This is a genomic window from Enterocloster bolteae (assembly GCF_002234575.2).
GTDB lineage: Bacteria > Bacillota > Clostridia > Lachnospirales > Lachnospiraceae > Enterocloster > Enterocloster bolteae.
Genome location: NZ_CP022464.2, coordinates 1,845,489 through 1,960,831, shown reverse-complemented (window position 1 = coordinate 1,960,831; position 115,343 = coordinate 1,845,489). Strand labels below are relative to the sequence as shown.

116 protein-coding genes and 4 pseudogenes are annotated in these 115,343 nt (G+C 44.6%); 9 read left to right on the top strand and 111 right to left on the bottom strand.

All coding sequences use genetic code 11. The features are described from left to right. Positions 1-329: 329 nt before the first annotated feature. On the bottom strand, positions 330-476 hold the full coding sequence (locus tag CGC65_RS31725; RefSeq protein ID WP_007036520.1) for a hypothetical protein: 147 nt from the start codon (positions 474-476) through the stop codon (positions 330-332). 878 nt (positions 477-1,354) lie between these two features. On the opposite strand from CGC65_RS31725, the gene CGC65_RS09285 reads away from it, so the two are divergent. Both CGC65_RS09285 and CGC65_RS09280 read left to right on the top strand, forming a co-directional pair. Further along, positions 1,355-2,773: an MBOAT family O-acyltransferase gene (locus CGC65_RS09285; RefSeq protein ID WP_002565704.1), complete on the top strand. Its 1,419-nt coding sequence runs from the start codon at positions 1,355-1,357 to the stop codon at positions 2,771-2,773. Positions 2,774-2,790: 17 nt separating this feature from the next. Beyond that, positions 2,791-3,759 carry a GDSL-type esterase/lipase family protein gene (locus tag CGC65_RS09280; protein WP_002565705.1) on the top strand — a complete coding sequence of 323 codons (969 nt, stop codon included), beginning with the start codon at positions 2,791-2,793 and terminating at the stop codon, positions 3,757-3,759. A 624-nt stretch (positions 3,760-4,383) separates the two neighbouring features. Here the strand turns inward: CGC65_RS09280 and CGC65_RS09270 are convergent. The 30 genes from CGC65_RS09270 to CGC65_RS09120 all read right to left on the bottom strand — a co-directional run bounded on the left by CGC65_RS09270 (position 4,384) and on the right by CGC65_RS09120 (position 44,051). Next, on the bottom strand, positions 4,384-5,094 hold the full coding sequence (locus tag CGC65_RS09270) for an MgtC/SapB family protein (protein WP_002571363.1): 711 nt from the start codon (positions 5,092-5,094) through the stop codon (positions 4,384-4,386). Between the two features lie 17 nt (positions 5,095-5,111). Then, the gene (locus CGC65_RS09265) at positions 5,112-5,990 is read right to left on the bottom strand and encodes a sigma-70 family RNA polymerase sigma factor (RefSeq protein WP_002565707.1); all 879 of its coding nucleotides are present in this window, start codon (positions 5,988-5,990) and stop codon (positions 5,112-5,114) included. A 345-nt stretch (positions 5,991-6,335) separates the two neighbouring features. Beyond that, positions 6,336-6,902 carry a 50S ribosomal protein L25/general stress protein Ctc gene (locus CGC65_RS09260; RefSeq protein ID WP_002565708.1) on the bottom strand — a complete coding sequence of 189 codons (567 nt, stop codon included), beginning with the start codon at positions 6,900-6,902 and terminating at the stop codon, positions 6,336-6,338. A gap of 743 nt (positions 6,903-7,645) precedes the next feature. After that, positions 7,646-7,792, bottom strand: coding sequence for a hypothetical protein (locus CGC65_RS30940; RefSeq protein WP_007036529.1), 147 nt, complete (start codon positions 7,790-7,792; stop codon positions 7,646-7,648). 52 nt (positions 7,793-7,844) lie between these two features. Next, a complete protein-coding gene (rpmG, locus tag CGC65_RS09245; protein ID WP_002571364.1) occupies positions 7,845-7,994 on the bottom strand; it encodes a 50S ribosomal protein L33 in 150 nt (49 codons plus the stop codon). 141 nt (positions 7,995-8,135) lie between these two features. Beyond that, entirely contained in the window at positions 8,136-8,231 is a 96-nt protein-coding gene (locus tag CGC65_RS32695; RefSeq protein WP_080548689.1) for an uS14 family ribosomal protein, read from the bottom strand. A gap of 121 nt (positions 8,232-8,352) precedes the next feature. Continuing rightward, positions 8,353-9,306, bottom strand: a complete 954-nt coding sequence (locus CGC65_RS09235) for a TIGR03943 family putative permease subunit (RefSeq protein ID WP_002565709.1) — start codon at positions 9,304-9,306, stop codon at positions 8,353-8,355. Beyond that, positions 9,303-10,862, bottom strand: coding sequence for a permease (locus CGC65_RS09230; RefSeq protein WP_002565710.1), 1,560 nt, complete (start codon positions 10,860-10,862; stop codon positions 9,303-9,305). The genes CGC65_RS09235 and CGC65_RS09230 overlap by 4 nt, the downstream gene beginning before the upstream one ends. Then, positions 10,859-11,833, bottom strand: coding sequence for a CobW family GTP-binding protein (locus CGC65_RS09225; RefSeq protein ID WP_002565711.1), 975 nt, complete (start codon positions 11,831-11,833; stop codon positions 10,859-10,861). Before CGC65_RS09225 ends, CGC65_RS09230 begins: the two co-directional genes overlap by 4 nt. A gap of 43 nt (positions 11,834-11,876) precedes the next feature. Beyond that, on the bottom strand, positions 11,877-13,391 hold the full coding sequence (locus CGC65_RS09220) for a polysaccharide deacetylase family protein (protein ID WP_002565712.1): 1,515 nt from the start codon (positions 13,389-13,391) through the stop codon (positions 11,877-11,879). 10 nt (positions 13,392-13,401) lie between these two features. Continuing rightward, on the bottom strand, positions 13,402-14,199 hold the full coding sequence (locus CGC65_RS09215) for a metal ABC transporter permease (RefSeq protein WP_002565713.1): 798 nt from the start codon (positions 14,197-14,199) through the stop codon (positions 13,402-13,404). Further along, a complete protein-coding gene (locus CGC65_RS09210) occupies positions 14,186-14,893 on the bottom strand; it encodes a metal ABC transporter ATP-binding protein (protein WP_002565714.1) in 708 nt (235 codons plus the stop codon). The genes CGC65_RS09215 and CGC65_RS09210 overlap by 14 nt, the downstream gene beginning before the upstream one ends. 23 nt (positions 14,894-14,916) lie before the next feature. After that, positions 14,917-16,011: a metal ABC transporter substrate-binding protein gene (locus CGC65_RS09205; RefSeq protein WP_002565715.1), complete on the bottom strand. Its 1,095-nt coding sequence runs from the start codon at positions 16,009-16,011 to the stop codon at positions 14,917-14,919. A gap of 182 nt (positions 16,012-16,193) precedes the next feature. Beyond that, positions 16,194-16,505 carry a hypothetical protein gene (locus tag CGC65_RS09200; protein ID WP_002565716.1) on the bottom strand — a complete coding sequence of 104 codons (312 nt, stop codon included), beginning with the start codon at positions 16,503-16,505 and terminating at the stop codon, positions 16,194-16,196. A gap of 442 nt (positions 16,506-16,947) precedes the next feature. Further along, on the bottom strand, positions 16,948-17,382 hold the full coding sequence (locus tag CGC65_RS09195) for a Fur family transcriptional regulator (protein ID WP_002565717.1): 435 nt from the start codon (positions 17,380-17,382) through the stop codon (positions 16,948-16,950). 238 nt (positions 17,383-17,620) lie between these two features. Continuing rightward, on the bottom strand, positions 17,621-17,812 hold the full coding sequence (locus CGC65_RS09190) for a hypothetical protein (RefSeq protein WP_128132532.1): 192 nt from the start codon (positions 17,810-17,812) through the stop codon (positions 17,621-17,623). 476 nt (positions 17,813-18,288) lie between these two features. Beyond that, complete coding sequence (locus CGC65_RS09185; RefSeq protein ID WP_002565718.1) at positions 18,289-22,557, bottom strand: non-ribosomal peptide synthetase; 4,269 nt, start codon at positions 22,555-22,557, stop codon at positions 18,289-18,291. Beyond that, the gene (locus tag CGC65_RS09180) at positions 22,544-23,644 is read right to left on the bottom strand and encodes a Gfo/Idh/MocA family oxidoreductase (RefSeq protein ID WP_002565719.1); all 1,101 of its coding nucleotides are present in this window, start codon (positions 23,642-23,644) and stop codon (positions 22,544-22,546) included. Before CGC65_RS09180 ends, CGC65_RS09185 begins: the two co-directional genes overlap by 14 nt. A gap of 2 nt (positions 23,645-23,646) precedes the next feature. Further along, positions 23,647-24,723 (bottom strand): saccharopine dehydrogenase NADP-binding domain-containing protein, encoded by a 1,077-nt coding sequence (locus CGC65_RS09175; RefSeq protein ID WP_002565720.1) that lies wholly within the window; start codon positions 24,721-24,723, stop codon positions 23,647-23,649. Between the two features lie 13 nt (positions 24,724-24,736). Continuing rightward, positions 24,737-32,206, bottom strand: coding sequence for a non-ribosomal peptide synthetase (locus CGC65_RS09170; protein WP_080548690.1), 7,470 nt, complete (start codon positions 32,204-32,206; stop codon positions 24,737-24,739). Positions 32,207-32,332: 126 nt separating this feature from the next. Beyond that, the gene (locus CGC65_RS09165) at positions 32,333-33,499 is read right to left on the bottom strand and encodes an IS110 family RNA-guided transposase (RefSeq protein WP_039896941.1); all 1,167 of its coding nucleotides are present in this window, start codon (positions 33,497-33,499) and stop codon (positions 32,333-32,335) included. 204 nt (positions 33,500-33,703) lie between these two features. Next, complete coding sequence (locus CGC65_RS30935) at positions 33,704-34,234, bottom strand: hypothetical protein (protein ID WP_007036538.1); 531 nt, start codon at positions 34,232-34,234, stop codon at positions 33,704-33,706. Continuing rightward, positions 34,231-34,875 (bottom strand): 4'-phosphopantetheinyl transferase family protein, encoded by a 645-nt coding sequence (locus CGC65_RS09155; RefSeq protein WP_002565722.1) that lies wholly within the window; start codon positions 34,873-34,875, stop codon positions 34,231-34,233. Before CGC65_RS09155 ends, CGC65_RS30935 begins: the two co-directional genes overlap by 4 nt. 10 nt (positions 34,876-34,885) lie before the next feature. After that, a complete protein-coding gene (locus tag CGC65_RS09150) occupies positions 34,886-36,373 on the bottom strand; it encodes a condensation domain-containing protein (protein ID WP_002565723.1) in 1,488 nt (495 codons plus the stop codon). Between the two features lie 24 nt (positions 36,374-36,397). Continuing rightward, the gene (locus CGC65_RS09145) at positions 36,398-39,541 is read right to left on the bottom strand and encodes an amino acid adenylation domain-containing protein (protein WP_002565724.1); all 3,144 of its coding nucleotides are present in this window, start codon (positions 39,539-39,541) and stop codon (positions 36,398-36,400) included. Positions 39,542-39,545: 4 nt separating this feature from the next. After that, on the bottom strand, positions 39,546-40,310 hold the full coding sequence (locus tag CGC65_RS09140; RefSeq protein WP_002565725.1) for a thioesterase II family protein: 765 nt from the start codon (positions 40,308-40,310) through the stop codon (positions 39,546-39,548). 219 nt (positions 40,311-40,529) lie between these two features. Then, positions 40,530-42,029, bottom strand: coding sequence for an ABC transporter ATP-binding protein (locus CGC65_RS09135; RefSeq protein WP_002565726.1), 1,500 nt, complete (start codon positions 42,027-42,029; stop codon positions 40,530-40,532). A 13-nt stretch (positions 42,030-42,042) separates the two neighbouring features. Continuing rightward, a complete protein-coding gene (locus CGC65_RS09130; RefSeq protein ID WP_002565727.1) occupies positions 42,043-42,768 on the bottom strand; it encodes an energy-coupling factor transporter transmembrane component T in 726 nt (241 codons plus the stop codon). Continuing rightward, positions 42,768-43,355, bottom strand: a complete 588-nt coding sequence (locus CGC65_RS09125) for an MptD family putative ECF transporter S component (RefSeq protein WP_002565728.1) — start codon at positions 43,353-43,355, stop codon at positions 42,768-42,770. The genes CGC65_RS09130 and CGC65_RS09125 overlap by 1 nt, the downstream gene beginning before the upstream one ends. 78 nt (positions 43,356-43,433) lie before the next feature. Further along, positions 43,434-44,051, bottom strand: coding sequence for a TetR/AcrR family transcriptional regulator (locus CGC65_RS09120; protein ID WP_002565729.1), 618 nt, complete (start codon positions 44,049-44,051; stop codon positions 43,434-43,436). Positions 44,052-44,177: 126 nt separating this feature from the next. On the opposite strand from CGC65_RS09120, the gene CGC65_RS09115 reads away from it, so the two are divergent. Together CGC65_RS09115 and CGC65_RS09110 are read left to right on the top strand one after the other, a co-directional pair. Then, positions 44,178-45,932: an ABC transporter ATP-binding protein gene (locus CGC65_RS09115; protein ID WP_002565730.1), complete on the top strand. Its 1,755-nt coding sequence runs from the start codon at positions 44,178-44,180 to the stop codon at positions 45,930-45,932. Then, entirely contained in the window at positions 45,933-47,657 is a 1,725-nt protein-coding gene (locus CGC65_RS09110) for an ABC transporter ATP-binding protein (protein WP_002565731.1), read from the top strand. Positions 47,658-47,725: 68 nt separating this feature from the next. Here the strand turns inward: CGC65_RS09110 and CGC65_RS31540 are convergent. The 3 genes and pseudogenes from CGC65_RS31540 to CGC65_RS32790 form a co-directional block, all read right to left on the bottom strand. Beyond that, positions 47,726-47,860, bottom strand: a pseudogene (locus CGC65_RS31540) (phage integrase SAM-like domain-containing protein); the annotation flags it as partial. Between the two features lie 186 nt (positions 47,861-48,046). Then, the gene (locus CGC65_RS32795) at positions 48,047-48,373 is read right to left on the bottom strand and encodes a replication initiation factor domain-containing protein (protein WP_002565732.1); all 327 of its coding nucleotides are present in this window, start codon (positions 48,371-48,373) and stop codon (positions 48,047-48,049) included. Positions 48,374-48,406: 33 nt separating this feature from the next. Continuing rightward, positions 48,407-48,649 carry a hypothetical protein gene (locus CGC65_RS32790; RefSeq protein ID WP_268742030.1) on the bottom strand — a complete coding sequence of 81 codons (243 nt, stop codon included), beginning with the start codon at positions 48,647-48,649 and terminating at the stop codon, positions 48,407-48,409. Between the two features lie 470 nt (positions 48,650-49,119). On the opposite strand from CGC65_RS32790, the gene CGC65_RS32785 reads away from it, so the two are divergent. Then, positions 49,120-49,386: a helix-turn-helix domain-containing protein gene (locus tag CGC65_RS32785; protein WP_002565733.1), complete on the top strand. Its 267-nt coding sequence runs from the start codon at positions 49,120-49,122 to the stop codon at positions 49,384-49,386. Between the two features lie 616 nt (positions 49,387-50,002). On the opposite strand, the gene CGC65_RS09090 is transcribed toward CGC65_RS32785, so the two are convergent. Then, positions 50,003-50,944 (bottom strand): helix-turn-helix transcriptional regulator, encoded by a 942-nt coding sequence (locus CGC65_RS09090; protein ID WP_002565734.1) that lies wholly within the window; start codon positions 50,942-50,944, stop codon positions 50,003-50,005. Positions 50,945-51,038: 94 nt separating this feature from the next. Here CGC65_RS09090 and CGC65_RS09085 point away from each other — a divergent pair, with 94 nt between their 5' ends. Continuing rightward, entirely contained in the window at positions 51,039-51,458 is a 420-nt protein-coding gene (locus tag CGC65_RS09085; protein ID WP_002565735.1) for a pyridoxamine 5'-phosphate oxidase family protein, read from the top strand. A gap of 97 nt (positions 51,459-51,555) precedes the next feature. Here CGC65_RS09085 and CGC65_RS09080 read toward each other — a convergent pair whose 3' ends face one another. The 8 genes and pseudogenes from CGC65_RS09080 to CGC65_RS09040 form a co-directional block, all read right to left on the bottom strand. Further along, positions 51,556-51,738 (bottom strand): hypothetical protein, encoded by a 183-nt coding sequence (locus tag CGC65_RS09080; RefSeq protein ID WP_002565736.1) that lies wholly within the window; start codon positions 51,736-51,738, stop codon positions 51,556-51,558. Continuing rightward, positions 51,735-51,974 (bottom strand): AbrB/MazE/SpoVT family DNA-binding domain-containing protein, encoded by a 240-nt coding sequence (locus tag CGC65_RS32435; protein WP_002565737.1) that lies wholly within the window; start codon positions 51,972-51,974, stop codon positions 51,735-51,737. Before CGC65_RS32435 ends, CGC65_RS09080 begins: the two co-directional genes overlap by 4 nt. Positions 51,975-52,431: 457 nt before the next feature. Beyond that, positions 52,432-53,088, bottom strand: a pseudogene (locus tag CGC65_RS32430) (PLP-dependent transferase); the annotation flags it as partial. Positions 53,089-53,242: 154 nt separating this feature from the next. Beyond that, complete coding sequence (locus CGC65_RS09065) at positions 53,243-53,869, bottom strand: DUF3885 domain-containing protein (RefSeq protein WP_002565739.1); 627 nt, start codon at positions 53,867-53,869, stop codon at positions 53,243-53,245. A gap of 169 nt (positions 53,870-54,038) precedes the next feature. After that, positions 54,039-54,227: a hypothetical protein gene (locus tag CGC65_RS09060; protein ID WP_007036551.1), complete on the bottom strand. Its 189-nt coding sequence runs from the start codon at positions 54,225-54,227 to the stop codon at positions 54,039-54,041. 256 nt (positions 54,228-54,483) lie between these two features. Then, positions 54,484-55,137: pseudogene (locus tag CGC65_RS32425) on the bottom strand (phosphoadenosine phosphosulfate reductase); the annotation flags it as partial. A gap of 382 nt (positions 55,138-55,519) precedes the next feature. Further along, a complete protein-coding gene (locus CGC65_RS09045) occupies positions 55,520-55,948 on the bottom strand; it encodes a class B sortase (protein ID WP_235622199.1) in 429 nt (142 codons plus the stop codon). A gap of 133 nt (positions 55,949-56,081) precedes the next feature. Beyond that, positions 56,082-56,366: an HU family DNA-binding protein gene (locus CGC65_RS09040; RefSeq protein WP_002565743.1), complete on the bottom strand. Its 285-nt coding sequence runs from the start codon at positions 56,364-56,366 to the stop codon at positions 56,082-56,084. Positions 56,367-56,537: 171 nt separating this feature from the next. Here CGC65_RS09040 and CGC65_RS09035 point away from each other — a divergent pair. After that, positions 56,538-57,718: pseudogene (locus tag CGC65_RS09035) on the top strand (ISL3 family transposase). 329 nt (positions 57,719-58,047) lie between these two features. On the opposite strand, the gene CGC65_RS09030 reads toward CGC65_RS09035, so the two are convergent. The 13 genes from CGC65_RS09030 to CGC65_RS08970 all read right to left on the bottom strand — a co-directional run bounded on the left by CGC65_RS09030 (position 58,048) and on the right by CGC65_RS08970 (position 71,397). Next, on the bottom strand, positions 58,048-59,289 hold the full coding sequence (locus CGC65_RS09030) for an IS256 family transposase (RefSeq protein WP_093979938.1): 1,242 nt from the start codon (positions 59,287-59,289) through the stop codon (positions 58,048-58,050). 287 nt (positions 59,290-59,576) lie between these two features. Then, entirely contained in the window at positions 59,577-59,774 is a 198-nt protein-coding gene (locus tag CGC65_RS09025; protein ID WP_002565970.1) for a CsbD family protein, read from the bottom strand. Between the two features lie 254 nt (positions 59,775-60,028). Beyond that, positions 60,029-60,394, bottom strand: coding sequence for a hypothetical protein (locus CGC65_RS09020; RefSeq protein WP_002565968.1), 366 nt, complete (start codon positions 60,392-60,394; stop codon positions 60,029-60,031). A gap of 394 nt (positions 60,395-60,788) precedes the next feature. Then, a complete protein-coding gene (locus CGC65_RS09015; RefSeq protein WP_002565967.1) occupies positions 60,789-61,301 on the bottom strand; it encodes a ferritin in 513 nt (170 codons plus the stop codon). A gap of 46 nt (positions 61,302-61,347) precedes the next feature. Then, positions 61,348-61,587, bottom strand: coding sequence for a hypothetical protein (locus tag CGC65_RS09010; RefSeq protein WP_002565966.1), 240 nt, complete (start codon positions 61,585-61,587; stop codon positions 61,348-61,350). A 145-nt stretch (positions 61,588-61,732) separates the two neighbouring features. Then, on the bottom strand, positions 61,733-62,152 hold the full coding sequence (locus tag CGC65_RS09005) for a hypothetical protein (protein WP_002565965.1): 420 nt from the start codon (positions 62,150-62,152) through the stop codon (positions 61,733-61,735). A 41-nt stretch (positions 62,153-62,193) separates the two neighbouring features. Next, the gene (locus CGC65_RS09000; protein ID WP_002565964.1) at positions 62,194-62,616 is read right to left on the bottom strand and encodes a hypothetical protein; all 423 of its coding nucleotides are present in this window, start codon (positions 62,614-62,616) and stop codon (positions 62,194-62,196) included. Between the two features lie 96 nt (positions 62,617-62,712). Further along, positions 62,713-63,063 (bottom strand): cell division protein SepF, encoded by a 351-nt coding sequence (locus CGC65_RS08995; protein ID WP_002565963.1) that lies wholly within the window; start codon positions 63,061-63,063, stop codon positions 62,713-62,715. Positions 63,064-63,220: 157 nt separating this feature from the next. Continuing rightward, complete coding sequence (nox, locus tag CGC65_RS08990) at positions 63,221-64,549, bottom strand: H2O-forming NADH oxidase (RefSeq protein ID WP_080548738.1); 1,329 nt, start codon at positions 64,547-64,549, stop codon at positions 63,221-63,223. Positions 64,550-64,613: 64 nt separating this feature from the next. Next, entirely contained in the window at positions 64,614-64,892 is a 279-nt protein-coding gene (locus CGC65_RS08985) for an HU family DNA-binding protein (protein WP_002565961.1), read from the bottom strand. Between the two features lie 19 nt (positions 64,893-64,911). Then, positions 64,912-65,322, bottom strand: a complete 411-nt coding sequence (locus tag CGC65_RS08980) for a hypothetical protein (RefSeq protein ID WP_038282680.1) — start codon at positions 65,320-65,322, stop codon at positions 64,912-64,914. Between the two features lie 144 nt (positions 65,323-65,466). Then, positions 65,467-70,854, bottom strand: coding sequence for a Rib/alpha-like domain-containing protein (locus CGC65_RS08975; protein WP_080987652.1), 5,388 nt, complete (start codon positions 70,852-70,854; stop codon positions 65,467-65,469). Positions 70,855-70,932: 78 nt separating this feature from the next. Then, complete coding sequence (locus tag CGC65_RS08970) at positions 70,933-71,397, bottom strand: RrF2 family transcriptional regulator (RefSeq protein WP_002565957.1); 465 nt, start codon at positions 71,395-71,397, stop codon at positions 70,933-70,935. A gap of 337 nt (positions 71,398-71,734) precedes the next feature. Between CGC65_RS08970 and CGC65_RS08965 the strand changes: the two genes are divergently transcribed. After that, positions 71,735-72,976 carry a YSIRK-targeted surface antigen transcriptional regulator gene (locus tag CGC65_RS08965; protein WP_002565956.1) on the top strand — a complete coding sequence of 414 codons (1,242 nt, stop codon included), beginning with the start codon at positions 71,735-71,737 and terminating at the stop codon, positions 72,974-72,976. A 160-nt stretch (positions 72,977-73,136) separates the two neighbouring features. Here CGC65_RS08965 and CGC65_RS08960 read toward each other — a convergent pair whose 3' ends face one another. The 13 genes from CGC65_RS08960 to CGC65_RS08905 all read right to left on the bottom strand — a co-directional run bounded on the left by CGC65_RS08960 (position 73,137) and on the right by CGC65_RS08905 (position 84,239). Then, positions 73,137-73,589 carry a DeoR/GlpR family DNA-binding transcription regulator gene (locus CGC65_RS08960; protein WP_002565955.1) on the bottom strand — a complete coding sequence of 151 codons (453 nt, stop codon included), beginning with the start codon at positions 73,587-73,589 and terminating at the stop codon, positions 73,137-73,139. A gap of 39 nt (positions 73,590-73,628) precedes the next feature. Further along, positions 73,629-73,700: a DeoR family transcriptional regulator gene (locus tag CGC65_RS32420; RefSeq protein WP_268742036.1), complete on the bottom strand. Its 72-nt coding sequence runs from the start codon at positions 73,698-73,700 to the stop codon at positions 73,629-73,631. Between the two features lie 176 nt (positions 73,701-73,876). Next, entirely contained in the window at positions 73,877-74,134 is a 258-nt protein-coding gene (locus tag CGC65_RS08955; RefSeq protein ID WP_002565954.1) for a helix-turn-helix domain-containing protein, read from the bottom strand. A gap of 15 nt (positions 74,135-74,149) precedes the next feature. After that, positions 74,150-75,958 carry a type IV secretory system conjugative DNA transfer family protein gene (locus tag CGC65_RS08950; RefSeq protein WP_080548737.1) on the bottom strand — a complete coding sequence of 603 codons (1,809 nt, stop codon included), beginning with the start codon at positions 75,956-75,958 and terminating at the stop codon, positions 74,150-74,152. Positions 75,959-76,008: 50 nt separating this feature from the next. Further along, complete coding sequence (locus CGC65_RS08945; RefSeq protein ID WP_002565952.1) at positions 76,009-76,992, bottom strand: DUF3991 and toprim domain-containing protein; 984 nt, start codon at positions 76,990-76,992, stop codon at positions 76,009-76,011. Between the two features lie 13 nt (positions 76,993-77,005). Then, a complete protein-coding gene (gene mobP3 / locus CGC65_RS08940) occupies positions 77,006-79,927 on the bottom strand; it encodes a MobP3 family relaxase (RefSeq protein WP_002565951.1) in 2,922 nt (973 codons plus the stop codon). A gap of 368 nt (positions 79,928-80,295) precedes the next feature. Continuing rightward, a complete protein-coding gene (locus tag CGC65_RS32045; protein WP_002565950.1) occupies positions 80,296-80,430 on the bottom strand; it encodes a hypothetical protein in 135 nt (44 codons plus the stop codon). A gap of 88 nt (positions 80,431-80,518) precedes the next feature. Continuing rightward, positions 80,519-81,010, bottom strand: coding sequence for a CopG family ribbon-helix-helix protein (locus tag CGC65_RS08930; RefSeq protein WP_002565949.1), 492 nt, complete (start codon positions 81,008-81,010; stop codon positions 80,519-80,521). A 273-nt stretch (positions 81,011-81,283) separates the two neighbouring features. Next, the gene (locus CGC65_RS08925; RefSeq protein ID WP_002565948.1) at positions 81,284-81,547 is read right to left on the bottom strand and encodes a hypothetical protein; all 264 of its coding nucleotides are present in this window, start codon (positions 81,545-81,547) and stop codon (positions 81,284-81,286) included. Further along, positions 81,544-81,819, bottom strand: a complete 276-nt coding sequence (locus CGC65_RS08920; RefSeq protein ID WP_002565947.1) for a DUF6103 family protein — start codon at positions 81,817-81,819, stop codon at positions 81,544-81,546. The genes CGC65_RS08925 and CGC65_RS08920 overlap by 4 nt, the downstream gene beginning before the upstream one ends. A 14-nt stretch (positions 81,820-81,833) precedes the next feature. Continuing rightward, complete coding sequence (locus CGC65_RS08915) at positions 81,834-82,769, bottom strand: DUF6329 domain-containing protein (protein ID WP_038282662.1); 936 nt, start codon at positions 82,767-82,769, stop codon at positions 81,834-81,836. A gap of 91 nt (positions 82,770-82,860) precedes the next feature. Further along, the gene (locus CGC65_RS08910) at positions 82,861-83,139 is read right to left on the bottom strand and encodes a DUF6809 family protein (protein ID WP_002565945.1); all 279 of its coding nucleotides are present in this window, start codon (positions 83,137-83,139) and stop codon (positions 82,861-82,863) included. A gap of 95 nt (positions 83,140-83,234) precedes the next feature. Beyond that, positions 83,235-84,239: a C40 family peptidase gene (locus CGC65_RS08905; protein WP_002565944.1), complete on the bottom strand. Its 1,005-nt coding sequence runs from the start codon at positions 84,237-84,239 to the stop codon at positions 83,235-83,237. Positions 84,240-84,409: 170 nt separating this feature from the next. On the opposite strand from CGC65_RS08905, the gene CGC65_RS08900 reads away from it, so the two are divergent. Further along, positions 84,410-84,784 (top strand): helix-turn-helix domain-containing protein, encoded by a 375-nt coding sequence (locus tag CGC65_RS08900; RefSeq protein ID WP_038282591.1) that lies wholly within the window; start codon positions 84,410-84,412, stop codon positions 84,782-84,784. A gap of 40 nt (positions 84,785-84,824) precedes the next feature. Here CGC65_RS08900 and CGC65_RS08895 read toward each other — a convergent pair whose 3' ends face one another. The 42 genes from CGC65_RS08895 to CGC65_RS08690 all read right to left on the bottom strand — a co-directional run bounded on the left by CGC65_RS08895 (position 84,825) and on the right by CGC65_RS08690 (position 115,176). Then, positions 84,825-85,340: a gamma-glutamylcyclotransferase family protein gene (locus CGC65_RS08895; RefSeq protein WP_002565942.1), complete on the bottom strand. Its 516-nt coding sequence runs from the start codon at positions 85,338-85,340 to the stop codon at positions 84,825-84,827. Positions 85,341-85,353: 13 nt separating this feature from the next. Next, a complete protein-coding gene (locus CGC65_RS08890) occupies positions 85,354-86,415 on the bottom strand; it encodes an amidoligase family protein (protein ID WP_002565941.1) in 1,062 nt (353 codons plus the stop codon). A 16-nt stretch (positions 86,416-86,431) separates the two neighbouring features. After that, positions 86,432-88,261 carry a VirB4 family type IV secretion system protein gene (locus CGC65_RS08885; protein WP_002565940.1) on the bottom strand — a complete coding sequence of 610 codons (1,830 nt, stop codon included), beginning with the start codon at positions 88,259-88,261 and terminating at the stop codon, positions 86,432-86,434. Positions 88,262-88,345: 84 nt separating this feature from the next. Next, complete coding sequence (locus CGC65_RS08880) at positions 88,346-89,110, bottom strand: Fic family protein (RefSeq protein ID WP_002565939.1); 765 nt, start codon at positions 89,108-89,110, stop codon at positions 88,346-88,348. A 140-nt stretch (positions 89,111-89,250) separates the two neighbouring features. Further along, positions 89,251-89,853 (bottom strand): hypothetical protein, encoded by a 603-nt coding sequence (locus CGC65_RS08875; protein WP_002565938.1) that lies wholly within the window; start codon positions 89,851-89,853, stop codon positions 89,251-89,253. Further along, on the bottom strand, positions 89,850-90,110 hold the full coding sequence (locus CGC65_RS08870) for a hypothetical protein (RefSeq protein WP_002565937.1): 261 nt from the start codon (positions 90,108-90,110) through the stop codon (positions 89,850-89,852). Before CGC65_RS08870 ends, CGC65_RS08875 begins: the two co-directional genes overlap by 4 nt. Positions 90,111-90,120: 10 nt before the next feature. Beyond that, complete coding sequence (locus CGC65_RS08865; protein WP_002565936.1) at positions 90,121-90,633, bottom strand: hypothetical protein; 513 nt, start codon at positions 90,631-90,633, stop codon at positions 90,121-90,123. A gap of 22 nt (positions 90,634-90,655) precedes the next feature. Continuing rightward, positions 90,656-91,057: a DUF7768 domain-containing protein gene (locus CGC65_RS08860; protein ID WP_002565935.1), complete on the bottom strand. Its 402-nt coding sequence runs from the start codon at positions 91,055-91,057 to the stop codon at positions 90,656-90,658. 22 nt (positions 91,058-91,079) lie between these two features. Next, complete coding sequence (locus tag CGC65_RS08855; RefSeq protein ID WP_002565934.1) at positions 91,080-91,982, bottom strand: conjugal transfer protein TrbL family protein; 903 nt, start codon at positions 91,980-91,982, stop codon at positions 91,080-91,082. Positions 91,983-92,050: 68 nt separating this feature from the next. Further along, on the bottom strand, positions 92,051-92,419 hold the full coding sequence (locus CGC65_RS08850; protein WP_002565933.1) for a hypothetical protein: 369 nt from the start codon (positions 92,417-92,419) through the stop codon (positions 92,051-92,053). A gap of 23 nt (positions 92,420-92,442) precedes the next feature. After that, on the bottom strand, positions 92,443-92,721 hold the full coding sequence (locus tag CGC65_RS08845) for a hypothetical protein (protein ID WP_002565932.1): 279 nt from the start codon (positions 92,719-92,721) through the stop codon (positions 92,443-92,445). Between the two features lie 30 nt (positions 92,722-92,751). Beyond that, entirely contained in the window at positions 92,752-93,144 is a 393-nt protein-coding gene (locus tag CGC65_RS08840; protein ID WP_002565931.1) for a hypothetical protein, read from the bottom strand. 43 nt (positions 93,145-93,187) lie between these two features. Then, the gene (locus CGC65_RS08835; RefSeq protein WP_002565930.1) at positions 93,188-93,775 is read right to left on the bottom strand and encodes a DUF4259 domain-containing protein; all 588 of its coding nucleotides are present in this window, start codon (positions 93,773-93,775) and stop codon (positions 93,188-93,190) included. Positions 93,776-93,822: 47 nt separating this feature from the next. Further along, positions 93,823-94,161 (bottom strand): DUF3852 domain-containing protein, encoded by a 339-nt coding sequence (locus CGC65_RS08830; RefSeq protein WP_002565929.1) that lies wholly within the window; start codon positions 94,159-94,161, stop codon positions 93,823-93,825. Between the two features lie 88 nt (positions 94,162-94,249). Beyond that, positions 94,250-96,037, bottom strand: a complete 1,788-nt coding sequence (locus CGC65_RS08825) for a DUF8193 domain-containing protein (RefSeq protein WP_002565928.1) — start codon at positions 96,035-96,037, stop codon at positions 94,250-94,252. Further along, a complete protein-coding gene (locus CGC65_RS08820) occupies positions 96,003-96,620 on the bottom strand; it encodes a DUF6550 family protein (protein WP_002565927.1) in 618 nt (205 codons plus the stop codon). Before CGC65_RS08820 ends, CGC65_RS08825 begins: the two co-directional genes overlap by 35 nt. A gap of 105 nt (positions 96,621-96,725) precedes the next feature. Then, positions 96,726-97,271: a hypothetical protein gene (locus tag CGC65_RS08815; RefSeq protein ID WP_002565926.1), complete on the bottom strand. Its 546-nt coding sequence runs from the start codon at positions 97,269-97,271 to the stop codon at positions 96,726-96,728. Then, the gene (locus CGC65_RS08810; RefSeq protein ID WP_002565925.1) at positions 97,268-97,672 is read right to left on the bottom strand and encodes a DUF4320 family protein; all 405 of its coding nucleotides are present in this window, start codon (positions 97,670-97,672) and stop codon (positions 97,268-97,270) included. Before CGC65_RS08810 ends, CGC65_RS08815 begins: the two co-directional genes overlap by 4 nt. Then, positions 97,660-98,028, bottom strand: coding sequence for a hypothetical protein (locus CGC65_RS08805; protein WP_002565924.1), 369 nt, complete (start codon positions 98,026-98,028; stop codon positions 97,660-97,662). The genes CGC65_RS08810 and CGC65_RS08805 overlap by 13 nt, the downstream gene beginning before the upstream one ends. A 27-nt stretch (positions 98,029-98,055) precedes the next feature. Continuing rightward, positions 98,056-98,928, bottom strand: a complete 873-nt coding sequence (locus CGC65_RS08800) for a hypothetical protein (RefSeq protein ID WP_002565923.1) — start codon at positions 98,926-98,928, stop codon at positions 98,056-98,058. A gap of 5 nt (positions 98,929-98,933) precedes the next feature. Next, entirely contained in the window at positions 98,934-99,863 is a 930-nt protein-coding gene (locus tag CGC65_RS08795; protein WP_002565922.1) for a type II secretion system F family protein, read from the bottom strand. Then, positions 99,860-101,497: a CpaF/VirB11 family protein gene (locus tag CGC65_RS08790; RefSeq protein WP_002565921.1), complete on the bottom strand. Its 1,638-nt coding sequence runs from the start codon at positions 101,495-101,497 to the stop codon at positions 99,860-99,862. Before CGC65_RS08790 ends, CGC65_RS08795 begins: the two co-directional genes overlap by 4 nt. Then, positions 101,491-102,303 (bottom strand): ATPase AAA, encoded by an 813-nt coding sequence (locus tag CGC65_RS08785; protein ID WP_002565920.1) that lies wholly within the window; start codon positions 102,301-102,303, stop codon positions 101,491-101,493. Before CGC65_RS08785 ends, CGC65_RS08790 begins: the two co-directional genes overlap by 7 nt. Continuing rightward, positions 102,304-103,173: a Flp pilus assembly protein CpaB gene (gene cpaB / locus CGC65_RS08780; protein ID WP_002565919.1), complete on the bottom strand. Its 870-nt coding sequence runs from the start codon at positions 103,171-103,173 to the stop codon at positions 102,304-102,306. Between the two features lie 18 nt (positions 103,174-103,191). Next, a complete protein-coding gene (locus CGC65_RS08775) occupies positions 103,192-103,569 on the bottom strand; it encodes an LPD28 domain-containing protein (RefSeq protein ID WP_002565918.1) in 378 nt (125 codons plus the stop codon). A gap of 122 nt (positions 103,570-103,691) precedes the next feature. After that, positions 103,692-104,087 (bottom strand): prepilin peptidase, encoded by a 396-nt coding sequence (locus CGC65_RS08770; RefSeq protein WP_002571418.1) that lies wholly within the window; start codon positions 104,085-104,087, stop codon positions 103,692-103,694. Then, entirely contained in the window at positions 104,088-104,429 is a 342-nt protein-coding gene (locus tag CGC65_RS08765; protein WP_002565916.1) for a SpoVG family protein, read from the bottom strand. It lies immediately after the preceding gene. Positions 104,430-104,470: 41 nt separating this feature from the next. Continuing rightward, positions 104,471-104,701: a DUF6133 family protein gene (locus CGC65_RS08760; protein ID WP_002565915.1), complete on the bottom strand. Its 231-nt coding sequence runs from the start codon at positions 104,699-104,701 to the stop codon at positions 104,471-104,473. Positions 104,702-104,756: 55 nt separating this feature from the next. Further along, on the bottom strand, positions 104,757-105,314 hold the full coding sequence (locus tag CGC65_RS08755; RefSeq protein ID WP_002565914.1) for a YodL domain-containing protein: 558 nt from the start codon (positions 105,312-105,314) through the stop codon (positions 104,757-104,759). A 265-nt stretch (positions 105,315-105,579) separates the two neighbouring features. Then, entirely contained in the window at positions 105,580-106,605 is a 1,026-nt protein-coding gene (locus CGC65_RS08750; RefSeq protein WP_002565913.1) for a hypothetical protein, read from the bottom strand. Positions 106,606-106,769: 164 nt separating this feature from the next. Beyond that, positions 106,770-107,345, bottom strand: a complete 576-nt coding sequence (locus tag CGC65_RS08745) for a hypothetical protein (RefSeq protein WP_002565912.1) — start codon at positions 107,343-107,345, stop codon at positions 106,770-106,772. Further along, entirely contained in the window at positions 107,335-107,625 is a 291-nt protein-coding gene (locus CGC65_RS08740) for an AbrB/MazE/SpoVT family DNA-binding domain-containing protein (protein ID WP_002565911.1), read from the bottom strand. The genes CGC65_RS08745 and CGC65_RS08740 overlap by 11 nt, the downstream gene beginning before the upstream one ends. Next, positions 107,618-108,046, bottom strand: a complete 429-nt coding sequence (locus CGC65_RS08735) for a hypothetical protein (protein ID WP_002565910.1) — start codon at positions 108,044-108,046, stop codon at positions 107,618-107,620. Before CGC65_RS08735 ends, CGC65_RS08740 begins: the two co-directional genes overlap by 8 nt. Then, the gene (locus tag CGC65_RS08730; protein ID WP_002565909.1) at positions 108,046-108,429 is read right to left on the bottom strand and encodes a hypothetical protein; all 384 of its coding nucleotides are present in this window, start codon (positions 108,427-108,429) and stop codon (positions 108,046-108,048) included. Before CGC65_RS08730 ends, CGC65_RS08735 begins: the two co-directional genes overlap by 1 nt. Next, positions 108,416-109,345: a DNA adenine methylase gene (locus tag CGC65_RS08725; protein WP_007038643.1), complete on the bottom strand. Its 930-nt coding sequence runs from the start codon at positions 109,343-109,345 to the stop codon at positions 108,416-108,418. The genes CGC65_RS08730 and CGC65_RS08725 overlap by 14 nt, the downstream gene beginning before the upstream one ends. A 36-nt stretch (positions 109,346-109,381) precedes the next feature. Then, positions 109,382-110,563 (bottom strand): antirestriction protein ArdA, encoded by a 1,182-nt coding sequence (locus tag CGC65_RS08720; RefSeq protein ID WP_002565907.1) that lies wholly within the window; start codon positions 110,561-110,563, stop codon positions 109,382-109,384. Positions 110,564-110,581: 18 nt separating this feature from the next. Further along, positions 110,582-110,797 (bottom strand): hypothetical protein, encoded by a 216-nt coding sequence (locus CGC65_RS08715; protein WP_002565906.1) that lies wholly within the window; start codon positions 110,795-110,797, stop codon positions 110,582-110,584. Between the two features lie 62 nt (positions 110,798-110,859). Further along, positions 110,860-112,494: a hypothetical protein gene (locus CGC65_RS08710; RefSeq protein WP_002565905.1), complete on the bottom strand. Its 1,635-nt coding sequence runs from the start codon at positions 112,492-112,494 to the stop codon at positions 110,860-110,862. Next, positions 112,488-113,198, bottom strand: coding sequence for a hypothetical protein (locus CGC65_RS08705; RefSeq protein ID WP_002565904.1), 711 nt, complete (start codon positions 113,196-113,198; stop codon positions 112,488-112,490). Before CGC65_RS08705 ends, CGC65_RS08710 begins: the two co-directional genes overlap by 7 nt. A gap of 154 nt (positions 113,199-113,352) precedes the next feature. Next, positions 113,353-113,784, bottom strand: coding sequence for a hypothetical protein (locus CGC65_RS08700; protein WP_002565903.1), 432 nt, complete (start codon positions 113,782-113,784; stop codon positions 113,353-113,355). A gap of 24 nt (positions 113,785-113,808) precedes the next feature. Continuing rightward, the gene (locus CGC65_RS08695; RefSeq protein ID WP_002565902.1) at positions 113,809-114,237 is read right to left on the bottom strand and encodes a hypothetical protein; all 429 of its coding nucleotides are present in this window, start codon (positions 114,235-114,237) and stop codon (positions 113,809-113,811) included. Between the two features lie 93 nt (positions 114,238-114,330). After that, positions 114,331-115,176 (bottom strand): hypothetical protein, encoded by an 846-nt coding sequence (locus CGC65_RS08690; RefSeq protein WP_002565901.1) that lies wholly within the window; start codon positions 115,174-115,176, stop codon positions 114,331-114,333. Between the last annotated feature and the right edge of the window lie 167 nt (positions 115,177-115,343).

Sequence of the window (115,343 nt, the reverse complement as noted above, 5' to 3'; positions counted from 1 at the left end):
AGAACTCTCACTTTTACAGAGCTCCCCTGATTTTTGGAAACATTATTAATCATCTTCCTTTCACAATCTCATAATATACGTATGACTTTTATGATGCTTGTGCCTCGTACTGTGCAATTTTTTAATACTTCATGATGATCTGAATTAAAAGATGTTCCATGTCAATAACAATTTATATTAGATTTTCTCATTATAAAAATAGACATCTTACAATTGATATGTAATTCTATCACACAGGAAGTCTATTTTTAATTTTTTACAAATATCTGAATTTTATCTGTTAAATTAACAATGTGTCCGCTTTCATTTTTCAATCTTTATTTTTCCTTTCAATTCTCCCTCATCCTATTTTCCGATTGAAAGCACGGATAAACGTATCCTTCCTCAGGCTTCCTGGATACTTCAATGCTCTGAGCCTTTAAAATCAGGGACTCTCCATCCTCGCTGATTTCAAATGCGCCTGTTACCGTCACCATTTAGTCTTCTTTGAATGTCACTTCACTGTCCATCAGAAAACTCATTGGGCTTAAATCCGCGGCACAGCAGCACCACATGGACAGACGGACCAGGGCAAGATCGCATTTTAGGGATATCCGTAGTACGGAAGACAAATCCTTTTATTACAACGGTATAACCTTCTTACTTTTCATAACAATCACTCAATTCATAGATCCGTGTGTAGTAATCTCCATCTGCAATCGTAATGTTTTTTCTACCTCATCCAGACCTTTTAAGTCATACCATGGATTTTCTTCTCTGGAAGACTGTCTGCTATCATCTTCTGGATATGCATCGTTTTCGCTGTATCCCTCCATTTCTGTATTTTCCCCGTCCGGCAGCCCTGAACCTGATTCTCCATCGGATAGCGGCCTCTGGGATTCGCCTCCTTCCGCCGGCAATATCTGTCTTACTTCTGCCCCTCCCCATCCTCAAAAAATTCCAAGGAATAGGTGACACTGCCAGAAGATGCCAACAGCTCCATCCAGGCACATAGGTTCAGCATATGTGTCGTTGCGTATCGCAAGGAGAAGAACCTTGTAGCAATACCTGCGCTGGCCGATTGAGCACTGGTTTGAGGAATGCTAAAACTATCTTGATATAAGCCATTATAATGGTTGCATTTATACAGAATAGGCACATCATACAGCGCATTTGTTTACCACATAAATGCAGCGGTTGATAAAAGGGCAACTGATAGTGCCCATAGCAGTCTGGCTATTGCACAGTATGATAGAGTACACAGCTGTTCGCTGTAATATTATATAAAAATTTACATTTTAATGAAACTTTTTTAACTCTCGCTCCATCTAATATAAATGAGTTACCCATACTGTACTTACTGGAGGAATGAAAAATGGTTTTCAGCAGCCTTGTTTTCCTATTTCACTTTCTGCCCCTGTTTTTACTGTTGTACTATATATGTCCCGCAAAATGGAAAAACGCCGTTCTGTTTGCCGGCAGCCTTATATTCTATATTTACGGCGTAAAAAATGAGCCCTGGTACTTTTTCTTATTTCTGCTATCCGTCCTGGTAAATTACCATATTGGCCTCCTTCTGGGACGGCGCAGATGGCTTGAACACCGGAAAAAATGGCTGATATTCGGACTCTGCTATAACCTGATCTGGTTGTTCCTATTTAAATATTCCGGCTTTTTTGCAGGAAATCTAAATTGGATCTTTAAAAAAATGGGAATTGGATTTTCCATCCAGATTCCGGAGTTTCCATTACCTGTCGGAATCAGCTTTTACACCTTTCAAGCCATCTCCTACCTCGCTGATGTTTATAGAAAGGATGTTCTTCACGAAACTTCCTTTATCAACTATGGCACGTATATCACCATGTTTCCACAGCTAATTGCTGGTCCTATCGTCACTTACGCTTCCGTACGTAAGCAAATCCACCAGCGTAGCCATTACCTAAAAAATGTTGAAAACGGTTTGCGGGAATTTACGATTGGTCTGGGGCTCAAAGTTCTTCTAGCCAACCAGGTTGGGCGGCTGTGGAGCCAGGTAGGGGCCATTGGCTACGAAAGTATTTCAACTCCTTTTGCCTGGCTGGGTCTGGCCGCATTCAGTTTTCAGATTTACTTTGATTTTTATAGCTACTCCCTGATGGCAAAGGGACTTGGACAGTTGATGGGATTTTCTCTGCCGGACAATTTCAACTATCCGTATCTATCCCTGTCCATGACCGAATTCTGGCGTAGATGGCACATGACTCTGGGCGGTTGGTTCCGGGATTACATCTATATCCCACTGGGCGGTAATCGCTGTGGCAAAGCCACAACGATTCGCAATATGCTAGTGGTCTGGCTACTGACCGGATTATGGCACGGGGCAAGCTGGAATTTTATCCTATGGGGAAGTGTCATTTTCCTGCTCATGCTCATCGAGAAGATGGGGCTGAAACATTTACTGGACGGCTGTCCCCTAATCGGCCATCTCTATATGATAATGGCCATCCCGCTGACCTGGTTGAGCTTTGCAGTGACGGATCTGGTACAGATGAAAATTTATCTTCTACGCCTGTTCCCCTTTCTCGCTCCTGAAAAACAGTCTCTTTATTTTGCGGGAGATTTCCTGAAATATGGCCGGATTTATGTGCTGTCCTTGACTCTCAGCCTAATCTTTATAACACAGCTGCCTCGTAAACTCTATAAACAGTGGAAGCGCTCCTTTCTGACTGCGGTAATCCTACTAGCCGTTTTCTGGCTCTGCGTTTACCTTATAAAAATGGGCGCGGACGATCCATTTTTGTACTTCAGATTTTAAATTAGGAGATTACAACTATGAAGAAATACTGGTATACCTTACTTCTGGCTTTCAGCCTTCTTATATCAGCCATCATATCTACATTACCCGCCTCCGTTTACGGCATTGTTACCTCTGTCTTCGTCCGGGTATGTAGCAATGGTCAGGAAATGATTGAAAATATCGATGCAGAACTTTCTGCCGTAAAACACGACCACCCGGAAACAAGCCAAACTGAAAATACACATCCGGAGGAGCCGGCTATTCATGATACTGCTCATGTAGTTCCAAAACATTCTGCCCATAAAAATGATTCCTCAGAAAGCGTTTCCATGGAAGCTTCTTCTTTCGACAGCATAGACACCACATCGGAACCCGCAACTTCTGCACCGCAAACTCCCGCTGCTACCTCTGTGGGGCCCAGCTATATCCCTCCAAACCCTGACTTTACCAGCACCCTGTTCATTGGCGACTCCAGAACTGTGGGGCTTTTCGAATATGGTGATTTAGGAAACGCCGAGATTTTTGCCAACTCTGGAATGAGTGTGTTCAACCTGTTTGAATCCACCGTAAAGACCAAAAGCGGCTTAAAACAAAATCTGGAGGAAGTCCTTTTCCAACAACAATACCACACCATATATCTGATGCTGGGCATCAACGAACTGGGCTACGATTACAACAGTATTATCCGTAAATACCAGTCTGTCGTGGATACCATCAAGGCCCGTCAGCCGAACGCTATGATTGTGTTGGAGGCCAACCTCCACGTAACTGCCGAAAAATCCGCCTCCAGCAATACCTATACCAATGAAAAAATCAACCAGATAAACAGTGGCATCAGAGCTATCGCAGAAAACAGCGATTGCTGCTATATCGATGTCAATGACATTTTCGATGATGAAAACGGTGCTCTGAAGACCACCTATTCCACTGATGGTTCCCACGTGCTCGGAAAGTATTACTCTGTCTGGACAGATTGGTTAAAAGGGAAGTCCCCGGACGTCTAAACCTGTTTACCAAAAAGAAAATCTTATGTTACACTGTAGAAAGTATAAAAATACAAGAAAGCATCCCATAAAACAAACTTCCTTCGGCACTTTCATGTCCACCGCCCCTCACTCATGAGGGGTGTAGGAGTTTCTTTTTTCCAACTAAAAAAAGCCGTTTCTCCCCTTCCTATAGGAACATATATAACCTAAAATGGGCTTTTCGTATGTCCTATAAACTGTTTTCCAGCTTCCATCGGCCCTGTGTTTTTACTATTCGTAAAAACTCCGCGTGTCTCAACTGCCTGTTTCGTGCTGCCAGGAATGTTATTCTATGCATGTTTTTTAACTTATTAAATGCGCAAACTTTATCCCCGGCTTATCTTCCCTCTCCATATCTTCGAGTGAAATTCAAAATGTAATCCCCCACATCCATGCTCTTATTTCTGAAGGTGGTTTAAACAGCTTCACCGCTTGGCCCCCTCATACTCATTCTAATTATGGCCTCCTATAAGGTTCTTTGGGCAATCTCCCCTTACAGTTACCTAGAAAGACCTGTCATTGCCTTTTCTAGGATTTTGATGCCTATAGTAGAGATAGGCTTTCGTCCAAAAAAAGAAAAAGCCACTCAATAAAGGAACTTTTCTAAGCAATTTCTTTGACATATTCTATCCCTTCAATTTCGTTTAAATGGTTTAAAACTTCTTGATGATTTACTTTTTTTACTAAATCCAACGAAAAAATAAGAACGCCCAAATCCTTATCCAGAGTTTTTATCTTGCTTCTTTGCATCTCAAACACGTCAAACCCTCGTTTTTCTATATAATCTACCAGATTACGAAATGAAAATTCTATATTATGCTCTATATAAATCTCCATACTTCTAGCATGCTGTTTAATATAAACATCTATTTTTTTTAATAAAACAAGTGCAAACACTGTAAATAAGATTCCAATAAATGCACCCGAATAAAATCCAGTTCCAACAGCCAATCCCAATGATGCTGCAACCCATAAACCGGCTGCTGTAGTTAACCCTCTGATTTCATTTTGTCTTGTCACGATAATAGTACCAGCCCCTAAAAAACCGATTCCGCTTATAACCTGTGCCCCAAATCTTGTTGGATCACTCCCCGGTATAACTGTAGTAATATATTGATTTGTTAACATATAAATTGTCGCCCCTACTGAAACAAGAACATAGGTCATAAATCCTGCTGGTCTATTTTTTATTCCTCTTTCTGCTCCAAGAATTCCTCCAATACAAAGAGAAACAAATATTCGAAAAATGATAGCAGCTACTGTTAATTCGCCTGTTACAGTAATCTTATGAAAGAAAAACTTCATAATCTCCATATTTCTCCCCCTTCAGTCTATCCCAAAATAAACTCTCTCAAATATCGGCTTCTATTTGGATGTCTTAACTTTCTTAATGCTTTCATCTCAATCTGCCGTATTCTTTCTCTTGTCACACCCATTTGCTTTCCAACTTCTTCCAAGGTATGCGGATTCTGACCATTTAATCCGAACCGCAAAGCCAAAATTGTCTGTTCACGAGGTCTCAAGCACTCCATTTGACGACTAATTTCCCTCTGCATAGCATTTTCCATTGCCTGTTCCTCTATTGATGGGGTAAGTGTATCTTCAACAAAATCTCCCAGAGTAGCTTCTTCCCCCACTGGGGTCTCAAGTGAAATCGTATGGTTCATATTCATAAGTATCTTTTCTATCTTACCCTCTGAAAATCCGGTGATATCTTTTAATTTCTCTGGTGTAACAATATCATTCTGCTGCATGATTTCATGTGTTGCTCTTTTTACTTTTTGTATATCTTCACAAAAATGTACGGGTAAGCGTATTGCTTTATCCAAAACTGAAATTGCTCGTGTGATTGCCTGCTTAATCCACCATGATGCATAGGTTGAAAAACGAAATCCGAGTTCAGGATTATATTTTTCAACAGCTTTTATCAATCCTAGATTTCCTTCTTGAATTAAATCTAATAATGTCAATGATTGTGTATATGTAACATATTTTTTAGCCTGATTGATTACTAACCTCAAATTAGAGGAAATCATTTTCTGCCGTGCTTCATCACTGCCTTCCTGTATCAAATATGCAAGTTCTATTTCTTCTTCTTTTGTCAATAGAGGACCTACTCCAGCCTGCTTTAAATACCATTGAACAGAATCTGTCTCTATCTCATATACATTATCCACTTTTGCTTTCTCCAAAGTCTTTTCCTGTTTCAATCCTTTTCCTCCTTCCACTCTCAGTTATCCATAAATCGCTGTATGTCTTCTTTGTTATATTCATTTTAAGAAGCAATTCAAAATAGAAATCCACATAATTCTGTGCCTGTGCAGCAATACATCGTGCCTGCAACAATTGCATTACATAAAGAGATTTTGTTTTTAAATTTATGTAAGAAATAAAAAGAAGAACTTTTTCAACACAAAAGCATAGCAAAAGTTCTTCTTTTTTTCTTTATGTGTGTTGAACACGTTAAATGTTATACGAATTATGTCAATCTATTCGTAATCACGCCATTTCCAAATTTTTATGAATCATCTACCGCCCCAAGAGTTCCATAACAATTACTCCGCTTCCTTAACTTCAACATGGTGTTTTCTCTCGCTGACACGAAGTACAATTTCTTCTGAATCAACCTTTAATTCTATCTTATCACTCATAAGTTCCGGAATATCTTTCACAGTCAAAATAGTTCCAACCGTAATACCATCCAAATCTACTGTTATCGTGTCAATCATATCTCCAGGTAATGAAGCGTATGGTATCTCCATGAGCATCTTATCAAGCTGTCCTGGTATTTTGTCATCATTTACAAGGAGAATATGAATGACACTGTTCACCTTTTCATCTGCTGTTAGTGCTTGAAAACTGATATGCTGAATTTGTCCTTTAATTGTATCTATTTCTTTTTCTTTAATCTGAACCGGCAGTCCGGTTCCCTCTAAGTCCAGCATAAGTTTACTTCCCTCACGTTTCTGGTGAAGCAGTCTGCGAGCATCACTTTCTTTTAACTGAATTGAAATCGGATCTGGCAGGGACTTTCCGAATACATTGGCCGGAATGAATCCCAGACGTCTTAATTTTTTTGCCTTAATGGCGCCTTCTCTTCTCTGAACACAAATTGTTTCCATTGTTTTTCCCTCCTGATTTTAAATTTTTTGTTTTCCTCAAACGATTTCTTAAAAACAAAATCTAAAGAATATAACAAAAAGAAGAGCCTTTTCATATGGCACCAAAGTGTAATATCAAAAGCCCTTCTTTTTAGACGGTTCTTTTCTATAAGATTTTGTTGGATTGAGTATAGCATACTATCCAGAAAAAAGCAACTTCACTAAATTTCAAATCTTATTTAAAATAGCTCCATCAGTTGTTCATAGTTTGGAATATCTATAGCAAAACCGCCACAATCCTTATATCCGATTTCTTTCACCTCCCTCGTATAATATTTTGTAAGCAAGAAAAACAGCTTACAGACTTAATCCTTTTTTGTTAGACAGAAAGGACAAACTAAACATTGTCAAGCTGACCTTTACCAGCGGTGTGAATCAGGCATCGGAGGAATACACTCCGCATCTGGAAGTAGAACGTTGTCCACTGTGCGGCATTGCAACTGAATGAAAATGGTGTATGCCCTAAGTATGGTTACAAGAATTACGCATCCATTTAGGAGGGCCAGCATTGCTTGCCCTCCTCAGACTGTAGACAAAGCGGCTCTGGGATTTGCATCCCAGAGCCATTTTTCTTTTATTAACCGAATTGTGTAAAATAGACCTTGTGACTGGGCCTTCTTCCTCCAGGAGTCCCCATTTGACCTTAATCTTCGCCAGCTTTTAAGATTCATGAAGGCAAATGTAAGCCCGACTTTCATTTCCATTCAGGCTTTTCCAAACATCTGCATATACCAGAATTCATGATTCTCCTTTGCACTTGCGCTCCCCCGTTCAATGGTTTCTTTTCTTAGCGAATATAATTCTTTCATCCCAAATGTATGACAAATATCTTTACACGTTTCCATCTTCATAATAACGACTTCGCCTGAAATATTGTACTAAAAGCAAAAACAATCCAACGTTTTATTTTGTTTCTTTATGAAGCAAATATTTCCGAAGCCTCGGACAATATTTCATTACCTCCATCCGTTCCGGGTGCTTCTGCTTATTTTTAGTTGTTGCATAGGTTCTGTCGTGGCACTCCATACATGCCAATGTTACCTTGACTCTCATGAGCACATTTTCCTTTCCGGATTTCACACCGTCAAATGTTTATTTTTTTATCCATAAATCTCCTTTAGTTTTCCAACTTGCTTTCCAGATTCGCGACAGTCCGCCTCTGTAGACCAGTTTCTAAAATACAATCTGTCCTCTTTATTTGAGCAGATATCTATGATAATGGCCGGTAATCCGGCAGCGGTTATGCAGCCGGATCGGGGAGGCATTCTTTGGGAGGCTGATTAATGCCACATGGTTCCCCCTCCTCTTTTAATTTCTGGCACAGTTTCCTGTATTGCTCCACTGTATTCTGCTCCTGTTTTACTTTTCAATCTTTGATTTTCATTTTAATTCTACTTCATCGTTGCTTTTATTAAAAATATGGATAAATATATTCTTCTTCGGGTTTTTCGGCCGCTTCTATATTTTGGGCCTTTAAAATCAGAGATGCTCCATCCTCGCTGATTCCAAATGTACCCTTTACCGTCACCCAGTCGTCATCCTTGAATGTCACTTCATTGTCACTATCCACCAGAAAACCAATTGGGCTTAGATCCGCGGCACAGCACCACATGGACAGCCGGACCAGGGCAAAATCGCACTTTTTTTGAATGTCTGGAGCACGGTAGACAAACCCTTTCATTACAATGGTATAGCCTTCATACTTTTCATAAAAGTTACTCAGTTCATACATCCATGTGTAGTAATCTTCATCTGCAATCGTAATGGTTTTTTCCGCCTCGTCCAGACCATTTAAGTCATACCATGGATTTTCTTCTCCGGAGGACTGTCCGGTATCATCTTCTGGATAAGCATCAGTTCCGCTGTATCCATCCGTTTCTGTATTTTCCCCGTCCGGCAGCCCTGAACCTGATTCTCCATCGGAGAAAGGCCCCCTGGATTCTCCTCCGGCCGCAGGCAATGTCTGTCTCACAGTACTCCCCGCTGTCTGCCGCCCCGGATTTCCCGCCATCTGGCCGCCGCCATTTCCGGAACTCATGGAAAAACCGGAGCTCTCATAGCTTCTGACCATACTGCTCCCCCTAGGATCGGCCGGATGGAAGACAAGCAGCAGAATCGGGATAATAAAAACAAAAGAACGGGCCATCTTTACCCGATACCGGGGTGTCAGTAAGTACCTTCCTGTAAACACCGCCCATAAAAACATTAAAGCAGACATGCCGTAAAGATACGGCTTCATCCTTGGAGTCACATAATTTAAATACCCGCCTGAATAAGTAAGCTGAAACAACAGGTATCCAAACAACAGATAACAGATACATTCTGTCAATACCTGAAGGTTGATTCCTTTTCCCCGCAGCGTCATATTCTGATTCCTCCGCTTCCCCCTGTCATAAATACACCTATCACAAGAAAACAGACAAGAAATGTGGTTGCAAAAAGACGAATAACAAAACTGGATTTAAAACCTGAAAGCAACATGGCAGCATTTTTGATGTCCATCATAGGGCCGAACACCAAAAATCCCAGGACAGCCCCCACCGGAAGGCTCCCGGCCATACTTCTGGCCACTACCGCATCGGAGGAGGAACAGAGGGACAACACAAAGGCCAACCCCATCATCACCAGAAGCGCTTTCCACGGCGCCGCGGCGCCGCCTGCGGCAACTGCCCGTGGAATCATATCCTGAAACAAGGTGGATGCAAAGATTCCGGTAAGCAGGAATTTGCCCACTGAGAAAAATTCATTCTGCGCGTGCTGCATCATCAGAGAAAAACGGGACAACTGAGTCCTCTTTTCTACCAGAAGGCTGTAATCCCCACACGCCGCCTGGATAGGCATGGCATCTTCCACCAGATAATTCACAGGCGGTTTAAAAAGATAGGTCAATCCACAGAGTACAGAGCACAATATACCCAGGCCGCATCTGGCCGCGATAATCTTGTAATTGCCATTAAACGCATACCAGGTGGAGAGGATGACTACCGGATTAATCACCGGGGATACCAGCATAAAGGTCACAGCAGCCGGTATGGGTACCCCCTTTTTGACCAGACCTTTGAATACAGGAATGGATGCACAGTCGCATACCGGCAAGCAAAAACCGGCCAGCACTGCAAAGAGCTGGCCAGCCAGAATTTTTCTGGGGAATCTTCTCTGAATCCAGTCTGGCTTTAAATAAACCTGAATCAGGGAGGAAAGCAGGACACCAACAGCCAAAAAGGGCGCTGCCTGCAGAAAAACCCCAAGGAATATGCTTATATACCGTTCTGGCAAAGCCCCCGCATCATTTAGCATGGAAAAAGCTGCCATATACAACATGACCGCAGTCAGAAGCATCAGGAACCAATGCCGAGGCTTCATACCGAAACGGAACAAGGCGCGTACAAAACGGTTCCAGCTGGTATAGACCTGGATATCTGGGTTGCAGCCATAAAGAACATCCATGCCATTCCGAGATTTCCGATTCCCCTTCAGTCTCACGTAAGCACAGTCGCAGCCCGCAATCTGTGAAAATGTTGCCACTCCTGCATCTGGAATCCTGGTCTTAAAGCTGGCTCCCTCCGCTGCATAAACCACCTTTTCAATACTCAGCACTGCTTTTGCAGAAAACTGGAGAAGCATTTTCTCCAGTTTATGGAAATGCTCCATCCCGTTCCATTCAATCAGAATTAAATCAGGTCTGTGTTTATCAATGTAGTGAATGATGGTATCGGCAATGCCGAATGGACTCTGTTCCAACTGGCTCTTGGAGAATGCCAGTTTCTTCACACGTTCTTGTTCTATCAGAGGTGTTTCGCCTGATTCAAACTGGATGACCAGGATATCCAGTTCATCCAGTTCCTGTTCAGCCAACTGGTTGATGAGCGTGGTCTTTCCCGAATCCAGCAGTCCAGTTATGACCCATACCGGTGTTGTCATGTTGTTTCCTCTCTGAATAATGTATGTATCTGCTGTTCATCCAGGCCGGTGCCTATGAAGCAAACCTGGTTCCCAACTATGTTTGCGGGTTCAATGCTTAAACTACCAGGCAGATAGTGGAATACCAATCCCCGGCGTCCATCTGCCACAATCCCTTTTCCTCGGAGGATTTCCCCCTCTGCATGTTTCACAACATGCAGAATCTTTTTCCCCAGCCGCTCCTCCGTAATGGGTTCTTTCCACTCAATAGTAACAGAAGAAAAGACATCCCTGGCGAAGTGACGCCTGATAAAACCGGTTCTACGGGATGGTTCCCTGCAGCTGCGAATCCGCACAGGTTTCATAGAGACCGCTGCTTCCATTTCTAGCTTAAAAATGTTGCTGTTTCGCGGGCCATACCGGAATACAGATGCAGGAATGGATTCCCAAAAATCCGCCTCGACTCTGGCTTCAGGATTCATTTCCTGAATTTTAATCTTAACCGATTGAATTTCCTGCCCCCCTTCCTCTTGGTGACTTAGCAGTATCAAATCAGCATAAGCAATCTGATCCTCAAAAAATCCCCCGTAATTTTTTCTATATTTATCAAATGACCGTATATCCACCACGGTTATTGTCCTTTTCAGATGGATAAGGCCCCTGTCCTCCTGTTTTAAACAGATTTTAATCAGATCGGATAATCTGACCACGCCGGATGGTTCCACCAATACGGCATCCGGTATGTAGTCCTTTAATATGCGTTCCATCGCTTTCTCAAAGTCTCCGGTCAGACTGCAGCAGATACACCCATCGCTTAAACTGGTAACCGCCAAGTTGCATTCCTTGAGCAGCCCGGCATCAATCCCGGCCTCCCCAAAGTCATTTTCAATCACAACCAGTTTCTTGTTCTTGAACGCGGAATGCACCATGGTTTTAATCAGTGTCGTCTTTCCCGCTCCTAAAAAGCCAGATATCACATAAACATCCGTCATATACACTCCTTTCTGCCGGCCGCTTCCAACCAACCGGTATTGCTTACTTCCATCCAACCGGTGTTGGCCTGCGCGCATCAAATACCGTATTCACATCAATTAAGTCGGACAGCCTATTTGCACCGCAGCCATAATCCATCCACAGCCGGTAGCCGTCCAGGTTCCGTCTGGCCTGCCGGAGGAACTGGCCTCCTGTTTCCACCCAATATGGTCTGGAATCCACATTACAGAAGTACCTGAAGCCCAGGCTCTGCAAGTATCGGTATTTTTCATTTTCTTCCGTATAGGGCCTCCAGTCCCCCACATCGGATCCAAAGGGATAAATCATGATGTCGCAGGGATCGGGAAGCAGAGGAGCCACATTCTTTTCCCATCGCTCAATATCTGCTTTCATATGTTCAAGGTCAATTTTCCCGTAATCCCGATGTCCCCAGGAGTGGGAAGCAAACTCATAACCATCCTCTTTCAGTGCCTGTGTTAGTTTTTTTACATAGGCCCGGTCTTCCTCGATATTGGGATTTGGTTTCATGTCTGGATCATAGTTTGGAGAAGCCGGATCGTACGTTTCATCGGTGCGGTATCCCAGGACACCGTTATATCCAGTCAGGGCCAAGATTGCCTTGGCCCCTCTGTAGCTAAAATCCGGATGTTCCTCCACGAAACGGTCGAGAATGGGAACTAAGTCATATTCCCCAATCCAGACAGTTCCATCCTGATCCATGTATTCGCAAACTGGTTTCCCACGATCATCCAAAAGTATTTTACGCGCGCAGCCAGACCCCTCCATGTATTCATAGTAATTGACATCATCCTGGCTCATAACAAATGCTTTTTTGCCCGGGGGAAGCAGGATTTTCTTCGCTCTCATCTGTTCCATCCCTGTTTCGTCCTCACTCACCTCCGCCAAATCGTGAATGCCGACCAGCACATAACCTCTCTGATACATCTGAGTCAGGATCGCTTCAAATTCCGGAACCGTGGTCATCACAGAATTGTAGCCCTTGCCCTGGGCTGTGTCTAGAAATGTCCTTCCTGGGTCTTCTACCAGAATATGAAAGAATATATGGGTAATCTGGTAAATGTCCTGTTCCACCAGAGTTTTCTTTACCGCTTCAATATCAGAAAGTTTTTCCCCAATCCTCGGATCTTCCTTATCAGCCCCGTTTCCTACAAGCAGCTCCACAGCCCTGTCATAGTCATACTGGGAAACGGCTCTATCCACCTGGGCCAGCAGTTCATCCGTCTTGTCAAATAAGGATAGTGAAGCTTTCTCACCAGGAGATGACGAAGCTTCCTTGCCAGAAGCCGAAGCTGACTCTGCGGCAGATGCCGTGGTCGATATTTCCCTATCACCCAGAAGTATTCTCATTTTAAACAACAGACCGCCTGTAGCCAGCAGGCAGACGCAAATTATAGCCAGGCAGAGGTATCGGTTCTTACCTCTTCTTAGGCCTATCCTTCTCTGTAGTCTCCCTCTAACTGTTCTTTTAATATACAAATCCCTGCCGCAATATTTCCCTACTGTTCCGTACTGCTTTTTTCTCTTTTGCAATTTCATATAATTATTTTCATCTCAGAATTCTCTTTCCTACAAACACTAGTATCAAAACCAATACTCCCACTAGCACAATCGTGCCGCCCGGCTTCAATCCCAGGTAGTACGCAGCGAACAAGCCTGTAATCATAAACAGAATATCCAGAACCACCGCCAAAATAAGCGTCTGACGGTAACTCGTTCCAAACTGCATGGCGCAGGCCACGGGAACCACCATCATGGATGAGACGATGAGAGCCCCCACCGTCCTTGCAGCGACAGAAACTGTCACCGCGATTAAAACAGTAAACAGAAAGTTCACTGTCTTTACGGGCACCCCGGCCAGCCTGGCGCTTTGTTCGTCCAGAGACACATAAAACAGTTCTTTGTACATAAGCAGAAACATAAGCAGAACCGCCATGCTGACGGCGATTACCAGATACAACTCCCCGTTACTGATTGCCACAATACTTCCAAACAGGAAGCTGTTGAAATTGGCTGCATTTTTAATAAATCCTGACAAAACGCCCGCCAGGCCAATCCCGGCAGACATAATGATAGCAATGGACATTTCCGAAAATCTGGGAATCTTCCTGCGTATCGCCTCAATCCCAATAGCGGCAACCACGCAGGCAGCCGCAGCGGTCAAGACAGGATTCAGCCCCAGGAGCAGCCCGGCCGCCACCCCAGCCAGCGAGGTATGGGACAGGGCGTCCCCAATCATGGACAGACGCTTACATACAATCACTAGCCCGATACACGGGATGATGGCCGCCAGAAGAATGCCCACAATAAAGGCCCGCTGCATGAACGCATATTCAAAGATTTCCATGCTCTCCCTCCTCTCTGCCTGGCTGGACCAATTTCATCTTCTCATCTTCTAAAAGCCAGATATCGTCTGCATAAGCCATGAGCCGTTTCCGATCATGAGTTACAATCCAGATGGTCACCCCCTGCTCCCGGTTAATCTGATACAGCAGCCGGTAAAATAAGGTAGTACTGTCTTCGTCCATACCGGAAGTGGGTTCATCCAGCAGCAAAAGCCGCGGGGCGTTTATCAGCGCCCTTGCCAGCAGGACCCTCTGTTGCTGCCCTCCGGATAGTCGGCCAATCAGCCGTTTTGCAAAATCTCCCATACCGACTTGATGCAGCACACGGCGAACCTGCTCCCTCTCCCTTTTTCCGGCAAACCGGAACTTTCCAATTTGGGTGTATAGACCTGCTTGGACAAACTCCTCTACGGAAGCGGGAAAATTCTGACAGGATGCCATACCGTTTTGGGAAACGTAGCTGATCTTCTTCCAGTCTTTAAACTGCCGAATCTCCTGCCCCAGAAGTTCAATCTTACCTGTTTGTCCACTTAGCGGAAGTTCCCCCAGCATGAGCTTTATCAGGGTGCTTTTTCCTGCCCCGTTTGGTCCCAATAGAACCGCAAATCGGCCCTCGGGAACAGTAAAATTGATATTCTTTAATATCTGGGTATTTCCATAGGAAAAATCCAGTCCTTTCACTGCAATGACATCCATCATCAGTACTCCTGTTCCTGTTTTTATTCAAGTGCAGCTTTCAGCTGCTTTAAGTTATCCTCCATCACAGAGAAATAATCTGCGCCATTTTTTAGTTCCTCATCGCTTAATCCTTCTAGTGGATTTAACACCCGGGTCTGGGCTCCTGTTTCCGCCGCAATTGTCTCGGCCACCTTCGGGCTTACCAGTTCTTCAAAGAAAATAACTTTGACGTGATTGGCCTTTACAAAGTCAATGATCTCCGCCATTCTTGCCGGGTCCGGTTCCGAATCAGGAGACAATCCCTCGATGCCCATCTGAGTCAGTCCATAGGCATCGCAGAGATAACCGAACGCTTCATGAGACACTACAATGCTCTTATTAGGCAGGGCAGACAACGTATCTTTATATTCCTGATCCAGTTTATCAAACTCGGCTGTATAGGTCTGATAATTTTTTTCATAGTAATCTTTGTTTTCCGGGTCTGCCTTAACGTAAGCATTCTTAATGTTTTCCATTTCTTTCTTTGCGTTCACAGGGCTGAGCCATACATGGGGATCAAACTGGCCGTGGTCATGGCCATGATCTTCTTCCTCTGTGTGTTCCTCCGCTCCCTTATGTTCTTCCTCATCATGAATGTGTCCTGATCTGAGTGTAACTCCGGCGGAAGCTTCCACCGATACCAACTTCTTTGTTTCCAGGCTAGCAAGCACATCCTCCACCCAATGCTCCATACCCCCGCCGCTGTAGACAAAAAGAGCCGCTTCCTCCAAATTCTTAATATCGGCTGCGGCCGGTTCCCAGTCATGGGGCTCTGTGCCGGCCGGAACCATATTGGTCACCTCCGCTTTATCACCGCCGATTTTGACAGCAAAATCATACATAGGATAAAAGCTGGCCATTACCTTCAGCTTCTGTCCGTCCGTATCCTTTGATTCAATCCCAGCATCGGTGTTCTCTGCCTCCATTGACGCCTCGCCCATACTCTTATCTCCACCTGCCACAGCGGTGGTTGAAGCCTGGTCTGTATCAGAAGCCCCTGGTGCAGCGGTGGTACCTGAGCACCCTGAAAGCATAGCAACAGAAACCATTGCTGTCACAGCCAGTGTGCAGAATGTAGAATTTAATTTTTTATTCATAATAATCATCCTCCTGAAATGTGTTTTTTTACAGTAATAGCAGGTATACAAGCACACAAAAAACAAGGCGTGTTCCCAGTCCAAACGTATCTCCGCCAAACCGTGTATCCTGATACACAGAGTACACCATCCCAGAGGATAACGGTTATATGGATAGAAAACAGCCTTGTTGAAAGAAAGTTTTAATTATCTAATCGGATTTTTAAGCTGACCAAAGAAACCGGGCACAGATAGAGTCCAGTCTGGTAAGATGATAAGAGTTTTTGAGTAATGATATATGCAAAGATGACGATGGCTCCTGTTCCTGCTGCTTCTGTTATCAAGCGGATCGTAGCAGCGCATTCCTGAAGCTCCGCGCAGACAGGACAATCCTCACCTGTACACTCATGTTCTATATGTGTGACAATAAAAAAGCCAGAGAGAAGCAGCACAGCGGTTACAAGAAACGCTGTCACGAACGCAAAGATTCTTTTATGCTCATCTAAATAGTCCACTTCATCTCCTCCTTTTTTTTTATCTTGAACGGATGTTATCTCATTCCACTATCAGTTTTTAACCTATGGACTCTCCATTGACTAAAACCAATGATCTTCCTGTTTCATAGGTCTCGCAACCTGCCATCTCCTCAGACTTCAAAACGTCAATCGTTTATTCTAAGATATAGGTCCCTCTCCATTATCATTATTCTACAATCATCCAGAATTTTTTTAGAATACAATGACACAGAATGTGTTTGCAGCCTCCTCAATAATCTCAAGTAAGAGACAACTGATAAACGGTAGCTTTACCACGCCCCCGCCCTATCTCACTATTACTAAAAGAAACTAATTTGGGTGCCTGATAGCTACCTTGCTTGTAGTATTGACAAAGTTTTATCAGTATCCCTGCAAAAATACATTGCGTAACAAAACTTTCGTACGAAAGGCCATTTTGCCATCACAGACCAATCTTCGGGACAGACCTCTTATTGTTACAGCATTCACAATAGCCATACAAGATTGTGTGTTTCTGATCCAATTCGAAGCCATGTTCCTTATAAATATGTTCCAAAAAATCTGCCATTTTAGAACATTCAAGTGGAATAAGACGACCGCATCCCATACATACCAATTTCCCCAGCTTGTCCCAATCTTCTTCACCCGCAAAACAATAACGTACTTTGGTACCATCCTCCATCGGAAGCTTCATCATCTTTCCATCATCGACCATGCGTTCCAATACCCGGTATACAGTTGTCTGCCCAACGACCACTCCCTTCTCCCTAAGACAGTCCATGAATTGGCTCACTGTGAGAAAACGCCACTTTTGTTTTTTCAGACACTCTAATATGAGATCTTGTTGCTTCGTCTTGTATCTGCCTCGTTCAGACATATAAGTGCTCCCCAATTTGAAATTAATTTTTATTTTTATATTATAGACGTTTTCAGAATAATGTCAAGATGTCAATTTAATTTATAGATACCCAGCATCCTCTTAAAAAATCACACAGCATTGTGACTATGCTAATTCCAGACAACGCATCGTCCCCCAGCTCCCCTTCCCTCAGGTAAAAGATTGTGTTCACTAGTTCTTCCGGCTCCAGCACTATTCCCATCACGTCAAGGACCGCTTACCTACCTTTTTTCGTCATCAGCCAGTCCTCTGCCCTTGCCATCCCGGTCTTTCCATAGGTGGCAGACAACTCTTTCAGGTATATGCTGTTCTCATAGCTTTCACAATTTGTGTTCAGGGACTCATCCTCATAGCATGGTGGCAGTATTTCTCTGTCCAAATAGCGGATATGCTTACCTGTATTACTCATCTCCTGTACGGAATCCATCAGAGTGGATTTCACAAATTCACTATATGTCTTGTAATCTTATTTTCCAACAACCGCCCTGAAATTACGATTATACACTGGCTGATCATATGAAAACCATAATGTTGCACGATTAATGTCATAATTTATTATTTCTCTATTCAAAATTCACGATTATATTAAACTCTACCCTATTGCGCAATAGCTATTCATCCCCGGATTCATAGCATAACTCTGGCTACAAGTTTCGTTTGAAATCTTCTCCTTTTTTCTTAGAACAGACATCCGGTCTCCCCATTGCCTTTCAGTATGCCCTTCTATTGTTAATACTAAACTTTGCGGGCTGTCATGAAGCAGCATAGACCGAGTATTATTTTTATTTGACATCATATCACATCCTTTTCTTTTAACTGCCAGCCTTTTAAGTTACCAAAAATGTTTCATTTTGTAGAAGCAGTAATCTCGATGTACAATGTCCATCATTCTTTTAAGTCACATAATGAGCCTGCCAAATATTCTGCATTCTCTTTCTGTTCCACACAAGTATAATGGTTTCCAGGGGTTTCGATAACGTTAAAAGCTCCTAATGCCAATCCCTCCCATGTCTCCAACACCATTTTCTTAAATCCCACTTCGCCCTCCGGGGCAAAGAAATAATTTATTGTACCTAAATACGGGCATATTTCATAATGCATGGCTTCAAATGTCGCAACGCAAACCTGATATAAACTCTTAATAAGCTCCATCGGCATCTCTACATTCGTATTCTTTTTACACTGTACTGCGTATAATCCGAACCGTTCTTCTTTCTGCATCGTTGCCAATTCTCTGAAAAAGTTACCTAACTGCTCCCGTTCGGTTGTTCCAGATATACTTGTCAGAAAGCCCTTATTAATTACTCCTTTTTTCATTGATTCCTGGACTATAATCTGCTCGTACAGCGCAGGATTCGGCATCTCAATATCTGCGTAAGAAACTGGGATATTGTCCAAAAACATCATTTCCATTAGCAGTTCATCTTCTACCTTAAATGAAGGAGGCAATAAAAGGCTGTCTAATATTGAGAGTGACTTCACGGTTATCGAATTTTCATTAAGGCGGTTTGCCGTCTCTAATGCTATAACACCACCGAAACAATACCCTATCAAACTTACGGCCTTTACCTGATAACTACAGATTATTTGGGAATATATATCTGATAACATCCAAATCAAATTAGTTGACGGTATTGAACAATACTTATTCGTATCTTTAATACCTATCCCAATCACTTTTTCTCCCTTACTTGCAATTAAAGAATCTGCAAGATAGTCGAAACGATTAAATGAACCTAAAGCACCATGGAATATTATACTAAGTCCTTTCTCCAGATCTCCGCCATATTCCCTCACAAATACAAGTTCAGAGTTTGTGTCCTCCATTTTCTTCTCTTCGACTTCCGTTTCTGTATTATTCCTAATGAACTCCGACAGTTTTTGAATGGTCGGATTATAAATCAGTTCTCTCAGTAAAGCGTCAAAGGCAATATCCTTAGAAATTTGTTCTCTAACTTTTGTAGCCATCTGGGCGAGTATTAGTGAATCCGCTCCCAAGTCATAGAAATTGTCAAATACCCCAACTGCGCTTTGGGGAACAACGCTGTTCCAAAGCTCTATCAGTTTATTCTGTAGTTCATCAGGATTTTCTTCCCGCAGTTCTTTTCCTTCTGCGTTTTCCTGTTTAATGATTAACTTTTTAATTTTATCCCGGTCTATTTTCCCATTGGCAGTCAGCGGAAACTCTTCTACCGAAATAATATCCGCAGGAATCATATACTTTGGTAAATACGCTTCTAAATATTGTTTTAAATCAGAATTCTTCACATTCCCTTGAACAGTCTTTACAAAAGCATAAATATCCGTTTTTACCTCATTCAGCACCACCATAGCCTGTGAAACAGATTTATGCTGTTCCAGAGTAGACTGGATCTCTCCTAATTCAATACGGTGTCCTCTCAGCTTTATCTGATTATCATTTCGCCCCTTAAACTCAATCTCACCATTAGGCAGATAACAGCCATTATCCCCTGTTTTATACATTCTGCCATTTTCTCTGCCCGTAACAAACTTTGCCTCTGTCAGCTTATGGTCATTATAATACCCTTCGGCAAGACCTGTTCCCCAAATACAAAGTTCTCCTGTCACGTATACCGGGCATGGGCGTCCTTTTGCATCATAAATAGAGAATCCCTGATTCGATAGAGGTTTGCCATAAGGTATACTCACCTCACGTATCTCATTATCAACACATTCATGATATATGGACCAGATAGAGGCTTCCGTTGCACCGCCTAAGCTGATAACCATGGCATCACCAGCACATTTTTGTATATCCCCAGGCATGCCTACCGGAATCCAGTCTCCTGATAACAGCACGATGCGAAGTGGCAGCTTCTCATTCTTACCGGCAAAATAACCGGTTAAAATCTGCATAAACGCGGGTACGGAATTCCAGATGGTGATTTCATATTCCTGTATAAGCTCTACCCAATGAGACGGGTCCATGTATCTTGAGAGTTTTGGATAAACCAAGGTTCCTCCGCATGATAATAATCCAAAAATATCATAGACCGACAAATCAAAATTAAGTTTTGACAGCCCTAACACTGAATCCTGACTACTGACGAAAAATTTCTGGTTAATATCTTTAATTATATTCCAAGCAGCTTTATGTGTGATAGCCACACCTTTAGGAACACCAGTAGTTCCTGAAGTAAAAATAATATATGCCAAATCATCGGGGGTTCCTCGCAATATCATACTGTCATTACTTATTGCCTCGATCTGGTCAACCGGTAACACCGGCACATGTTCAAAAACTGCACTATGACCCGAATGAATAAGAACTGCTTTTATATCAGCATTGGCTACGATTGTGTTCCAACGCTGTTCCGGCTGCTCTATGTCAACAGGCACATAAATGCAAGAAGTATATAAAATACCTAATACCGCAGCTACCTGAAATCGACTTTTGGGGAGCAAAACTGCAATATTGCTGCCTGGTTTAATCCCCATTTCACTCAGGCGGTCCGCAATCCCTAACGCCATATGATGAAGTTCCAAATATGTAAATTTATCTGCAGAATCAATCACTGCTGTTTTTGCAGGTTGCTTCTTAACCTGTTCCAGGAACTCGTCATACAGCATTTGAGGAGATATCTCTTTTTCAGTACTGTTTATGCCGGCTATCCGCTCCAGCTGCCATGAAGGCAGTTCCAGTTCAGAAACCTTTGTCCAGTTCACATCAGTTTCTGCCAACTCCAAAAGCCTGCTACGGAAGGTTTCAAACATATCCTTAATCAACCCATCAGGAAATACACCGTTTCTAACATCCCAATCCGCCTGTAATCCATATTCTCCGTCCATGACCTGGCAGTCTATGAATACTTGTGGTGTCTGGCTAATTCCATTTCCGTGAAACTCACCTTGCAGCTTCTTATCAGAAAGGCCAATAGCGCTGGTAAAAACAATTGGCATTAAGGCATGTTCCCTTCCTTTTTTCCTCGATATTTCCCTGATGACCTCAACACCATTAAACAAACGATGATCCAAATCTTCAAACAATTGGCCTGATATCTCTCGGGCCTTTTCAATAAAAGGCTTCGATTTTTCCATACGTGTTTCCAAAAGGCTTACAGATGTAAAATCTCCAACAATTTCCTCTACCTTCTGGTGAATGGGCGCTCTGTTGAGAACGGTGAGATTAATACAAAATTCTGATGTCTGACTCCACCGTTCCATTACTTCTGCATAAGCTGTCAATACCACTGCCGTTGGCGTTATTCCAAAATGATTGGAGTATCTTTTTAATCTATTCCATTTTTCCTGATCAATCTCCATAAAATATCTTGAAAAATCACTCCTGTTTTTAATTGGATTTCTAAGTATCGGAAGCTCCGGAGCCTTTGGCAAACTTTCTATTCTATTTAACCAGTACTCCTTATCAACCTTATACTGTTCTGTTTCTTTCAATTTTCTCTCGGCTATCAAATAGTCCCTGAATGTCACTCCCACTTCAGGCAACAATTGTTCCGGTGTGAAATAAAGTGTTTCAAACTCGTATAATAGCATCCAAATACTTTTCCAATCTGCAATTAAAAATTCCATTGAAAAGTGAAGAATGGATTCCTTATCTGTATGGCTCACTGCAATTTCAAACATGGGCCAGCTTCCAAGTTCATATATAGCATTTCCCATACGATTTCTAATTTTTTCGAGAGCCTTACCAGCCTCAGAAATATGTAAAAGATCATACTCCTGTATTTTAAATTCATTTACTTCCGGTAATACCTGCTGTGTTCCATTTTCATTAACAATGGCTCTCAGCATCTCATGTCTGGCAATCAAACGCTGCCATGCTGCCTGTACCTTATCCACATGTAACTCACTATATGTTAATTCCATATAAACATGGCATGCTACCCCACCATATTCAAAAGTATCTTTTCTTCCCAATGCATAGGCAGCCTGTACATCTGTAAGCGCAAATGGTTTGTACATATCCTCTGGGGCAGATATGATTCTTATATCCTCAGCGTGCTCTTTGAAATACTGAATCAAAGCTTCTTTATTCTCTTTCAGCAACAAAATATCATCATGATTTATTCCATGAGAGGCTCTGTACTTTAATTTTTCTCCATCCATAAATAGGGTGATTCCCTTATTTTTAAATAACTCTAAAATTATTTTCATGTTCTCAACATGATTCATATTCATGCCTCCTCTGTTCTTGAACACTCTTTTCCAATATATCGGTAAGGGTGGCCTTACTCAATTTCTTGTCCATTATATCCGCATATCCCAGATATTTTGTCATCTCATTCCACTGCCTTGAGCAAATCATCTCTTTCTGTCCTTTGGCGTTGAGCAGCCGTTTATCGCTAATTCCCTTTAAAACCAGCAGGAGATCCTTCTTTACAGCCTCCGGCCATATATCTGTGATAATCTGTTTAAAATTCCGGCTGTGATATCCGCCTAAAATATGTCCCGTTTTTTCATACATGTATTCAGGAACTTCACTTTTCACATCGCCATAATTGTATAACTCCACAGGAATGTCAAGCCGCGGATTCCAAATTGCCGGCCCAAATGTGTCCTGCAGTGACAAATGTCCGCTCTCATACATATACGTTATACTATGAAGCAAATGCATGTTGTTATCCGGGTCCTTCGGGAATACCTCATTATGAATTTCCATGCATACCGGTATCTTATTTAAAGTACCTGTTATAACCCTAAATGGTCCAGCCTTAACATTACCGCTGAATTCCCATGAGCGGATATCTGGTAAGGAATTCATCAAAATATCCATTAACGGATAAGATACCTGCGGTGCAAAAGATAAGTTCATATATAGCGGACGGTCATGAATTTCATTTAATTTATGTGCACTTCGTATAAACGTTTCAACACCGTCAAGGTGGGGGTAAACATCTCCGGTTTGAAAATATACCCCATTCTTTAACGCAATACGATAGCACTCTTCCAAATCTTTAGGATGGATTGGCTGCTCCTGAATGACATTTATTCCATTTTCCAGGAAATGTGCCGCTATCTCAGTCCCTTTTCCGCCCAACGCCCTGGTTCTTATAACTACGCAGGCTAAGTCAATATCCTTTGGAACCTGCCGTATATCAGTATATAAAGTGGTATTGAAATTTGCCGCGCATCTTTTGGAACGTTCGCTCCCATTTGCTAAAATACCGACAATCTCAAATTTATCATTCAATCGTCTCAGAGCCTCAAGATAAAAGAGCCCAAATGTAGTGCCGCATACCACAGTTCGTATTTTCTGCATATTTATATTTCTCCTTCCTCAACAGCTGTTAAATCCTCTATTGATTTATCTACAATGCTTATCAGCAACCTTTGTCCAATCCTATCCAATATAGAAAAGAATTCATTCACTTCTTTTATCTTTCCTAATTCCCCTCCGATTTCCAACTCCTTTGTATTATCCAGCAAAAGGGCAGATGCCGCTGCTACTGTACCTGTCATATACTCTGCTGTTGGTGCTTTTACCTGCATGGTGCGAATCATATGTTTACCCGCTGTCTCTCCGGATATCTGAATTACAAAACCTGCATATTCCGTTCTTCCTAATGTATCGACATAAGTAGCCAAGCACAAATCTTCAACTGCTTTATCAGAATCCATTTTATAACTGTCAGCCGCCGTGTTCATAAAATTGTGCGTGCACTCCCCCTCCAATGCCATGAACCATTTTGAAACATTACACTTTGTAATCCGTTCTACATGCTCACATTCCTCATCATAATATGGGTATAAATAAGCTTCGTTTATGGAAAGAGGAAGAAGTTTCCTTCTTGCCTCTCTCCTCTTTGATGGTAATTCCATTCTGTTGTCAAATACCCCATCTAAATAGTCTGCCGCAGCTGTCTTAGTGAACTTTCCCAAAGCGCAATAATATACTTCTATCTGGTGTATCTCTTCAACTTGCTGGGCCAGATATTTTGGCAACACGCCTGATAATCCAGGGATTGCACCGGCTTTACAAAGAATCCTTTTATCGCCATATCTTTTAAATATTTGGTCCATCGCTTTACCATATCCAACGTCCACATACCCAATTCCCATATTCAATACCGCTTCCGCCAGTTCGGATGCATGATTATAGGTAGGGCCGGCGCAATTTAAAATAATTGTGCAATCCTCAGCAAATTGCTTTACACTATGAATGTTTTTGAAATCCACCTGCCTGAATTCCACTGCGGCGTTATCAGGCAATGACCTTGCCAATTTTTCAAATTGTTCCTTGTTCCTTCCCCCCACTTTGATGTATGCACTGGAAAAACGCGTTAAAGCCTGGGTCGCCCATTGGCCAACATTACCACTGCCTCCAATAATTCCTATCATGTAATAACTCCTCTTATTTGTTTTCTTCCATATAAGCTGATAACGCCTCTATTGTCTCATATTCCAAAATATCTTCTATGCTAATGTTTTCCAGACCTGCCAAAGCAATTTCGTCCAATAGCTTCATCAGAACAATAGAATCTCCACCCAGGCCATAAAAATCATCGGTAATAGTAATTTCAGTATTTTCAAATACCTTTTGCCAAATTCCCAGCAGTGTTTTCTGCAACGGACTGATTACATCTTTTGATAATGCCCGCTCCTTCTTATCTAAATTCAGCTCAGGAAGCTTACTTCTGTCAATTTTCCCATTGGCAGACAGCGGTAATTCTTTTATGGAAATATAATGCTGCGGTACCATGTATTCAGGCAGAAAAGCACCTATACTTTCCTTGATAGTCTCTGAAGCAAGGTCGTTCGATGTTGGAATATAGTATGCTATCAGCTGTTTATTTCCCGTTCTATTTACCACATATGAAATTACACTTTTTTCAATTCCTGGTACATTATTAATGGCAGATTCAATTTCTCCTAATTCGATTCTATAGCCACGAATTTTAACCTGATTATCTATTCTGCCTAAAAATTCAATATATCCCTCTTTCCGCAGCACTCCCATATCACCAGTCTTATAAATCCTGCCCAGATGGTCATGTTGAATAAATGCAGCTTCCGTTTTCTCTGTATCTCCACAATATCCCTGTGCGACCCCAACTCCTCCAATATATATTTCACCCACTACGTCCATAGGGCATAACTCGCCGGCGAAGTTCAAAACATACATTGTCTGATTTTTTAAAGGCATGCCATAAGGTATACTCTTCCATGCTGGTTTTACTTCTCCTATTTCATAATAGATTGACCAAATAGAAGCTTCTGTTGCTCCGCCTAAACTCATTATCTTAGTTTTGTTAAAGATGCTTTTCGCCTTATCTGGCAAATCAAGTGGAATCCAATCTCCACTCAGCATAATCTGCCGTAATGAAAGGCTATCTTTCATCCCTCTTTCCAACATATGTTGAACAACAATTGAGCAGATAACCGGTACCGAGTTCCATACCGTAATCTTTCTTTCCGCAAGAAGGGAAACAATCTCGCTGCAATCTCTCGCATCACGGACCATTACCAGTGCAGCTCCTGTACTAAATGCTCCAAAAATATCATATACGGATAAATCAAAGCAAACTGATGATATCCCAATCAATCTGTCCGTCTTATTTAATTTTATCTTGTTGTTCAGATCGCTGATTGTATTGCAGGCTGCCATATGATTTATCATAACGCCCTTTGGTTTTCCTGTACTGCCTGACGTATAAATGATATATGCCAAAGAATCAGGCAGCGATTGTATTCCTATGGGGCTTTCATCATATTGCTCTAATTCCCCCGAACGATACAGTTCCTCACTCAGCAATAGCCTTGAACCACTATTCTCCAGTATGAAATCCCGTCTTTCCTTCGGGAACTTTGCATCCACAGGAACATAGGCAGCACCCGTTTTTAATACTCCTATAATAGAAATAATGGTTTCCGGTTTTCTTTCTCCCAGCACGCCGACCCGGTTATTGGCGCCGCAGATTCCATGGCTGCATAAATAACGTGCAACCTGATTCGCTTTGGCCTCAATCGCAGCATAGGTGTATTGTTTGTCTCCGTAATATAAGGCTGTTCCGTCCGGTGTTTCCCGGACCTGCTTTTCAAAAAATGCCTGCAATGTATTGGGGGCAACACGTTCCACCGGCATGTTATATCCATCCCAAACTTTATCCGTTTCTATTTGAGACCGTGTTTCAAATACCCCATTTACTGCTATATTTTTAATTCCACTTATAAAATCCTCAAATACTGCAGCTATTATCGCAGGATTGAATAAATCCTCCACATAATCCCACGATATATAAAGCTCATGCTTCATTTCAAGAATTTGGTTATCCAAAAATACCTGAGGTGTCTGCGTAACGGCGTATCTCAGTTTTCCAATCTGTTCAAACCAGTTCTCATCAGAATCAAATAACACACAGGTAAATACCACCGGCATCAGGGCCTTACCTATTCCATTACTCAGCCTTGACAATTCTCTTATAATCTCTGTACCATCAAATGCTTTGTGATCCAGATTATTCAAAATCCTCGTCTGAATCTGCATCGCATTATCCCAAAAATCCGCCCCATCAATATGTACTTCCAATGGAAGAATTTTTGTAAAGTCCCCTAAAATCCCACTGACATTCTGATCAAACTCTTTTCTTTCAAATGCAGTCATATTAAGCAGCAAATCCTTCTGATTACTCCATTTCGCAAGCACCCTGGCATAAATTGTGCAAAGTACTGTAGATGGAGAAACAGCATGTTTTCTTACAGTGTTTTTAAATGTCCCCCAGGTTTCAGCATCAATCGTTTCGGAGACTCTGCTGATTCTATAATTTTTACATTGTGTCAGGTTTTTCAGCATAGGTAAGTGAGGGAATTCCGGAAAACAAGGAATTTTATTTAACCAGTAAGCTTTCGCCTCCTGATACTCCCTTTCATTCGTACAATCATTTAATGAATTTACATATTCGTGATATGAATAATGAATCGGCGGCAGTTTTTTATTATTTAAACCTTCTGTAAATTCCTTTAGAAAGATTCTTAAGCTGTCACCATCACAAACCATGAGGTTGATACTTGCACACAAAATCTTAAAATCGTCACATCCCCGTTTTAAAACTTCAAACGTAAATAACGGCCACTTTGAAAAATCATAATTTTTGTGAGACAATTCGCGGCGCATCTGTTCATTCTTTTCCGCAAACTCCTGTTCCGTCTCGGCTATCGTAATATCAACCTTATACTCCGGCACGTCTGCCAGAATCTTCTGTGTTCCATTTTTTAAAAATATACTGCGTAAAACCTCATGACGCTCCAGCATCTGTGCAATGCTTCTTTCAATATCACTGATTTCATATGGGAACTCCACCTCAAAATAGTAATGGGCATTATAGTGCGCCAATTCAAACGAATCATTTCTTCCATTAAAATATGCTTTTTGAATATTCGTCATTGGAAGTTCCGTTTGAGATGCTTCCACTGTTTTCTCCCCCTGGTTTTCCGATAATAAAGTGGCCTTCGGCTCCTCCTTTGATTCCGTTTCAGTTTGTATAAACCGGGCCAATTCTTTTACAGTGCCGGTTTCCACAATTTTTACAAAGGGAATTTTCACTGCAAATTGCTTTGTTAATTCCTGTGCTATCCTTTGTGCAATGATAGAATCCCCGCCCAAGGCAAAGAAGTTTTCATCAACCGATACTTGATCGCTCTCTAAATACTTCCCCCATATTACAGATATTTTCATTTCTATCTCATTAGCCGGAGCTGATATCTCGGATTCCTCTTTTAATTCCCGTATCTGCAATAACGCAGCCCTGTCTATTTTTCCATTTTTACTTAACGGGAACTGTTCCATATAAACAAAGCGGTATGGGATCATGTAGGCAGGCAGATATTTTTCAAAGTGAACCTGCAATTCCCTATCTTCTATTTCCTTCCCAGTATAAAACAGAGCCAATTTCTTCTTAGAATCCATAATTGCAATTGCATTATCTACTGTATAGAATTTACGGGCAACAGCCTCAATCTCACCTAATTCAATACGAAAACCGTTTATTTTAACCTGACCATCTTTTCGCCCCAATATTATTACATATCCTTCTTCAGAAAATTTACCATAGTCCCCTGTTTTATACACTCTCCCAATTGAAGGTATATCTACAAATGACCGATTTGTTTTTTCCTCGTCTCCAACATATCCTAAAGCTACTCCCCTTCCGCCAATACAGATTTCACCCACAACATTTGTTGGGCATGCATCGCCTTCTTTATTCAATATATAAATCTTTTGATTTCCTAATGGATAGCCATAAGGTATACTGCTCCATTCTTTCCGAACCTCACGGATCGGAAAATAGATTGACCAGATTGAAGCCTCTGTAGCACCTCCCAAACTTATAATTTCTGCATTCGTAAACACCTTTTTTATTTTTTCAGGCAGCTCCGTACCAATCCAGTCCCCGCTTAAGAAAATATGATTTATTTCTGTATTTCTATAATCCACTGGAAGACTTTCCAAAAACAGTTTCATGATTGCTGGAACCGAATTCCATATCGTTATAGGGAATTGCTCCAGCATATGGTTTATCTCTTCTGCATTCCTCGGGTCCTTTACCAAAGATAAAAATCCGCCCATATAGATACTGCCGAAAATATCAAAAATGGATAAATCAAAATTCAGCGCAGACAATCCCAATACCCCTTCATTTTCGTCCAAGGCAAATCTTTTTTTCATATCAACCAGCGTATTCATAACACCTTCGTGAGAAATGGCCACCCCTTTGGGATTGCCTGTGCTACCCGATGTGAAAATTATATAGGCTGTGTCCTCCAACTTAGAAGTTGTGTGATTCCTCTGTCTCTTAGCAGAAACACATCTTTCAATCTTATTATTCTGCACATGCACAATCCACTCTGCACTGGAATACTCTCTTATAGTTTCAATACGTTCCTTCGGATAATCTTCCGGAACGGGTATAAAGGTGGCTCCTATTTTAGCAACAGCTAATATCGCTACTACGGAATCAATATCCTTTCCCGCCAGTACCATGACCGTATCTCCACATTTCATCCCCTGTTTTATATAATCCTCAATCATATCTTCCATACGTCTCTTTAACTGTTCATATGTTAATACAGTTTCACCATCCGTTATGGCTGTTTTGGGACCAAAGAAATCGAGTGACCGTTTTAACATTTCCGGAATAGTCATTAGTTCTTCCGAATAATCAGTTTCATTGTACCGAGTAACTGCTCTCTCATTTCCTACGGGGATTTCATTGATTTCACGGCCGCAGATTATTCCTTCAACAAGATTCATGTAGTAATCAAACATATTGTGAATCATATTGTCCGGAAAAACCTTCTCCAGATAATCCCAAGCGATTACGTAAGTTGTATCATAATGATATATCTGGCAGTCCAGATATACCTGTGATGTTTGAGTAACAAAGTAGTTGATGTCCTCATATGTAAGCGCATTGTCTTCCTTAAACAACATACTGGTGAAAACCACCGGCATTAAAGCCATCTCGCCCTGATGAACTTTAGCATACTCCCTTATTACTTCTACACCATCGAAATTGTTATGATCCAAATACTCATATAACCTACCCTTTACATGAGATAAATCCTGGTACAGATTCCGGGGACTGCCTGATTCATTTTCGTAATTGAAAAGTGTATTGGTCGTAAAGTCTCCAACAAAACGCTCTGTGTCTTTCATCTGTGTCGGACGATCCATCACTGTTACATTGAGTGTAAATTCCGGTTCCTCGCTCCATCTCTTAAGCGTATGTATATAAAGAGTCAACAGCAATACGCTTATCGTCACACCATTTCTTTCTGCAACATTTTCTAACTCTTCCCAGGCTTGCTCTGTAAATGCCTTCTCCTTGCGTAAAAATACATTAGGGCCACGATTGACAGCTGCAAGAATCGGTATTTGTGGGGAGCCCGGAAGCGTCTTCACTCTTTCCAGCCAATATTGTTTATCCTGTAAGTATCTGTTTCCGGATTTTCTGATGGAATATGCTTCCAGATACTTGCCAAATCCATCCGATATGGGTTCTAATTCCAGCCTCCTGCATAAACTCTTAAAGTCTCTGACCAACACGCTTAAACTAAATCCGTCCACAATAAGCATATCTATATCAATGGCCGCAATATAAGAATCCCCCTCCTTGATATTACAGATTTCAAACAGTGGCCATTTGTCTGGTTCATTTACTTTCTGATTGGCAGCTTTTCTATGGCTTTCAAGTGACTTTTCTTCTAAAGTCTTTAAGAAAAACGTATCGGCAATGTCTTCACCCAATACCACCCGTCTGCTATTTTCAAAAATACTGCGCAGCATAGAATGGCGTCTGATTAGTTTACGTATTGCCTCTTCTATTTTTTGTGAAGAAAGATTATGCCTCACTTCCAAATAAAAGTGGGACATGTTGGTATTTCCATAGAACTCCTGCTGGCGTCCCAGTATGTATGCCTCCTGTATAGAGGTGCAAAACATCTGGTTTTCACATGTTATCTTTTCTACCGGTATTTCTCTTCCGGAAAGCTTATTGATGTAATCACATAAATCATGAATGGTTTCACACCTCGTTAAATCAAGAATCCCCATTTTAATTCCAAATTGCTTATGGATTGCACCAATCAACCGAAACATACTCAGGGAGTCTTCTGCAACGTCCAGAATACTGGTGTCTTCCGTAACTTCTCCCGCAAAGTAACCCTTTATAAAACCTTCTATATTATCTCTTCTCTCTGAATCTCTACTCATTGTATATTTCCTCATGATTTCTGCTTTACTGATTTTTCCTGCTTTTGTATTACTAAGTTTGTCCATAAAGATAATATCATCTAGCTTTATACCCAGCTCTCTTAAAATAGTATGCCTGATTTTACTTTTCATTTGCTGACCTTCAGCCTCATTTATTTCAACAAATAAATAGATATAAAATTCACCCTCGCTGGACACATTATCACCGCAGGCCACGCTTCTAAGCTGAAAATATTTAGCAACCGCATATTCAAGATCACTCAGGTATATATTTTTTCCGTAGGAAAAAATCACGTCCTTTCTTCTCCCTATAACATATAATGCCCCACCAGAGTAAAATCCTATATCGCCTGTACTTAACCACCCATCTTCTACAGGCTGACGGCCATCATACTCAAAATATCCCTTACAAACAGCACTTCCCTTTATCTCTATATTTCCGATACAATTTTCTTTTAGTTCCTCACGATGGTCGTCCATGATTCTCACTTTTGTATCTGCAATAGGTTCTCCCTGACAAATTAAATCAGCTTTTTTATAATCAAAATGGCTGCTGTCAAAATCAATTCCTGATGTTATATTCACTTCTGGTGCCACTTTAGCTTTTAACACATTTCCTTTATTTACAACCACACCGGAACAAGTCTCACTCAACCCATACGCAGCAACAAACTTTTCCTCATCAATATGAAACCTGTTTACCTTAGAAAAAAATCTCTGAATCACCTGCCGTGAAATCGGTTCTCCAATACTCATTAAAATGCGAAGGGATGATAGATCCCAATTATCTGAATCAGTTATACAATCGGACATATACTTATATGCAAAATTAGGTGCTACAGAAACCGTCACATTGTATTTTTCCATCAAATCGAACCATTCCCTGGGATTAGATAAAAATGAGCTGATTTCCGAGTAAACGCATGTACAGCCTGTAAAAAATGGTAAGAACATAAAGTCCACCATCCCCACTATATGCTCTAAGGACATCCATGTCATAAACACATCATTTTGTGCTACGCTATACTCTATGCTTTTCTCTTTTACCGACTCTATAATATTTTCGACAGTCAATATTGTTCCCTTTGGTTCCGAGGTACTGCCGGAGACCAGCTATGAAAAGTCAAGTATAAATTAGGTGGAAATTTCAATTCCGTGTTTCGCAGAAAGAAGGGTAACTTTAACAAAGCTCCCTAAAAGCCCTTTTTCAAAATCTATCGATTATGGTATACAGACCTCTTATTCGAGGTTGAATGCTACTTCGTCAGTGAGCATCTTCCAGATGACTCTGACAAGTTTGCCAGCACAGTGCCCAAGGGCATTGTAATGAGTCCGGCCTTCCGCTCTCTTGGCATCATAATAAGCTTTGAAAGTAGCATTGTTTTTTACGACATTGTGAGCTGCATTCATGAGGGCATAGCGTAGCACTTTAGATCCTCTTTTGGACATCCTGGTTCTGTGAGCCTGGAAGTTTCCAGACTGATAAACGGTCGGATCCAGTCCAGCAAATGCAAGCAGTTTCTTTGGATTAGAGAATCGGTGTATATCACCAATCTCACCAAGAATCATTCCGCCATTCACGACACCAATTCCGGGAATGGTCATAATTACAGAGTGCAGGCAGGTGACAAGATTTGCCATTTCAAGCTCTGTAGAAAAAAGTTGGCTATCCAGTAACTCGATCTGTTCAATGGTATGAGTTATTTGAATAGATAGAGAACTGTCATTGACACCGACAGACTTCTGTGCGAGAACTCTTAATTCTCTGGCTTTATCCTTACCGAAATGGCCGTGGGAAGCAACTTCGAGGGTGTGAGCAAGATGGGTCAAATGCATAGAAGCAATAGCGTTGGGTGTCGGAGCCTCCTTAAGGACGGCATAGACAGAGTTTTGATGCAAGCCAGACTTAAAGAAGTATTGTAGTTCCGGGAATGCCTGGTCTACATAGGAAGTCAGCTGAATTTTTAAGCGTGTACGCTGCTTCACAAGTTTCTGGCGGAATCTACCGAGCTCTTTGAGCTCAATGTAATCCAGATCCTCTAAGGCCATAAACCGAAGGGAATCCTGCATCATAAGGGTTTTAGCAATCACAAACGTGTCGACTTTATCAGTCTTCGTTTTGCGTACATTATTTTTACGCATGAACGAAGTCTGGATAGGGTTGAGAACACACACTTTAAAGCCCTTGCTGATGAGAAAACGAACAAGGTTGTCACCGTAGTGTGCCGTTGATTCAAGACCTATGATGATACTGTTCTGGTCAAGTGGTGCCAGATGAGAAAGCAGTAGATAGAAGCCATCATAGTTATTAGAAAATTTGAACGGCTCGATGAGTATTTCGCCGTCGGAAGAAATCGCGGCGGCGAAATGGTTGAGTTTGGCAATATCAATGCCTACGTAAATCATGAGGTTGTACCTCCCTTTCATAAAGTCTGATACCGTGATATCCACCAGCAGTTATCATCGTAGACTTGATTGAAATAAGTACTCAGAGCAAACGCTCCGGCAACATCCAGCTAATAAACAATTCAGATAAAAGAGATGGCAATACACTCCTGTCGAGTAGTCGAGGCTACAAAAAAACATCAAAAGTCACAGTATCTGAATGTATTAAACCACGAAACAGAAAAAGAAAGGAAGTATGTTGTGTTTGCTTCTAACAACATCATACAAGGAATACATGATAATTGCCTCGTCCTGCTCCCCATATGCTCTGCCCCTGCGGCAAAGGCTCATTGCGTCCGCTTCAATATTTTGTATATTAATACTTCCATCTGTAAAATGAGCCAAATTCTGGCTGCCCTGATTATCAGCAATCACCAATGTCCCTGGATGCGCCTTCAAAATCTTCTTTAACTGCTCATAACCACTTTGGCTGGTACACATTGGCAATATAACCGGAATGGCATCTAAACAGAATAAGGAAATCAGGGAAATTAGAAACTCCTTTTTATCACCAATCTGTAAAATAACATACTCTCGCCTTTCAACAGAGCTCAGCTTCGCCATGGTTTTTTCAACCATATTCCGTAAATTATCCGCACTGAAACGTTCCTCACTCAAATCATAAAATATAATTTCATTTTCGCTATTATTAAAAAAATTATAAAAGATTTCCATAATACTTCCATTTTGTCTCATATATTGAGTAACTCCTTTCGTGTAACCATTTGATATCGGACCGGGTATTTGCTACATACCGCTAAATACATACTTCCTATCTTTTTCAGATGATACACAAATTCATCTTTGCAGAAAGTCCCGTCTTTCGGAGTTAAAAACTCAATATAATTGCTCCCGTAGACCAAACCTATGCCTGTACATTTTACAGTAGCTTCCTTTAAAACCCATAAGCGGAAGAAATCTTCTTTCTGCGAATTTACAATGAATTCCAGTTCTTTTGGTGAAAAAATATCCGATGAAAAGAACATTCTCTTTTCATCGATTGTTTCTATATCAACACCTATATCATTTATAGAAACAGCACAGACCACACCCTGGGAACAGTGGCTAAAATTAAAGTAAACGTCTTGATATTCTTTTAAATACGGTTTTCCGTGAATGCCATAGTCCATAGCAATCCTTCCCTCTATATTAAACTCCCGTTTCAGGGCAATCGTTAATAAGAGATAAGCGATGACGCAATTCTTACGATCAAGATCCCGTTTATATTTTTTAACCTTTTCCAACCGATATTCCGGCAAAATCATAGATACCCGTTCTAAATCTGATTCACTGATACGGTCTAACTCCTTAAATATATAAACACCATCATTCCACATGGGATTCTTCCTATATTTCAATTTCCTGTTCCCAATCCAATTGAATGATTTTCCTCAGCAGAGCTATATTTTTGTCAAACATCTCCTGTATCACAAAATTCTCAAATGCCTGTACCACGTAATCCCAATTAACAGACAGATTACCTTTAAAATCCGTTGCCTGATAATCCAAAGAAACTTGAGGTGTCTGGCTGTAGGCATAAATTTCTCTTGCCCAATTGGGGAGATAGTAATCGGACTGTTTAAGTCCCTGAAGGATTCCCGTAAAAACTACCGGCAAAGACGCCTGAACTGGATTATTCTTTGGCATTTTTCTGATTATCTTTACGCCCTCATACCCTCTATATTTAACCAAATTCCAAAATTCTTTCTGTGTTTCCAGAACCTCCTCCTTAAATGACCGTCCTTTCTTCGCTTCATATACCGCGATACTGATATTCGTAAAGTCTCCAAGGACTTCCTGCACTTCCCTATTTGCTGATAAACGATTAAACACAGTTAGATTTATGGAAAACTCAGGAGACTCCGCATATTCTGCCAATACTTTCATATAAACAGTACACAGAACTGCTGCTGGGGTTACTTTGTATTCCTTCGCCTTCATATATATCGTTTCTGTATCGGATCTCGGCAACTCATAATTCAATCTTCTAAAATGCGGTATATTAATATCCGATAGTTTTTTTGCATATGGCAAGGCCGGTGCCTTCGGAAGCATTTCACACCGCTGGCTCCAATACCGCTCAGCCTGCTCCTGAATTTTTTCATTCAGAAGCTTCCCATGTTCATTGCAATATTCTCTAAAGGTGTATGCAGGAACCATAATCTTATCATTTTCATAAAGTTTATATATCTGCTTCAGCATAAGTGTGACACTCCAGGCATCCAGCAAAATACAGTCAAACCCCACATGCAGCCTGTAACAGCAATTATCCTTTGTTGTCAGACCCACATGAAACATAGGCCAGGACTCCAACGGATATATTTTGCTTTCCCACTCTAACCGCAGCGCTTTTTGCTCTGCTTCATCATTTACTCTTTTCACTTCAATGGAGAACCACGGTACGTTACTTAAAACAGCCTGCCTCCCACACTTCAAGATAATGCCTCTCAGTGCCTCATTATCATGAATCACCTGGTTAAATATTGATTCAAATTTCTTAACATCCAGCTTATCCATATCTATTTCAAAATAGTAATTAGCACTGATACCTCCCAATTCATAGAGGTTATCCCTACCCAAGAAATACGCCTTTTGTATCGGGGTTAAATCAAATCCCTTATCCTGAACCTCCTCCTTCTCCAAGAGATAGGATATAATTGCTGTTTTATTCTGCCGCATCCATTTTAATGCCTCTTCCGTAACCTTGCCCTGTTCGCCTTTAAACTTTAGCTTTTCATCCTCTAACCATACATTGATTCCATCACTGGCTAATTTATTTAAATTTATTCTCAACTCATTATCTGCCAGCCATATGAACTCTTTTGTTTTATCCATAGAGTCAATGCTCCTTCCAGAGTTTTATATCTCGCCTTCAACCATACCTTCATTCTCCGCAAGCCTGGCCTGAAGCAGATCCGCAACAGACTTGAGAGATGGCGTGCTAAAGATATCCTTTAATGGTATATCCACAGAGTATTTCTTCTTGATTTCCGCCAGAAACCGAGTTGCTGATAGACTATCTCCGCCCGATTCAAAAAAGCTCTGGCTCCTATCAAATATTTTGCAACTCAGAATGTTTGTCCAAAGCTCTGCAATATCAGCTTCAATTCCCTGAAGTATGATACTCTCCTTTTCCGCTGTTTGCTTTACAGCCAATAACGCTAATGTCTGCTGTCTATCCACCTTTCCATTTTTGCTCAACACTACTTGCTTTACAATCATGCGTTTAGTCGGAATCATGTAGGCCGTCAGATTTTCATTCATGTATTCTAATATACGAGATCTCATTTCTATTACTTCTGGTGTTACGTTTTTAGCGTGGATTAACAGAGCTCCCAATCTTCCTCTTCTGTTTATTGCAACCTCTCCAAAAGGAGCCTGTCCATAAATATTTTTCCAATCATCCAATAATAGTAAAGGCGTATGCTCTCGTCTTCCCCGCTTTCTATTAACAAATCCATTCTCCAGCAAACCAGAAATAAGAATACCCATGGGGTCTAACTCCTCATACTCGATTGCATAAAAGTCCCCTTCCCTCTTCAGCAGAAGCGCTGCCCACTCCACTTCCTTTAAAGGTTCCTCATAGGTATGCAATAGATTTACCGCCAAAACAATATCATATTTATTCAGTTCCGATTCTTCCACACCCTCATTGTATGTACTGCAATAGCGGATATTTGCATTCATTCCTCCCAGTTTTTCCTGTGCCAACTTCAATATTCCCGCTGAAGTATCAAATAACGTTATCTCCTCTGCCTGGCAGAATCCGTCCCAGTATTGCTTTATAATTTCTCCTGTTCTTGCACCCAAAACTGCGATTTTCCTGTTACTTATATCGCCTGCCAGTATCTTGTCTAAAAAGTACTTCGTATCTTCCCCCTTTAAAGACCAGAACTCTGGTGAAACCTCCTCCCTCCGAAGCAGCTCCTCCACACGTTGCTCCCCCGTGAGTATCTCCGCAAAAAGATTCCTTGCATTCATAACCTTTTGCAATGGTTCCATTTCCTCTCTGGCGTAAAATATATCTGCTGAATATTCCATATGGCATTCAAGCCAGCCCTCCCAAAATTCTATAATCGGCCTATACTCTGCTGATACCCTTGATTGCATATGACAGAATTCAAGAATCAACTGCCTGACAACTCTTTCACGTTCCTTCATATGGAAATCCGAATATTTGTTGTTATCCTCACAACAAGTAATATGTACATTGACAGCAGCATTTATTTTCGGAACAATCACAGCTCCTAATTCCTTTTTTCCTTTCTCATCAACCACACCTACCACTACATTAGAAACGTCCGGAGAACGCTTAATAACATTTTCTACTTCTCCCAATTCGATTCGGTAGCCATTAATCTTAACCTGATTGTCGATTCTACCCAGAAATTCTACAATCCCTGCAGAATTATACCGGACCAAATCGCCGGTTTTATACCACCTTACCCCATCTATTGCAACAAACTTCGCATCTGTTAATTCAGGGTCATTTAAGTAGCCTTCTGCCACACCGTCCCCGCCAATCCACAGTTCCCCATTTACATAATCCGGACAATCATATCCATTACCATCAACAACTCTCAGATACTGATTGCTTAGTGGTTCACCATATGGTATTGACTTCCAGCTGCTGTCAATACCGTCCACAACAAAATAATTAGACCATATGGCCGCTTCCGTTGCTCCTCCCAGAGAAACAAACTTACAGCATTCACTGATTGCTTTCAGCCTGTCATATAAATCCATCTTAATCCAATCTCCGGATAATAAAACCAGTTGAAGCGGCAGCATTTGTTTATCAGTTTCACAGGTGGTTAATAACATATCAAACAGTGCCGGAACCGAGTTCCAAACATTTACGCCCGCATCAATAATTGCTTTTCTCCAAAATACAGGCTCCCTTTTTGTTTCCTCACTCAACACCACCAAGGTTCCCCCAGCTGATAACAATCCAAAAATATCATAAACAGATAAATCAAAATCCAAGTCTGAAATAGCGATCCCAGTATGATTCCTACCTATATTAAATCGTTGATTTATATCGGCTATTGTATTATGGGCCTCACTATGGGAGATAACCACACCTTTAGGTATACCAGTTGTACCCGATGTAAAAATAATATAAGCCGGTTGGTTCGTTTCGGGAAAGCCAGGTTCTTTTGCCGGTAACGCTTTCTGAAGAACCGCTTCAAGGCAGATCACAGATACTCCTAAATCTTCTTCTGACCTCATTTCATTGCTTGTTACGATATACCTTATTCTTCCAGTATCTATAATTTTCTTTTTTCTTTCTACAGGCTGGTGAACGCCAATAGGCACATATGTTGCTCCTGCCGCCAAAATACCATAAACGGCAATAACCTGATTAATGCCTTTGGGTATACTTACACCGACCAGCGTTCCGCTTTTTACATCATTTTCCTTTAAATATCCAGCTAACTTTAAAATCATATCCTGTAAGCAGGAATAACTAATTTCTTCTTTATTTCCATTCTTGTAATATATAAGTGCTGCTTTCCCAGGCGCATTTGCCGCATTTTCAAAAAATCCATGATGTAGGCATTCATCTGAAAATGTTTTTTTCGTCCTATTCCTGTTCTTCCTGACAGCCATCTGATTTCTCGGAATTTGGTGGACCATTGGAGCATTATCAGCTAAATCTGCCCACTCCAAAATAATTTCCTCAGTAAAAGCACTCAAGCCTTCCATCATATCACATTCCAACTGCTCACACTCAATGCACAGAACAGCCTTATCATTGTTGCACATTACACTGCACACGTAATCATTGATAACTATGGTATCTTTATCCTTAGACCTGTCGATTACCTCACTAATCAAATCATTCAGCGTCACATATTCTATTGCTGTTTCATTTGCAAACCAACGATAATATATTTCCACTGCGATTCCCTTTAGCAGTACATTAACCGATACCTTCCGTTCCTCTGCAATTGTTCTTAACGTGTCCATCCCTTTTATAATCGAAATGTTTTCCTTCATAGGCTTAATCCTCCCGTTTATTAATTGCTTCCTGTATCACAATATCCCTATACTTATTGCCTAAATCTGTAACAAAGAAATGGGAACCCTCGAACAAATTCAACTGAAAGATATTGGTTGTCATATGTTTCCACAAATTCATTATCTCTGCATTTGCCTCGTAATCCTGGCTTCCAGTATGCGCTACTATCGGTATATCCAACACTTCTCCATGATAAACCAGACTTTCATTTAATATATAATCCTGACGCAGACCCGGAAGAATAAAATTCAGCAGCTCTTTATTTTCTAGCACTTCCTTTGGTGTGGCATTATACCGAACTAACTCCTCAATTAAAGCATCATCATTCATATAGGTCTTAAATTCATAGGGATTTTCCTGATCCGGAGCCTGACGCCCGGCAACAATTATTTTTTCACATTTTCTGTCTAATTGATTCCACAAATAATGTGCCGTATAAAACGCCATTGCTGCCCCCATACTGTGCCCATACAGGACAATTTTTCTGCCGCAGCTAACATCAGCAATTTGCAATGACAGTTCCGGCAGAATCTCATTAAAATCAACAGCCATTCTTTCAGTCCGCCTGGTTCCCTTTCCAGGCAGCTCGACACACATAATGATCACTGAATCATTAGATTTCAAAGTCCACGGCCGATATGTTGTCGCCGTTCCTCCTGCATGATGAAAGCAAAACAAGATAGTCCCCTTATTACTGTCAGCTACATTTTCGGACACAAATGGAAAATACCGATTTTTTATGGTCATACGTTTCCTCCCAAAATAACTTTTTAACAAATTTATAAAATAATTGCCGCAGACTTTTTGATAAATCGACATTGTCATCTATTATAAAAAGTACTGCGGCCTGAATCATTATATTAACTTACAGCTTACTCTTACATTTTCTTTATCCGAAATAAGTTCTCTTTAGTCCTTATGACATATAACATTTCTCTCAGCTCACTTCAAAGTACTCATTCGTTTTTATATAGCCATTGCTGAACTACCCTTTTCGTGGGAGAAAAATTCCTGTAAAAGTCTTACAGCCTCGTTATCCATAGGCCGATGCCATAATATACGGCCATGCTCAATAAACATAAGATGTGTACAGCATTTGTATATCAGTTCAGGATCATGCGTTATCAGAAACAACGTTTTTTTCATTTCTTTTAGCTGTATTAATTTTTCTGAAACCTCAAGCATATGTCTATAATCCAACCCGCTGGTGGGTTCATCAAATATGATTATTTCTTTTCCAGATGCAACCGCACTGCCAATAGCAACTCGCTGCTTCTCTCCACCGGATAATGACATTGGGTGCAGTTTCAGTTTATCCGACAAATCAAGCCCGGCCAAAATTTCTTGTGCCCGAACCTTGTCCTCTTCCTCATTTTCTCCATCCATACTCAGCAAAAGTTCATCAAGAACATCTTCTGTAAAAAGCTGGTGATTTACATCCTGCATTACCATATAGGAAATATGCCGGCGCTTCTTCGCATTAAGGGCATTGCCATTTAATTTCAAAGTGCCCTTTGAAGATTTATCTAATCCGCATAGACATCTGGCAAAAGAGGATTTACCAGCTCCATTGTCACCAATGATTCCAATGATTTCTCCCTGCGGCAATGTTAAATCCGGTATGTTTACAATCGGATATCCCCGTTTTTCATATGAAAACCAAAAATTATCAATCTGCAGGCTTTTTTCATTTGCTTCAGGGGTTTTTTCAGGCATCAAGTCAAATGGATTTAATGCACGTAATCCCATTTTCTTTAACTCTTTTGGGTCTAGTCCCAAAAATTCCTCTCTTGTATATTCATTACATATCTCTCCGCGCTTCATATATATGATTCGGTCCGCATATGGAGCCAGGTAATAAAGGCGGTGTTCGGCAACAATTACTGTTTTATTTTCAGATTGCCATTGGCGAATTACTTCTGTTAAATCTTTTATCGAAGAAATATCCAAATTAGAGGACGGTTCATCCAAAACAAAAGTATTCGGGCAGATAGCATCTGCCGATGCACAGGCTATCTTCTGCTTTTCTCCACCAGATAAAGCAAACAGGCTCCGTCCAAGCAGATTTTCTAATTTAAGGCATTTTGTTGTATTCTCAAGCCTTGCCAGCATTTCCTGCACCGGCAACCCCATATTTTCGCATCCAAACACAATCTCGCTTGTCGTATCTACATTGTAGAACTGTGTTCTCGGGTTTTGAAATACAGAGCCAACCATGGGAGCAATCTGATATAGCTGATAATCCTTTACCTCTTTCCCATCCAAATAAATCTGTCCCGTTAACTGTCCATTATAATAATGTGGAATCAATCCGTTAATCAGGCGTGTCAAAGTTGTTTTACCGCAACCAGATTCACCACACAGTAAAACAGTCTCTCCATCTTTGATTTTCAAATTAATATTACGCAGGCTATTCTCTGATTCTCCGCTTTCATAGGTAAAGGACACATCTTTTATTTCTATCATTTCACTTCCCCTTCTACCATTTAATAATAAATAAGGTGACAAACAGCATAACGCCTGAAATTACTACCGCAATGGCATCGTAACAGGTAAATCCAACTCTCGTTATACTTGACCGATCCGCTGGATTATCCAACCCACGGGTTAATGCTGCTGCAGACAGTTCATCACCAATCTTTACAACCGAAATCATAAGCGGTATGAAACGATATTCAAGCAGTGCCATTGGATTCTGCCAAAATTTTTTCGTACCAAACTGGATTTCCCTCATTCTCATAGCGTCTTTAATAGCTGCTGACTCTTCCTGCATGGTAGGTAAAAAGCGAAATAATACAGAAAGAGGAATGGTAATATTCCTACCGATATGCATTCTGCTCAGTGATGTAATACACTCACTGGCAGTAGTAGACTTAATTATGTAATTTCCCATTGCAAAAGCAGGAAAAAGCCTTAAAACCAATCCCACCAATAAAACTACAACCATATTGACAACCATATGAAAACGAATTGAGTTTTGGATTTCCTTAACCACCAAAGCAGCTACAAACAGAACTATAAAAATGGTTGCTGCCTTATACTGCCTGTTTGTAAGTAATAGAATAAAAGGTATCAAAGCCACTGCAAGCATAAAAGCAGTATGGCCGTATAAAAACTCGGCGGTAGCTACAACGGCCATCAGCAGTAATTTTGTCCGTGGGTCTAAATGGAATCCTTTCGTCTCTGTAACAGCAAGCATGTGCATCAAACAATACCCGCCCTCTCAAAGTGCTTCTTCAGCATTTTATGACCGAGCAAAGCACCGCAAATCCCGCCGACAAACAAAATCAAAAATCCTGCATACATCATCCATGATGGCATCATAGATTGTAATGTTTCTGCGTACTGGTCCCCCATGGAGCTGTGAATATTTTCCCAGTAGGACTGACCGGCAATCCAAAGATTCGCAGGGCATCCCATCATCCCAAGACAAAAACACGCATAGCTTAGGAAGGTAACTTTAAAGCTTTTATACTGGCCGGCCTTTAACACAATATCAGCAAGAATTCCGCCCAGTGTCCACCCCACCAGCCCAATCCATGTATAGCCTATAAGAAAGAAAAACAGACCGCAGATGACACCTGTAATTGTCAGCATCCCAAATTTTTGGATTTTTGTGTAGTACAGCATCATAGGAATGCCACATACAAACGGCCAGATAAACAGGAGGAATGGATATATTACAGGCAGTGAGGTCAGTAATCCGAAAACAAAAAATATTACAAGAGTCATGGCAGTATAAATTCCTACATTGATAAGATCTTTTCCATTTAGTTTATTAGATTTTTGCATTTTAATCGTCCTTTCGTTATGACTAATTTCATGTTTTATAGTTAGATGCAGCTAACCGTCAGGGAAATTTTTTGGGGATTAAATCCCCAAAACAGTTTGCCAGCCCGAGCTGAAAAATACCGATAGCGTATGGGCATACTTCAATGCAGCTGGCTTTGGATAATTGTGCATAACAATTTCCGCAATTGAAGCATAGTAAGAATGGACCAACATATGCCACTCGTCCTCATCTAAATCATTGACAGGTACACCGCGTGCTTTTAATTCTGCAATGAGTTTTATTGTCTCCTGCACATCTGCGCGTACCAAGTCGTCTAAAAAGCCTGCATACTTTGTTCCTGACGAGTACATCAGAAGCAGCCTGAATACATCAAAATTCTCATAAATATATTCAATTATCTGGATAATCGTGCTTTCTGACAGCCTCCACAAATTCTTAAGCTCATCTGTTTTTACTAAATCAAAATGCTTATCTATTGATTCTGAATATATCTTTTGGATTGTCTGAACAACTGATTCCACTAAAGAACCAAATAAAGCTTCCTTATCAGCAAAATGATTGTAAAAGGCACCATTGGTTACATTTGCGTCTTTACAGATTTCCCTAATACTGGCTCTTTCAAAGCCAAATTCTAAGAAGTGTTTCTTTGCACAGGCCAAAAGCTTTTCATGAGTTTGCTGGAAATCCCTTGACATTTCCTCCCCTCCATTCTATACTATATTACACTGTAATATTACGCTGTAATATAGATTTTACCACCCTTTTCCTAAAAAATCAATACCCATTTACCAATTCTGATTAGCAGAAAGGAAGATGTTTATATGAAATCAAAAGAACCGGGGGCAATCCGACAGCTTTTTATGTTTGTTGGCAGTAGCAAGGGGAAAATGAAATTTTCCATTCTTATGGCCGTTTTAGGGGAACTATTTGGTATGGTTCCATTCCTTATGCTGGCTATGTTGGCAGATTCACTCTATTTCGGAACAGCTACTACTAAAGATACGGTGATATTGGCGGGAATCGCGGCACTTTGCCAGTGCATTAAGACATTCCTTATATGGAGGTCGTCCCTTCTGTCCCACCGTATTTCCTTTACTATTTTACAAAATATACGTGAAAAAATTGCCGATAAAATGGCGAAGGTTCCCATGGGCGTCATGTTGGAAACCCCTTCCGGCAGTTTTAAAAACTTAATTGTAGATAATGTAGCAAAGCTAGAGGATTCTATGGCCCATTTTATGCCTGAACTTCCGTCCCACATTACAGCACCGCTATGCAGTATTCTATTAATCTTTATTTTGGATTGGCGTATGGGGCTGGCCTCTTTAATTACTGTCCCGTTGGGAGGTTTGTTTTTCGCTGCCATGATGCGCGGATATGCCTCCCGTATGGAAAACTATATGTGTTCTGCGAATGAAATGAACAGTTCTCTTGTGGAATATGTAAATGGTATTCAGGTCATTAAAGCTTTTAACCGGTCCAGCTCGTCCTATGGTCAATACTCAAAAGCTGTCAATTACTTCCACGACTGCACCATGGAATGGTGGAGCGAGTGCTGGCTATGGAATGCGGCCGCTCGCGCAGTCCTTCCCTCCACCTTACTTGGCACGCTTCCTATCGGTGCTTTGCTTTTTATGAATGGTTCGATTACTTTACCGGTTCTGATGATATGTCTTATTGTCCCCCTTGGCTTTACAGGGCCGCTGATGAAAGTATCGGAAGCCATGGAGCAGGTGAGTATGATCAAAGGAAACCTTGAACAAGTTACTGCCTTCTTAAAAACTCCTGAACTGCAGCGGCCTGCGGACCCGGTTACTCTCACAGAACCGACATTTGAATTTAGTCACGTTTGCTTTGGTTATAACAAAAGTGAAGTGCTGCACGATATCTCATTTAAGACGTCACCGAAATCAATGACAGCGATTGTCGGCCCATCCGGATCTGGTAAATCTACCATAGCCAAATTAATGGCGGGGTTTTGGGATGCCACCTCCGGGACTGTGCTTTTTGGTTCACAGGATATTCGCAACATCCCCTTTGAGCAGCTGATGGGAGAAATCAGTTATGTTGCACAGGATAACTTTCTTTTTGATAAAACCATCCGTGATAATATCCGCATGGGAAATCCAGCCGCAACGGACGAACAAATAGAAACCGTTGCAAAAGCTGCAAACTGCCATGATTTTATCATGCAATTAGAAAAAGGCTACGACACTATGGCCGGAGATGCCGGAGACCGCCTATCTGGTGGAGAACGCCAACGTATCACCATAGCGCGTGCCATGCTAAAAAAAGCTTCCGTGGTTATTCTTGATGAAGCAACTGCCTATGCAGACCCGGAAAATGAAGCACTGATACAAGAAGCAATCAGTAAGTTAATTTCCGGGAAAACCCTAATTGTTGTTGCACATCGTCTGAATACAATCCGCAATGCCGATCAAATCCTTGTTGTAGCTGATGGGAAAATAGCCGGATGCGGAACGCAAAATGAACTGTTAGAGAACTGCCCTCTTTATAAGGAAATGTGGGAGAATTATTCAGATGCGGTAACTTCCAAAACGAAAGGAGAATCTTAGATGTTTGAAATGATTTCTCGTATTTATCAAATCGCCGGCTCCAGCAGAAAAAAAATAACAGTTGGAATACTGTGCAATATTTTAAAATCCTTTTTTCAAAGCTTTATGATGCTCAGTGTATTTTTAATCATGTTGAACCTTGATACACTGACCTCCTCAATAATTTTAAAAGCTGTAATTATCATTCTTATTAGTATTCTTGGACGTTTCTTTTTCCAATGGATGAGTGACCGTACCATGAGCGGAACCGGTTATGATATTTTCCGTGATTACCGTTTAGAAATTGGTGAGCGATTAAAACAAGCACCTATGGGTTATTTTTCAGAGCAGAACCTTGGAACCATCCAAACAATTTTAACCACTACCATAGCGGATCTGGAAGGTTACTCAATGATGGCTATCGAACAGATGACCAGTGGTGTTGCCATGGCATTCCTTATGTCTTTCATGATGTTCTTTTTTAATCCAATAATAGGGACACTAAGTATGATAGGCTTAGTAATTGGCCTGACAGTATTACGCCTGGTCAGACAGCGGGCCGCAGAACATTCGCCAATTTATCAGGCTGCCCAGGAAAATCTGGTTAATAAATGTTTAGAGTACATACGTGGGATTGCTGTTCTCCGTTCATTTTCAAACGGCAAAAGCGGCCAGCAAGAGGTACACACCGCATTTCAAAAGAAATGGGACGCTGATTATTCGCAGGAAAAGGCAACCGCAGGTGTTCTCCGGCTATATGGCCTTGTCTATAAATTGATGAGCTGCGTCTTAATCGCTATTGCTGGTATCTTATACATGGACGGAAAAATTTCCCTACCATTCTGTATGACATTTTTGTTTTGTGCATTCACCGTTTATTCTGATTTGGAAACTATGGGAAACAGTGCATTCTTGAGCAAGAAAATAAATACCGAATTAGACCGTTTGGAGGAAGTGACAAATATTCCCCAGATGGACACCACTACAGATAAACTCCATCCTTCCAATTATGAGATTTCATTAAAAGATGTATCATTTGGCTATGGTTCCCGCAGAATTATTGACCACATTTCCTTAAACATACCAGAACATACTACATGTGCGATTGTAGGTCCGTCAGGAAGCGGTAAAACGACATTATGTAACTTAATCGCTCGTTTCTGGGACGTTCAGGAAGGCTCTGTGTGTATTGGCGGCCAAAATGTGAAAGACTATACCGCTGACAGTGTGCTTGACTGTATCAGTATGGTTTTCCAAAAGGTTTATCTATTCCATGACACAATCGAAAATAATATTAAGTTTGGGAAGCCTGATGCGTCACTTGAAGAAGTAATGGAGGCAGCAAAAAGAGCCTGCTGTCATGACTTTATTATGGCTTTGCCGGATGGATATCAGACTATAATTGGCGAAAGCGGATCTACATTATCTGGCGGCGAAAAACAAAGAATCTCCATTGCACGGGCAATTTTAAAAGACGCACCCATTGTCATTTTAGATGAAGCGACCTCCAGTGTTGACCCTGAAAATGAACAGGCTCTTTTATCTGCGATTGAGGAGCTGACTAAAAATAAGACTTTAATTTCCATAGCCCACCGATTGAGTACTGTACAAAAAGCTGACCAGATTATTGTGATTGATAATGGGCAAGTCAAGCAAAAGGGCACCCATGAGCAGCTCAGTAAAAAGGACGGAATTTACCGGAATTTCCTTAAATTCTGTGTAGAAGCCACCGGATGGCAATTATAACTATTACTCTTCCAATCTCTGTATCAGTCAAGACCACCAGCTAAGCCGGTGGTCTTGACTCCCATCTAGAAATCAAAGGGGTTCTTCCTCACATAATCATCTTGTATGGCTATGTAGAATGACGCTTTTAACGAGCGTTTATGGTTGTTAATGGTATTGTAGGAATTGTGTTGTTTGGGTATATACAGTTTCAAGACTTCCACAGCCCCTAAAAAGCGTTCCCAAAACCGACACGTTTTTCATCTACTCTTATTTCTTTCATTTTTATTTGGCACAACAAAGCGTATATTATCAGCCAGCAAACCGAAAGCCAGTTCTCCAAGTTCCACCTGTCTATCCTTAAATGTCATGGATGTCATGGCAAAGTCATGAGCCTTATCATCACGCAGTTACATTTCTGTCCTTTTCCAACTGCCGACTTCATCAAGCGTCTTGTTGTATTTTAAACAAACTTCCTTGTCTTTGTCATAAAAACGGTAGAACAATCCCGACTTTCCAGCACCGATATAACCCGTCTTTGCGGTATCAAAATCATCAAACTTGCTTTCGTCAAAGTGATAGCCCTCACTGTTTGCTATAAATTCCTCTTTTTCGCATTTCTTCTTTATCTGCTCTAAGGTAAAGAATGGTTTTTCGTTCTTATCATCTATGGCAACATCAAGCCTTGTAAAATGAAAGTTATACAGCCCGTATCTTCTTTCACAGCGTCTGAACATATCTCCAAAAGTTAAATTTCTGCTGTCGAGGATTTAAAAAATATCATCACACCCTTTGTCCGTCATCACAAGATAACAGCCAAGTCCTTTTGTATTGTCCTCTATCTTTTTTGCATCGCCCGATACATAAATATCTCCAATCTCCCGGCGTGTCTGATATGTCTTGAATTTTACGGTTGCTGGATAAACATTGAAAATGTCAGGCAGTAAATCTAAAATGTGTGTGATTACATCTTCAGCGGTTGCAGTTTCAAATACAATGCTGATGTAATCAATCTTAACGGATAAATTTTCGTGTGTTACGATACTGCATTACGCCTTTCGTACTTCCTGATTTTTTACGGGGGATAAATTGCAAATTTTCCTTTATCTATCACAGTTTCTAGGTACTATAACATGTATACGCAGGGCAGTGTTACATATACGTCCTTGCCCAACGCCTACGGCGTTCCCTTTCCAAAAGGAACTGTCTGTCCGAAACACGTCTGGAGGATGTGCCCCGTCCAGCCAGCCCCTTTTGGAAACCACGATTTTCAGTCTGACAGTCCATGCTCATTTATGCTATCAAAGTGAAAATATCTTCTCTAAATGCTTACTCAGTCGTGTGATTGACCTCATTGTTTTCAATCGCTCTATCTGCTATGATAATAACGCCAATAGAATTACTTTTTAAGAACTTTTTCTTGAATTTTCAATATTAATAATCATCATAAGCTTATAAAGCAATTGAAAGGAGAAGATGTTCTATGAATGATAAGCATTTTGGACCAAATATACAGACGTTCAGGAAACTAAAAGGGATGAAGCAGCAAGAACTTGCCGATGCTATCGGTATCAACCTACAAAGTCTTTCCAAGATTGAAAGAGGTGTGTATTATCCTACCTTTGAAACACTGGAAAAGATAATGGTTGTGTTAGAAGTTGCACCGAATGAAATGCTGTCAGGTACATGGAAATTTGCTTCTCATATAGAGAAAGAAGTCTGTCAGAGGGGAAGAACGATTAAGTGCTGAATTGAAACACGGTCATTATGAAACTTCTTTGACAGCGAGGAAGAATGGCTGGAATACGAATTAGAACAGTTAAGGGAATATGTCACAGATTATATCAATGGCAAAGACATCACAGCGTCCAACCTTTACCCAATCAAAGAGTTTGTCAAGCATTTGAAATTTCAGAAGATTTTAGACCGCTATGATGAGTTTTACAGCCTTGATATGTTCGGGGAAAGCACAGAGGGACACAAGCGCATGCCCCCGTATGTTCCATTCGCCAAACGCAAGGTTATTGTAAATATGAATATTTTGATGTTCAAGATGAATATCCTTTATCCTCTCACAGAAGATACAACAAACAAAAAGTCCGATCAAGAGTGCAAGCACCACCTACGTTGGTAAGACTCTTGACAGGACTTTTTCTTTGCTGTTTTGAGATAATCAAGAGGAATAAAGGGGAATTTTATTGCCATGAGAATAATGTGAAAGTCAAAGTTGCCATGAAATTCATTGATAATCAGACAAAGACAACATAGGTATCACAGTTTGAACTTGTGCTATATAAGGATAGCAACTGGAAGATTGTAAAATAAATTCATAAGCATACAAACACATAAAATTATATGCCTTATTTTTATAGATTATCGTAATATTGGTACAATTCTTTTGCTCGTTTCGATACAAGTTTTTTTAAATGCTCTGGATAAATAGACTTAATCAATTTTCCATATGAAAGGAAATAATCAGCAATAAATCTTTCTTCCCCTACGTTGTAAAATCCTTTTATTTTATATTGTCCATCATATTTGACTAATTCCATTGAGGGATAATTTTCTTTATAAAATAAATCCACTCCTTTATCTAATATTTGAACTTCAAAATCTGTAGCATTTTCAGACTTAAATATATTTGTCGAACGATTTAGAAGTTCTTGCCTTGGCTTCGGTATATAGCACTCACTTTCTGAAATATCGATAATTTTATCACAACGGAAAACTTGAACTCTTTGCCTGTCATAATTAAAACCTGTAACATACCATTGTCCAAAAGATGAAGATATATTAAAAAACTGCACTTGTACTTCTGATACGAATTCGCCTTTTTTATAAGAGATACAGCACACCGTATCTTTTACTGCCATTTCTAAAATATCTTTTAGTAAAGGGCTACTATTATAATGCTTAGTCCCCTCAAGGCTTAATGTATGTTCCATCTTATTAATAGTTTTAATAAGTTCATCAGACAAGCAAGTTTCAAACTTTTTCTTTAACTTTTCAATACTTAAATGAAAAGGAGTCGATTCATAGGCGTTTAAAGTTAGCATAGCAAAATACAAAGCATACATTTCATCAACAGTAAAAATAATTGGTGAAAGAAGTCTATTTTTCAAAATCCCATAACGTCCATTTCTTCCAGTTTCCGAAAATATGGGCATACCGATTTCTTCTAAAGATTGTATATCTCGAATTGCTGTACTTTTAGATATTCCGTACTCTTGCATAATATCTTTCAAGTTAAAATAACTTTTATCATTTAAAAAAATCATCATGTCATTCAATCGTGTTGATTTACGCATTTGTTTAAACCTCCTTATTTCGCTAAATGATGTCATGTTCTGATACCTTTTTATATTATACTATTTACGTATCAATAATAAAAGGAGGATTTCTATGGATACACTAAAAGAATTTCAAAAAATGATGGCAGAACAGACTGACCTTGCATTGGCAACAATCGGAACAGACGGCATTCCAAATGTTAGAGTTGTCAATTATTATTTCAATCCAGAAAATAATATTGTATACTTTGCAACATTTAAAAATAACGATAAAGTAAAAGAAATGAAACAAAATCAAAATGTTGCCTTTACAACAATTCCCAAAAAAGAAAACGAGCATATAAAAGTGAGGGGAACTGCTATAAAGAGTAAAAAAAATATTTTTGATTTGGCAGATTGTTTTTGCGAGAAGATACCTGATTATCGAGAAACAATAGAATATGGTGGGAAATCACTGATAGTATTTGAAATACACTTTGAAACAGCAACCGTTACTTTAGATTTATCGAATAGTAAAACTCTCAAGTTGTAAATAATTCACAACAAATTTATTAATTATAGGATATATTTATAGCAGTAGCTCACTAAGGAGAGATACTGCTATAGTTTTAAGAAAAAGGTAGTTTTTATTATGGGAAGATATTAGTTTTAGAATTTGTCTTACTAAATACCCGCTTCATTTCGTCCACGTTCTGCTCACAGATCAGCCCATGATTGGGATAGGACACCGCTTTTACATACGCCTGAAAGGGAATGCCGTTTGCGTTTAAAGCGGCAGAGCTCAGGACATTGGTATCAATCAACCCCCTCATTCGTTCTCATCCTCATTTCTCAATTCTTTCACAAACTCCATGACATCATCATCGGAGGTTAAGCCAGCGCGTTCCGCTTCTCCGGCTATCTCCTTTTGAAGCACCTGCATAGCGTAGACAGCAGAATTAACTATGCGGACGGTGTTTCCCTCAACGATAAACGTAATGCGATCACCACTTGCCACGCCGAGTACTTCCCGAATATCTTTGGGAATTGTGACCTGCCCCTTTGCCATGACTTTTGCATTGTCTACAAACGTATTTGCTAATATGATTTTACACCACCTTTCTGAAACATGGAAAGTAGGATTTTCCCTACTCTTATTATATGCAAAAGACGCAGAAAAATCGAGGGAAAATCCTGGAAATAGCGTAGATTGAAAGGCTGCCATTTTTGAATTTTTGAAAACTTGATTAAAATGCCCTTGACAACTCATCTCCGGTGGGCTGTGCCCGATAAAGAAGTATATGACCCTTTAAGCACCGAGAAAAAATCCTCTGAAATGATAGTGGAACCCCCAGACCGGCGTAGGGAAAAAGAACACGCCCGCATTAGTAAAAAAGATTGGGATACTACCTATTATGTTGTCCGGCTGCATTTCAGTGAAACCAGAAAGGTACAACGGCAAATATTTCCCGATAATTTCCCAGCTCAAGCCTGACTCCCTTTTACCTCAATTTCATTCACATCACTTATTTTAATGAAGCAAACCTATTCTCTAAGTCTGCAATAATATCATCAATATGCTCTGTGCCGATGGACAGGCGGATTGTATTCTGCTTAATGCCCTGTTCCAACAATTCTTCCGGGAAGAGTTGGGAATGGGTGATACTGGCAGGGTGGATTACGAGGCTCTTTACATCGGCTACATTGCAAGCAGGGAGAAAATTTATAGATTGTCCATAAACCTCCAGGATTTCTCCTGGCCACCCTTAATCTAAAAGGTGAAGATACTGGCTCCTCCATTTGGGAAATACTTTGTGTACAATGCGTGATTAGGATGAGCCGGCAGGCTGAGATGATTGACTTTTTCCACCTGTGGATGATGGTCTAGATAGTCCATCATTTTCTTTGTATTTTCTGCGTGACGTTCCAGGCGTAGAGAAAGGCGGTTCCATGCCCTACAAAAACAGAAATGCGTTGAAGTGGGAAAGAGTTGCACCTTTATCGCGAAGAAGAATGGCATGGATATAGGTGACAAAGGCCGCCGGGGCTGCCGCTTCCACAAACGAGTCCCCATGATAGCTAGGAGTGTTTTTTTCGATAGGAGTTGTTTTACCACTGGCTTTCCAGCCGAAATTACCGGAATTCACAATAATACCGCCCAGGGTAATTCCATGGCCGCTGATCTTCCCAAAACTGCCCCGTAGGATGTCGTTGAATAACTTCAGATTCCACCCCTTCTTCGTGTCCACTCCAAGGTTGAATACCCGCTCGCCTCTCTGTAGAATCCAGCTATAGCGAAAAAAGTCGGCCATCACTGATAAATTTCTGTCAGGGTGGTTAGTCTTCTGAAGCAAACAGGCGATCAATCTGCTCCAGATCATACTCTAAAATCCAGCTATGAAATTGGCGGTAGAGAGGCAGCAGCAGTTCCTGTGAACTGCCCAGCACATCCAGCCCCCGGTCATCGTACAGATGGTAGAGGTAGGGACCAGGGCCTGCCAGATAAACATTAGACGTAAAGCCGGACCAACCGCCGATGTCTCCCAGGATAATTTCCCGAATAAGCTGTTCTGGACAGAACAAAACACGCCTAAGGTCCCAATAAAAGCGAATCTGCCTATGGGCATCGCCATCTTCATCCAATCCTACGGATGCTTCCTGCTCCTGGGGGACAGGAAGCCCGGACATCTTCCGAACCATAGTCAGTACAGACTCATCTGTTTCTTTTTCGGGATATCCATCGATCCGTAGGATATCTGGTGGATTCGGAAGGCTCCGGTAAATCGCAGCCGCCCGATCCAGCGCACCCTGAACATAGTCAGAATTGATTTTTCCATCTAAGTATATCGTCTCTTCCCCACCTATTCTGAACCGGATTCCCACTGGCGCATGGTAAAACAGTGGGTGTTCCAGTCGCTCCATGCCCAGTTGACACAGGACACTTTTAAACTTCTTTGCCAACATGATTTTCCTCCATTAGTCCCGAAAAGATGTCTTCTCCAAAGGTTATTCCTTCTTGCTTCCTTTTTCCAAAGCGGTATATGCATCCCTGTCGTCCAGCCTGGCCGTGATGTCCTTCCACCAACATTTTCCTTGCTTAGTTCTTATGGGGCGCGGCCCATCAAGTCATCCCTTACAACGGGGTATGCTCCTCCTGCACCAGCTCCAAATAAGAGCGGGGCGTTTCCAATCCACTCACCACCGCCTGGACTGGTAGCTCCCAGCCCAGGACGATTCCAACTGCCGGTTCCGTAGGTTCCTGCTCTTGCAGAGTTGACAGCAGCTCAACCGCCAGTTCTACCTCCAGCAGAACACAATCCAATATCTCCTCGCTCTTGGGAGCCGGGAAGCGGCCATCAATGTCCTGCCCTCTCTCGCGCTAGCCCAGCTGGTCATATATACCGCGCCATATCAGCTTCCTAATGATTAAATCAGTCACTCCTGATGTCAATCTCTCTGAGTTGTTCACAAAGATTCTGTTCTTTCCCCATATCATCTGAACATACCATAGATTCACTCTACTAACCGGTCTTGATTTAAAAGAGATCATATAAATTATTGTAGTCATAATCAAATCAATAATTCGCGCACCACACATCGGAGTTTGACCAGTCGTATAAAGTTGAAGCACACCATACATCTTTGAATTGCTTGGAAATCCAGCCCTCATTATGATACCTATATTTTTTATTAACAAATCCGCTGTACCGCTGCAGAGGCTCATCCGCTCGCATACCAAGCAGGCAGACCGTCCTGCCATACCCATGCTCCTCCTTGTAGAATCGGCCAAAATGCTTTGCAAAATCTCTCTGATGCATCCTGTAGCGATAGTAGGCAAACGGCTTCGTCAGATTAATGACATAGGAATACTTTGGTATCTGACGCACCCATATATCCTGCTTTGTATCATCCCAAGGATACCAATACATTTCGTAACTACTCAGCGCTGTCCGTGTTACCATAGGAAGTCAGACCCAGTAAAGCTCTATGCCGTATTCGTTTTCCAGGCGCTTAAAAGTGCGGGTAATATAGTCCGTAGTCACGGTATACTGCGCCTCAAAATCCTGATGGAATACGCCAATCACACGATCTGAAGCATGATTATTCCAGTAATACAGCAGCAAATTCAAAAGAACATCGCTATCCTTGCTGCCGCTGAATGAGATATAAATGCTTTTAAATTCCTGGAACAAAAACGCAAATCTCTTCCGCAATGCATCGAATAATCTCAATGTATTTTTTCATACCCCTAATAAACTCCTTATTTTTCAAGTGAAAATTTACAATCGCATCTGTTTGATAGCTGGATATCCTTCTAATTTCCCCAGATATAGCCCTCACTTGCAAATATATCAATCAACATTTCCGGGCCACCACAACAAACCGCCCATTTTCCGCGTGATAGCTACATGTCACCAAAGTCAGAAGCGTGTCCCCATACTTTGCTGTTTCCCCCGTATCATACAAAGAGGCCGCCGTCACGTTGTCCACGTACTCGGAGAACAAAACTGGATCGCTCAGATCTTGATAGGCATAAAAGCGGAACACGTCCGTTTCATCCTGGTAATACACTCTGGAATAGAACACCCCGATAACGGTATACGTGCCATTATCTTATAGAGTATCGAAGGTAATGGTGGGGTGTTCCTTCCAAAAATCTGCTTTTACATAGTTCAGTAGAGTATGAAACATGGTACCGTTTTTCATGTTATGACCGTAGATAAGATAGTTCTTTCCTCCATCAATGTAGTTTCCATCCAAGAAGGGAACACCGCTGACAGAGCTACTTTTGTCGAAAGCCCGATGCAGATAGTATTCCGGCTCTTCAGGCGTATACATCACCGGATAGTCCAACTTTGTTCCGGCAATTTTCACCCAGCCAAACAGATTGCCGTTTTCTTCTTTCAGAACCGCATATGGTGAGGAAGCGTGTGTGTCCTCTGTTACAAGTTCTATAGTTGTGGTTGGTTTTGGGCGCTTTCGTTCTTCTTCCACACGGGTAGTTAAAGTTGTAAATACCACTTGTGATTTCTCCAGTCCCAATAGTGAATGCCCCAGCATGAACAGAGACACGACCAGCATTACACAACTGGACAGTCCCCCCAGCGTCACATACCACGGATGCTTATTACGTCCCCTAGAGCGTCCCCACCTAGGACGTGCGGAGCCCATTGAGTCAAGCCCCCGCTTCATTGGACTTTCCTTTCAGGCTTTTGTTTGCCTTGAATACTGGGGATTTCTTGGCAGCCATATTGATGAATCCTCTTGTTCGAGGATCAAATCCCTTTTGGGCTGGATATTCCCGCACGGTAAGTCTCCCCAGCCCCGTAAGATGGACAAACACGCCAGCGTCCAGAGTATCTCCCAGCACCTCACATAAAACATCCAGTAACTTCGTTGTTTCCTCCCGTCCATTTCCAATTCTTTGGGCGATTTGTATCGCAAGTTTCTTCTTAATCATAGGCGTTCTCCTTTTCTTCTGCATAAAAGATGGGTTCTATACTGAATGTTGGGGTGTGCTGAAAAGCACACTTCCAACATTCTTTTCGTTGTAATAAAATACATCTATAAGAAGCCTCCTAAACGCATTATCCCGACCAAAGTTTAATGTTACGGAGGTGACCCCTTATAGATGTACCCTAATTATACCAAGGCTTTCCTTAACTTGGAAGGTGTTTTTATTAAAAAAGTGGTTCAGGCAGACTCTTTCATTAAAATTTTCATCCAGTCCCAACCGGTAGAACAGACTTGTCCCTGCTGTGGGGCTAAAACAAAACGGATTCATGATTACCGTTTACAAGAAGTCCAGGACATTCCCTTACTGGGAAAACAAGTAATCCTGCTCCTTCGCAAACGCCGCTACCTCTGCCCATACTGCCGCAAACGGTTCACGGAACCCTATTCGTTCCTCCCCAGCTACCACCGCAGGACCCGCAGGCTGGCATTTTACATTGTCTCCCTGCTCCGGCAGACCTTTTCCTTAAAACAGATCGCAGAGCTTACCGGTGTTTCCGTCCAGACGGTTTGCCGCCTTCTGGACACGATTTGCTATCCTCCGCCTGGCCAGCTTCCACAAGCGCTTTCCATTGACGAATTCAAAGGCAATGCTTCTACCGGTAAATATCAGTGCATTCTGGTTGATCCGAAAAAGCGCCGGATCCTCGACATTCTCCCGGATCGGACCCAGAGCCATCTGGCTGATTATTGGCGGAACATTCCCAGGAAAGAACGCCTCAAGGTAAAGTTCTTCGTCTGAGATATGTGGCGCCCCTACACCGAACTTGCACAGACCTTCTTTCCAAACGCTACAATCATCGTGGATAAATATCATTTCATCCGGCAGATGACATGGGCGATTGAAAATGTACGCAAACGGCTGCAGCGGTCCATGCCGGTTTCTCTGCGTAAGTATTATAAACGCAGCCGGAAACTCATTCTGACCCGCTATAAAAAGCTGAAAGATGAGAACAAACAGGCCTGTGATTTAATGCTTCACTATAGCGAGGAGCTGCGTCTGGCACACCGCATGAAAGAGTGGTTTTATGATATCTGCCAGATGGAAGCGTATCGTCAGCAGCAGAGGGAATTTGATGACTGGATTGCGAATGCACAGAGCTGTGGGATCAAGGAATTTGAGGCCTGTGCTAAGACCTACAGGGCCTGGCGAAAAGAAATACTGAATGCCTTTAAATACGGGTTGACAAATGGTCCCACAGAAGGATTTACAACAAGATAAAGGTATTAAAACGGAGCAGCTACGGAATCCGGAATTTCAAACGGTTCCGAACCCGGATACTTCACTGTACATCATAGGATAAAAAGGTCGGTAATGCGGAGGCTTATTTAGCATGCCCAAAATCAGTAAAACCTGGAACTGAACATAAAAAGGGCCCTTTTCATAGAATTGGGGCGGGATTTTAACAAATCCCACCCCAACTATTGACAAAGAGCCAGAAAAAAGACAACCGCCTCCTATTAGGAGAGTGTGTGAAGAAATCTCTGTAAAAGCAGCTCTTCTATGATAATGGCAGGGCTGAAAGCTTCTCTATGAGCGTTCAGCCCTTGGTTTATATATACCGCACAATACTGCATATGTCAAGACCAGGCGGATTCCCGCCTGGTTTGAACGGTCCTGGATTCTCTTACATCGGCAGTCGGCCCTCATACATGAGGCTCAGTTCCCCATATACCTGGCCCCAGTTCCGGATTGGCATCGTCCACTTCTTTGTTGCTTCAAATGTTGACAAGTAAAGAGCTTTTAAAAGGGCTGTATCGCTTGGAAACACGCTCCTCTGACGATTCAGCTTCCGGTATGTGGCGTTCAGGCTTTCGATTGCGTTCGTGGTATATATAACCTTGCGTACAGTCGTTGAAAACTTAAAGATGGGGACGATCGCGTCCCAGTTCTGGTGCCAGCTTTTCATGGAATTCGGGTACTTTTCTGACCATTTTTTTGTGCCCCGCTCCAAGGCTTCTAATGCCTTCTCTTCTGTTGGCGCCTGGTAAATCGTTTTGAGATCTGCCGCAAAGAGCTTACGGTCCTTGTCTGATACGTATTTTAACGTATTCCGCACCTGATGGACAATGCACCTCTGGTATTCCGTCTTTGGAAAGGCAGCGGCTATCGCTTCCTTTATCCCTGTCAGTCCATCGGCACAGAGGAGCAGGATGTCTTTTACTCCACGGTTTTTTAAACCGTTCAGAACGGAAAGCCAGTACTTGGCACTCTCATTTTCGCCAACCTCGATGGTCAGAACCTCTTTTAAACCATCTGAATTAATCCCCAGTACAACATAGGCCGCCAGCTTACGGATCACGCCGTTATCCCGTACAGAATAGTGGATTGCATCGATATAAAGCACCGGATAGACATCGGAAAGGGGGCGGTTCTGCCAGTCTTCAATCTGGGGCAGAAGCTTATCCGTCACATCCGAAATGAAGCCTTCGGAGGCCTCGAAGCCGTAGATATCCTCCAGTGTTTCCGAGATCTGCCGTGTTGTCATCCCTTTAGTGTACATGGATATGATCTTCTGATCGATATCAGAGATATCTTTCTGGCGTTTCTTTACCACCTGTGGTTCAAAGGTGGAGTTACGGTCCTGTGGGACTTCGACTTTCATGCTTCCATAGCTGCTATTCACCTGTTTGGTTTTATAGCCATTGCGATAGTCATCGCAATCGGAACGTTCTGACTTGCGATAGCCAAGATGCTCGTCCATCTCGGATTCCATCATCTCTTTGATGGTACCGCCCAGTAGATCTTTGAGGGCATCCTGAATGTCCTGGGCAGATTCAATCTCATACTCCTCAAGAAGCTGCCGGATGATGTTTCGCTTTCCATCCGTCATTTGCACTTTGTGTACAGATTTCTTTTCTCTTGCCATAATAAAAAGGCCTCCTATGATTTTTATTTTATCATAGAAGACCTTATAAATCTTTAATTACAGAAAAACTTTCACAGACTCTATTAGGAGGCTAGTTGTCTACAGTCTGAGAATATTTTCCTCATTCTTTTTTCCAGCCATCCTTTCTAAATATCTTCAAAAACTCATTCAACTATTCCAATTGATTGCACCGATAATGTTTTGCAATAAAAAGATATTTTCTCTTTTATCTCATACTCTTTCTTCCCCTAATTGTTTCTATTCTTCATCTTTTACTTTCGTTTTTTTCACTTTTTATCAAGTTTCTCTGTTGCTTTTTCCGATACTTCTTCAATGATATCTGTAACATCCGCAATCGCCTTTTTTGTTTTTCCCACGCCCTGCTCAAGCCAGCCCTCAGCTTTAGTCACAGTATCTCCGGTGAGATCCCCGACAATCTTCTTAGTTTTTCCTTTCAACTGATCTGTAAGACCTTTATCCACCATATTTTATCCCCCCTTTCCTTATATTTTAACATCGTTAAACATTAATAATATCCTTTACTTCAAGCTATCACCAATGCACTCAATTGAAACAGCCAAATAGCTTCAGAAAAACTCATTATCCTGAGAGAAGCACTGTTCATTTTCAACACTAATCGCTTTTTTCTTTCACATCAGTCTGCCACATATACCTTAATACATTGTTCCCAGTAATATTCCCTACAATCTCTTTTATCTGCTCATTTAATTCATCATAATCAGTCCTCCACTTCTTCCAGGCGGACACCACCATACTCCCAAAGTTCCTTTCTTAATTCATCCATATCCAATTCTCCTTTCTGCCACTGCTCATAATAGGACAAAACATAATTAATAAATTCTGGCATCCGTTTGGTGTAGGATTTGTTCCAGTAATGGTCCATTAAAACTTTCAAAGGCAAAGTTAATAACAGAAGCATAGCAGTATTGATCGCTTCCTCCATCGCCTCTTGCCTCATGTGATCCAGTTCATCCTCAACTCTTTCATGAACCATATGATTGAGCTGTTCCCTCGTCAGATTATATGTAGCTTTCTTTTCTTTCCTCTCATTTTTCGCATTTCGCCGTCTCTCTGCACGCCCCATTTTTCCTTCTCCTAAACTGTATAAAACTATTGAGCAACGACCTAATGATTGAATCAGCCACTCCTGATGTCCCACTCTCCAAGTTGTTCATAAAACTTGTTTGGGATGATTCTGGGCTCTCCCTCTTACTACCCTCGCAATGCAAAAATTTCCCTCTTTCTCTGAATCAATCATTTCTATATCTAGCGGGCTTTCCCATGAAATTATTTCTTCCTCCATATCTAAAGGCAACTTTTTGGACCACAGCCCACAGTAAACAATAGAATTAAAACTATTATCTTAAAAATGAATAGTACAATGTTCCGTATTTTGGCTTATATCTAGCAAGGACAACTTGTTTCTTTCACGGCAGAATAGTCCTATAACAAGCTCGTTGTGTTCCCGAATATGATTTTTATAGTACCAGTGAAGGAGCCCTATATACTCGTCCAGCTAACTCACTGTTCAACATGTACAGACTACGTGGATCACTTCCATACAGTTCCATTTTAGTAATCTGTTCTGACGAACTTTTTTCTTCCTCTCCCTGTTCTTTAATAAACCAATTCAAGAATTGCATAGTGCGAAAATCATTCACTTTCTGAGCCTCTAAGTAGATTTCATTAATTAATTCTGTTACATATTTTTCGTGCTCCAGACTAAATTTTAACGGATCTATCAAAGTTACAAATATTTTTTCTGATTTTCCAATCGTCCCCAATGCAACATCCATATCATTATTATGAAGATATTTATACACCAGCATAGCATGGTCCTGTTCCTCGCGCGCCTGTATTTGATACCAGTTTGCAAATCCATCCAATCCCTTCTTCGTGTAAAAATTTGCAATATCTAAATACAAATATGCAGAATAGAATTCCTGATTAATCTGATTATTAAGTAAATCTGCAATTTTTTTGTTCATCATAAATTCCTCCTAGTCTATTTATCATAAATTTGCTTATATATTAGTATTATTCCTCAACAAGAACATGTAATTTCCCCCCAACCTGCCGACACTGTTCGATTGCTTTGGTGATACCTTGAAATAAAATGATATACTCATCCGCTAACTCATGAGAATCTTCCTGATTCACAAACTCTCTTTCTGCCTGGAGCTGTAGCTCGCTTAAGAAATCGCTCAGTTTTACAACTTCCAGGTAGATATCTGAAATCTGTTTTCTTGCATTTTTTGCTCTTTTGTTTGGTTTCATTACAATTCTTCCTATTTTGTTGTCTATTAAAAAACACTTTACACTTGGCTTCTAGCTACTTCTCTACCATACTCATCATGCGCATTAATTCCAGTGCACTTCTAAAATGTACTGTAATCCCTTTTGTAAGTTTCCCTCTCACACTTCACTGCAAACTGGCATTCTGCCTGTATTTCACCCAAATCACAAGCAGTTCTTTAGCATTTGCTACCCGTTCGTAAGCAATCCCTCCTCCACCAACCTCACCATCTGCTTTCATGTTTTGCTCAGGAGGGTCTGAATAGGATTCCCTATACTGTTTCTCCATTTCCCTGCTAAAAAAACGGAGTTCTGTTGTCGCTCTCGGGGTATTCAGCCAATTGCATATTTGATCTATTTTTAATACCATATCTCCAATCCCGTTGAACGGAATATTCTCCTTGAAATTATGATTATAAATATCTCCATACACGCCATGCGCCGACACTCCATGGATGCAGAGCAGAACAATAGCCGCTCTGTCAAACTTATCTAAATCTTTCATCTTCAGCGTTTCTAATCTATCCCGCAATATTCTTTCTCCCATCCCTTCGTTCCTCTCACTTACCCGACTTAACAGTCTTCTTATCATCCCTTATAGGTTATATCTGACGCTCCAAACAGCAATCCTGTAATCTCTTTACTTAACTGTTTCTCCAACTGCTCTTTACTCGATACGGTGATCATACTCCCCATGTTTTTCACATTCTTGTGTTCCTCTCCAAAAAAGAAGACTTTTGTATGATTGGGATCTTTTGTAATGGTATTGACAAATTCGTCATATTTTTGTTCACAAAAAACATCCGCTACCACAACCAAATCGAATCCGCCTGGCATAAATTTCATTCCGCGAAAGATAACATCCACATTTTTCGTTAATGTAATCCCCAGATTACACTTTGTTTTACCCCTAAAAGCATATAAAAAATTTCTGCAATCCCATAAAAGCTTATTGCTATATGCCAATACGGCTATGTTTATCTTCACTTCACCTGTTGCCTTAAACTGCATTCTTATTTCTCCCTAAATCGCCCAGTTCCCAGCGTCTCTCTCCTTTCAGTTCTTTTGGAAGAAGAGTTCTCTTTCCCTTGCTATCAGATTGTGTTTTTACCTTTCAAATATCCCCACATCCTCTGGGGATATCGCATAAATATGTTCGGATATCTTTAAGATATTTCCATTTTGGCTGTATATCGCCCCTGATAGAAAATCCACAATCCTCTCCTCATTTTTTCCTTCTGCCTGCTCCAAGGATAGAATCACTGCATCTCCATCTAAAAATCGTTCGCATATCTCCTGGACATCATCCATCGTCCTCGGCTTATAGGTTACTATATTCAGCAGGAAATTGCCTTCGTTCTCTTCCATTCTATTTCCAAAAAGTCCCGCTCTCTCTTCCCTGTCATCGGCATCCTCATAATGCCACAGGTTCAAACGATCCATTATCTCGCTCAGCATGTTTTCAGACACCACCTTATATGCCCCCACTTCTCTATCCCATCATGCGATTCCAGCTAAGACAGAGAAACATTTTTATAAAGGAGGGAGTTCCCTGCATTTGATGCTGAGATTCCCTCCCCCTTGATTTCTTAAATCATTCCTAACTCTGCGCACTTTATTTTGCAGATAACGCCGCCATTGTTATGTAGTTATAAGGCTGATTAAAATGAGGAAGGAAAAAGAGATCTAAAAGCTTTAGCTGATCAATCGTCACTTCCTGTTCAATCGCCAGAGAAAACATGTGGATCCCCATTGATATGTCCTCGGTTGATGCCATCTGGGCCCCGACAATCCGGCGTGAGTTCCTTTCATATACAATCCGAACTTTTACCTTCGCATTCTTCTTCATGAACCCCGGTCTTTGCAAATCTTCAAAATCCGTATAGGTAACATCCAACCCGCTTTTTTGTGCGGCCTTTACACTCAATCCAGTAGAAACCATATGATAACCAAATACGGAAATTCCATTGGAGCCCTGAACCCCAGTCTCCTCCAATGCGGTTCCCCCCACATTATGACCCGCTACAATCCCGGAACGTACCGCATTCGTTGCCAATGCAATGTAGGTTTTTCTCTTCAATGCATTGGAATAAATTGCAGCGCAGTCCCCTACTGCATATACATCCGGATCACTCGTCCGTTGATGACGATCCACACAGTATGCTCCATTTTTGAATAACTTCAGATGTTCCATTCCTAGCACGGTATTCGGTCTGAAACCAATCGCGCTGATCACCAAATCCGTTTTATATTCTCCATGGTCCGTTACAATCCGTTCCACCGAGGTTGTTCCCAAAAACGCAAGGACCTGTTCTTTGAAATGCGTCTCAATTCCTTTTTCTTCTAAAAGGCGGTCCATATCTTTTGTGAACCATTCATCATAGTAGCTCGCTAAAGAGGTGTCTGCAATGTCAAACAGCTTAACCTTTTTTCCTCTTCGGATTGCCGCTTCTGCAATCTCAACGCCAATATACCCCGCTCCTATCACGGCTACATGTTGCACATCCATGCGGCCAATTAAGTGGTCTACATTCTGACCGTCCTGAAACAGCTTCAAAAAGCTGATATGTTCCAGATTCTGACCTGGCAAATCCGGAGCAATAGGAAGGGAGCCCGTTGCCAGAATCAACTTATCATAAGACTCCTCAAATGTTCTTCCATCCGTCTTTTCACAGAAAACAACCTTTCTTTCAAAGTCAATCTTCCTTACCGTTGTCTCCATATGGACGGAAGCTCCCTTTTTTTCAAAATCTTCTTTTTTTGTGTAAAATAAATCCTGATAGGAGTCGATCTGCCGGCCAACCCAAAGGGCTGTCCCACACCCCAAGTAACTGATATTGGTATTCTGGTCAATCATAACGACCCGATGATCCGGATAATGGTCCAAAAGTGTATTAGCTGCTGCAATTCCTCCATGATTGGCTCCTACAATCACTGTCTTCATCAAAGGTTCCTCCCGTTCTCTAATCAAACGAAGTCCTGGCTCCGCTTGTGTGGCTTCCATCCTGTTACCTGCTGTTCACTGCCCGTTTCAAAGTTGACCCCGCTTTAAACACAGGGATTTTTCTGGCCTTTACTTCCATTTCTTCTCCTGTTTTCGGATTCCGCGCCATTCTGGCCTTCCGGTCTGCCACAGAAAACACACCAAATCCAATCAACGAGACATTTCCTCCGGAAGATAATTCGCTATGTATGACATCCATCAGTCCATTCAAGGCTTTTTCACTCTGTTTCATTGTCAGACCACTTCCTGATGACATGCGATCCACCAATTGTCTTTTGTTCATTTTGTGACATACTCCTTTCTCACCACCGCCATAATCGCTTTCGTTGCAGCCAATCCATCTCTCGTTCCAAATACCATTCCAGTTTTGCTTTGTTAGCTACAGAGATTACCTTTTTCTCGTATCCTTTAAGGACTTCCCCTGTCCCCATAAAGAACACCTTCGCACGACTTCTGCGCCCTTCCAACTGCTCGATAAACATCTGATACTGATACAGATTCAGTGGCGCTGCTACGATAATAAAGTCAGGCTTTCTGTTAAAAGGCCTGATGCTTTGAAGAAGGGCTCCTTTGCTGGTTGTTAGGACCACCTCTATCTTGTAATGATTGCGCTCCGCGAAATCACACAACTTATCTCTGTAATACCAAAGGGTATCCGTATCCCCCGATAATACGGCGATATAAATACAGCTTCTTTTTAACCATGGAAACACGTTTCTCCCCCCGCACTTCTCTACTCTACCAATTACAGAACCAACCTTGTTTCTCACTCATCTCCTATTTCTTATGAAAAGCATAGGGGATGCCACTGATAGCAGCACCCCCAGCTAAAATCTTACATCTGAATCGGATGGTTTTTAATGGTTTTTCCCATCCCAGACTCCATTCTGATCAACAAAGTAATTGTCTGGTGTCATCTCGTTCTGATACATAGAGCCGTAAGGCCTTCTATTATGATTGTCATAATACCAGTAACCATTCTCTCTCTGGAAATAGGTCTGTTCTGGAACCAGAGGCGCTTCCGTGAAGTAGTAGTACTTTCCTGACAGGGAAACCCAGCCATCAAGCATAGCTCCGGTCTTTTCATCCAGGTAATACCACTTTCCATCCATTGGCTCATGGTACCAGCCCTTATGAAGAATACCAAGATTTCCGTCTGATACGGCATGGGTATGATACCACTTTCCATTCTGGCTCTTGATCCAGCCAAACTCCATAATTCCATTGGCATCAAACTTAAACCAGCTGAATCGTCCTTCCTCATCCTTTGCATATGGATTTCCAATGAACATCCAGCCATCTTTCGCCATGACACCGGAGGACGTTGTATAGGTCCATTTATGGTTCTCTGCATCCACCAGCGTCCATGTTCCTCGAAGCGAGCCAGTCGTCACGCTCATGTCAGGGTTCGCATAAATTCTGTCATTGCTCACATTGCTACCCCTGGAACCAGAGCCTCCACCAGAGCCTCCACTCGAATGTCCACCGCTCGAACCACCTGAACTACCTGAACTACCTGAACCACCCGAACCAGACGTTACCGGTTTTACCGTTACCGGAACCTTTACTTTGTCCTCGGAACCATCCGGATACTTCACAACAATAATAGCAGTATAATCCTTTGTTTTGTCAACATTGTCAGGAGTTTCATCACGGTATTCTGTTCCGTTGGGAAGTTCATCTTTATTTTTAATCGCATCTTCCGGCTCAAACGTTCCCCCTTTATCTATCACGATAGGATTTGGCTTTGGATCATACTTGTCGGCATCTGTCTTTTCTGACCCGCCTGGGCGTACCGTAACCGGAACCTTTACCTTATCCTTGGAACCATCCGGATACGTCACAACAATGATAGCTGTATAATCTTTTGATGTATCTACCTTGTCAGGGGTCTCATCGCTGTACTCTGTACCTTCTGGAAGTTCATCCTTGTTTTTAATCCCATCTTCCGGTTCAAATGTTTCTCCCTGGTCGATAACAATCGGATTTGGCTTGGGTTTATACTTGCTGGCATCTGTCTTTTCTGCCTCACTATCTGTCGCCTTATCCGGTTCGCTAGGAGTAGCTTTACCAGGTTCACTCGGTGTTGCTGTGTCTGTGTCTGCATCTTTCAAAACGCGTATAGGTACGGTTAGTTCTTTTGTAGAGCCGTCTGGATACTCAATTTCAATTCTTCCTTTATATTTACCAGGTCTATCCAGGTTTACCCCATCTTCTCCATACTCTGTAATGTCAGTTACAATCGTACCTTCTGGCAGTTCATCTTCCAGATTTACCACATTATCCGTCAAATCAGCTAGTTCACCTGCGTAGATGATTTCTGGTACAACTTCGGGATCGTATTTTTTCGCATCCGGTGTTCTTTTCTTAACTTTCACCTTAACTTTTACGGTCTCGCTGGAGCCATCCGGATAAATTACTTTTATAGTTCCTGTGTAATTTCCAGGAGTATCCGGATCAATCTCTCCTTCTGGTGTTACATCTTCTACCGTGGTTCCTGTAGGAAGGCTGCCCATATTTTTTACATTGTCCGTTAAGTCGTAGGTCTGCCCTTCCTCAATTAACTCACGTTCTGTCACCGGTCTGTAACGTTCCGCATCAGTCTTATCAACGACTTTCACTGGTACTTCTACAATATCCTTGCTTCCATCAGGATAGGTGATTTCTACCTTTCCTGTATAATCCCCCGGAACAGACGTATCAATAGGCGTATCTGTTACATCCTTTACTGTTGTTCCAGTTGGCAGTTCATCCAGGTTGGTCACATTATCTGTGAGATCAATATCGCTTCCTGTCTTGACTGTCTCATCTTCTACTTCCGGTTCATATTTATCGGAAGCACTTCCATAATTCACCGTTACTTCCGCTTCATCAACACTTCCATCCACATAGGTTACTTTTACTTTTACCTTCTGGCCTTTACCTGTTTCCGGAATGGTTCCCACTACTTCTTTTGATCTCACTTTATTATCAGGAGCCGTTGTGGTTACCTTTTCTATAATTTCATCTTTTGTGGCTTTGTCACCATATTCCTTATTCAGAACGCCTCCGGACACATCATAGGTTTCAGCATCATTTTTGCTATCTTTGATCTGAACCGTCACTTCTACCTCGTCCTTTGTCTGATCCGGATATGTAACGATAATCCTACCCGTTTGCGTTCCCGGATTTGATGTATCAACTGGCTGCTTCCATTCATAGGTGGTTCCGGTCGGAAGATCGTTCTTATTCTTAATTCCTTCAGACGCCTCCGGTGTGTCTCCCTTTCCAACCGACACATCTTGACCTACAGCGGTATACTTCTCAGTTGCAGTTTCATAATTTACCGTTACTTCTGCTTCGTCAATGCTACCGTCCGCATAGGTTACCTTTACCTTTACCTTCTGGCCCTTGCCTTCTGTCGGAATATCTCCCACTACTTCCTTGCTTTTCACTTTATCATCAGGAGCTGTTGTGGTTACCTTTCCTATGATTTCAGCCGCAGTAGCAGTTTCTCCATACTTCTTATTCAGAACATCTCCGGTCGCATCATAGGTTTGGGCATCTGTTTTTGTATCCTTAATCTGGACATTTACCTCTACCTCGTCCTTTGTCTGATCCGGATATGTAACGATAATCGTACCCGGCTGCGTTCCCGGATTTGTTGTATCAACTGGCTGCTTCCATTCATAGGTGGTTCCGGTCGGAAGATCGTTCTTGTTCTTAATTCCTTCGGACGCCTCCGGTGTCTCTCCCTTTCCAACCGACACATCTTGGCCTACAGCGGTATACTTCTCAGTTGCAGTGCCGTAATTCACCGTCACATCCACTTCATCAAAACTATCATCCGCATAGGTTACCTTTACTTTTACCTTCTGGCCCTTGCCTTCTGTCGGAATATCTCCCACTACCTCCTTGCTTTTCACTTTATCATCAGGAGCTGTTGTGGTTACCTTTCCTATGATTTCAGCCGCAGTAGCAGTTTCTCCATACTTCTTATTCAGAACATCTCCGGTCGCATCATAGGTTTGGGCATCTGTTTTTGTATCCTTAACCTGGACATTTACCTCTACCTCGTCCTTTGTCTGATCCGGATATGTAACGATAATCGTACCCGGCTGCGTTCCCGGATTTGTTGTATCAACTGGCTGCTTCCATTCATAGGTGGTTCCGGTCGGAAGATCGTTCTTGTTCTTAATTCCTTCGGACGCCTCCGGTGTCTCTCCCTTTCCAACCGACACATCTTGGCCTACAGCGGTATACTTCTCAGTTGCAGTGCCGTAATTCACCGTCACATCCACTTCATCAAAACTATCATCCGCATAGGTTACCTTTACTTTTACCTTCTGGCCCTTGCCTTCTGTCGGAATATCTCCCACTACTTCCTTGCTTTTCACTTTATCATCAGGAGCTGTTGTGGTTACCTTTCCTATGATTTCAGACGCAGTAGCGGTTTCTCCGTATTCCTTATCCAGTACGCCTCCGGTTGCTTCATATTTCTCAGCATCCCCTTGTTTAAACTCAAACGGCGTTCCCATCGCAGGATTCATACCATTCGGGCTGTATGCTACCAGAACCACTTTCGTTCCTTCTGGAACCGTATTGGCTGGAACGCTCATGGTGAATTCGCCATTAACAAGATTGTCAAACGGAATCTTTGCTGTGCCGTATTCATCCTGCGTATAGCTCTTTGATGCATCATCATATCCCTGAAGCTTCACAATCGCATCACCGGCATCTTGACTTGTAATATTAATCAACTTTGTTTCATCTGCCGGATCTTTTTGCAATGGTTTTGGAACAGTACCAGTGATTGTGACAGCTTTTGTCGGGTCAAAAGAGGTTATATTAGTAGTCGGAATAGAAACCAGATAATCCTTGGCATCACTAGGGTTTGTCTTATCCTCCATAAATTCTTTGCCATCTGGGACACCATCTCCATCCGTATCCACCTTTCGAGTATCGGTTCCTATCTGCCACTCAACAAAATCAAACAATCCATCCTTGTCCGTATCGTTTGTATCCAAATAGGCATTCGTATAGGAATCTTGCAATTGCTGCGGAGTTGCTCCTCCATCCCTGGCATTCAGATAATCTGCCTCCATCCAATGTTCAAACAGCACTCGGGCATTTTTAGCAGTAACATAATCATTCATCTCTCTTGCAAACTGATCTAACGTCACATCATCCCGCAGTTTGTAGGAAATAGTATAATTTCTGCTCTGCCCCAATGTTCCCCAAAAGATTTCATTCGTATTCGATCTTGCCGCACTCAATTGTGTACTGGTATCATTTCCCACAATGCTTAATTCCGGAACCTCGCTGGTATCAATATTTCCCGCATCATCAATGGTTACCCTGAATATCTTTCGGTTTTTCTGAGCTTCCCCTTGATAATCGGAACAGTAGATATAAACCTCATCTCTGTCAATATACTGTAACAGTTCTACCGGTATGCGTTCCTTTACATAAACAACCCAGTTGTAATCTGTCTGAAGGTAATTCTCAATCGGCTTAAATGTATGAATCGATTTCAAGGACATCGTTTTTGCATCAAACACCACTCTTTGAGTCACTCGTCCATTGGTAAAATCAGTCTGCTTTTCATTTTTCACATTCGGATTATTCTGTAGGATAAATCCATTGCTAACACTTTCTTCCGCAATCGCTCCATTGCTTTTAATCCACAAGCTATTAAATGATATTTCTTTATCGGCCAACCCAAGTTTTTCTAAAGTCTGTCCATTCTTTAACATAATTTTTATATCGTGATTTGTGTTAACCCCAATCAGACCTGTTTTAAGGTTTCCTACAGCCGGAATCATCCAAAGGGCTCCGTCATCAACCTTTTCCATACTGGTATCATCAACCGTCACACGGTCAATTTGTTTGTAAAACATATCATTAGAAAAACTCAGAATATACTTTCCTGCAAATTGATTGGAGGCATCTGTCGCAAATTCTGACGCTCCGTTTGTCACAATCCACTTATTATGTACTAAACGAATCGTTCCATCTGCATCCACTTTATCAAAAGTAGTTGTCGCATATCGAAGATTTGATTCCTCAATTCCATTTGCCGTGAAATGGCTGGTTGTGTCCATCCCCTTGTCTCCGATGCTGACACCATTACTTCTGTATGGCACAGCAGCGTAAGACGGCAATCCCATAGAGGGCACCATTACCGCAAGACTTAATGCAAATGCACATGCCTGCCGCCCTGTCTTTTTTAATTTTCGTCTTTTTTGTTCCAGACTGTTCTTCATACTTTTTATATCCTCTTTCTTTAATTTTAAATGACTGTTTATTATGGGCCTTTTTCTACCCCCCCCCCCCTAAAAATTTTACATGGAGTTCTTTCTATCGCATGCCTTTTCTTTTGCATCATCTATCATCTCCTTCCTTTTTATTTTTCCATGGTTTATCACATCCTGTAGAGTGGCCTGTCCAAAATAACCTTCCAATGTCTCTTGTACTTCTGCATAATAAACATGCATGGGACACGTTTCATATCGTTCACAACACCCTTCCGCTTCCAAACAGCGATTGATTTTCATCGTCTTTTCAAACAGCAGGATAATATCAAGCAATACAATTTCTTCTGGCTTCTTCGCCAGCCAGTATCCGCCCGTTCCACCCTTTAAACTGGAAACGAATCCAGCATCGCGCAAAACACGTAATACTTTTTGGACAAATATATTGTTAATCCCCACCGCTTTTCCTATTTCCGGTGAACTGGACACTCCCTCTTTGCCCGCCAAATATAACAGGCAACGCAATGCATAGTCTGTTGTCATTGTTAACTGCATGTAGAACTCCTTCTCACCTCCTCCCATGTACCCTTGCAATGTGAATCCATACCATACTTTTTTAGTATGCGACATAACAATACCTGTTACGTCAGATTCTTTTCACAGGTGCATTATAACGATATTCGCAAAAAAATGATTGTAAATTTATCTCATTTTTATGTATGTTTCCATATTTTTATTTTTCCTTAACTTGATTTTAGCGAGGGGCCTATGCTAAACTCGAACCACTTCCTACCATATGCTTAGATTTGGTAATCATTTGAAAACGATTTGTAGACCCTTGCAAACCATACATCCATTTCAAACAAACGATATCCATATCAGGGAGTTTTTTATGAAGAACAAATTACTCAAACTAATAAAGTCGATTCATGTTATATCGCATCTGCCCATCTATGTGTTCAATCAGGATTTTCATTTGGAGCATCTGTTTGTGGCCGACCGGGTTCAGGTGCTTCCTTATGATTTTACTCAATACTATGGTTCCGACTCCTCCTCTACGTTTCTCTTTTCAGGGATACTGGATGAGGCTTTTATTACGTATTCCCATTCGGATACCATTCTTATCATTGGACCTTTTACCACCTCTCGCCTTACGGATACAGTGATTCAAAACCGGGTTTATGGCTATACGCAAGACCCAAACCTGCAGGTGTTTCTTTCTCAGTATTTGGAACTTTTACCTTACTTTTCTCTTGGAGATGTTAGGGATTTTCTGATTCATTTGAATTTTTTATTTAGTGGCAGTTCAGAGTGTCCTTATTCGGACGATCTGCATCTACAGGTCCGCAAAAATAAGTTTTTACTAACACAGGAAAAACTAAAAGAACATGATTGGAGGGCATTCCAGCCAGACTACTATACCTATCGGTATGAAGAACAGATTCTTGCTCTCGTTCAAAGCGGCGATACACAACAGCTTCGCGAGAGCCTGGCAGAGTTGAGCAACAGTGTGATTCCAGACAATGCCCAGTCCCCTCTTCGCTCTGAAAAAAACTATACCATCATTATTTTGGAGAAATTATCCTCCTTAGCCATCCAATCCGGATATGATATTTCCGATTCCTATCGTTTAAGAAATTTCTACATACGCCTGATAGAAGAAAAGGAAAAATTAATGGATGTTTTATATGTTCGGGATTGTGCGATTATCCATTTCACGGAACTGATGCATCATTTTGTTAACAAGGATTTCTCTCCTTTGGTCAAATCAGTCATGCAGCATATTGGGTTAAATCTTTATACCGTTTTAAAAGTAAGTGACATTAGTAAATCTTTCTTTGTTTCAGAAGCGACTTTAAGTTCCCGATTCAAAAAAGAAACCGGGCTCAGTGTGATGGAATATATCCATAAGCGGAAGGTCTCAGAAGCAAAACTGTTGCTTCGCGCTGGGCTTTCTCCCAGCGAAGTCGCAACCACTCTGTGCTACTATGATTACGCCCATTTTTCTCATACCTTTAAAAAGATAACTGGCGTCACACCAAAAGCCTTCCAGCTCCACCCAAAAGTGCTTTATCCTAATTTTTTACCACCACATCAGCAGACATTGGAAGATAATGAAACACCTCTCATTTAAAGCGGGAATCTTATGTAATCAATCTTTTTTCATAACAAAAACGTTCGACAGCCAATTGAAAAAGCGCTATGCCACTCCTCATAGAGGGGAGACATACCGCTTTTTCAATTATATGTCTCTTTTCCAATCGCCGTCTTTGAATCCGGAGTGGCACGATGTCTTAAAAATCAGATTTGTGCACCTGGTATACCTGAATGCCTTTTTCTCTTATGGCGTTCAGGGCGTCATCGAATGCCTTCTCATCCGTGTCATTGAATATCTCTGTGGTCATTCCTAACTCTGCGCTGATACCAGAGCATCCCACAAACGCTTTCTTTGCATATACATGCTGCAAATTTCTCAGAGTAAAGTCCCCCACCATGGCATCCTTGGGATGGCGCAATTTTCCTCCCGTAAGTACCACATTAACACCCGAACAATATTCCCGCCCTATAGCCTTGCCATTATTGGTAATAACCGTCACATTATTGCACTCCACATACTCCAGTATCTGGAGTGCATTGCTGCTGGTGTTGATAAATATTGTATCATTTTCTGACACAAAGGCTGCCGCATACCTAGCGATAATCTTGCGGTACAGCTGCACCTCGTCCTTCATATTCTTAGGAGCCATAGTTGACACAGCCCCTCCATAATTACGAACAAGGAGCTTCTATTCCTCCAGATACTGAAGATCTCTCCTAATTGTAATCAAGGACACCCCCAGTTCATCCTGTTTTTGCACAAACACTATTTTAATGGTTACTTCCCAGTCACCTCTGAATATGCTGCGTTTTTAAATGGTCTTATTCTTTTTTCTGTTTAATAGTCTATATCGCAATGGAATGTTCCCTTCATGCGCCATGGTGACGCATACCATAGGACACCAAGAAGGCAGAGTACCCCCTTGGCGTAATCCTATCATTTCAAAACGGTGTATAGTAAGCTGCTCTTCCCTCCCTTTCTCCGAAAGCGCTGTTCTGTTTTAATAAATCCGGCCTTTTCTAAATCTGCAACCGCCCGCTGAATCGTTCTCCTCGAAAGGTTCAGTTCTTCTGCGATGGTGCTCATGGCTGGATAACACTGGCTCTTTTTATCTGCCCTCTCTTTTAAATACATATACACCGAAATCGCACGATGTGGTAATTCCTCCGAGTAGACAGAGTCATAATATCCCACATACCTCCCCTCCCCCTAATCTGTCCGAAGTGGCTGTCTGGTTTCTGGAGCAGCCGGCCGATTTGGCATCTGTACATGCGCCAGACCTCCGCCTGAAGTCCCCTCTATTCCTGACGGTTCATCAAAGTCAGCCTCACCATCCTCATCAAATTGTCTCCGGATAATCTCCTGCTCCACTTCCAGACGCTCTGCATAAGACACCGGCCGCGCTACATGCTGTTCCACTTCATATTCTTCCTCAAATTCAATCCCCCATTTAAAAAATAAGCGCAGTTCTACCCGCATCGGATGACAACCGGTCTTCGCCAGGATAAAGTGTCCCTTTGGCAGCGACTTAAGTTCATCCGGAGTCATGAGCGGACGCCCAATCATCTGCAGGCTCTGGCTGGGATCATTTTTCCCCCGGCTGATGGAACCGGACAACACCGTTTTATTTCCCAATGCCTTTGACAGAATCTCCGCACTTTCCGAGTTGGGTGCAAACCCACCAAATAAAACCCCCTGACAGTTATCCACGATAATTTCACTGCCATCTTTTCCATAGTTTTTCTGCAGCTGAGCGAAGCTTTGTATGATGGGTACCATACTGATCCGCCTGGAGCGCCCGGCTGAAAAAAGCATCTCCAAGGACTCAATCTTGGGAATGGTACCAATCTCATCTCCAAAAATCACCACACGGTTCGGAAGTTTCCCTCCATGCTCATCTGCAATGGACAGCATTTCCCGGTAAATCTGCTGTAAAAATAGGCTTACCATGAAATACTTTGTACTGTCTTCCTCCGGAAGCACAATAAAGATAGCTGACTTGGAATTGCAGAATGTCTCCGTATCCATCGTGCTGTCGAAACACAGGATCTGCTCCATCTCGGAATCCAGAAATGCATTCAATCTGGACATAGCGGTGGAGAGGACCGAAGCCATGGCCTGTTCCGCTGTGTTAAGTGCCGCGCCGGCAAACCATTTTGCCTTGTGGTCGGCTGGCAGTTTCTGCATGAGCAGCTGGAACTGGTTCTTCCCTTTTACCGGTGACGGAGCCAACAGATCCTGGATTAATTTGAACACACTTACGATATGACGCTGTTCCTTAGGACAGTATTCGGAGATCAGTAAAATCACACTTGTCAGAAGCCCCTCCGCTGCGTCATAGAAAAATGCGTTCTGTCCATAACTGGAGGCATCTCCGCCTCCGGAACTAATGATGGTCTTGGCTGTGATCTTTGCATATTTCTCTGCCTTGGCTTTCACAGCCAGATTCTCCGGATTCTCTAAGTATAGATCCATGTATTTATTCACCATGCCGAGGATGTTATCGCCATCGGAACAGGTCGGATTGCGCAGGTCCAGGATGGAAGTCTGATACCCATAATACTTCTGAGCTATTCCCGCGTAGTTGCGGAACAGATCTCCCTTGGTGTCCGTACACAGCCAGCTCATCCCGCTGGCACAGGCATACTCAATGCAGGGATATAAAAAGTTGGCAGTCTTACCAACACCAGCCGCGCCGATCATCAGGAGATGGATGTCACCGGAGTCAACCAAAGCCGTCACTCTGGTTCTGGAAAACAGCCCTCCGACTACGATCCCCTGTACCTTGGGCAGATGTTTTCCCTGCCGCCACAACGCCGGCTCATAGGGAACCTGTGCAAAGGTCCGTTTGATTTCTGCCTCGCTGGCAAATCTGGCCGTGCCATATTGGCCGTCCCCTACCGTCTTTGACTTAATCCCATTCAGAGAATAGTTGTTCGCAAGCAACGGAATCACCCCCATCAGGATAAACATCCCTGCGCCGGCACAAATGAGCAGCACCATCTGAATTGTTTCCATGATACCTCCTTTCTGGAACCGGGTACGATAGATGAAAGTTAGGAACTGACTCATTCCATTTTCAATAATTCCTGTTTCGTTTCCTGCTGATTCCCCGGAAGTTCTTCAGCTGGAATCGCAAGCTGCCCATGAAGGGCTTTTAAATCTTCATTCCAGTCCTTATACTGGGACAAATCCGTTTCCGTATCTCCATATCCCATTTCCAGAAGCTGTTTCTTGATCCGTTCTGCCGCTTTCATTCCTGGGATATCATGATCCAGACACAGCCATATTTTTTTCATGTTCGGAAAATCCTGCAATAATTGAAAGATCGGCTTAGAGCCTACGCAGCACAGTGCAACATAGCTATGCTGCTTCCAGCCTTCTTTGTGTAGGGAAACATAGGAGAGTAAGTCAATAGGGGCCTCAAACACATAGAGCGTATCGCTGGTTCCTACCCACCGGAAGCTATACTTCGGATCACTGCTCGTTAAGTTTCCCCGGAAGCTCGAACCGTAGGTATAGATTCCTTTTTTGTGCGCGTGCCTGGCCACTCCCTCCTTATCTCTCCCGACAAAGATTGCATTATGGTACTGCCTCGTTCCGTCCTGAGAATCCTCCAGGCTTTCATACAGCAGGTCTGCCTTTGCAAAATCTGTTACGATCTGTTTGTCCAGATACCGCACCTTTAACAAGTAGGCAAAGGTCCGGCGCATATCACGATTCTTTGGCGGAAGCGAAAATGGTGCAGATGGTTCCTTCTCCTGTTTTTGACTCTGAATGTATGGAATCCCCTGTTCCCCGTCAAGCAGCATCGACACTGCATCCGGATACGTTTTCCCATAGAAGTATTTTACAAAATCAATGGCCAGCCCTCCTTTTTCTATCGCATGGTCATACCAACTGTTCCCTCTGACCGTGATGCTGTGGTCGCTGCTTAAACGTTTGTCCCTCCCGGATGGAAGCATTTTTTCTCCCTGGCGCTGTAAAAAATCCACCAGGTCGATGGAATTCGCCCGCTCCTTTTGCTCTTCTGTGAAATAAACATATGACATATCCGATACCTCCTCATGATAGATTCTGACGCGGAGTTTCATCATCCGATTTATGCCCCATTGCCTTCTTTTTCTCCCGGATTCTACTACGGAGTTTTCCTTCCACCTGCATGGAACTGCCTCCTGCTTTCCATTTTTCTTCTTCAAACATCTGTGCCAGGCGGTGCATGAGCCTTGTTGTCGCAAGAAAAACAGACGGCTCATAGAACGAATCCAAATGATCTAACAGAAACTGCGCATAGATATTTCCTTGGGCTGCCGATGCTTCTAAGTACGGAAGGGCTTTCTCCTTATTCCGCGGCACTTCATGTCCGCACAGGTACAGTTTTCCGAGGGCATATTGAGCATACTGATTTCCCTGTGAAGCAGACTGCTCCAGCCACTGGACGGCCTCTTTTACATCCGCTTCCACGTCCTCCCCCAGCAGGTAAAACCGTCCCAGACGGTATTCTGCAAACGCATTGTTCTGGGCAGCGGATTTTTTCAAGTAGGTGATTGCTGTCCTAATATCCTTTTCCACTTTTTCTCCGTCCAGATATAATTTTCCCAGAGAATACTGGGCGTACTGGTTATTTGCAGCGGCGGATTGCTTCAGCCACTTTATTGCAGCTTCCACATCTTTTTCTGTCTCTTCCCCCTGAAGGAATTGTTTGCCCAACTGGTAGGCTGCGTAGTCATGGCCTTGTTTTGCCGCTCTCGTAAACAGCTCCGTGGCTTTGGTAACATCTTTGGCAACGGCTTCGCCTGCCAGATAAATGTTTGCGAGAGCATACTGTGCTGACGCATGTTCTGCTTCTGCCGCTTTCTCAAGCCAGGCAACCGCCTGTTTCTGATCTCCTGTTCCATTTTCCAGCCAGAGCTTTCCCAATGCATACTGGGCATTCATATTTCCAAGCTGTGCGGCCCGTTCCCAGTATGCTTCTGCTACTCTATCATCCTTTACCGTACCGGTTCCTGTATGCAGCATCTGCCCCAGGCGGTACTGCAGCTTGTCATCATGGCTCTGCGCTTCCAGTCTGCAGAAACCGGAAAATGCCTGTTCAAAGCAACTTTCCGCATTTTCCACGTTAACGGCAACTCCAATTCCGTCCCGGTACATCTTTGCCATTTCATAACTGGCATAGGGATTTCCCTGCTCTGCGGACCTCTGATATAAGTTAAATGCTTGACTGTAGTTCTGTGTGACTCCCTGCCCCCGGTAATAGAGACCTCCAAGTGAATACTGGGCGTATTTGTGATCGGCCGACACTGCACGGGAAAACCACGCAACCGCTTTTTCATAATCCCTTACTGCTTTCCCGTCCCCGCCTTCTTCATCCGGCACTACAGGCAGCTCATATCCCAATCCAGCCGCATACATTTTTCCAATCCGGTACTGTAGATAGGGACGCTGCCTTTCCTCTGCACATTGCTCCGCTGCAACAAATGCAGTCAGCGCTTTCCCATACCATTCATGCGCTTTCGCGGGATCTGCTTCCCTTCCCAGGCCATCTGCATACATACGTCCCAGATCAAACATGGCAAGTGCATTTCCCTCTTCTGCCTCTCCCGAAAACAGACGGAAGGCTTCCTTAAAATCCGGCTCCTTCTCATCGCTTCCATAGAGACATTGACAGGCTACTTTATAGGGATCACTCCACTCTGCATGGAAATCTATATCATTGTCACCTGGAAGTTCATTGTCCTCCGGTTCATCTGCCGCATCTCTTCTTTCTGATTCTCCTCTTCGTTCATCTCCCGCTATGCTACCCATCTCGGTTACCGCTCTATCGATCCATATATCAGTCTCTTCTGCAGATGATTCTTCCAACAAAAAATGGTGACTCCCGATCTTCATTGCCTCGGTAATCACCATATTTTTAATCCGTTTCAGTTCTTTTTGCTGGGAGAGTGGTGCCAGCGGTATTGGCTGATCAGAATAGGTCTGCCAGATTTTCTCCCGGGCGGTTCCCCATGACTGATACAGTTCCTTGATATGGGGTTCCTGTTCCAGCTCATCCACGATTCGGTCCACCATCTGTTTCAAGTCTGCTTTCAGATACCCGTACACCTTTTTTCCATTTGTTCTCTGCAACCGCTTGGACAGCCGATGTATCTGTTTTTCTATTTTCTGATTCTGACAGGTTCCTGACTGGATTTCCTGAATCAGCCGCTTCACGGTCTGTTCTGCTTCTTTCTTGAGTCCTTCGCGGGCTGCATTCTGCACTCCATAGAGATTAGCAAAGTCCTGGCGGAAAATATCGTGAGCCAGCTCGGAGCGCATCGCTTCAATCGCAGGCTCGGTCAGGAATCCGTCATGATCTTTTGCAGAATACACCATCACATGGACGTGCGGGTGGTAGCTCTCATTGTGGAATGCAGCGTACCATCTCAGGTTCTCGCTGTCTATTTTCATCTGCTTACAGAACATCGCCCGCTTCGACCGCAGCAGCTCCATCCATTGCTTTCCGGAATCATAGCCCAACCGCGCCGCGTCCTCTCTTTTTAAACTGACCACATGCGTCCACACCGGCCCCTTATGTGCTTTCACCTCCTCCTGCACTCTGGCAATCACCACCGGCTTCCCTGCATCTGTGAACAGTCCATGCTCTCCGATCCGCTCCACATGGGGACGGTTGGCCAGATAGTCCACATAGTTTTCCCGTTTCGACAACAGATCCAGATTCCATTCCAGGGCCGTGGAAATAAATTCAGAGGCGTTTCGTCTGGTTGGATGAAGCCGGTAATCTTCATATTCCAGCATCGCCCTTGCCTTCGGCAGATCACGAAGCAGCTGTGCAATCAGCTTCTTCTGCGCCGCGGTTGCGGGCAAGTGCCCCTTGCTCTCATCAATCTTTTCCACACCCTCTCTGGTTCCGATGTACTTGACATAGTTTCCAAGCTGCTCCGGCGGGGCATCCCGCAGATAGCGGCTGGTAAAAATAATTTTAGGCATGGAGTTCTCCCTCCATCATCCTTCCTCTCTGGGTGGACAATAAAAAATCAGTAACTGAAATCCATGTTTTATAGTGGTTTCATCTTCCGTTTCATAATAATCACAATCCACATAAAAATCATTAGAGATAAATGCTTTCACATTCTCTTCCAGCAACCAGCTCTTCCAGGTCTTAAAGTTTATAACACTAAATGAAGGTACATATCATCATGGTGCTGATTTAACATTCATTCAGATACTCCGTGCAGAGAAATTTCGAGACTTTTCCAGCTCCAATCCTTTTTCATTTCTCATATGAGCTTTCCCAGAGTAATATCCTCTACTGCTGTCCTCACTTTCCCACACGGTCATTCCATCTTCACTCGTACTCAAATAACTTGTACTGGATCCGCGTCTCGTTTTAACATTTTCTGTTCTGCCTCACCGGTCGTCTCCCTGTGCTCCTGCAGGGCCAGTTCCGTCAGGTCACGAACTGCATCTTCCATAATTTGTTCTTTTCCCATGTTATACTCCTTTTTGACACACCATAAATAAAATAAAGGCGGTTGTCCATACGCAAGATTCATAAATCGTTTTGGCTACTCTTGTACTCTATACTTCACGTTTTTGATATTTGTATGCATCTTCAAACTCAACCGCCCCATTGACTCTCTTCACCTCCTCCACGCATTTCAGATGTAGCTTTTTCAGGGCATCCTCATCTACCTCATGGGAATAGGCAATCACATGAGCCAGTTTGGAAATCTCCACTGCAAGCTTAAAATCCATACGCGCCAGACGGTTTTCACTGTCATGTACGGTACTGGTGAGCACGGAGGATAAGGACTGGAGCAGATAGTTTTCTGCCTTTTTAGAATTCAAAAATCCAATATAAAATTTAACCGCTTCTGCCACAAACTCATTACGGGAACGAGCTCCTACATAGCTCACCATCTCATCTGCCCGCTCTACCAGCTCTTTCTCCATATAAACGCCTATACGCTGTTTCTTTGCCCTGCCCGCCAATGCCTTCCCTCCTTCGGTATTCATAAAAAAGCCCGCAATCGGCATTTTCTTTGCATCTTTTGGCTCTACCAGCACCACTTTCTTCTCTCGCTGCCAATAAAGTATTCAAACCAGAATCCCCGGACGGCTTTGCCGGCCGGTGTTTTCCGGGGGTGTGCTGCGAAAGCAGCATAACCCCTTTAACCTGCACCACTTTCGACCCAACCTGACCTGCATCTGCCTGCCCGTATAATGTTCGGTCACAAAGGCCAGGGAAGGCCGTCATTCCTGCCAGTGGTATCCCAGTCCCACTCCACCTGTCAAAGCGGCACAAACGGCCAAATACAGGCTCACGTTCCCGGAATAGGCGCTCTATCCCATCATGCCAAGCTGCCAGGGTTCCATCTCCGGCTCGCAAATCTCCACTTCCGACAGGTCAAACTCGGAAAGCGGGTATAATTCCTGGGGAAACTCCCCCAAACCGTGAGCCTGCAGATAGGCTTCATTGCTGGCATTAATCCCAAGATCGCTCTCATCTCCTGTCTGCCAGGCATAGACCTGCTCTACACTGCCATCCTCAAACCGGAGATACATTCCCTCGGTAATCTCATTTCCATGCTTATCCTGATACCTCATGCACTGCCCGCCTGTCCCATCTCCTGACCCGTCTGGCTTCTCACATGGCTCTCTTCTGCCTGCCGTCTCGGCCTGGCCGGCTTTGCCGCTCCCTCCCTGGCAATCTTATCATCCAGGTACTCCCGGGTGGTCTGCGGCACATATTTTTCATACATCTTCTGTAAGTAATCGCTCAGCTCCTCCTTCAGATCCGCTTCCTTTTTGCCCATGTGATAGGCCAAAGCATCCAGGCGCTCCGTGTTGAAGGTCAGTGTCAATGTGGTATTTTTCATCCAGCTCTCCCCTTTCATGAATTATTTAGCTGTGGACTGACCGGCTCTTTCTCCGGTTCTTTCACCCATGTTTCGTATTCCTGTTCGCTGCAATAACCTCCAAGCATGCCGGAAAATGCATCCAGCCGGCTGGGCTTTACCCCGGACAATTCCATCTGCAATCCATAAAGTCCCTGATACACCCGCTCTACTTTTGCATTCAGAACATCGGCCCAGACTTTCTTTCCCGCCTCTGTCAACGTCCCGGAATCCAGTTCTGCAATGGTATGCGGCACATTATCAACCTCTGTATGAACCAAATGGATGTTCTCCCAACGGGTACACAGGATATCTTTTAATCGTGGGGACTTTACATCTGCTCCTGCTTCCTGAACCGCCGCCTCTCCTTCTTCCGGAATATAATTCGGACAGAAATCCAGATAATAATAAATATCCAATCCCTCATCCATACGGTCAACCTGGGCTACCTCTGGCCGTTCGCCCAACATATCCTGCAATAGCGTCCACAAACGAGGATTCTCCGACTGCCCTTCTCCCAACAATGTTTCTACCTTGGAGCGGTCTGTCATCCAGTTGCCAGTGGTAGTCATGTTCGTTCCTTCCTTTACAATCTCTTCCACCGCTTTGGCCAGAATCTCATTTACCTTTGATAGGGACTCATAACAAAGCGCTGTCGCATCCGGCACATAGGAGGCATATCTCGCATAGGGATAGCCTTCTGCCTCCACAAGCACACCGTCCCGATACCCTTCGCCAGTCACCAGCATGCAGTAAAACACACCGTTCTTTTCATCCATAAGCATCGACTTTGAGTTCTTCTCAATAAACTCATAGCTATCACAGGGACTACTTAGAAACTGCTCATACTCCTCCTTCGGCAGACGTGTCACAGTTTCAATCACTACATCCCGCAGCCGAAAATCCGGCTTACGTTCAAATACTGCTTGTATCAACCAATCCCTCCTCTATCCATGTTCGCAATCAGAACAGGCCGCCATGCTGTTACCCATAACGTACCTATTCCGGTTCATATTCCGTTTTCTAAAGTCCTACCGCCATGATCAGGCGCATGGCATCCCGAAAGCCGTTCATGTATAACTCCCGACATTCCGTCTCGGATACACAGAACTTATCAATCAGCTGATTGTCCAGCCATTCCCGGTCCTCCTCTGACAGTGTGTGCAGGATCCGCTCCATCCTGGCCACATACTCTTTCATCTCCAGGTCATAGGTCTTGGACCGGCTCATCCCAAACTCATCCCGGAGTTCCTGAACACGCTTCACCATTAACTCTTCTGCCTGCTCTGCAAGCTCTCTCATTGTCGCTCACCTCCTTACACCAGCCAACATATCCTATGGCCGGCCACAAGTCGATACCTAAAACCACCAAAGATTTTCGTTGAAACCAATCAAATCTAAGCGGCTGGAAGTCGAGCAAATGCATAAAAATGGCTGCGCCAATAGTTGGAATCAATGTTCGCATAACCGATGGGATCCCCACAATGCAGCATCTGGTTTCCACCAATGTACAGCCCGACATGGCTGACCGGAGTGGATGAAGCATAGGTTTTTGTAAAGAATACCAGGTCCCCTGGCTTCGCTTCCTCTCTGGGGATTACAGCACACTGGTCAAAAATTCCCTGAGCAGATGTCCGCGGCAGCTGATAGGTCCCGGACTGGGTATAAATCCAACAGATATAGCCGCTGCAATCAAAGGACGTCTGTGGATTGGAACCGCCCCACCGGTAGGGAAAACCAATGTATTTTGTTGCCTCCGTAAGCAGGGCCTGATAGCTTCCGTCCCCCATGGCGGAGCCGGCTGCCATCCCTCCCGGAACAGCCGGGCCATAGACAGCTACCGTATAAATTCTCTGAGCATTTGCCTCCTGATCCACCCCAATTTCTAGACCTAAACGTTGCCTCATATTGGCATACACGGTGCCAAGGTCCGTGATAGGAATGGCCGCTGTGTAGGAATCACCATCTCCGTCTTCCCGCTCCTCGTATTCCACAAAGCAGTCCACAAACTCTTTTTGAGCCAGAAGTGACGGCTGCGCGCTGCCAAAATACATGGCATAAAATACAGACTTCACCCATTCAATATCCAGTTCCCGATCCTCTACATGGTCAATATCTGCAATCAAATCCTCCAGGGAGGCGAAGCTGGTCTGCATATCCACGATGTATTTCCGGTACTCCTCCGGCACCTGGCTGGAGATCGCTCCTTCCCAAAACACCTGAGCGACCGCAGATACATTATGGGAGCTGGCCCCATCCATGATACTCAACAACATTACAATTACTAAAATAAACGGCAGCAGAACTGCCGCCACCACCGAGGCAATCACCGTTCTGCCTCGCTTATCGGTTGCTACAGCGATTGCCGCTTTGACGGCAAGAATTGCTGCTGGAGCTGCCATATTTCTTCTCTCCTCTCTGTCCGCACCTCTGGTTCTTTGCCTTAAGATAGCAGGGATATGGCCTGTCCTTTACACCATGTGTCGCTATATCTGTTCTCTATTATACATAATATCGGTTTTTATTCAACCGATTGGAACGCTGTATATACACTATAAAGTAGGTTAAACTGTTGATATCGTGTATGAAACGGGGTGAACACATGACTGAACACAACGCAAAGGAAATTGGCCTGCGTATCCGCCGCCAGCGGGAAGCTCTTGGCTATAGCCGGGAACGGCTGGCTGAACTTTCTGAAATATCCAATTCTTTTCTCTCAGATATTGAGCGCGGTGACCGGGGATTTTCCGTTGCCTTGCTTGGAAGACTCTCCCGTGTGCTGGGGCTCTCCGCTGACTATATCCTGTTTGGAACAGAACAGGCCACAGATATCAGCGACATCACAGACATGCTTTCCGGTCTGGATGGGAAGTATATTCCTAAACTCAAGGAACTTCTGGGTGCCTATCTTAAAACGATTACACTTGCTGAAAAACAGAATCATTAATGCAAAAAGCTGCCGCTGTATGAGCAGCTTTTTGTTTAACTTATAAATGAAAACCGTCCATATCATCAAAGCCCTGCTGGTGATACTGGGAGTTCTCCTGCTCCATCATCTCCTCCGTCCGCGCCAGGGCATGTTCCAGCACAGCCGTATCAAATCCAATGCTATGGTATCCCTCCTCAATTATCCTGTAATAAACTTCCGAAGGCATCCCAAGTGAGCGCACGTCATTCATCACGTAAACCATGGCAGAAACAGTTTTTCCTTCCAGTTCCACATCTATCATCTCCTTCCGGTACAGATGAGGCCAGCCCTCATACCGGTCCAATGCCGCCTCATCAAGGGGTTCAATCTTCCATAACAGAACCGGAACAGTCGCCCCTTCCTTTGGTTCCACGGTGGCAACACCGCGGAATAACAATTCATAATTTTTAATCTCACTGGCCCCTACCACTTTTGCATACGGGCAGCGCTGCTCCATCTGCGGAAGATTTAAATTGCTGCCATACGCAATATACAGCCGGTCTTGTGCTGCTTTTTTTCCTGTCCTTCTTGCCATCCCTGTTTCTCCTTTACATTCCTGTCATCATAGAAAAGGCCGGGGACTGTGCCTCGGCTTCCACATACATGGTTTCTTCCTGTTCTCTGGTTTCTGATTCTACTGCGGGGACTCGCCCTTCCTGCATCTGCAGCTCCTTCTCCCGTTTCATACGAAGCCGCTCCTTCTGCGCCTCGGCCTGGGCCGGATCCTTCCAGGCAATACAGCCATCCAAATGTTTCAGCAGGTGAAGCCGCGCCGTCTTAAACTCATCCCCGTTTAATCCCAACCGCAACAGCCAGGTCCGGAACGTATATTTCTCATTGGTTGTCTGCGTTTTCCTCTGGCTGGCACTGGTCTGGTTGAGAGCCTGGGCCCCAATGGCCAGACAAAGTTGGATGTATGCCTTGATTTTACCTGCATGAGTTGTCCCATTAAACAGCCTGAACTCAATGGTTCCTTTCTGAAATACACTATGCAGGTTCAGGCAATGATAACGGCTGTTATTATAATGCTCCCGCTGCCGGCTGGCTCCGTTGTACCAGATCTGCCTCACTTCCTCCAGAGTCCCCGGTTTCTTCTGGTTGAGTTCCTCCAGAAACCGCTCCTCCACTGGCTTACACCAGCGGTTCTGTCTGGCCACCGATACCTGCAAAGCCTTATAGATTAAATCCTCCTTTGCCGCCATGATGTTGGTGATGTTGCGGAGGGTCCTTGCGTCAAACGGCGAAGCATCGATATGCACATGGATCCCGCAGCTGGAATTTGCCAGGGCTCCTGCCTCCCGCAGCTTCCGCACCAATTCCTGTATGGTCTCGATATCCTCATACCGGCAGATGGGACTCACCATTTCAGTTTGGAAGCTGTCACTGGCTCCCACACGGTTCTTTCCTTCTTTTCTCTCCGGTTTAATGCTGGAATCGCTCATGAACTTCCATTCCCTGCCCTGGGGATCCAGCGCAGCATAGATGTCATAATAAGTTCCTGCATAGTAGGACTGGGTGCCAAAATAAGCGGCTACAATCTCTGCCCCACGCTTCCTGGCAATCCCTGTCAGCTCGATCTCAATCCCAAACCGCTGCTGTTTCATATCCATGGAACCACCTCCTGGTTCATCGACCGCCTGCCTTTCCAAACAGCTTCGCCTTATAATCCGGTACCGTCACCATCAGGTTGTAACGCTCGTTCCCGCATTTATAGAGACACACACCGCGCTGTGGATAGCGGATCAGTCTGAATTCACTCGCTTCCAGCTGCAAGGTGTCCGTATAAAACTTCTCATCCACAGCCCCTGCATTGAACAGAAACTGGTGGGTGGGAATAGAAAACAGCGGCTTGGTATATTCTCGAATCCCCTCAATATTAAAATCCTCCAGATTCTGACTGGCAAGAATCACAGAGGAGTTTTTCTTTCTCACACGTTTCATGAAATTTCGGACATACTCCACTGCCGTCAGGTTGGAGAGGAACAGGTAAAATTCATCCAGTCCCGCCACTGTATTGCCCACGGTCAGAAGCCGGTTGCTCATAAAGGAAAGGGTATTAAACAGCAGTGCATCACGTAGGTTCCGGCTGGCCTGCAGAACCCCTTTCACTCCAAAAGTGACGAAACTGGAATCCGTAATATTGGTATGACCGTTGAAAAACTTTGCCTCCGGTCCCCTGCACATGGAGTGGAGCCCCAAAAGGATGTTCTGCAACAGCTCTGCGGTATACAGCTGCCGCTCCCCGCTGTCAAACCCTTTATATTCCGCCTCAATCAGCCCGTACAGTTCAGAAAGGGTAGGATAATCTTTGGATCCCAGCATCTGAAAATCCGTCTCATCCGTAAGACCGCACCTGGCATAGAGGCGTTGGACCATAATCTCAATCACGTCAATCTCCCGGTCCGTGAAGTCCTTATACGAGCGGAAAAAGTCTTTTAAAAAGCTGATATGCTGGCTCAGCCGGCTTCGGATTCGGAAGGTTTCCGGCGCATCCGGATCTTCCAGACCTTCCCCTTCGTCCCACACCTTTGGCTCCAGGGGATTGATCAAAAAACGGCCGCCCATCAGATCAATGAAGCAGCCCCCAAGATTGTTGGTCAGATCCTCATATTCCATTTCCGGATCCAGGCAGATGACATTCAGCCCGGCCTCCCGCAGGTTGCACAGGATCAGCTTTAACAGATAGGATTTTCCCTGTCCGCTGTTGCCCAGGATGAGGATGGAACCGTTGGTCTTATCGTCTGCCCTCTGGTTAAAATCCACCAAGATATTGCTCCCGAACTTATCCCGTCCCACATAGAAACCACGGGGATCCGTTTTCCCGCTGTAATTAAAGGGATAAAGGTTCGCCACACTGCTGGCCGGCAGAACCCGCTCAAACTGATCCCGGAATACATTTCTCCCGCTTGGCATCACACATTGAAAGCCCTGCTGCTGGCGCAGAAGGAGCCGGTCCACGTTCAGTTTTGAACGGATCAGCTCGGTCAGCACCTCCGTCTGTAACAGCTTCAGGCGGTCGTATTCATTTGCAGTCAGTTCCATGTAAACAGCCGTATGCAGGAGCGGCTCCCGGTTGCGGTGGGTCCTTGCCACAATCATCGCCACATCCTGGAGATTGCTCTCCGCCTGGACCGTCTGCTGTAAGTCATTGGTGCTGGACTGATTCAGCCGGTTCTTGCTGGCGGCATTGCTGATGATTTTCCGCTCCTCCGCCGCACTGACATGGCGGGTATAAATCTTTAAGGTGACCCCATCCTTTTCCCCCAGCCGTTTTAAGATCGCCTGCTCCTCTGTGGAAGTCGGGTACTCCCTCAGTGCCCACACACATCGGTATGTGTTTCCGCAGATGAAGTAGTCAGTTTCAAACTTCATGACGGAGGGCGCAATCATATCCAGAAATTCCTGGATGCGCACATCCTCCTTTTCCGCCTCCGGGGCGGTTTTTGCATGTTTCAACGTTCTCCCTCCTTGATTTTGGCGCAAAAAAAGCGCCGGACACATCTCTGCATCCGGCGTCATGCCGTTTTCGTTCTTCTGTTGTTACATCCTTGGATTTTGCTGCATGTTCTGCGAAGGTACTATCATGCCCAGGTAACGGTCCATCTGGTGGTCGACCAGGTCTGCAACCATTTCTGCAAATGGGGCCAGATTTCCCTCTACCGCATAGGCTTCCAGGGCATTGAAATAATCCAGCCGGCTCTCTTTTGCGATAGACACGGCAGGGAATCCGTTTGCTAAAAGCTGATAGTTCATAATCAGGCGCGAGGTCCTCCCATTGCCATCCGGGAAAGGATGGATACGCACAAACTCAGCGTGGGTCCATGCCGCCAGCTCAATGGGGTTCATTTCTTTCCCCTTCCATGTGAGGTCGGCATAAAAATCTTTGACCTGCCGGTACATCTCACCAGGTGATGGCGGGGTATGCTGCGCTCCGGAAATGTACACGTCTACGTTCCGGTAAATCCCTCCCACAAAAATATTCTCCATCAACAGTGCATGGATTTCCTTAATGATTTTTTCATCCAAAGGCTGTTCCTTTGCGATACACTCCTTCACATAGCGGTATGCCTTCTGGTGGTTGACAGTCTCATAAATCTCCCTCAGCCTCTTCCCGCCTATGGTAATCCCATCCTCTAAGAGCACCTTTGTCTCCATGAGGGTCAGGGTATTTCCCTCAATAGCGGTAGAGTTATGGGTATATTCTATCTCAAACGCCTGCTCGTAGGACTGCAGCGTCAGCTCCGGGATGGACGCCCTGCCAGACTGGTATAAATCCCTTTTTCTCAATAATTCCGGGTAATTCAAGCAATCCACTCCTTCCTTCTCATAATGATTGCATCTTTTTTACAGTATACCACAGTTTGATTAAATCGTAACCACCAATTTACTGTTCCCATCAAGGCTGGCTTTACAATTCCTATTGAAGTTTCTTCAGCCTCCTGCATTTAATCATCAGGAATGATCCACCGAGCCCCGTCAAAATCCTCGAACTTCTCACTAGTCACGTTCTGCTCATAATACACCGCCAGAATCCGTTTGATATCTTCCTCATCCGCCCGCCTGGAATCAAATCCTTGTTCCTTCAGGGACTTTTCAATGCGGTCCAGATACGAAAACACATCCTTTCCCTTCTGGTTCCGAAGACGGATCAGGATTAAAAATTCACGGGCCGTTGCCATCTGTACCTGAATCCGGTCTAAGAAAATCTGATCCCGCTCCAGCAACTGGCGGATGACCGGATTGCGTTCTTCTTCCGCCCGCCTGCGCAAAAATCCCTTGTTCTCCTCAAAATTCTCCCGGCTGTTTAAGCATAGCATCTCAATCTCCGCCACACCCTTCAGCACATTCATCAGAGCATACACCCTCGCTCCTACACTGGATTCTGAAAGAACTGACAGATTGGTAGGCCGGATCATAAAGTACACCAGCTCATCGCCGTCATAGGTCTCCAGGCTGTACTCCGTAATCCTCCTGGTGTTCATCAGCTGCCTGGTGGAGAGCCTTTGTTTGGCTGTTGTCTTTCCTTCCCGTTTCCCTTTTCTGCTCATCTGGTCATCCTCCATTCAAAAAATTGCTGCCTGAAAAAATAAGCGCAGGCATAGCTGATAAAATCCAGGATACTGGTATCCTCAAAACGGATGGTCAAAAAGGCATAGGCAGCCGTAATAAGCGCCGGGATAATCACCCCAGTCTGGACCGCCGCAAGCACAGAAAACAAAACTCCTACCCCAATCACGGTCAGATCCCGAAGCTGCCACAGCCACATGACAGCCCTTGCCTTCAAATGTTCCGGGTAAATATACATCCTCCACCTCCTACAGTTCCATGGACATACCGGACGTCTGGTCCTGTCCACACTCCTTTTCATTTGTAAATTCCTGCTGCATGGCCGCCAGTTCCGCCTTAATCTGCCCCAGCTTGTCAAGGACCTCACGGCCTGCTTTCTGGGCCTCGATGGATGTTTTCAAGTCCATTCCCTGATCCAGATTTACATAGAAACTGCCGGCCAGCTCCCGCTCCGCCCTGCTTACAATCCGAATGGCCCGTTCATAAAGGGACGGCGTCTCCCTCATAGTTTTCTTTGGGTCTCCCATCTGATACACGCCTCTTCTCAGACGGCAGTAACCGCTTCCGTCCGTATTCGCCAGCCGCCAGAGGGCCGAAGATATGACCGTTGCGCGCATCGGCTCCCCCATCACGGCATGGCCTTTACAGTTTTCCATCACATAATCATAGATTTCCGACATGGGATGCTCATCCCCATCCCGCAATAACGCCTTAATGTAATACAGTGCCATCTCTGTGTTGGTATGAAAATATAAGTGCAAGAACTCCACCTCCTTCCCGCGGTTACATCCCAAGCTGAACATTCTTCTGGTACGATTGGCTGGTTTCCGGCCCTTCCCTTATGCCTTTCCCCAGCTCCTGAACCGTTTGATTCCCCATGATCTCACATACAGGGATCCGGCGCACCGGAATCCCCCTGGCTTTGGCATACGCTGTTTCCCGCTTCATTCCTGCCGACATCCGGTCACCGCATATCCAAAGTTCCTCACACCGCTCCAATATATCCAGCCCAAGACGGATTCCTATTTCCCGTTCTTCCGGCACGGAATCATTTAGTATCTGGGGATATAACAGGTGCGGAGCCAGAGGAACCGCTCCCTGCCGGATGGCATAACCGCATGCCTGTCTTGCAAATGCTGTATTTTCTTCTGTATTCCCCGCATAGGGGGAACAGATATAAATCATCCTGGTCTCCAATCCGTCCCTCCTATTTCACCGCTGCCTGTACAATGGTCCTGGTCAGGTTTACCGCGCTCTGGGCTGCATACACACTGCTCATCAGGTTCGCCCTGGTACTGGTATCCAGCCCAAACTGTCCGGCAATCCTCGGCACCTCCCCTGCCGCCAGCATGATCCCCAGTCCCAGAAGGGCGTTCTTGCTCAGCACCATCAGGCCGGCAATCAGCATCGTGGCCTGTAAAAAGGCAGTCAGACAGATACCGATTACCTGCTTGCACCAGTTCGTAAAGCCATCCATATATCCTCTTGGAACACTGAACAGGTACAGACTTCCCACCGCAATCTGAATCAGCAGGATCCCGCCCCGTTTCAGGTTGGCAAAAAACACTTTGATGGTGGAATACCCCATCATAAACAGGATAAAAATCATCAGGATCGGATTCGTGATTGTATTGATTCCACCGAACACCCCGCTGACCATTGCATCCTGCAGGGTTCCTGAATTCTTCAGGCTGTCAATGATGTTCCCTGCCATGGAACCAAAATCACCACCCAGCCCGGTGATTCCTCTGGTAATCTCTCCCTGGAGGGACACACTGAATTTGTAAAGTTCTACCGGCACAACGGAGAAAAGGCTGGCCGCCATAAAACCTTTTAATGCATTCAGCGCCGTATCACGGACGCTTCCCCTGCCGCTCTGGCATTCAATCGCACATTCAAATACCGCCACTACAAGTCCCACCACATAGAGCACCCAGGCAAGCTGTGAGAAAAACAGGACGATCGCCTGGATCCATTCCAGCTCGAACAGCTCTGCCCCCATCTGCCCCATGAGCGAGAAAAAATTTCCCAGAAACCCAATCATCTGGCCATAGATCCAGTCCACGATCTGGCCAAGGACCGTATCCGCTACAAAGTCCCAGATAAACATCGAACCATCACCTCTTTCTTACTCTTAATCCTATTTCCTCAGACTCCCTTTTGCAGGCTGGGCATCCGTCATTCTTCCCACAAGCAGATATGCCTGATAGACACCACCTTCAAATCCAGCGCTCCCATGCAGAATAGCGTGAACTCACCTCCGACCAGTCCCCGACTTTCTCCCTCTCCACCGTGTTCATAACACTCAATCCTGACTTTCAGCTTCCTTGCGTATTGATAATCCCGGCAGAGCTGTCGCATAAACGGTGTTTCTAAAAATGCCAGATCCAATACGTGATCCGGATAGAGGGAGGCTCCTATTACTTTTCCATCTGCAATAACAGATACCCGGGAGTACCGGAGCGTTGCCTGATCCTCCGGCAGATAGCGCTCATTGGACTCCCTCATTGGGTCATAATACGCCAAGTATTCGCTTAATGATTTCATAAGCATCCCCCTCCCTGCCTGTGTTACATCTGAAGTCCATCCTGCATTTGCAGGTTTTCTTCTCTGCCCTTCCATGCTTCGATCGCATCCATCAGTTTGAATACTTCTGGATAGGGGTGGTACAATAGACTTCCGCTCTCATCGACCTGCGCCACACGGCTCCCCTCCAGATACAGCTGCAGCAATCCATTCTTTACTCCTTTTACCTCAAATCCCATTTTCTCAGCAACGGTTGAAATGTCTTTAAAAAAGCGGCTCTCTTCCCTGGTTTCCGATGGCTGCTGTTCCTTATTTCCTACCATAGTCCCAATGATAGAACAAAGATGCGCCGCCTATTCTTTATCCATGCCCCATCCATCTGCCAGTTCCCGGATAACCGATTGGACCTCTTTAATCCGGTCTGCTGCCTCCGCACCTTGTGCGGAAATCATTTCGCTCGCATAACGGTATAATCCATTCACAGCTGCAATTTTCTGTTCCTCTGATACCCCGTTCGTCCTTCCCGTCTGAACTGCACGCCGCAGCGTTTTATCAAACTGCTCTACGCGACCCTTTCTGTCGCTTAAATTCCAATATGCCTCCATCTCCCCGATTATTTTCCTCAACCGTCCGATGCTCTCATCTCCTTGTGCTCCCCGGCTAATTTTGATCGTGGCGGCGTATTGGATCAAATGCTTAATGCACGTTTCCATCAGTAACTTATCCTGTCTGTCGTTTGAAGCCATCGTTTTCTCCTGATTTTCTACCATCGACATTCCGTATTATGTCTCACAGTCCAAATTGATTCTGTAAAGGATGTTCCGCCTCTCTGTTATTTTCCATCTCCTGATACTTTGGCCTTTGTAATGTTATCAGCTCTATTTCTGCTTCTGAAGATTCAAGAAGTGTATCCAGACGGCTGACCAATTCTGTCATATGCTCCTGCCAGCCAATCCAGTTCTTTTCCTCAAACCAGCCACCCCATTTCCCGCCATCTTCAGTCTGAGATCCGGCATGTTTCTTTACATGATGGAGCGTGTCAAATAGATAGTTCCGAATCCAATGGACCGTTTCCTTGGATGCGGTGAAAGAAGTGACTGAACAAAATTTATGCTCCTCCCTATTCCAGTCCTCCTCAGAGTCCAGGCTCTTCACATCTCCGTCCACAAACTTTAGCATAAGTTCTGCCAGCACCATCACACTGGTGTGGGACCCTGCCGTTTCTACCTCAGGGGGTGCGTTCCATGAATCCCGCTTCAAAGTTTCCACCAGTGTTTCAAGTTCCAGTTTACCATCCTCCGGAATACTCTCCCTAATAAACTCTACCGCATCCAGACCTTCATCCGACTCAAATGCCGTGATTCCCCAACATCCCATTCATCTTCCTCCCGTATTCTTATTCCAAAAAAATCTTATTTCACTTCTTAGATTCCAACAATCTGCCACACATACATTGGCGCGAACAGACTGAAAACCAACCCTGCAAACAAAATGGCAGCCGGTGCCCACTCAATCTGACCATGCTTCCGGTAATCCATATAGGCAGTGGCCACCTTGACGAAAAACAGCACCGCCAATACCAGATCGATTGCCGGGAACACTACATTGTTAACCACCGTCTTGATCTGGGACGAGGCCGCTTTCCAGGTGCCTTCCACTGCGCCTGCTACATTTCCAGTGTTGGTTGCAAAGGCAGTCATGCTAAACATGGCGGTCAGAAGTAATACAACAATCAGTGCAATCATCCATTTAAACTTTTTCATATGGCTCTCCTTTCATATGGCGAAAGCCACAGAAATCCTGCGGCCCTCACTTTATTTACCTTTTTTCTGTTCTAAAACAACCGTTACCCTACCTCGGTTTCTGAGGCGAAATATGCCAATCCTGCCAAAGATTCCCTTGCACCCGGACCGAATCTGTCAGATTCATGGACAACATCCCGGCCGGCGTCCAGCAGTCAATCAGCCATGTATAGGGCGTATAGCTGCCATCGGGATACCAGATTGGCAAAAAATGTGTCCTTCGTTCATAGGTGCTGAATGGGTTCTCCTCAAACTCAAACCGGGTCTGATATCCCCGCCCCATCCGTTCCAGTACACGCCAGTAGCTCTGATAATCAAATTCTGGAAAGTAGGTGATGGCGTTCTGGGCTTCTGTCACCGCATGGCTTTGATTGGTGCTCACCCCTGCTGTCACGATTTCCTGGATGCCATATCCGGACTTCAGTGTATTTCCGGAAGCGGTCGGGGATTTCTCATCCGGATGGATTTCCATCTCAGCAGTTAGTCTGGCATGGTAACGGTCATAATCAAATTCCCACCAGCCGTGATCGCACCAATATCCATCGTCATCATCATCTCCACTGTGCCAGACCCAGTAGGAATACCACCATGGCCTCCACACCCCCCAATCGGCTCTCGTCACCTGTTCCCTGCCTGGAACTGTCGGGATGGTAAAACCGTCATTCCGATCATCCGCATTGGGATCTGGAGGAGGATTCTTACTCAAGTCTACGATATTAGCTGTAATCGTATTTTTGTCGGTCCTTCCCCCGCCGGAAACCGTGACATGTATGGTCATGGTCTGCGGTGTGGAAGGTGTGGTCCAGCGAATCCAGGCAATCTGACTGTCCCCCTCCGGATAATATACGTGATCCACGCGCATCGTCTTTCCGGCCACCCGAAAGGTTACTGAGACCGGGTGGTCCGGATCCGACTGGCCTCCCCTTACAGTCACAGCGGTGATAACTTCCGTATTCACCCGGTACTCATAGTCAAAAGCATCCACGGCTGGCGGCGTGGTTATCTCATTAAAACGCACAATTCCCAGACCAAGGGACGTGATGATTTCCTGGTTGGAACGCACACCAGACTTTGGTCCGCTCCAGGCAGGATATCCTAAATCTGCAGTCTCCAAAAACATGGATAGCGGCAGATTTTGAAATGCAACCGTAGGAAGCATTGCCCGCATAGCGCCGTTTATCGTCTGATCATACAGGGCAGCTTCCGTGGCAGTCATTGCCACGTTCACCCCCTGAAACACAACATAAGCAATCGGTTCCAGCATCAGCTTATACTTGCCGTTTGTCAGCACTTCAAAGTCCATTCCTGTCAGGTTCGCAATGCTGCGGATGACCTGCTCGTCAGTAAAATAGCTTTTTATTGCCTCAATACTGGCCGCGCCAAGACTCTGGGAGCTGATGATCCGCGGCAGGGACTGTCCCGGATTTATGAACGTATAAGCCTCACCGCTTGCACTCAGCGCAGTCCCTTTGTTATAGGACAGCTTGCTAACCTTCCCAAAATGCAGCTGGATATTGGTCGGCCTTTTATTGGTAAAGTCAATGGGCTGTGTTACCGGGGTCCTGGTATCCGCCAGGATGACCGTCACCCTCACGCCCTCCATGCCGGGCGTCCACTTGTTCTGTGAGGTTCCCTGTCCCATGGACCCGCCGCCTCCATCCAGATTCCCTTCCCCGACTGCGTATGCAGTGAGAGGAGACATAAGCATCAAGGCCATTGCCAGCACAGCCAGTATCTTTGCCCTATCCCTGCACATCCTCAAAGAAAAAACACCGCCGAAGCAGTGTCTCGTCACAATCCTTTTAATCCATAATGCCAATCTTATTTCCATTTTCATACATATCCTCAGCTACCGTTCCCTGCCCTTCCCCAATCTCATCAATCCAGCCAAATCCCGGCACATAAATCTTTCCGTTTTGTGTGTCTCCATACTGCGGCTCCCCTGCTTGCGTGGGCGCCTCGCTGGGCTGTACTACCTCCTCATGGGGTATGGCCTCCGGCGTTCCTTCCACTGTCTCTCCATCCGGCTTTTGTGTAGGATTCTTCAACACCTCTTCTGGGGGAGCAGTCGGTTTTTCTGGAGCCGGCTGCACGGCCTGTTCCGTCCGGTCCGTCTGTGCCGGCAGAGCCTCTGTTGGCTCCGTTGTCCCTGTCCTGGAAGGTTCCGTTGCCGGTTCGGTTCTCACCACGATATCCGGTTTGGTTGGCTCTGTTTCTTCCTCTGTTGTTGCTGCTTCTGTTGTCTCAGTCGGTATTTCCGCTACTGTCACTTCTTCCGTCTGTTCTGTCCGCGCCTCCGCATGATTGCTTCCCTGTGCCTCTCCTCTGAATTGGCTGCCGATTGCTGCAATCAATACAGCTCCCACGACCACGCAACCAAGGACAGCCAGCCGCCGCTTCATCCGCTCATTCAGTTTCATTGATTACGCCTCCTCATGCTTTTATCTTTGTACGACATAACATACCGTAACCCTCCCTAAAAGTCCAGCGACTTTTCTCATTTTCCCCTCTTTCTCCCCTATTTTTCAGAATACTTCAATATAACCGGCCTGAACTTTAAGTTTCATCTTCATCGAAGGAAATGTCTTCCCTGCAAACCGTACCGGAACCTCCAGCCAGACCACGGCATCTGCTTCAAACCGCTGGGCATTTGCAGGGTCGGAGGGTGCCAGAGGCGCATTGCGTATTTCAACGTCCAGCCCGGTGATTTTATACTCCAGAACGCCTCCTGTATATTTCACCCGGTTTCCTCCCTCCCGCCGTGTTCCCAGCGTTTCATCCAGGTGGTAATAAATATCTCCGGTATCCACCGCTTCCTCAAAGCCGTATCCTTCCGTATAATATCCACCCGAGTATCCTTCCCGTACTCCGTGGTAGACATTGGCGTAGTTGTCATTTACCACCACAACCACTGCATCCTGCAGGGCTTCCTTCACCCCGGAGGCAATCAGGCTCAGACGGAAAAATTCCATGATTCCGCACAGAATCAAAAGGCAGGCCAGCGTCACAGCGATTACCAAAGGGAACGCAGTCCCGCGTTGATCTTTTAAACATGCCCGCCATTTTTTCATTTCCAATACACCTCAGACTTTCCGGTTGCCGCAGCACGGAGGGTGATGGGGAAGGAACCAAATCCTCCAAACAATCCCAGATTATAGCGGTAGGTCAGCTGCACCGTTACTTCCTCATTGAGCTGAATCCGACCACTGGCTGACCAATGAATTTCGGGATTAAGCCCTGTCTTTTCTCTGAGGACAGCCGCCCTCCGGTTCGTCTCACTCCCGATCCGGCCCGCAATCTCCGCCTCCCGGCAAAGCTCTGTCGCAAAGGTATCCAGCTGCTGTTTTGCAATAAACACAGGCAGAATCTTTACGGACAGAGCCAGTACCAGCATCACACACAGGATTAAAACCGCCACATCGATGTACCCTTCCCCGCTGCGTCCAGCAAGAATCTTCCTTAAACGTGACACACCATCCCCTCCTCACTGGTTCTGGCAGGAATCACTTCCGGCTCATATAACCGCGTCAACACATACCAGGTGCCGTCCGCATGATTCACTGAATCCACCATCTGCTGTAGAAGTTCCTCCGCCTTGATCTGGACACATTCCCTCCAACTGTACGGGCTTCCGGATACGGCTCCACCCGCCAAAAGATTCCCAATCTGCTCCGGGACCAGATACACATATCCGCCAGGCGTCATCATAAACACCGGTTCTTTGGGATGTCTCTCCAAAAACTCCCGCACCGTCCCCGATAATTTTTGCCCGCTCCCGTTTTCAACTTCTTTTTCTGCCATTCCTGTCTGATTTTTTACACTGCTCATGTCCTTACGCCTCCGTCTTTTTCTTTTCTAAAACATACTTCCCATGGACTTTAGAATCTCAAATACGATAATCGCCAGGTAAGTGACAATAAAACACACCAGCATGAGGAAGCTGAACACCCGGATCTTGGGCGGGATCTTCTGGGCTTCCTTTTTCAGCCGCTGCAGCTCCATCTGTTTGAAATCATGGGACAGCATCTGAAAATACATGGCCCCGTCATCGCCGCGAAGCACGCCAATCAATCCCCTCACCACATCGGAAAGCATGGGTGAGTTAATCCTGGCCTCAAACCGGGTAAGCGCTGCCTCATAGCTGGAAGAGCGCATATCCGCCGCCAGGATTTCCAGTTCATTGGCAAATTCTTCCCCTGCGTTCTTTTTGTAGTTCTCCACAATAGACAGCACATCCCGGCTGTTCTTCAGTTCCTGCTCAATGGTTGACACAAACCGGGGCAGTTCGCCTTCCAGCTCTCCCCTCTTCTTCGCCAGCAGCTCGTCCGCCCGCTCCTGCTCCTTGAAATACACCATCACCGCCAGAACCACGACAATCACGGCCAGCAGCGGGAATACCAGCAGGCAGGGAATGATCCCCAGCAGCACAAGCCCGGCCTTGGAAATAACATAGGCCTGATACACCTCCGGCTCCATATTCAGCCCGCTGGCCTTTAGTATATTCTTCTGCCGCCCCCGCTTATACTCATCCATATGGATATAAGGCGCCAGCTTCACCGCCAGGGAAAGAAGGTAAGTTTCCAGGCTCTTTGCTGCCTTTCTGTTCTCTCTCCCCGTGTTAATCATCGCCTTTGACGTCTTTAAATACGGCAGCCGCAGCAAATCCGCTGCCAGGAAAAATAATCCAGCCGCCAGTAGTCCGCCAAAGCAGACCAGTAATCCAAGCATCTCTTTCACCTCCTGTATTCCAGCGGCTTAGTCAGTCGGATCACACATGCTGTACTGACAAAGATAAGAGCCGCCGAACCCGCCAGGATGAGCTTCCCCATATAGGAAAACATCAGTGTCTCGTACCAGCTGCGGTTTAAGAAATACATTAATGGGATATTTCCAATGACAAGGATCACCATGGTAATAAATTCCTTCCTGGGTTCCGTCACCAACAGCTCCAACTCCGCGTTCACGATCCGCATATCCGACAGCTTACTTACAATCGGCGTCAGCGTGGTCTTTAAGCTGCGGTCATACTGGCAGTCGCACAGTGCATTGCACCACTCCTCGAACACATCGTTCTCAATCCGTCCTCTCAGTGCCTGCAGCCCGGCTTCCACATCAGGATTCACCATCCGCACTTGGGTCGAAAATTCCTGGAACACGTTGCGGACCGGCGGATTTAAGTAGTGCAGGTTTTCCTCCACAGCAGTCAGGATGTCCTCATTCCTCAAATATGCCGTGGTAATGATGGACAGGGCGGTCTCCAGCTCCGCAGCCACGTTCTTCTTGTAATGGCCGGCCGTCAGCCGCACATACCAAAAGGGGAAGAACAGGAAGCCCACCGCCAGAACCGGGGCCAGAAAATAGTTCCCCATCAGGATTGCCAGCGAACCGCCAAGACAGAACAAGGACAGACTGGCTGCACAGATCATGGAAAAACGGCTTTCCCGGCCCGTCATGGCCAGGATCTCCTGAGCTGCCCGGATTTCCCTGCGAAACACACCCGGCTTCTTTCGGCTGGTGGCCTCGTTGATTTCCTCCTTTATTGTCCTGGGCTTTTGCATCAGGAAGCCAAACAGGCCGTCTGTAAATTTCATCGGTTTTAGGCCCAGAATTAAAAAAGCGCCGGTTATCATACCGGCACAGGCTAAAAGCTGCATCAATGTCATACGTTCACACCTCCCCTCAATTGTTTCAGCGCCTCTCCCGGCATCCCATTCTCCAACAGCCTTTTCGCCAGCCCGTCCGATATGGTATGCACCTGCTCATGGCGGCCTTCAATGATGAATTTTCCATCTTCCACCCGGTTTTCCGTGATTTTGTACTGGAACAGCGGCCGGTAGCTTCTGGTTCCATCCGGACGGATTTCACACTCCTGGATTTCCATCAGGCGCCGTTCCCGGTTTTCCAGCTGCTTACAGAATGCCACGATTGGATAGGCCTCCGTCACATAAGACAGGAGGGTCTCATCGCTCATGTCTACCGCCCGTTTGCAGAGGGATACCATACGCCGGTATGTGGCTTCACAGCTGTTGGAATGGATGGTAGTTACCACCGCCACGCCGGTCCTGGCCGCCTCCTGGGCTGCATTGGCCTCCGGCCCGCGCATTTCTCCCACCACAATGATATCCGGGTTAAACCGCAGCGCCATGTCCAGCAGGGCAATCTGATCCACCCTTTGTCGCTCATTCTCACTGTCCCGTGTCAGGGTATGGATAACGGAATTCGTTACCACGCCTTCCTTCTCGCGCACCAGCGCCAGCTCCCTGGAACCGCTCTCAATGGTATAAATCCGCTTGTTATCCGGTATGGTTGTCAAAAGCCATCCAAGCAGTGTTGTCTTCCCGGAGCTTGTCGCCCCTGCCACACAGATGGATATCCCATACCGCAGACACTCGGTCAAAAAGTCCATCATCGGCTGGGTGGCCGTTCCCCCTTTTATAAAGTCCTCCTGCTTCATGGATTGTGGATTCACAATACGGATCGAAGCTGCAATGCCTACGTCCTCATCCACCAATGGCGTTTTCATGGCAGCGATTCGGATGTTTTTAGACAGATGCCCCAGTACAGCCGGGCTGGCATTATCCAGAACCATACCGGACGTATGGAGCATACGGCGAATCACATTGATTGCATGCTGGGGACTCTCAAAGCGCTCGGTCAGTTTCTTCGTAACGCCCCCGGAATACTGGACTTCGATGTCCCGCCAGCTGTTGATGTCGATCTCCTCAATCCCTGTCCCAAACACGTACTTAGTTAGGAAGGAAAACTCTGCCATCTCAGTATAAATGGTATCCACCAGTTCCTGGCGGTCCATACCCTTTACTGCAATCCGGTAGTCCTGCACATATTTCGTGATATAGCGCTTAATCTGTTCCTTCACGTCCCCGCTTCCCTGGTCAATGATCAGCGTGGAATATTTGCTGGAAATGTACTCCTGCACTTCTTTTAAAACATCCGTAAATTCCCGGCCCTCTCCCTGAGGGGAAAAGAACAGGTTGTGGGCGCGGGGAGCCTGCGATTCTTGAAAGAGCAGCCGTTCTTCATCCTCTTCTTCTGTTCTACTGATCTCTTCTAAACTCAGTTCTTCCAAAACAGGCTGTTTTTCCGGGACAGCGGCTTCACTTTCTCCTCTCTGCGCTGATTCGTCCTCGTACTCTATTTCGCGTCTCTTGGAATCGCTATATTTCTGCAGTTCTACTTCCTGGTCATCACCAGTCGCTTCTGCCATTGCCGCCTGTCCGCCAATCTCCCGCTTCGGTCCCGGCCCAAATATATCCCCGGAGCGCTTTTCCCCTAACATCCAAACACCTCCCTGCTGATTGCCTCAATCGCCTTCCGGAACCCTTTGCTCTCCCGCAAAGATAAATCCGCCAAAAGATCCCCGGCCAGACTCTGCGCCGCCAGTTCCGCACAGTAAGGCAGCTTAAACGTCACACTTCCAAGCACCTGCTCCACATGTTCACTGGCCTCATTGGGTTTGATATTGCTGGCTACCTTATACTGTTTATCCGCATCCCATTTGTTGTCCCGCAGCAGGGGCAGCTGGCTGGAAAGATAGCTGATACTCTTCAAATCGCAGTTTACCAGGCGGAGAACCGCATCGGATTCCATCAGCGCAATGGCCGACAGGATATCATTGGCAATGTAGCTTCCACAGTCGATGATCACATATGGGGCCATTTCCCGCAGACACGTAATCAGCTCCGTTGCCTGCTTCGCGTTGTAAGGCGGATAGGTATATTCATTCTCTCCCCGCAGCATCCCCATCAGGGTCAAGTAATCATACTTTTTATGGGTAATCAGGTTGTGACGGACCAGGGACTGGGTCACCTGAGCGGCCGCCAGCACACTCCCCAGGGAATGTTCACATTCCAGGTCTGCCGGAGGGCAGATACAGGGCAGCATGGGAGCCGTCATATCGCAGGTCAGGAGAACCACGTTTCGCTTCTTCCCAACCAGGTACTTTGCCAGCTTCACAGCCACTGTGGATTTACCACTTCCCGGACTCCCCCAGACCGCCAGGACCTGATTCCCCGGCTCATCCATGAAGTCTTCCTGTGCCTTTGCCGAGCGGTCGAAAATACTTCCTTTTTTGAAATTCAGCATTTACTCCACCCCGCTCTCGCTTCCTGCGGTTGCCTCTGTCTCCTCTCCCTGTACGGTTTCTTCACCGGCTTCTTCTACTGTTTCTGTTTCTTCAGTTCCGCTTTCCTTCTCCGTATTCTCTTCCATTTCCTCACTCTCTAGCGGATATAGTTCTTCCAGCATGATTTCCTGGGCCTCCACAAACTTCCGGGCATTTTCCTTTGTCCCCCGGTACACCAGGGATAAATGCAGCTTCCCGTCCGCCTCCAGTTCTGCAAGGACCCTTCCCTGATCCGGCGTAACCAGAAGTGTCACGGTTCCCGGCAGTTCTTTCTCCGTCTCCTCATCGCCCCGTTCCCCGGTATTGGCGTCATATCCGCTGTTTGCCGTTACTGCAATGACCTCCACATACTGGAGTTCCGGCGGTATCACCGTAGAACCCTGTTTCCTATAATCCGGTGCAATCACAGAAACAATGTCACCGCTGACCAATTTTCCGGATAACCCATTGGCAAAGGCTTTCACGCTGACGGAAATGGCCTGTTTTTCCCCATTCAGGTTATAAAGATAGGCATTCTCCGCAGCCGGTTCCTCCGCCACCTTGGAACGGATGATATAGTCACCCGGCGCCATATCCGCCGATGCATACTTACCAATCACTTCATCTATGTTTCTCACAACAGACTCCGGCAGGTTGTAAGCGCCCACCTCCACCGGTTTCACCATATCCTTTGTGATCTCATCCCCAATCCGGATGTTTTTGGTAACCCGGACAATCTCTGTTTTCTCACTGATCGTCCGGTTAAACATCGGCGTGATTGCAAAGCAGATTACCAGGGACAGTACAATGCACAGCAAACCAATCACTGTTCTGTTCTTAAAAAAGTTCATATCCGTCTCCCTTCTACTCTATCCTTGGACCATACAAAATTCAGCTGTCTCGGCTGCTACAGGACCATCTGCCTTCTGCTCCAGAAGCCGCTCTAAAGAAACCAACGGCTCATCATCCAAAAACTGAATTCCTTTCATCGACATCTGATTTTCACCATGAAAGTCAATCGATTCGTCTGAAATGACAGCACCGCTTATATTTTCTGACAAAGGATTCCGGCTGATGAAGATATGTTCCTCACTATCTTCTATCCCGTCATTCCATACATCGTAGCAATATAAACCTGCCGGGACCGTATCATGATCCACGGTGTATCCGGTTCCGTATAGCCGCTTTCCCTCCAGCTCAAACGGTTCATAATACATGGTAAATGCATTGGCTCTCTCAACTGCCATATTAATTCCCCTTACCGCACTGCAGATAGCCTGCCTTTTTCCTGAACCGAAGACAGAAAACACTCACACAGCCAATCAGCACTAACAAACTAAGAATCTTTTTCTTCATTTCCTTACTCCTTCTAAACATAATAAGCGACAGCGTATCCAATGGCCAGGAACGGAGCCATTGGATATGCAGACCACACCTGCCTTTTAAAAAGTGGCAGCACACACAACGCGCCCAAATGAAACAGAAGCTGGAGCAACAGTCCCAGTATGGTTCCCATCAAGGCAGCCGGCAGCCCCAGCACAAGGCCGCAGGCTGCCGCCAGCTTCACATCTCCACCGCCAAATCCTCCTCTTACTGCCGCTGCCAGAAAAAACAACGCCGGGATAAGCCCCAGCAGATATTCCGGCCGGAAATGCAGGAGGGTGAGGGCGGCGATACTGCCGCTCACCCAGTCCGGAATCTCCCGCCGCTTTAGATCCACAAAGGAGGAGGCCAGCAGCAGAAAGAAAAACAGGACTCCCTGCACCTACATCTGCAGGCCGGGTTCTTCCCCCGCCTGTTCCGGCGCTTCCGGCTGAGGCGCGGTCTGCTGAGCCACAGACTGCTCCAGCGCCTGCTGGTAGGACGATAACACTACATTGTGAAGCTGCTCCCGAAACTCCGCCGTTACCGGAAAACACACTTCCTTATATCCTTCCGTTGTCTTCCGGCTGGGCATGGAAACAAAGAGCCCACGCTCTCCTCCCTCCACTACTTTGATTCCCCGGATTGCAAGACAGCTGTCGATGGTGGCGGATGCATACCCCCGGATACTTCCCACCTCGCCGGGCGGGTACATGGATGTAATTCTTACGTCTACAGTAGGCATATAAAGTTCCTCCTTCTTTCTTTTTCTTTCTGCGTTTTCTGTCAGCCTGCATAGTTGAACATCTCGGTAATGCGGCGGGACAACGTGGGTAACACATTTTCAGAGAATAATGCGTATAGACCCGCCAGCAGCAAAGCGCCGATCACCACAGCCATCAAGATCTTGATAGCACTATCGATGAAATTTTCACCAGAACGGTCTACAAGAACTGCCCGTACCTTCCACATTTTCTGCTCCGCTGCATGTTTCACATGTTCCATTTTCTCTCTCATGAATTACTCCTCCTCACATGATAAAAGGCAGCCATTCGCTGCCTGATTTCCATTGCTACAACTGAAGCACCTGGGATTGGACCGGTTCCGGTCCCCCAAATACAACTGGTTTAAAATCCCTATAATCCACGTAATAGAATTCACTGGCTTCCTCATCATATAGCTCAATCACATCTGACATCGAGAGGGAGTGCCCCGTATAACCCGGAACCTCCTGCCCGCCATCGAATTTATCATAGATCCGTTCCAATTCATTGGTCTCTATTTCCCCGTCATAAACCATGTGGTAATTCTGTGGGTCCGGTTCCCCGAATCTCGTGACCAGCGTATCATAACCAATGAATTTCATATGGATATTGACATCGGGCTTTAACTGCCAAATCCGGCAGTTCTTCAAGGGTTCACAGCCCTGAGTCTCCGCCTGTCCATTCATCAGCCGGTCGTATACGCCGCCCTTCCATACCACGGCTTCAATCCCGCCCTGCCGTTCCAGATAGGCTTCCAGTTCCTTTCCCTTAAAGATCGGGTCCACCACCGCCTGGCTCCCGGCAATATATCCGGCCGGGTTTCCAAAGTATACAATTCTCCCGTTTTCCACCCGAATCCCACGCATGGGCGTTCACTCCCTTCTTGTTGTTTCATCCACTTCTTTACAGCCAGCAGCGTCTTTCCCAAACGTTATTACTCCCCTTTGGAGCGTCCCTGGCCCAAAATCCGTGCCACATCTCAAATTCCTCCTCATACCAGTTACAAACTCATGCCCTGTAAAAAGGCGGCTTCCCCCGCCTCCTGTTCCAGCCTGTTTTTCCCTCCTGACTGGTTCATCCGATGAGCTGACTGGATCCCTTCATATTTCTCCTTGTGGATGATAGCTGCTTTCACATAGACGGTTTTCTCGTTCTTGTATTTCCGGTAATGTCCTCTCCTGGTGTGAGGCAGCATTTCATACCCCGTCCTCCTAAATCCGCCTCTTCCGCTATTCTTCTTGCTAAAAAATATACAGCTCCGATGGAATCCGGGGCTGCTCCTTCCTGCTTCATATCAAACACCTTGATACTGTTTTTATCTACAAACCGCTGACTTTGAATCGCCTTTCCTGCATACTCTGACTTTCTCGGATGTTCTTCCAGATACTTGCGCCGTCTCTGTTCCGCCAGTTCCATCTCCTGCAAATAGTCCAGGAGACTTAAGAACACCGCTGTCACACCGTCCGTCTTTCCGACCAGGTTTTCAATGGGAATTTTCCCGCTTCCCTTCAACCGGTCCAGGAGCTTAATGCATAGGTCCTCATCCTTCTCTACCAGATAGGCACAATCTACGCCACTGCTTCCCTGAATGTTGATAATGTAATGCACATCATCTGCCACCAGTCGGTCCAGGTTCTCCTGGTCCGTTTCAGTCATCTCATAGCAACCGTACTCTTCATAGAGCCGCTCATTGATCAGCAGCAGCTTGGGAACACAGTCATATTCGGTATAATATTTTCCCTTCTCCCTATCGTATAGAAAGCGGCGGCTTCTCTGCTCTGGAGGAATGGATGAGATGGACTTTTCATCCACATACCGCCGTTTCTTCTCGGACTGTCCTTGAAAGAATGGAATCATGAGCAGAATATCCAGATAATGGTCCAGACGTTTCCGAAACTGCTTCATGTCCCGCCCTGTCAGATCCTTCAGGCAGCGTTTCCGGTCCTCTTCCTGACTGTAAATGAAATCTGCCAGACGTTTTTTCTTGGTTGCCAGCGTTATTAACGCCTGGCTGCGCTCCTTCTTGCTTCCCCTCTCCAGTATCATTTCCGCCGTCAACAGGTCGCTGATCAGTTCTTTTCGCTCCTCCCCATCCCCCACCATGTGGTTGTAAAACCGGTACTGGGGAAGGTTCATTTTGTCCACGTATTTAGACATCCGCTACCCTCACTTTCCTTTTTTATCTACTGTGTCAGTTCAACACCATACCACACTGCACGCTGGAAAGCGATTCATAGAAACCAACAAACATCGGGGCAGAACATACAGCAAACACGACAAAATGGAGGACCTGTCTCTCAACCACCAATGCATACATCCCCCTATAATTGCATGGGGCCAGGATTTTCCACCAATCCTTCACGCATCTCATCCAGTTTCTCCTGCGGAGGATAGACCTGCATGCCGCACCGCACCTCCCAGACACAGAAATCATTCCGGTCACAGAGCATGATCCGGTGCTGATAGGGCTTCTGCATTTCCACATATTCCATGGCTTCCTTTTCATTGCAGAGCCACACCCCGGCCGCATACCTTCCATCCTCCAGGAAACTGTATCCGCTGTACTGGGGTTCATGGTTCTCCAACGGCAAGGCCCCGGGCGGACGGATCTGGGAGAGCTGTAGCTTCTCCTCATCCGGCAGAAGTTCCGGCTTTAATACTCCAAGCACATGATCCCGGGTACAGCGTTCAAATTCTCCGTTCTTTAAGTTCACCAAAAACACAGACTTTCCCAAGGCATTCCCATTGGCTCCATTCCCGCCCGTACAGTAATAAAGCTGCCGGCCAAAGCCAGCCTCCAAGGCAGATTCTTTCAGGACAACTACCTTCCCTTTCAGAGAACAGCCACTGCCTGTCTCCACGCAATCCCTGTCTGTATAAATCCGATTATCCGACATGGCTCCCCTCCTTCTCCCGGACCAGCCCGGACAGGTCTGAAATCAGGCTTAACCTGACTGCATCCGGCATGGTTTTAATGGCGGCTCGGACATAGGCTTCTACCGCTTCCGGTGACTGATCCCCCACCTCCACAATTTCCACCTTACGCACGGATACCTTCCCTTCCTGGAGCTGAAGGGCCAGGATATCCCCGCCGCACATACCGGCCGCCAGACGCAGTTCCCTCGGAATCAACACCCTTCCCTTACTGTCCATCACCTTATATACCGGCTTACTCATCGTAGTACCCTCCTTCTTCGATTGCCTTGTACGCTTCCTCCTCAGATATCCCAAACAGGGACAGGATCTCCAGAAGCGGCGCCTGGACCGCCGCCATAGGATCCGTATCACCGATTAAGATCGCCCCCGGAATCGTCTGCACCACCAGCCCGGTATCCATTGGGATATGGGCATCGTTCAGCAAATCATGAGGGACTACTAACGCTGCTTCCTCCTCATCGGCAATGATATCCGTCTCACAGCCCCCCGTTTCCACCTGAAACCGTGGCCCATAACCGTTAGCCTCTTTTACCGGACTGGTTGGGGCAAACTCCAGCGTTACCAGATTCCCCGGGTTCAGGCACATACTTTCCAATACACCTGGCGGCAGGATGATGCTTCCATCCTCCGCCACTCTCCCATTGATTTTCACGTTTCTCATCACGCCTTCCTTTCTGCTCCTTCTACTGTCTCATCCTGCTGTTCTAACTCCCGGATGAATTCCTGAAGTTCCTCTTCACTCACGCTAAGCTGTGCGGCCTCCAGTTCCCTCACAAGCGCCGACAGCCCGCTTATCTCCTCCGACAGCTGCTCCAGCCGTGTTCCATTGCAGTATCCGCTGAACGTCCGCAGATAGCCCTTTACGTCCGCATGATACTGTCCGGTTTTCTGATTCCTGACCATGGCAAAATAACAGGCCGCCAGACAGCTGTCATCCACCTTCACAAAGAGATGTCCCCCGGTCCTGGTGATCAGGCGCTGTTTTCCTTCTGTCTGTTCCTCCAGCTGGCGCTTTGCCCACCAGAGTTTCTCAATCCCCTCCATCTTCCGTCTCACCTCCCAACAGCCCGGCAGAAAACAGATCCATCTGCTGTGGGCCCCATTTCTTCCGCTCCTGGGGATCATAGTTGGTAATGATCACCTCCGGGAATTCACACCCACGGTCATAGCGCTGGGCCAGGTTATTGATCCGACTGACCGCCGTAATGTGGCAGCCCTCGTATAATCCCCGGATATAGTCACAATCGTTATAGCTGACCATCCATTTTCCCTGACAGCCTGCCAGGGTTTCCCGAAGCCTCACATGGTCCTGCCTTGGAAACTCCACTTCATAATGATCCTCCGTCATAAAATAAGGCGGATCGCAATAAAGAAAGGCGTTCTCCCGGTCATACTGCCGGATGAGCGCCTCAAAGTCTTTATTCTCGATGACCGTATTCGCCAGACGGTCCGCCGCCTGCCAGATCAGATGGAAGGTCTTTCTCACATCAAAGGGCTGGCAGCCAAAGGATGTGCAGCCGCTTCCATAGCTGTACCGGATTACTTTGTAAAATGCAGCCGCCCTCTGGACATCCCCCGGCGCTGCACGTTCCAGAAGGAGGGAACGCAGTTCCTCGAACTCCAGGGGCGGCAGGTTATGCATTGCCAGCTCCAGTTCCTGTGCAAGGAAAGTTCCTGCAAACTCCTGTCCCTCTAAAAACCTTCGCAGCACAAGAAATTCATCCCTTCCGTTTAAAGGCAGGAATCCCAGCTGGCGTAAAAACTCCATGGTGTGGTTCTTCACACAGGCATATAAATTGGTCAGGTTGGAATTGAAATCATTATAAACCTCCATCACCTTCGGATCCGGTGGTCTCCCGAACAGCACCCAGCCTCCGCCTCCGAATACCTCAATATAGCGTTCAAAACTGGCCGGGGACAATTCATACACCGTGTTCCGCAGCGCCTTTTTGCCTCCCACCCAGGAAATAAAACTATTGATACTTCCTCGCCTCCTCTATCCCATTCCCTGCGTCATCATGGCATGGTCCTCCGATTGAACTTCCTCCAGGACGGGCTCCTTTGAGACTGCTCCATAGGCCGTGAGCTTCCTCCCGGTCTGGGCATACAGCTCTTTCCCATAGCCTTCAAAGTCAAATCTCCGAAATGCCTGTGCTTCCAGGTCCGCTCCCATCTGTTCCAGACATTCCCTGCCGTAGGTGGCATAAGTCACCTGTACCGGGTCAAACGTATACTGTTCCAGCATATCAGTCAGCTCGGCAGCCTGCTCTATGCTGGAACAGCCTTCAAACTCCGACACGGCTTTGTATTTCAGCAGCTCCTTTTCTGTCATAGACGCTAGCTTCTTAGCCAGGTGGTTCCACCGATCTATGTCATGATCTTGCCCTGCTAACTGCTCAAACAGCGGGGCCGCAGCGTGTATTTTGGCGATCCCGCAATGGCTGAATAATTCCAGTCCAAGCCTCTCTAATACCTGATTTTTTGCCGCTTCATCATATGGAAGTTCCAGCCAGGCTCCCACCCCTAAATCTTCCGTATTCGTTCCCGCAGGGACAAGATACAGAGAAAACAGGGCGCGATGAATCTCCACCTGTTCCGGAAGCTGCTTTCCGTCATAGACTTCCTGCCACTGGTCTGAAACACGGTAACAGTAGCCCTTGGATGTAAACACGCCATTTTCCTTTTCCCTTATATACGCTCCAACCTTTTCGGTATCCAAAAGCGGGTAAATGTCTCCCGGCAAATCCTTCAAAATCGGATCCAGATCATTGTCAATGGTCATTTCCCCGATTTCATTGTCGCATTGAATTCCCGGAAGGAATTCAAACCGCTCCAGGTTATACAGGCCATTGATAACCTGTTTCATGTTTCGTTCCGGAAGGGCCTTTAGAACACCTTCATAAACCTCGATCTGCTTCTCAGTCATCTGTGCCAACTTATAGACTAACAGATTCAATTCTTCCAGCGTATGATTGTAGCGGTCCAGAACCGATTCGATAAATCCCGGCCAGCCCCGGCCGCGCTCTAAATGATAAGGCTCCCCTTCCTTTAACCTTGCCCTCTGAAACGCATCCCTCACCGCCTCCCGGTGAGCCGGTAGAGATAGGGCACTTCCCTGATAGGCAGGATCATCTATAAACTGGCAGGCATAAATCCATACCTGCATAGATTGATTCACATCTCTCAACCTCCTTTTTCACCGTCCTTCTGAATGACTCATTCCCTGTGAAAATATTTTCCGGACGGACTCAGCCTGCGCCAAGCGGCATTTTTCCGCTGCCTCCTGTACCAGATTGAGCGCTTCCTCCAGCGCTCTCTTTTCTGTCTCTGAAACTATATTTGATCGCAATGCCATGCTGATCGTTCTTTCTGCCTGCTGCAAATCGCTGCGGACACGTCCATAATGCATCATCCCCCCGCCTCCTCTTTCAGATTTCTAGTTTCACAGCTGTTGGATGGCTCCCTCCCTTCTTTTTATGAGATGCCGCCCATCCCCTCCATGCCTGTCAGTTCCTGCTCTTTTACAATCCCCTTCAGTTCCTGTTCCGTCTGTACGCGGAATTTAGAATGGCCAAAATAGACATACAGATCACAGTCCGAATCACACTCGATGCCTTCCTGTGAAAAACATTCTCCCCAGCCATCACAAGCTTGTCCGGCCCATTCCCGTTTGAGGACCTCTAACTCCTCCTGGTTCAGCTCCCCATGGCTCTTGATTTCCAGCACTCCCCAGAGATTATACTGATAGCGTTCCACGGTTGGGCACATACTGATTACCCTTTGCTTTAAAAGCTGATTGTCCAGGTAATCTGCAAGTCCTTTTTCTGTTTTTAAGATATCATCTGCAGCAATCGCGTCCCGGATATCCTCCTCATAAGAAATCAATCCAACGGAAGAGAGCGAGGAGGAATACCCATCTTCATCCACCAGTTCTGCCAACAGCGGACTGTACAGTCTGATAACGGAAGCGTTCTCGCTCAGTTCATTGCAATGCCACTCATCACGCAGCACGGTTCCCTGTTCCGACCATCTGGTTCCATCCCGCTTCATCAGCGCCTTACCCAGACTGTTCCAGTCCAGGTATGCTTCACAAAACCGTGAAACATAAAGCGAACCGTCATCCTTCATCCGCCACCTGGCATAGTCTTCTGGTGTCCGAAATTCTGAAAGAACCTGATAATGATCCAGGTCATTTAAAATACCAATGGCCTCATCCAGGCTGCGGGGGCATTCCGCAGTTAACACCGCTTTCAGCTTCTCCACGATTTGCTCCGTGCCGTCCAGCACCTTTTCTTTTAAAAACCAGGCAAACCGGTTCAGTTCGTCTACCTTACCCCCTACCGGAAGATAATGACGCAGCTCATCAAGCGGTCCGCCGTACTGATTCCATTGACATTCGGAAAACTCCTGTATCCCCAGTTCCTTTTTTGCCAGCTCCATTTGTTCTTTATCTGTCGGGATTGCCAGGGAAACGTTTACCATTCCATTTTGCGAGGGGCGGCGCAGATGAAGCAGAAATAGCGAATTTTTATCATATCCCGGATCCGGAAAGTGGTTCTGATACACTTCTGTATAAACAGTATCCTCACGCTTTAAGACAAGGCCACTTGGGCAGTAATCACCTTTGTGGTCTGCAAAATAGGAATCCCGGATGCGTTCAAAATCCAGCATGGGGTACAGTACCTCTGGTATCTCAATCTGTTTTCCCCTGCGTAACAACTCTGCCGCAGTTCGCCCCGGGTCACTGATATCCTCCAACAGATCGTAGGAGTCCAAGTTAAAGGAAAGATTGATGATCTCCTTCAGCGTTCCGGGCGCTTCCAATTTAAGCGCCACGGAAAAAATATCCTGCTCTCTCCTTGTCATATGCCGCAGCCGCGAATCCAGGAAGTCCAGTTCCTTCCGCCTCGTCTCATCTCCGTAATCCAGCCCTGTAATCATCTCCGACAGCGGCTGAACCGGTGAAACCAGAGAACGGACCGTCACTGTCTGATTCCCGGTTTTCCCCTCGTCCAGTATCTTTTTGACAGCCTCAGAGTCCGAAGCCGACATAGGAATTCTCATCAGTTCTGAAACCATATCCCCATAGCCAATCCGGATTTCTAACATTCCACTTCCTCCTCATTTAAGACAGTCCCTATTCCATGCCGGCTGATTAAGATCGCATGGATAATCAGACGCAACAGCCCGTCATGGAACAACTCCGGATCCCCTAACTCTGATAAAGACACATAAGGTTTTCCAGTACATAATTCCTTTGCCACACAGAACGTTGCATAGCTGTCCAAATCAGCCCCGCGAAGGCGGAATCGGCTGTAGTCAATCGTGCGCTCCTGCACAAATGGCCCGGCCTTTTCCCAAAGCCTCTCCTCGCTGCTCAATAGAAACACGGCGGCAGCGAATCCCGGTTCCGTCACAAGCCCCGGATATAAACCGCAGCGCATGAGCGCCCGAAACCGCCGCCTGTGTTCCTCACTTTTAAAAAGCATAATCCCTTTCTCCCCTTCCTCCCGGAGCTTCCCTACCCGGACCGTCAGGGCTGATCCCGGCAGCTCCTCTGTCAACAGTCTGAGTAAAATCTGATAGAATGCAGAAGGCATTTCCTCATCCGCTGCGGTATACAGATGGCCGTCCCTACCCTGTTCTTTTTCTGCTCTCCACACATTGACATACCGGCAGCTTCCAATCCCCGCTGTCTCTCCAGCCTGCCGGCTCCGGATGATTCCGCTTTTACGCGGCCTGAACCCTGGCACCTGCTGCATTTCCCGCTCCAGCTCCGCGATTGACGTCCCTTTCATAAATCTTACAGTCATGATTCTCAGTCCTTTCTTTCAAATCAGTGGGATTTTGACATAAAAAAAGCAGCTATGCCCTTATTTAAAAAGACATAACTGCGGTTCCACGGTCTCACCAGCCATCAACACGTTCCTATAAAAGTCCGGCTGATTAAATTTCCAGCTCTTCTCTCTAACGGAATACCATGGATTCCAATTCATCGAGCCACCCCATACCCATCTCTTCTGCTTTTGAACTGATACTCTCTATACGGTACCCCAGTTCTTCCAGTCTGCTCTGGACTCCTTTTACACAGTAGTTGGAAAATCCTTCTGCCTCCTGCTTATTTTCATCGTAACAGGAAAACTCATACTCCACCCGTACCTTGTAGCCATCCAAGAACCGAAGCGTCAGATCGCTGGTGATATAACCCTTAAGGCTTTCATCACTTAAGAATGCGGTCTGGATATCATGTTTAATCTTTTCCTTCATCCCTTCATACATCAGGCAGTTACACTCCCTGTCATCAAATCCGGTATGAAAGGTTATGGCTGTGTTCACTGTATAATCTTTCAATTCATGATTCACCATCTTTTTTTGATGTATTGACCTTACGAAAACCAATTAATTGGTAATCCCCCTACCCATTTACTGCTTCATCGACATCCCGCCCAGACCAGCTTCCTCGCCTTCCCATGCAGAATGAGACGGGTGTTCACCCGGCTGTTGAATCTCCTCTGTCTTTTGTGCAGGCGCCTCGTCCAGAAAACCTCCCAACCGGTTCGGAACATAATCAGACAGCCAAGTACCCCCAAACGTCTCATGGCTCTTAATTCTCCATATCGCCAGCTTTCCAAGATCGAGTTTCACATCCTCAAACGGAAACAGCAGGTTGGTCAATCCCTCATGACAAAATGACTTCACATGCTTAAACTCTGTCCCCTCCAATAAAATGCCTTCCTGTGTTAACAGTTCGTTGATTCCGTCTATCCACTCCTGCGCATCCCCTCCGCAACCCTGGAGAATCAGTCCTTCCTGATTTGTCATTCTGCGTAACTCATCGGTTGTGATCTGCATGAAATTCCTCCTTCATTTTTTATAATCTATTTAAAAAGGCCAGCCATTTTCTAATCTGGCTGACCTGGATTTTTTATTCTATGACCTTTTCATTTACATCTCCAATACTGGCGCCTGCTGATTCTCCATGCTCTGACAATGCTCAGTCACCAAATCATTCAACTCCTCTATGGAACCATACTCCGGCAGCCCATCCCACAGCGTTGGCACTCTGCACTGGATGGCTAACTGTTTACATTCGCTCCAGTTTGAAATTCCCATAGCGCTCTTGAGCGCATCCATTTTGCTTTCGGTTGCCGGAAGGCTCAATGTATAGTTATCATAAGGATTCCCTTTATAAATCCATACTTTAAAACTACAAGTCTGTTTGAAATCCGGATCTGGTAACTCCTCCCCTCTATAGATGGGCTCCAGTTCTTCTTGAATCCCGCTGGTATAACCAAATGCATGAAACATACCACCGTGTTTTTTTATATAATCTTTTCCAATCCCTTCATAATTAGATCTGGCTGCCTGCTCCTCCATAGCCATATCAGCGTTTCCCTTCAGCAGATATTCTCCTAATTTTACTTCTGTAGTTGCGCTCGGCAGATATCTGAATTTATCCATGTTGCAGGAAAGATTGATCATATCTTGGAGTGTCTCCGGTTTCATCATCTCAATCACGGTTCCGAATACCGCCTCATCCTGGCTGTCCATCCATTTCACACGATAGGCCAGATAGTTCAGTTCCTCCAATCTTTTTTCTGACACAGGGACCTCATACAGGTACTGGCGCAGATTTGGAATGGACGATTCCACATAGGCGGTAGCTGTTTCCAATGGAACTGTATCCGTTCCATTCAGAAGAGAATAGGCTTCTCTCATTTCTTCGATCGTAGCCGGCAGACTGATACCTACACCAGGGCTTACTGTCCGGCTCAAATAAATCTTAAACATCTAAATTCCCCTCTCTGTCTCTTCACATATAGCCGTTTCTATTTTTGATACTCTATTAAAAAGGCCCGCCATTTTTTGATCTGGCTGACCTGAAATTTTACCCCATATCCTCTTTTACCCGTCTCACATCTATGAAAAGGCCAAAAAATCGAGGTCAAAAACGGCCA

Bases quoted from the DNA above. Each gene is read 5' to 3' on its own strand.
- CGC65_RS31725 (WP_007036520.1), bottom strand. From the start codon at position 476: ATGGTGACGGTAACAGGCGCATTTGAAATCAGCGAGGATGGAGAGTCC.
- CGC65_RS09285 (WP_002565704.1), top strand. From the start codon at position 1,355: ATGGTTTTCAGCAGCCTTGTTTTCCTATTTCACTTTCTGCCCCTGTTT.
- CGC65_RS09280 (WP_002565705.1), top strand. From the start codon at position 2,791: ATGAAGAAATACTGGTATACCTTACTTCTGGCTTTCAGCCTTCTTATA.
- CGC65_RS09270 (WP_002571363.1), bottom strand. From the start codon at position 5,094: ATGGAGATTATGAAGTTTTTCTTTCATAAGATTACTGTAACAGGCGAA.
- CGC65_RS09260 (WP_002565708.1), bottom strand. From the start codon at position 6,902: ATGGAAACAATTTGTGTTCAGAGAAGAGAAGGCGCCATTAAGGCAAAA.
- CGC65_RS30940 (WP_007036529.1), bottom strand. From the start codon at position 7,792: ATGAAGATGGAAACGTGTAAAGATATTTGTCATACATTTGGGATGAAA.
- rpmG (WP_002571364.1), bottom strand. From the start codon at position 7,994: ATGAGAGTCAAGGTAACATTGGCATGTATGGAGTGCCACGACAGAACC.
- CGC65_RS09235 (WP_002565709.1), bottom strand. From the start codon at position 9,306: ATGACGCTGCGGGGAAAAGGAATCAACCTTCAGGTATTGACAGAATGT.
- CGC65_RS09230 (WP_002565710.1), bottom strand. From the start codon at position 10,862: ATGACAACACCGGTATGGGTCATAACTGGACTGCTGGATTCGGGAAAG.
- CGC65_RS09225 (WP_002565711.1), bottom strand. From the start codon at position 11,833: ATGACGGATGTTTATGTGATATCTGGCTTTTTAGGAGCGGGAAAGACG.
- CGC65_RS09220 (WP_002565712.1), bottom strand. From the start codon at position 13,391: ATGAAATTGCAAAAGAGAAAAAAGCAGTACGGAACAGTAGGGAAATAT.
- CGC65_RS09215 (WP_002565713.1), bottom strand. From the start codon at position 14,199: ATGGAAATCTTTGAATATGCGTTCATGCAGCGGGCCTTTATTGTGGGC.
- CGC65_RS09210 (WP_002565714.1), bottom strand. From the start codon at position 14,893: ATGGATGTCATTGCAGTGAAAGGACTGGATTTTTCCTATGGAAATACC.
- CGC65_RS09205 (WP_002565715.1), bottom strand. From the start codon at position 16,011: ATGAATAAAAAATTAAATTCTACATTCTGCACACTGGCTGTGACAGCA.
- CGC65_RS09195 (WP_002565717.1), bottom strand. From the start codon at position 17,382: ATGTCTGAACGAGGCAGATACAAGACGAAGCAACAAGATCTCATATTA.
- CGC65_RS09190 (WP_128132532.1), bottom strand. From the start codon at position 17,812: ATGAGTAATACAGGTAAGCATATCCGCTATTTGGACAGAGAAATACTG.
- CGC65_RS09185 (WP_002565718.1), bottom strand. From the start codon at position 22,557: ATGAATCATGTTGAGAACATGAAAATAATTTTAGAGTTATTTAAAAAT.
- CGC65_RS09180 (WP_002565719.1), bottom strand. From the start codon at position 23,644: ATGCAGAAAATACGAACTGTGGTATGCGGCACTACATTTGGGCTCTTT.
- CGC65_RS09175 (WP_002565720.1), bottom strand. From the start codon at position 24,723: ATGATAGGAATTATTGGAGGCAGTGGTAATGTTGGCCAATGGGCGACC.
- CGC65_RS09165 (WP_039896941.1), bottom strand. From the start codon at position 33,499: ATGATTTACGTAGGCATTGATATTGCCAAACTCAACCATTTCGCCGCC.
- CGC65_RS30935 (WP_007036538.1), bottom strand. From the start codon at position 34,234: ATGAGACAAAATGGAAGTATTATGGAAATCTTTTATAATTTTTTTAAT.
- CGC65_RS09155 (WP_002565722.1), bottom strand. From the start codon at position 34,875: ATGTGGAATGATGGTGTTTATATATTTAAGGAGTTAGACCGTATCAGT.
- CGC65_RS09150 (WP_002565723.1), bottom strand. From the start codon at position 36,373: ATGGATAAAACAAAAGAGTTCATATGGCTGGCAGATAATGAGTTGAGA.
- CGC65_RS09145 (WP_002565724.1), bottom strand. From the start codon at position 39,541: ATGAAGGAAAACATTTCGATTATAAAAGGGATGGACACGTTAAGAACA.
- CGC65_RS09140 (WP_002565725.1), bottom strand. From the start codon at position 40,310: ATGACCATAAAAAATCGGTATTTTCCATTTGTGTCCGAAAATGTAGCT.
- CGC65_RS09135 (WP_002565726.1), bottom strand. From the start codon at position 42,029: ATGATAGAAATAAAAGATGTGTCCTTTACCTATGAAAGCGGAGAATCA.
- CGC65_RS09130 (WP_002565727.1), bottom strand. From the start codon at position 42,768: ATGCACATGCTTGCTGTTACAGAGACGAAAGGATTCCATTTAGACCCA.
- CGC65_RS09125 (WP_002565728.1), bottom strand. From the start codon at position 43,355: ATGCAAAAATCTAATAAACTAAATGGAAAAGATCTTATCAATGTAGGA.
- CGC65_RS09120 (WP_002565729.1), bottom strand. From the start codon at position 44,051: ATGTCAAGGGATTTCCAGCAAACTCATGAAAAGCTTTTGGCCTGTGCA.
- CGC65_RS09115 (WP_002565730.1), top strand. From the start codon at position 44,178: ATGAAATCAAAAGAACCGGGGGCAATCCGACAGCTTTTTATGTTTGTT.
- CGC65_RS09110 (WP_002565731.1), top strand. From the start codon at position 45,933: ATGTTTGAAATGATTTCTCGTATTTATCAAATCGCCGGCTCCAGCAGA.
- CGC65_RS32795 (WP_002565732.1), bottom strand. From the start codon at position 48,373: ATGTTCAGACGCTGTGAAAGAAGATACGGGCTGTATAACTTTCATTTT.
- CGC65_RS32785 (WP_002565733.1), top strand. From the start codon at position 49,120: ATGAATGATAAGCATTTTGGACCAAATATACAGACGTTCAGGAAACTA.
- CGC65_RS09090 (WP_002565734.1), bottom strand. From the start codon at position 50,944: ATGCGTAAATCAACACGATTGAATGACATGATGATTTTTTTAAATGAT.
- CGC65_RS09085 (WP_002565735.1), top strand. From the start codon at position 51,039: ATGGATACACTAAAAGAATTTCAAAAAATGATGGCAGAACAGACTGAC.
- CGC65_RS09080 (WP_002565736.1), bottom strand. From the start codon at position 51,738: ATGAGGGGGTTGATTGATACCAATGTCCTGAGCTCTGCCGCTTTAAAC.
- CGC65_RS32435 (WP_002565737.1), bottom strand. From the start codon at position 51,974: ATGGCAAAGGGGCAGGTCACAATTCCCAAAGATATTCGGGAAGTACTC.
- CGC65_RS09065 (WP_002565739.1), bottom strand. From the start codon at position 53,869: ATGTTGGCAAAGAAGTTTAAAAGTGTCCTGTGTCAACTGGGCATGGAG.
- CGC65_RS09040 (WP_002565743.1), bottom strand. From the start codon at position 56,366: ATGATTAAGAAGAAACTTGCGATACAAATCGCCCAAAGAATTGGAAAT.
- CGC65_RS09030 (WP_093979938.1), bottom strand. From the start codon at position 59,289: ATGGCAAGAGAAAAGAAATCTGTACACAAAGTGCAAATGACGGATGGA.
- CGC65_RS09025 (WP_002565970.1), bottom strand. From the start codon at position 59,774: ATGGTGGATAAAGGTCTTACAGATCAGTTGAAAGGAAAAACTAAGAAG.
- CGC65_RS09020 (WP_002565968.1), bottom strand. From the start codon at position 60,394: ATGGGGCGTGCAGAGAGACGGCGAAATGCGAAAAATGAGAGGAAAGAA.
- CGC65_RS09015 (WP_002565967.1), bottom strand. From the start codon at position 61,301: ATGATGAACAAAAAAATTGCAGATTTACTTAATAATCAGATTAATCAG.
- CGC65_RS09010 (WP_002565966.1), bottom strand. From the start codon at position 61,587: ATGAAACCAAACAAAAGAGCAAAAAATGCAAGAAAACAGATTTCAGAT.
- CGC65_RS09005 (WP_002565965.1), bottom strand. From the start codon at position 62,152: ATGGGAGAAAGAATATTGCGGGATAGATTAGAAACGCTGAAGATGAAA.
- CGC65_RS09000 (WP_002565964.1), bottom strand. From the start codon at position 62,616: ATGCAGTTTAAGGCAACAGGTGAAGTGAAGATAAACATAGCCGTATTG.
- CGC65_RS08995 (WP_002565963.1), bottom strand. From the start codon at position 63,063: ATGCTGAGCGAGATAATGGATCGTTTGAACCTGTGGCATTATGAGGAT.
- nox (WP_080548738.1), bottom strand. From the start codon at position 64,549: ATGAAGACAGTGATTGTAGGAGCCAATCATGGAGGAATTGCAGCAGCT.
- CGC65_RS08985 (WP_002565961.1), bottom strand. From the start codon at position 64,892: ATGAACAAAAGACAATTGGTGGATCGCATGTCATCAGGAAGTGGTCTG.
- CGC65_RS08975 (WP_080987652.1), bottom strand. From the start codon at position 70,854: ATGAAGAACAGTCTGGAACAAAAAAGACGAAAATTAAAAAAGACAGGG.
- CGC65_RS08970 (WP_002565957.1), bottom strand. From the start codon at position 71,397: ATGCAGTTAACAATGACAACAGACTATGCATTGCGTTGCCTGTTATAT.
- CGC65_RS08965 (WP_002565956.1), top strand. From the start codon at position 71,735: ATGAAGAACAAATTACTCAAACTAATAAAGTCGATTCATGTTATATCG.
- CGC65_RS08960 (WP_002565955.1), bottom strand. From the start codon at position 73,589: ATGGCTCCTAAGAATATGAAGGACGAGGTGCAGCTGTACCGCAAGATT.
- CGC65_RS08950 (WP_080548737.1), bottom strand. From the start codon at position 75,958: ATGGAAACAATTCAGATGGTGCTGCTCATTTGTGCCGGCGCAGGGATG.
- CGC65_RS08945 (WP_002565952.1), bottom strand. From the start codon at position 76,992: ATGTCATATGTTTATTTCACAGAAGAGCAAAAGGAGCGGGCGAATTCC.
- mobP3 (WP_002565951.1), bottom strand. From the start codon at position 79,927: ATGCCTAAAATTATTTTTACCAGCCGCTATCTGCGGGATGCCCCGCCG.
- CGC65_RS32045 (WP_002565950.1), bottom strand. From the start codon at position 80,430: ATGGGAAAAGAACAAATTATGGAAGATGCAGTTCGTGACCTGACGGAA.
- CGC65_RS08925 (WP_002565948.1), bottom strand. From the start codon at position 81,547: ATGAGGTATCAGGATAAGCATGGAAATGAGATTACCGAGGGAATGTAT.
- CGC65_RS08920 (WP_002565947.1), bottom strand. From the start codon at position 81,819: ATGAAAAATACCACATTGACACTGACCTTCAACACGGAGCGCCTGGAT.
- CGC65_RS08910 (WP_002565945.1), bottom strand. From the start codon at position 83,139: ATGAGAGAGCTTGCAGAGCAGGCAGAAGAGTTAATGGTGAAGCGTGTT.
- CGC65_RS08905 (WP_002565944.1), bottom strand. From the start codon at position 84,239: ATGGCAGCTCCAGCAGCAATTCTTGCCGTCAAAGCGGCAATCGCTGTA.
- CGC65_RS08895 (WP_002565942.1), bottom strand. From the start codon at position 85,340: ATGGCAAGAAGGACAGGAAAAAAAGCAGCACAAGACCGGCTGTATATT.
- CGC65_RS08890 (WP_002565941.1), bottom strand. From the start codon at position 86,415: ATGGATATGAAACAGCAGCGGTTTGGGATTGAGATCGAGCTGACAGGG.
- CGC65_RS08875 (WP_002565938.1), bottom strand. From the start codon at position 89,853: ATGAGCAGAAAAGGGAAACGGGAAGGAAAGACAACAGCCAAACAAAGG.
- CGC65_RS08870 (WP_002565937.1), bottom strand. From the start codon at position 90,110: ATGTATATTTACCCGGAACATTTGAAGGCAAGGGCTGTCATGTGGCTG.
- CGC65_RS08860 (WP_002565935.1), bottom strand. From the start codon at position 91,057: ATGATTTATATCTGTTCCCCCTATGCGGGGAATACAGAAGAAAATACA.
- CGC65_RS08855 (WP_002565934.1), bottom strand. From the start codon at position 91,982: ATGTTTATCTGGGACTTTGTAGCGGATACGGTCCTTGGCCAGATCGTG.
- CGC65_RS08850 (WP_002565933.1), bottom strand. From the start codon at position 92,419: ATGAAATCATTAAGCGAATACTTGGCGTATTATGACCCAATGAGGGAG.
- CGC65_RS08845 (WP_002565932.1), bottom strand. From the start codon at position 92,721: ATGGTAGGAAATAAGGAACAGCAGCCATCGGAAACCAGGGAAGAGAGC.
- CGC65_RS08840 (WP_002565931.1), bottom strand. From the start codon at position 93,144: ATGGCTTCAAACGACAGACAGGATAAGTTACTGATGGAAACGTGCATT.
- CGC65_RS08835 (WP_002565930.1), bottom strand. From the start codon at position 93,775: ATGGGATGTTGGGGAATCACGGCATTTGAGTCGGATGAAGGTCTGGAT.
- CGC65_RS08830 (WP_002565929.1), bottom strand. From the start codon at position 94,161: ATGAAAAAGTTTAAATGGATGATTGCACTGATTGTTGTATTACTTCTG.
- CGC65_RS08825 (WP_002565928.1), bottom strand. From the start codon at position 96,037: ATGAAAATGGAAATAAGATTGGCATTATGGATTAAAAGGATTGTGACG.
- CGC65_RS08820 (WP_002565927.1), bottom strand. From the start codon at position 96,620: ATGAAACTGAATGAGCGGATGAAGCGGCGGCTGGCTGTCCTTGGTTGC.
- CGC65_RS08815 (WP_002565926.1), bottom strand. From the start codon at position 97,271: ATGAAAAAATGGCGGGCATGTTTAAAAGATCAACGCGGGACTGCGTTC.
- CGC65_RS08805 (WP_002565924.1), bottom strand. From the start codon at position 98,028: ATGAGCAGTGTAAAAAATCAGACAGGAATGGCAGAAAAAGAAGTTGAA.
- CGC65_RS08800 (WP_002565923.1), bottom strand. From the start codon at position 98,928: ATGCTTGGATTACTGGTCTGCTTTGGCGGACTACTGGCGGCTGGATTA.
- CGC65_RS08795 (WP_002565922.1), bottom strand. From the start codon at position 99,863: ATGACATTGATGCAGCTTTTAGCCTGTGCCGGTATGATAACCGGCGCT.
- CGC65_RS08790 (WP_002565921.1), bottom strand. From the start codon at position 101,497: ATGTTAGGGGAAAAGCGCTCCGGGGATATATTTGGGCCGGGACCGAAG.
- CGC65_RS08785 (WP_002565920.1), bottom strand. From the start codon at position 102,303: ATGCTGAATTTCAAAAAAGGAAGTATTTTCGACCGCTCGGCAAAGGCA.
- cpaB (WP_002565919.1), bottom strand. From the start codon at position 103,173: ATGAACTTTTTTAAGAACAGAACAGTGATTGGTTTGCTGTGCATTGTA.
- CGC65_RS08775 (WP_002565918.1), bottom strand. From the start codon at position 103,569: ATGGCAGTTGAGAGAGCCAATGCATTTACCATGTATTATGAACCGTTT.
- CGC65_RS08765 (WP_002565916.1), bottom strand. From the start codon at position 104,429: ATGCCTACTGTAGACGTAAGAATTACATCCATGTACCCGCCCGGCGAG.
- CGC65_RS08760 (WP_002565915.1), bottom strand. From the start codon at position 104,701: ATGAGAGAGAAAATGGAACATGTGAAACATGCAGCGGAGCAGAAAATG.
- CGC65_RS08755 (WP_002565914.1), bottom strand. From the start codon at position 105,314: ATGCGTGGGATTCGGGTGGAAAACGGGAGAATTGTATACTTTGGAAAC.
- CGC65_RS08750 (WP_002565913.1), bottom strand. From the start codon at position 106,605: ATGTCTAAATACGTGGACAAAATGAACCTTCCCCAGTACCGGTTTTAC.
- CGC65_RS08745 (WP_002565912.1), bottom strand. From the start codon at position 107,345: ATGTCGGATAATCGGATTTATACAGACAGGGATTGCGTGGAGACAGGC.
- CGC65_RS08740 (WP_002565911.1), bottom strand. From the start codon at position 107,625: ATGAGTAAGCCGGTATATAAGGTGATGGACAGTAAGGGAAGGGTGTTG.
- CGC65_RS08735 (WP_002565910.1), bottom strand. From the start codon at position 108,046: ATGAGAAACGTGAAAATCAATGGGAGAGTGGCGGAGGATGGAAGCATC.
- CGC65_RS08730 (WP_002565909.1), bottom strand. From the start codon at position 108,429: ATGGAGGGGATTGAGAAACTCTGGTGGGCAAAGCGCCAGCTGGAGGAA.
- CGC65_RS08715 (WP_002565906.1), bottom strand. From the start codon at position 110,797: ATGATGCATTATGGACGTGTCCGCAGCGATTTGCAGCAGGCAGAAAGA.
- CGC65_RS08710 (WP_002565905.1), bottom strand. From the start codon at position 112,494: ATGTTAGAAATCCGGATTGGCTATGGGGATATGGTTTCAGAACTGATG.
- CGC65_RS08705 (WP_002565904.1), bottom strand. From the start codon at position 113,198: ATGACTGTAAGATTTATGAAAGGGACGTCAATCGCGGAGCTGGAGCGG.
- CGC65_RS08695 (WP_002565902.1), bottom strand. From the start codon at position 114,237: ATGCAGATCACAACCGATGAGTTACGCAGAATGACAAATCAGGAAGGA.
- CGC65_RS08690 (WP_002565901.1), bottom strand. From the start codon at position 115,176: ATGTTTAAGATTTATTTGAGCCGGACAGTAAGCCCTGGTGTAGGTATC.